Below are 115343 nucleotides of genomic sequence, written 5' to 3'. Positions count from 1 at the left end.
AAGAGTATGGTTAAAAATGCAAAGGCAGATTTATAGTTGTTTTTTGAACCCATCTAATCGTTTCCTGATCTTTTGTTTTGTTGTAAAGCCTCTACAAAGTGTTGAGTAGAAGTCTAGAGTTTTTATCTAGGTGGAAGATACGTTACTCGTACCATAAAATACAAGTCATTGATGCATCGTAACAAAATTATAACATTTTCCATTGGGGCGACCAACTAGAAGACGCTGACTAGTGCATGAAAACACGATGAAAGGTTCAATTGATGCTAGTTTGTATAGAGGATGGCTTAAACCTGTCGTAACAAATAATCTAATCTGTCTACGATACCTCTGGATTTTTTATCCCGAATAAAGTCTAGGGTTGAAATTATTGCTGTCACTATTGTGATAATTTTGAAACTTAGGGTGAATATGAGCTTAAAAATGGCGTTAATACCATTTGTTATATTCATGATTCGTTACAGCGATACTCCGTCAATTATTCAAATAAAAATTGTTGGTGTCTGTTTTTTACTTGTAAACGAAATAATCATCCCCAGATAGATTTGAACATAAGTAGTTAGGGCGATAATTAATATCGCTTTATAAAAATAATTAGAGAATATTCCAATGACAATGAGTTACATCCCTTTAGATAAAAATACACACAAAGATCTTCATGTAAAACTAAGTAATGATTTTTCTCATGCAAAAGAATCACATTTAGCCGCAGCTTCAATTCGTGAATATGCTCAGTTAGCCAGTTGTATGCCTATCATCTTTATCAAAGATCCTAAAAGCAATACTACTCACAGTGTTGTGATGTTAGGTATTGAGCAAGGCGTTAATTTGTTTGCAAAAGAAGGTAAGTGGGAAGGACATGTCGTACCTATGAATGTGCAACGTTACCCTTTTGATGTTCGTCCTGATGGCGAAAAGCTAGGTGTGTACATTGATGAGAACTCTGATTTAGTAGGCACAGAAGGTGAACCTTTATTTGTCGATGACGCCGCTAGCCCTTACCTTGAAAATAGGCAAAAATTACTGTCGGAGCTAACAAATAGTGAGATGGGAACTCGCAAGTTTATTGCTGAGCTAGAAGAGCTGGACTTATTTGATCCAATTGTAGTTCGTGCTCAGTACGTAAATGGCGAAAAGCGTAACATCAATGGTATGCAAACTATCAGTGAAAAACGCCTTCAAGAACTTGATTCAGATAAAATACTTGAGCTGCATAAAAGTGGTTTCTTAGGGGCAATCTACGCAGTATTAATGTCATTAGGTCAGCTTAACCGCCTAGCACAATTAACGGCCGATAGTGACAATCCAGTTCATTCTTTACAGCTTTCTTTAGATAAGCCTGAAGAAGCCGCTCCAGCTGCTGAATAAATTAGGTCACATTTAGTGATGCTTGAAAACCCCGTTATGGTGAGCCATAACGGGGTTTTTTAGTATATGAGGTTTTCACTTTGTTAACTTTTCAGGACTGATAGTAAGCTGTTGAAGTCGTCTGTCCAATTAGTACTTTGTTGGTTAGAGTATTTTAGCTTTTTAGCGTGTATTAACACCTGCGGCTTATGAATAAAGGTTTGCTCATTGGTCACCACTACCCATTAAGAAAGCTATGACCTCATAAAAGTAGACTCTATCAGCCAACTGGAAACGACTCTCTTAAGCCAGACTTACAGTGATGATTTGTTTCTCACAAATGCCAATAAAAATGCAGACAAATTTTTGTTTAGTCGAATTGAAGATATCAAACAGCTAGTACGTTTGAGATAGTAAAGTATGCTTGAATAAGCAGTCATGCGACTGCCTATTACTACAGTTACTCGTATAGTAATTAAAATAAAACTTCGTATTCAGTTATAGAATAAAACTCTTCACCTACCTTTAAGGTTGTACTTGGAAAGTCAGGTTTGTTGGGGGAGTCTGCGAAAAACTGGGTTTCAAAACACACCCCATGACGAGCTTGATATCGCGTGCTTTCTTTCCCCTTTTTATTACTTAAATGGTTTGCTGTAAATATTTGTATGCCAGGCATATTGGTATATACCTTCAAGGTAACGCATCCGTCTTCCGTTTGAGCCTGTGCAGCATACGTTGCAACCTTTGATTCAGATGAGTAATAGTCTAAACATAGGTTGTGGTCTAATCCGTTACCAAACTGTATTTGTTCGTTTTGTGCCGACAAAGGCTGGTTTATGCTTGTTAACGGTCTTAAATCAAAAGGTGTATTGTCCACGGCTGCTATTTCACCGGTTGGAACGCCTTCATTATCAATCGGGGTGTATTGGCTAGCTAATATTTGTACTTTGTGCTGGTCTACCGGCCCACTGTTATGACCATTTAAATTGAAATAACTATGGTTTGTGGGGTTAAAAACGGTACTTTGTGAGGCATTGGCAAAATACTCTATTTTTAATCTATTTTGTTCCGTTAAGGTGTAGATTACTTTGACATAAATATCCCCTGGAAATCCTTGGTCTCCATCTTCACTATTTAACTCTAAAATTATGGAAGGGTTTTCTGAGTTAGATAAAACACTGCTGCTCCATACTTTTTTACTAAACCCCTGACTGCCACCATGTAAACAATGGTCTCCTAAGTTGATATCAGTCTGATAGTCAACGCCTTCTAAAGTGAATTTTCCTTTGGCAATACGGTTGGCATAGCGGCCAACTAATGCGCCAAAAGAACTGTCATCGTTTACGTAATCTTCAAGAGTGTCGTAACCTAATACAATATCTGTCGTTGCATCTTTTGATGTAGGAATCAACCAACGTCTAATCACGCCGCCTAATGTTAAAATATCAATGCTTACCCCTTTTGTGTTGGTTAAGGTGTATTGGGTAACGTCTTGTCCATTTGGCATGGTTCCGAAAAGTGTTTGTGTGATCATGCATTAAATCCTAAGGTGCTTTGAATGGCGCAAGACCATCCTTTGAGTAATTTTTGTCTTGTTGTTTGTGGCATCTGGGGGGCAAAGTGATTTTCTATTTCATTCATAGAGGCTAGCTCTGCGGTTGATTGATATATTCCAGCCTGCAGGCCTGCTAAATAAGCAGCACCTAATGCAGTTGTTTCCAGTATTTTGGGCCGTTTGGCTTCAATATTTAAAATGTCTGCTAGAAATTGACATACCCAATCGTTGGCAACCATTCCGCCATCTATTTTAATATGCTTGGGTTTAACACCGTCTTCAGCCATTGCATCCAATAAATCATGAGTTTGCAAGCAAACTGATTCTAAAGCGGCTCTCACTAGATGAGCGCCTGTGGTTCCCCGAGTTAGGCCAAATATAGCTCCTCTGGCATTGGGCTCCCAATAGGGGGCACCTAAGCCTGCAAAAGCCGGGACTAAGAAAACGCCATGGTTGTCATTGATGCTTTCTGCTAGGGATTCTGTTTCGGAAGCACATTGAATTAGATGTAAACCATCTCGCAACCATTGAATGGCAGCGCCTGCCACAAAAATTGACCCTTCTAAAGCGTAATGAGTTTGTCCTTTTATGGTATAGGCCACTGTAGTGAGTAATTTATTTTTAGATTTCAAAGCTTTGTCACCAGTATTTAGCATCACAAAACAACCGGTGCCATAGGTACTTTTTATTGCGCCTTTTTGAAAACAACACTGACCAATGCTTGCTGCATGTTGGTCACCAGCGACACCCAAAATAGGAAGGCTATAACCCAGCATTTTGGGGCATGTTTTTCCAAAGTCATCTGTACACTCTTTAACAGTTGGCAATAGTGAGGACGGAATGCAAAATAGCTCAAGTAAGTCCGCATCCCACTTTAAGGTGTGTATATTGAAGAGATTGGTACGACTAGCATTCGTTACATCTGTAGCGTGCACTCTACCTGCTGTTAAACGCCAAATCAGAAAACTGTCTACTGTGCCAAAGGCTAGCTCACCCGCCTCTGCTTTTTGCCTTGCGCCATCTACGTTGTCTAACATCCAAGACACCTTAGATGCAGAAAAATAAGGGTCGAGTAATAACCCTGTTTTACTTTGAACCAATTCTGAATGCCCTGCCTCTCTTAAAGTTTTGCATTGGGCAGCAGTGCGTCTATCTTGCCACACAATCGAATTGTAGATGGGCTTACCTGTTTTTCTGTCCCAAACCATGGTCGTTTCTCGCTGGTTGGTGATACCTACAGCAATGACTTCTGCGCCCTTACCTGATGCTTCAACTAAGGCTTTTTTACATACTTGAAGGGTCGATGACCATATATCTTCTGGGGTATGCTCGACCCAGCCATCATTTGGATAATGCTGTTCAAACTCTTGCTGGGCAGAGGCTAATATTTGTGAATCTGGACCAAATATTATAGCTCTGGAAGAGGTCGTTCCTTGGTCTATGGACAAAATACAGTTTCTAATGGACATAATTAACAAGCTCAAATGCAAAGTTTAGTATTGTAGTTGGTATTAACATTAAGGCTAGCGTAACGCTAAACTCAGACTTTTCTGAAAACCTAGTCATTCTAAATTTTTAGTCGCAACGCTTGACGTTAGGCCGCTATGCGTAATTTAAGTGTCGCTAATTCCTACCACCTATTGTTTTTCTCCCGCTATATCAAACACTTCGGTAAGTCCAATAAATTCAAGGGCTGGCAACCTATGAAATTGATGGTTTTAGTCCTTGACATGATGGACAGGTGGTACATAAACTGTGTAATGTGGGTAATAGTGGCACAAAGTGGATCAAAATGGTCTAAAAACAACAAAATTCTTATGAATGTGTTGGTGGCCACTTAAACCGATTAATTTTTCGATAGATACATATAAAGGTTAGACAATGTTTCGTGGCGCCAGTGCAATCAATCTAGATATAAAAGGACGTGTAACGATACCCACAAAGTATCGCCAGTCTTTGCTGGACGATTGTTTAGGGCAACTAGTATGCACTATTGATACCCAACAGCCGTGTTTATTACTTTATCCGCTTCCTGAGTGGGAAGAGATCGAACTTAAGTTAAGTCGCTTGTCTAGCATGAATCCCCATGAACGCCGTATGCAACGAATGTTACTAGGTAACGCAAGTGAAGGCGATATGGATAAGAACGGTCGATTTTTGCTAAATGCACCATTAAGACAGCATGCAAAATTAGATAAACAAATTATGTTAGTTGGACAATTTAATAAATTCGAAATTTGGGATGCTGAAGTGTGGCAACAACAAATCACTTTAGATGTTACTACCGAACAAGAAGGTGATTTTGAACTAACTGAACGACTACAGGACTTTTCTCTTTAATGGACCACGACTTCACCCATCTATCAGTTCTTTTGAACGAATCTATTGATGGTTTGGCTATCCAACCTGATGGTATCTATTTGGATGCGACATTTGGCCGTGGTGGACATTCACGACAAATATTGGCTGCGTTATCAGATAAAGGTCGCTTGATCGCTATTGATCGAGACTTAACCGCTATTGAAGCGGCTAAGCAGTTTGCAGACGACCCTAGGTTTTCTATTCACCACAGAGCGTTTTCTGAATTACAAGATGTTGCAGAGGAATTAGGTCTAGTCGGTAAAGTAAATGGCATTTTGATGGACTTAGGGGTGTCTTCTCCCCAGTTAGATGATGCTGAACGTGGTTTTAGTTTTATGCGCAAAGGCCCTTTAGATATGCGCATGGATACGAGTAAAGGAATGAGTGCTGCAGAATGGCTTGCAGTGGCAGACGAACAAGATATCACGCAAGTTATAAAAGAGTTTGGTGAAGAAAAATTTGGTAAGCGTATCGCCCATGCCATTGTCAATACTCGTGCTGTCACTCCTATTACTGATACTGCGCAACTTGCTGAGATTATTGATGAAGCGGTACCTGTAAAAGACAAATTTAAGCACCCTGCTACCCGTGCTTTTCAAGGTATTCGGATATACGTTAATAGTGAGCTAGATGAAATAAAAACCGGTATCAAGGCTGCTTTGGCTACCTTAGCACCTCAGGGCAGGTTAGCTGTTATTAGCTTTCACTCATTAGAAGACAGATTAATTAAGCGTTTTATGCGGGAGCAAAGCAGAGGGTTAAACGTGCCCCATGGTATGCCCATGATGCAATCTGAGATTGATGCAACGAAAGCAATGAAAACAATTGGTAAGGCAACAAAGCCCTCCCCCAAAGAACTGGAGGTTAACGTTAGAGCTAGGAGCTCAGTGTTAAGGGTAGCTGAAAAATTATGACCAGCGCCAAAACAAATTTCAATCTTCTTAGTTTTGTTGTTGCTGATTTAGCCCGCCATCCAGTGCGGGTTTTGTTGTTTCTGGCAGTGATGGTTAGTGCGTCCTTAGTCATCCTAAGCGCCCACCATAATAGGCAAATGTCTATTGCCATTGAACGCCTGATGCAAGAAAAAGATCAACTCGATGTAGAGTGGCGTCACTTAGTATTAGAACAGAGCGCTTTGACTGAACATAACCGCATTGAAGCCTTGGTAAAAAAGCAATTGAACATGCATCGCCCAGAGCCTAATCAAGAAGTAGTGGTGAGGATAAAGTGAGTCGAGCCAAAGCCAGCACCCTCCATAATAAAAAAGCTAAACAAGCTAAGTTAAACACTGTGCCTGCTCTCTTGCATTGGCGCTTTGTGGTAGTGATTGGTGCTATTTTATTGGTATTTGTTGGTTTGAGTGCTAGAGCGGTTTATATCCAAGTAGTATCACCTGATTTATTAATTAAGCGAGGCGATAACCGAACGCTGCGAACACGAGATAACCCATTACACAGAGGTTTGATAACCGACAGAAATGGTCAGCAGTTGGCTGTAAGTGTGCCAGTTAGAGCGATTTGGGCAGATCCGAAGGCGATTTATGATGCTCAACTTAAAGCCCAAAAAGAAGCAGAAGATGACTCAGAGTTTGACCTTGTTGGTTTTAATAAGAAGCAAGCCAAACGTTGGCAAGCGCTAGCTGATGTTTTAGGACAAGATGTTAACTCGCTAAAACGTAAGATTGATGACCCTAGTAAACGTTTTGTCTATATGCAACGTCAAGTGTCACCTGCTATGGCTGAATATGTTGACCAACTAGAGTTAGTAGGGGTGTATCTACGAGATGAATCAAGGCGATATTATCCAAGCGGTGAGGTCTCGGCCCATGTGGTTGGGTTTACCAACGTTGATGACACAGGTATTGAAGGCGTAGAAAAGCTTTATGATAAATGGCTAGCAGGGTCTCGTGGCAGTCGTAAGATTCGTCGTGATGGTAAAGGTCGTATGGTTGAGTTGATTGAATTCAAAGAGGGCGAAGCCGCTCAGGATATTCAATTGACAATTGATCAACGTATTCAAGCGATTACATATAAAGAACTGAAGCAAGCGGTTCAATATTATAAAGCAACTTCTGGTTCGGCGGTGGTGGTTGATGTCAACACCGGTGAAATTTTAGCCTTAGTTAATAGCCCTTCATTTAATCCCAACAACCGCTTTGGGGTATCAGCCCATCGTATTCGTAATCGTGCAGTGACAGATGCTTATGAGCCAGGTTCGTCAATTAAACCTCTCGCTGTATTAAGTGCATTAGAGTTTGGTGCGGTTGAGGTAGATTCATTGATCGATACTTCGCCAGGGTGGATGCATCTAGGTGGCAATATTGTTAGAGATTCACGTAATTATGGTGAAATAAATTTAACAGAAATTATTCGTAAATCTAGCAATATGGGAACGTCAAAATTAGCACTGTCTGTGCCCAAGGAGTTTTTGTTAGATACCTATTATAACGTCGGTCTAATGAGTGATAGCGGAGCTAACTTGCTAGGTGAAAGTAACGGTATTTTTAATGAAAGAAACCGTTGGTCTGACTTTGAATTATCTACACTTTCATTCGGTTATGGTATTTCTGTAACCGCATTACAGTTAGCTAGAATGTATAGCATTTTGGGTGATGGTGGTGTTAAACGACCTTTGAGTTTAGTAAAAACAGATACGCCTGTTGACTCTGAACGGGTGTTAAGTGAACACGCGACTAAGCAAGTGTTGCATATGATGGAAAGTGTTGTGCAACAGGGAGGTTCAGCTGAAAAAGCGAGAGTTCCAGGTTATCGTGTTGCAGGTAAAACGGGTACTAGCCGTAAAGCTGTAAGTAATGGTTATGGAGAAGAGTACGTTAATATTTTTGCTGGTGTCGCACCGGTTTCTAACCCGCAATTGGCAGTGGTGATTTTAATTAACGAACCCAAAGGCGAGCTATATTATGCTGGGCATACAGCAGCTCCTGTTTTTTCTAAGGTGATGGCTGCTAGTTTACAAATGTTGAATGTTCCCCCTGATAACAAGAGTGTGTCTTCTTTAGCTGTAGCATCTCAGGGGAAAAGTACCATGGAGGCCGTTAATGAAGGCTGATATGGTAAGTATTGATACACAATTTCATACAGCTTTTAATCAAAGTATTAAGCCGCTACTAGCTAACTTTGGTATTGACGCTCCTGATTTATGGATAGGTGAATTAGTATTAGATAGTCGTAAAGTGGCGATACACAAAGCTTTTGTTGCTGTTAAAGGATACACCCAAGACGGGCGTGACTTTATTCCACAAGCAATAAGCTTAGGCGCTAAAGTGATTTTGACCCAATGTGATGATCTAGGCATGCATGGCAACCTCGAAATGCGTGAGCAAACAGTCATAGTATCGTTTTATCAATTACCAGAGAATCTATCCGAAGTGGCGGCTTGCTTCTATCAATATCCCGCAAATTCAATGTCTGTTATTGCTGTTACTGGTACCAATGGTAAAACATCGACCGTTCAGCTTATTAATCAATTGGCTGATTTAATGGGTGAACGAAGTGCATCCATTGGGACGTTGGGGGCGGGGGGGTTTAAATGCTCGGTTCATAATGAGCTTAAAACTACAGTTAACACTACGCCAGATGCTATTAGTATGCAGAGTCTATTAGCTGGATTCGTAGGTGATGGCGTGTCACAAGTTGCCTTAGAGGCATCATCACATGCCCTAGTACAACACCGCATTCGAGCTATCAAAACTGACATTGCCATTTTTACTAATTTAAGCCGAGACCACCTGGATTATCATGGTTCTATGCATGAATATGCTGCAGCTAAAAGAGTTTTGCTATCACAGCGTCAATTGCGATATGCCATCGTTAATATCAATGATCCCGAACATGAAAATTGGTTGTCAGAAGTGTCGAATGATATATCAGTCGTGGTATTTGGACAAAATGTTACTGCTGCGTCTATCCCTAAAGGGTACCAATACTGCGTAGCCAATAATTTACGTTTTACTTCTGACGGTATTCGCATGACGCTTTATTCTTCATGGGGCAATGGTGAACTACGTTTATCCCTATTAGGCGGGTTTAATGTGTCTAATGTGTTAGCAGCAATTTGTAGTCAGTTATGTTTGGGTAGAAGCATGAAACAAATTGCTTATCTTGCACAAAAAATAAAACCAGTTGCGGGAAGAATGGAAGTCTATAGCCGGTTAGGCAAAGCCAGCATAGTCGTTGATTACGCCCATACACCAGATGCTCTTGAAAAAGCATTGATTGCCTCTAGGCAACATTGTAAAGGCAAGCTTTGGTGCGTTTTTGGCACGGGGGGCGATAGAGATACGGGTAAGCGCCCTTTAATGGGAGCTATTGCTGAAAGGTTAGCAGATCACGTTATTCTTACGGATGATAATGCCCGAAGCGAAAATCCAGAGAAGATTATCAATGATATTTTAGCTGGTTGCAGTGATGCTCAGCAAATATTGGTTGAGCATGATCGCAAAACTGCTATTCAAATAGCATATTCCCATACATCTGGTAATGACTTGGTTTTAGTGGCGGGCAAAGGCCATGAAAGCTATCAAGTGATTGGCAACAAGACAGTACCCTATGATGAGCGGTATTTCGTTTCACAATTTCAAAAAGGCAAAATAATATGATCCCGGTTTCACTGTCATGGGTTGCGGATAAAGCTAACGGACAATTAGTTGATACAAGCAGTCAAGATATAGTCATTGATGGTGTCAGCACTGATACTAGAAGTATTCAAGCTGGTGACTTATTTTTAGCCCTTGTAGGTCCCAACTTTGATGGTCATAAGTTTATCGAACAAGCCCATCAAAAAGGCGCGGTTGCGCTCATCGTTTCAAAACATGTTGAAACAACTTTGCCTTATATTTTAGTAGAAGATACTAGCTTAGCTCTTGGTGGTTTAGGCGCAGCGGTTAAAGCGCTAGTGTCACCTAAAACTGTCGGTATTACCGGTAGTAGCGGTAAAACGACTGTGAAAGAAATGGTGGGGTCAATTCTTTCTCGTAAAGGCAAGGTTTTAGCTACAAAAGGTAATTTTAACAACGATTTAGGCGTGCCAATTACGCTGCTTAGACTAGAGCAAGACCATGAGTTTGCAGTGATTGAAATGGGCGCTAATCATTTAGGAGAAATCGCGTATACCACCAAACTTGTCCAGCCCGATGTAGTCACAATTGTTAACGCAGCCGCAGCTCACTTAGAAGGTTTCGGTAGCCTGTTAGGAGTCGCTAGAGCGAAAAGTGAAATATTCAAAGGGCTATCTGACGACGGCCTTGCTGTTGTTAACGCTGATAGTCAGTTTGCCGATTTTTGGTTAGGGAAGTTGAAATATAACAAGACTCAAACCTTTGGTATCGAAACGTCTGCCGATATCTATGCTGAAGATATTATTCTAGGTCTTGATGGTTGCGCTCAGTTTGAATTAGTGACGCCTGAGGGGCGTAAAGATATTACGCTGACGATACCTGGAGTTCATAATGTCAGTAATGCATTAGTCGCTGCGGCACTTGCTTTAAATGTGGGCGCTAGCCTAGAAGACATTCGTGAAGGTTTGCGGGTCATGACTCATGTAGCTGGACGTTTACATGTTAAACAACTGACTAATCAAGTGAAAATCTTGGATGATACCTACAATGCAAATGTAGCCTCAGTGAATGCAGGTATTGATTTGTTATCAAGTTTTGCAGGTAGAAAAATACTTATTTTAGGTGACATGGGTGAGTTAGGTGAAAAAGCACGGTATTACCACGAGAAAGTAGGGGAATATGCCAAAGAGAACGGGATAGACCAGTTGTTTAGTTTAGGCGTGTTAAGTCAATCTGCTAGCGATGTATTTGCTCATCAGGGCAAACACTTTAGAGCGTTAGAGCCATTAATTGAATATATCAATCAAAATGTCACCTTGGAGCAATGTGATATCAGTATTTTAGTGAAAGGATCAAGAAGTGCAAAAATGGAATTGGTTGTAGCTGCGTTGGAGGTATCCCCCTTGGGAAAGCTTGAAAGAATTAGGGAGCGAATAGCATGTTGATGTGGCTAGCCGATTGGCTACAGCAATTTGATAGCGCCTTTAGAGTGTTTTCTTATGTGACCTTAAGAGCGATTTTAAGTACCTTAACCGCTCTGCTTATCGCTGTGATTATCGGCCCTAAAATGATCAGGTGGTTGCAAAACATGCAGATTGGTCAAACTATCAGAGATGATGGACCTGAATCTCACCTGGCTAAATCTGGGACACCGACTATGGGGGGATTGCTGATTTTGGCAGCCATAGTATCTAGTGTTTTACTTTGGGCTGACTTAAGTAACAGATATGTTTGGGTAACTTTGTTTGTGGTGGTGAGCTACGGAGTAATAGGTTTTGTAGATGACTATCGTAAAGTAATTCGTAAAGACTCAAGGGGTTTAATTGCTCGGTGGAAATATTTTTGGCAGTCTGCTATTGCTATTGTTGTGGCATTTTACTTGTATTCTAGTCAACAAAGCCCTGCGGAAACTGCATTGTTGGTTCCATTTTTCAAAGAAGTCATGCCGCAGATGGGCCTCTTTTTCTTAGTCACTACTTATTTTGTTTTAGTCGGTTTTAGTAACGCAGTGAACCTAACTGATGGTTTAGATGGGTTAGCCATAGTGCCGGTTATTTTGGTGGCTGGTGCATTTGCCATTTTTGCTTATGTTACTGGGCATATTAATTTTTCCACCTACCTGAATATCCCTCATTTACCACTAACTAGTGAGCTTGTCATAGTGTGTACCGCTATTGTAGGTGCTGGCTTAGGGTTTTTATGGTTCAACACTTATCCAGCTCAAGTATTTATGGGTGATGTGGGGTCGTTATCACTAGGTGCGACTTTAGGTGTGTTGGCTGTGTTGGTAAGGCAAGAAATCGTGTTTATCATCATGGGCGGCATTTTTGTTATAGAAACCCTATCGGTCATCTTACAAGTTGGCTCCTTTAAACTAAGAGGTAAGCGCATATTTAGAATGGCACCTATTCATCATCACTTTGAGTTAAAAGGTTGGCCTGAACCAAGAGTGATAGTGCGCTTTTGGATTGTATCTTTAATTTTGGTCCTGATAGGGCTTGCTACCTTGAAATTACGTTAAAAGGCGTCCTGAAAAGTGATTAAACTAAACTTAGCCAATAAAAAAGTTGTTGTCGTGGGAGTTGGTCTTACAGGCCTATCTTGCGTACGTTTTTTAAAAGCTAAGGGGGCGCAAGTCATCGCCATGGATAGCCGCAGTGAATTGGCATTAAAACTAGATGTTCCATTATTTTTAGGGCCGTTTGATGGCAATCGATTAAATCAAGTGGATTTAATCGTTCTGAGCCCCGGCATAGATTTACACTTACCTGTTATTCAAAAAGCGATTGAATCTGGTGTTCAAGTCATTGGTGATATTGAGCTCTTTGCGCAGTTTAATGAAGTCCCGGTTATTGCCATAACGGGGTCAAATGGTAAGTCCACTGTTACACACCTTGTTGTCGAAATGTGTAAAGCTGCAGGTAAAAAAGTGCTGATGGGAGGCAATATAGGTATTCCTGTTTTAGATTTACTGGAACAGCCTGCTGATATCATTGTTTTAGAAATATCTAGTTTTCAGCTTGAGACCACTTTTTCGTTAGCGCCATTAGTGGCTACGGTATTAAATGTTAGCGAAGACCATTTAGACAGACATGGTGATTTAGAGGCTTACCAAAACATTAAATTGAGTATTTATAAAAAGGCTCAAAATACAGTCTGTAATCGTGATGACATATTATCTTATCCCTTAAATTCAAAAGCGACTCTTAGTTTTGGCTTTACTACAAGTGTTGATGGCTTTTCTTGGGACAAACAACATAACCGTATTTTGCTAAATCAAGTAGCTTATTTAGATGCTCAAAGCTGTTTGTTGGTCGGTGACCACAATATGTCAAACATTCAGGCTGCAGCGGCATTAGCTAAAGTAGCTGAGATTGATGACGAGAGTATTAAACAGGGAGCTAGAGAGTTTGGAGGCCTTCCTCATCGTTGCCAGACGGTTTCTTTAATCGAAAATATTAGATGGATTAATGATTCTAAAGCCACAAATGTTGGGGCAACCTTAGCCGCCATTAAGGGCTTAATGTCTGACGTAAAAGGTAAGTTAATTCTAATTGCGGGAGGTGAAGGGAAAGGTGCTGACTTTACGCCTTTAAATGAGTGTATAGGAGAGTCAGTTGACGTATTAATTACATTAGGAAAAGACGGCAATCAGATTAAATCAGCTAAATCAGTGAGTTATTCAGTGGCCAGTATTGAGCAGGCGGTGCAACAAGCAGCTCAATTGGCAAGCTCTGGTGATACTGTTCTCTTGTCTCCTGCTTGTGCAAGTTTAGATATGTTTGTGAGCTATCAGCAACGTGGTGATTGTTTTGCTAATGCCGTTAAGGAGTTATCTAAATGAGTACTGTAATTGACAATAACCTTAGTAGTCTGAGGCAGCTGTTTACTCAAAAGCATGATGCTATGCCGCCTCAAGATAATTTTAGGCCTTATGACTTAACATTATTGCTATTGGCTATTGCTCTTATGTCCATTGGTTTAGTGGTGGTTACGTCAGCATCAATGCCTGCTGCTGAACGTATTTTTGATAACCCATTTCATATTGCAATACGGCATTCTATTTACATTGTGTTAGCCATGATTGCCGCCATGATAGTAATGCAAATTCCTATGCGTTGGTGGAGCATGAGTAATGTTTGGTTATTATTATCTGCGATAGTTTTATTAGTTGCCGTTTTAGCTGTAGGTAGAACCATTAATGGCTCAACTCGCTGGTTGGTGGTAGGCCCAATTACTATTCAGGCGGCTGAGCCTGCTAAATTGTATTTCTTTTGTTACTTGGCTGGTTATTTAGTTCGCAGGCATGAAGATGTGACAGAGAGTGTTAAAGGTTTTCTTAAGCCTTTAGCAGTGTTTTTTGTATTGGCTGTGTTGCTTTTAGCGCAACCTGATTTAGGTACTGTGGTTGTCATGTTGTTCACAACCATCGGTTTATTATTTTTAGCTGGAGCCAAACTCTGGCAATTTTTTAGTTTAGCTATCGCTGGAGTTTTAGCAGTTGTTTCACTCGTTTATGCCGAAGAATATCGAATCAAACGTATCACATCATTTTTAGATCCATGGGCTGACCCATTTGGAACGGGGTATCAGCTTACCCAGTCACTTATGGCTTATGGCCGAGGGGATATATTCGGGCAAGGGCTGGGTAACAGTCTCCAAAAATTGGAGTATCTTCCAGAAGCTTATAACGATTTTATTATGGCTATTTTGGCTGAAGAACTTGGCTTTGCCGGGGTGTTTTCAGTCTTGCTTATTATGTTATGCATAGTGATGAAAGCAATGAGGATTGGACATTTGGCTATTGGCAGAGAAAGGCCTTTTGAAGGTTATTTAGCTTACTCAATTGGTATATGGTTTAGTTTGCAAACCGCCGTTAATGTTGGCGCTAGTGCCGGGATTTTACCTACTAAAGGTTTGACCTTTCCATTATTTAGCTATGGTGGTTCTAGCATCATTATTATGTCTATAGCTACTGCACTTTTGTTGCGCATTGATTTTGAGATGCGGGTAGACGGAATTCAAGCTCTCAATAAAGGTAAAAAAGCTAAAGTTCAAAAGCGAGCGCGTGTTAAACAAGGTAAGCAAGAAGTTGCCGATGTTATTGAAGATGTAGAAGTCTCAGCTCCTTATTTTGAAGGGGATAACAAACATGACTAAGAAATTATTAGTCATGGCAGGTGGTACAGGTGGTCATGTATTTCCTGGGTTGGCAGTGGCTGCTGAGTTAGCAGCGCAAGGATGGGACATTCATTGGCTAGGAACCAGCACTCGAATTGAAGCCAACTTAGTTCCAAAGGCAGGTTTTCCTATTAGTTTCATTGATGTAGTTGGTGTACGTAAAAATGGTTTATTTAGATTACTTATGGCGCCATTTAAAATTATTAAGTCAATTTGGCAAGCTCACATAGTGATTAAAACTTTTAAACCTAATGTGGTCATTGGGCTTGGTGGCTTTGCTAGTGGCCCCGGTGGAGTTGCAGCTTGGCTTAACCGGTTACCTCTTGTGTTGCATGAGCAAAACGCAGTGCCCGGTTTAACTAACAAACTGTTATCGAAAATAGCGACGCAAGTTTTAACAGGATTTGATAATACATTTGTTGCACAAAAAACGAACATTATTAAGTATAGCTATGTAGGGAACCCTGTTAGAACTGAGTTTTCAGCATTACCTGCTAAAGAGTCTATTCAAATGCCTTTAAAGATATTAGTTGTAGGTGGCAGCCTAGGTGCTCAAATTTTGAATGAAACTGTGCCTGTGGCTTTACAAGGTTTATCAAATGTCAATGTACGCCATCAAACTGGAAAAGGGCATTTAAGTACAGTGCAGCAGCACTACAAGCAGTTTGTTACTAATGAATCGTCTTATCAACTAAGTGAGTTCATTGATGATATGGCTCAAGCTTACCAATGGGCAGACTTGGTTGTTTGCCGTGCAGGAGCCTTAACTGTGGCTGAGGTCGCGGCGGCAGGTGTGCCCGCTGTGTTTGTACCTTTACCCCATGCAGTTGATGATCATCAAACCAAAAATGCACAGGTGCTAGTGGATGCCAGTGCAGCCTACTTGTTGCCTCAGAAAGAGTTGACGCCAGAAGGGTTAAGAATACTTATTGAGTCTTCTCAAGGGGTACCAGAAAAATTATTAGAAATGGGCAAAAATGCGAAAGCAATTGCCCGCATAGGTGCTGCAAAAGATGTTGCACATTTTTGTATAGAATTAAGTGAGCAAGCGGCATGACTATAGACAACTCAATCCATTACCAAGTGCCAGAAATGCGCAGAATTAAAAATATTCACTTCATTGGAATTGGTGGAGCAGGTATGGGTGGGATTGCAGAAGTATTGCTAAATGAAGGTTATGCGATTTCGGGCTCAGATAGACAAGCCAATGGTATGACCCAAAGGTTACAAGAGCTGGGCGCAACTATTTATATGGGGCATGCTGAAACCAATATCGCGCAGGCTAACGTTGTAGTGGTGTCGAGTGCTATTGATAATACTAATCCAGAAATTATTGGGGCAAATGCGAAACGTATTCCAGTCATTAGGCGAGCTGAAATGTTGGCTGAGTTGATGCGTTTCCGTTATGGCATTGCCGTTGCTGGAACTCACGGAAAAACAACAACTACAAGTTTGATTTCAACCATTTTTGCAGAAGCTAAACTTGACCCTACTTTTGTAATTGGAGGTTTACTTAATAGTGCTGGTACCAATGCTAGGTTAGGAGCAAGTAAATATTTAATTGCAGAAGCTGATGAAAGTGATGCGTCTTTTGTACACTTACAACCTATGGTGTCAGTGGTTACCAATATCGAAGCCGATCACATGGAAACCTATCATGGTGACTTCCAAAAAATGCAAGACACTTATATCGACTTCTTACACAACTTACCTTTCTATGGACTAGCAGTGCTATGTGGCGACGATCCAGTTATACGTGAGCTTTTGCCAAAGGTGGGCAGAAAATATTTAACTTATGGTGTTTCTGAACAGGTGGATGTTCGCGCAATTAATATAGAATTAGGGTTTAACCAAAGTAGCTTCGACGTGGTGCGTGAAGGTAAGGAGAATTTACGGATAACAGTGAACATTCCTGGTCATCATAATGTCTTAAATTCTTTGGCTGCTATTGCTGTAGCTACTGATGAGAATATTGATGATGAATCCATTGTGACTGCTTTAGGTAACTTTTCGGGAATTGGTCGTCGTTTTGAATTTTTAGGGGATTACCAGACAGGTAAAGGCCAAGCTATTTTAGTTGATGATTATGGGCACCATCCCACTGAAGTTGCTGCAACTATAGCGGTTGTGAGGAACAATTGGCCTGACAGGCGCTTAATCATGGCTTATCAACCTCACAGGTACACCCGTACTCGAGATTTGTATGAAGACTTTGTTAAAGTCTTATCTAAGGTTGATGTTTTACTATTGCTTGAAGTCTATTCCGCTGGAGAAGAGCCGATTGATGGCGCTGATAGTCGAGCATTATGTCGATCAATTCGCAAGCGTGGTGAAGTAGAACCTATCTACGTCTCTGACATTCAAGAGTTACCTATATTGCTAGCTGAAACACTAGAAGACCAAGATATAGTGTTGACTCAAGGGGCAGGAAATATTGGACAAATTGCAAAATTTTTACAGAAGGCTGAATTGGAGCCTGAATGCTTGAGTAAGGGGTTTAAAAATGATTAATGCAAGTCAACAAGCTCCCGAGTCATTTGGTAAAATTGCGGTGATGTTTGGTGGTAATTCTGCTGAACGAGACGTCTCAATAAAATCAGGTACCGCGGTATTACAAAGTTTGCTTGAGGCTGGGGTAAATGCGCATGCTTTTGATCCAGCCAACAAGCCCTTAACTGATTTATTAGCCGAAAAATATGAGCGTGTTGTCATCATGTTACATGGCCGCGGAGGTGAAGATGGCTCGCTTCAGGGGGCGTTGCAGCAGTTGAATATTCCCTATACTGGTTCTCAAGTTTTAGGCTCCGCTCTATGTATGGATAAAATTCGTTGTAAGCAGGTTTGGCAAAGTCTAGGTCTACCGACTGCAAAATACAAAATTGCAGACAAAAGAAGCTATGATGCGGGATCATGCGAGGCTATAATGGCTAGCCTTGGGAATGAAGTTATGGTCAAACCTGCGCAAGAAGGATCCAGCATAGGTATGGCTAAAGTTGATACTGCACAAAAACTAGAAACGGCCATTCAAGACGCGTTTAAATACGATAATAAAGTTTTGATTGAACAGTTTGTCCATGGCTCTGAATATACGGTCAGTATATTGAATGGCAAGGCGTTGCCATCTATTAGTATGACTACTCCAAGAGTGTTTTATGATTATGCGGCTAAGTATCAAGCCGATAGTACTGTGTATTCTTGTCCAAGTGGCTTATCACCCGATAAAGAAACAGCTTTAGCTGAACTTGCATTAGAGGCGTTTGATGCCGTTGCTGGGGCAGGTTGGGGGCGAGTGGACTTTATGCAAGACAAATTAGGAAAGTTTTATCTGTTAGAGGCGAATACTGTACCTGGTATGACAGAAAAAAGTTTAGTACCTATGGCGGCTAAACAAGCAGGATTAAGTTTTACGGATTTGTCATTAGCGATATTGGCGACATCTGAACTGCTTGAAGGTAACGAAGCATAATGAGTGAGCAGCCTTTACTTGAAAAGTCTAGTAAAGGCTCGCAGTTTTATGCGGGGTTGGTTTTTTTTGTTACCTTAATAATTTTATTAGTTATAGGCGTCATAGAACTTGTTGCATGGTTAGAAGATGAACAACAGGCGCCTGTGCAAAATATTGTGGTCTCTGGTAACAGAACATTTATTGATGATGCTGAGGTTGAAGCGTTAATAAAACGCACCCAGTCTGGTAGTTTTTTTGAGCTTAATGTGGATGAGACCCACAAAACAGTAGAGTCGATGCCATGGGTCTACAGAGCATCGGTTCGTAAGCGCTGGCCAAGTGGTTTAGAGGTTTTCGTTGTAGAACAAATACCTTCTGCCATCTGGAACGACGATATGCTGTTAAATAAGAATGGTGACGTATTTAATGCTCAAATAAATGGCCTAGCTAAGCTGAAACAGTTGAGACTGCCAAGTTTATTCGGGCCAGGTGGTAGTGAACAAACAGCATTGCAGGGTTATAGGAATATGCAATCGCTTTTAGACTCCACTAATTTGCATATAGTTGAGATGTTTTTAAGTGAGCGATTTGCATGGAATATTCAATTGAGTAACGGCATTAGGTTAAACCTAGGCAGAATTGAATTTATTGATAGATTGCAAAGGTTCGTGGATTTGTATCCGCTAATTTCAAAGCAAGATAAGCAAGTTGATTATGTCGACTTGCGTTACGACACTGGTTTGGCTGTCGGCTGGAAAACCGCTGAAAATCAAATGTGATAGAGATAACTGAGAATTAAATATCGTGAGTGTGAATATTGAGAGAGCTTGGCAAAATGTCTAAGGGTACCGAAAGAAAGTTAATTGTTGGCTTAGATATAGGCACCAGTAATGTTAAAGCGATTGTGGGCGAGCTGCTCGACGATAACTCCATTAGTGTTGTTGGTGTAGGAAGTCATGCTTCAAAAGGTATGGATAAGGGCGGAGTAAATGACCTGAACTTAGTTGTTCAGTCTGTAAAACGTGCTGTGCATGAAATGGAATTAATGGCTGATTGCAGCGTTTCTTCCGTTTTTATGGCTATTTCAGGTCGTCATGTGAAATGCCAAAATGAAAGTGGCATGGTTCCTATTAACAATAAAGAAGTGACGCAAGAAGATGTAGATAACGTGGTACATGCTGCTCGATCTGTTCCTATTGCTGCAGAACGTCGCTTGTTACATGTGCTACCTCAAGAATTTACCATTGATGTTCAAGAAGGGATTAAAAATCCAATCGGAATGTCGGGTGTTAGAATGGAAGCCCAAGCGCATATTATTACCTGTGCTGATGATATGGCTAAGAATTTAGTAAAGTGTGTAGAACGTTGCGATTTGACCGCGGATCAACTGATATTTTCTGCTCTTGCTTCTAGTTACGCAGTCGTAACAGATGATGAAAAAGAGCTGGGAGTATGTGTAGTCGATATAGGCGGCGGTACGATAGATTTAGTTATTTATACTGATGGTGCGATTCGACATACCGCTGTGATACCAGCTGCAGGTAATCAAATCACAAGTGATATAGCGAAAATCTTCAGAACGCCGATAAGCCATGCTGAAGAGATAAAAATTAATTATGCCTGTGCGCTGAAAGATATGGTGAGCATGGAGGAAAGTATTGAAGTTCATAGTGTTGGAGGGCGTCCTTCAAGAGCTATGTCTAGGCATACACTTGCAGAAGTTATTGAGCCTCGTTATCAAGAGTTATTTGAATTGGTGCATGATGAAATTCGTGCCAGTGGATTTGAAGAACAGATTGCAGCAGGCATAGTACTAACAGGTGGAACAGCGAAGATGGAAGGGGCCGTAGAGTTTGCCGAAGAAATTTTTCAAATGCCAGTAAGAGTAGGTGAGCCTTTAGAAATGAAAGGCTTATCTGAATATGTCGATGATGCGAAATTTGCCACCGCAGTTGGATTACTGCAATACGGAAAAGAACATTTAGTGAGTCAGCTTGCTAGTAAAGCAAAAGCGAGCGATGGGGCTTGGCAACGAATTCAAAGTTGGTTTAAAGGTGAGTTTTAATCATTTAAGTCAAAATAATATGGCAACAGGCAAGGATGAATCCCTGATTGCTTTTATGTACAAACCGGAGAGTAAATATGTTTGAGTTAATGGATAGTCATAGCGAAGAAGCAATAATAAAAGTCATTGGTGTTGGCGGTGGTGGAGGCAATGCGGTTGAGCATATGGTTTCCCAAAGTATTGAAGGCGTTGAGTTTATCGCTATTAATACTGACGCACAGGTGTTGCGTAGTTCAGCTGCAAACGTCACGTTGCAAATAGGGTCTGGCGTTACTAAAGGGTTAGGTGCTGGCGCAAATCCAAACATTGGACGTCAAGCTGCAGAAGAAGATCGTGAAACCATTCGTCAAAGCCTAGAAGGTGCCGATATGGTATTTATCACAGCAGGAATGGGTGGTGGTACAGGTACCGGTGCGGCACCCGAAGTCGCTAAAGTGGCGAAAGAATTAGGTATTTTAACTGTAGCAGTAGTCACTAAACCTTTCCCATTTGAAGGTAGAAAGCGTACCGACTTTGCTGATCAGGGCATAGAAGAACTATCTAAGTATGTGGATTCACTAATTACCATACCTAACGAGAAACTTTTAAAAGTGATGGGTAAAGGTACGCCTTTATTACAAGCTTTTAGTGCGGCAAATGATATTTTAAGTGGTGCTGTTCAAGGTATTGCTGAATTAATTACACGCCCGGGCTTAATCAACGTGGATTTCGCTGATGTGAGAACAGTGATGTCAGAAATGGGCACCGCTATGATGGGTAGTGGCAGTGCATCTGGTGAGGATAGAGCTGAAGAAGCTTCAGAAAGTGCTATTGCATGTCCGTTATTAGAAGATATTGATCTATCTGGTGCTAGAGGTATTTTGGTAAATATTACAGCGGGTCCAGATTTCTCAATTGATGAATTCGAAACTGTGGGTAATGCAGTTAAAGCATTCGCTTCTGAAAATGCAACTGTAGTTGTAGGTACAGTAATTGATATGGAAATGAGTGATGAATTAAGAGTCACTGTTGTTGCTACAGGAATTGGAGCTGAGAAAAAGCCAGATATCTCACTTGTTTCAAATCGAACTAGTAAAGTTATTGCTGATGGGACTGAGTTTAAACTACAAGCCAATGGCTCAAATGCAATGCCAAGTACGAATGCAATGCCAGAGCAAGCAAAATCTGTAGCAAGTGAAGAGAAAGTTGACCCCGGAAATGATTTGGAGTATCTAGATATTCCAGCATTTTTACGTAAACAGGCAGATTAAGTAATTAAAGGGAATTATTTTGTAATTATAAGGTCTTAGTTTAATATCGATTTTAATGTTTGCATTAAGATAGCTATAGATATGACAATATTTTGACAAAGTAATGATTTTTTTATACTATACGCGCCGCTTTTTATTCCATTAGGTTATTGATCGAAGGTTATGATTAAACAACGTACCATCAAACAATCTGTTAAAGAGACAGGGATTGGTCTGCATAAAGGGGATAAGGTCACTATGACTCTCCGGCCAGCGCCTGCGAATACGGGGATCGTATTTCGCCGCGTGGACCTTGAACCTTATGCCGATATACCTGCTCGTGCTGATTCTGTTGGTGATACTATGTTGTGTACCTGCATTAGTAACTCTGATGGTGTTACAATATCTACAGTTGAACATTTAGCCTCTGCATTAGCAGGACTGGGTATTGATAATATTATTGTTGAAGTTGACAGTGACGAGTTACCTATCATGGATGGTAGTGCGAGTCCGTTTATCTTTCTATTGCAATCAGCAGGTATTGAAGAGATAAATACAGCTAAACAATTTATTAAAATTACTAAAGCCATTAAAGTAGAAGAAGATGATAAATGGGCTGAGCTAAGGCCTTATGATGGTTTTAGAGTAGATTTTAGAATTGATTTTGATCACCCTGTTATCAGTGAGACCCGTCAGCATATGGTGTTAGACTTTGACTCTTCATCTTATGTTGAAGAAGTGAGTCGAGCACGAACCTTTGGTTTTATGAAAGATTTAGAGTATATGCACTCTCATAACCTAGCATTAGGTGGAAGTATGGAGAATGCTGTAGCGCTTGATGAATACCGTGTGCTTAACCCTGAAGGTTTGAGATATAACGACGAATTTCTTAAGCACAAAATACTTGATGCTATCGGCGACTTGTATTTAGGTGGTCATAGTATTGTTGGTGAGTTGGTAGCTTATAAGACAGGCCATGGCTTGAACAACAAATTATTGAACGCACTTCTACAAAATGAAGAATGTTGGGAGTTTGTTAGTTACGAAACGCCAGAAGAAATGCCAATCCGTTTTGCTTCTCCTTTTTTGGCCATAAATTAAGTCTATATCAGGTGCATTGTCAAACTTGGCAGTGCATGCTTTCTTACATAAAAAATCGAAAAATCGAATATTTAGTCCACGCTCAAGGTTATCTTATGTGTATATAAAACATGTATTAGGTTGCTGTTGTAATACCTTGAACTACTTTAACTTGTTGATATCGTGATTTATGCTATCGTACCTAGCTGAATACACATATGCATTAGCATGACAGGGAGGTGTGTATGGCAAATATTATAAAGGTAGTCGTGAGTAATGAAATTAACGTTACTGTTTAGAAGTAAAGAAAAAAAATTAGTTCTAAATATAAACAAACAAAAGTTAACGCTTTTGCTTGTGGCTGTCTGTGGAATTTTCTTAGTATCTAGTCGTTCTACTTCTTCATTGGAGGAGGATATCGTTCGTATTCATTATGCCAAGTCAGGTTTTGAGGAGCAGGCAACTGAACTCAATTCTTTAAAAACGTCTACTGAACAGCGTATGGAAGGGATGATGCTAAAGTTGGCAGAAATTGAAAGCCAAATGCGACATTTAGATTTATTAGGTGAAAGGTTAGTAGCAGAAGCAAACCTTAACGCTGAAGAGTTTAGTTTTAACGATAATTCTGAGTTTAGTGGGAGCTTTAATCAAGAATCAGTTACTCCTCAAGCAAAAGATGACCTGTTAATTCAAATGCAAAATATGTTAGAACAAATCCAAAATAAATCTGTTCAGCTAAATGCCCTTGAATCTTTAATGTTAAGTCGCCATATACAAGATGAAAGTAAATTAGAAGGGAAACCGATAAAGTCTGGTTGGTTGTCATCTTACTATGGTGTTCGTAAAGACCCTTTCACGGGTAAACCCACTTTACATAAAGGTTTAGACTTTGCCGGTAAAGAAGGTGAACCTGTTGTATCAACAGGATCTGGAATAGTCACTTGGGCAGGTTCTCGTTACGGGTATGGCAATTTAGTTGAAATTAACCATGGTAACGGTTTGAGCACACGCTACGGGCACAATAAATCACTTAATGTTAAGATTGGTGATGTAGTTACAAAAGGTCAAAGTATTGCGCTTATGGGTAATACGGGCCGTTCTACTGGCGCACATGTTCATTACGAAGTGATTCGTAAAGGTAAACAACTTGACCCCTTGCCATTTGTATACCGCAAGAAAGGGTCTTAAGCCCAGGTTTTAGTTACAATAGTTTTTAATTATTATTAACAATCGGCTCTTTATGAGCCGATTGTTTTATGTTTGATTCGGGCCATATTGGCTATATGTTTTGTGCAAACGCGCAATGAAATTTGTAAATTACTTAGATTGGAACCTGTAAATCGATGTTTTCGAGTATTCTCACCAAAATTTTCGGCAGTCGCAATGACCGAACCTTAAAAAAACTACGTAAATCTGTCGACCAAATAAATGAGTTAGAAGCTGGGCTTGAAGCGTTAAGCGATGAACAACTTAAGGCCAAAACAGACGAATTTAAACAGCGTTTGGAAAAAGACGAAACTACAGATGATATCTTAGTTGAAGCCTTTGCCGTGGTACGTGAAGCCAGTAAGCGTGTATTTAGTATGCGCCACTTCGACATGCAAATGTTAGGGGGGCAAGTATTGCATCAAGGTAAAATTGCAGAAATGCGCACCGGTGAAGGTAAAACTTTAACGTCAACGTTGCCAACCTACTTAAATGCGATTTCCGGTAAAGGTGTACACGTTATAACGGTAAACGATTACCTTGCCACACGTGATGCTGATTGGAGTCGTCCATTATTTGAATTCTTAGGATTAACCGTAGGTTGTAATATTCCTGGCATGAACCATGAGCAGAAAAAAGCAGCTTATGCATCTGATATTACTTATGGTACCAACAACGAATTTGGCTTCGATTACCTTCGCGACAATATGGCATTTAGGCCTGAAGATAGGGTGCAGAAATTTTTACATTTTGCAGTAATTGACGAAGTGGATTCAATCCTTATAGACGAAGCGCGTACTCCGTTAATTATTTCTGGCCAAGCTGAGGATAGTTCTGAACTATATCGTAGTATTAACGTTATTATTCCAGAGCTTGTCAAGCAAGAAAAGGAAGACGAAGAAGGTGAAGCTGGTGAAGGTCACTTTACGATTGACGAAAAAGGAAAACAAATACATTTGACTGAAAATGGTCAAATATTCGTAGAAGAAATTTTACAACGTGAAGGCATTTTAGCCGAAGATGAATCATTGTTTGCTGCCGCAAATATTTCACTACTACACCACGTAAATGCTGCTCTTAAAGCTCATAAATTGTTTACCAAAGATGTAGACTATATTGTTAAAGATAATGAAATTGTCATAGTTGATGAGCATACAGGTAGAACCATGGAAGGACGTCGTTGGTCCGAAGGGTTGCATCAAGCGGTAGAAGCGAAAGAAGGGGTGAAAATACAGAATGAAAACCAAACTCTAGCTTCAATAACCTTTCAAAATTACTTCCGCTTATATGAAAAATTATCTGGAATGACTGGTACTGCTGATACAGAAGCCTTTGAATTCCAAAGTATTTATGGTTTAGATACAGTGGTTATCCCAACAAACAAACCTATGGTACGTAAAGATAAAGCCGATTTGATTTTCTTAACGGCCCAAGAAAAGTATGAGGCCATAGTTGAGGATATTAAAGAGTGTGTAAAACGAGGCCAACCAGCCTTAGTGGGTACAGTATCGATTGAAAACTCTGAACTCATCTCGAAAATTTTAAAGAAAGAAAAAATTCCTCATAAAGTGTTAAATGCTAAATTTCATGAACAAGAAGCAGATATTATAGCCCAAGCAGGTAAATCTGGTGCTATCACAATAGCCACTAATATGGCCGGTCGTGGTACTGACATAGTGTTAGGTGGTAACTGGCAAGCTGAGATAGATAAAATACACGATCCAAAACCCTCTAAGGTTGAAAAAATAAAGGCAGATTGGAAAGTTGATCATGATGCGGTTTTAGCTGCAGGTGGTTTGCATATTATTGGCACTGAGCGTCATGAATCTCGCCGTATCGATAACCAATTACGAGGTCGTTCTGGTCGTCAAGGTGACGCAGGTTCATCTCGTTTCTACCTCTCTTTAGATGATGCCCTTATGCGTATATTTGCCTCCGAGAAAATGGGCAATATGATGAAACGTTTAGGTATGGAGCATGGTGAAGCCATTGAACACCCTTGGGTAACACGAGCAATTGAAAACGCCCAGCGCAAAGTTGAAGGTCGTAACTTTGATATGCGTAAGCAACTACTTGACTATGATGATGTTGCTAACGATCAACGTAAAGTTATTTATGAGCAACGTAATGAGTTATTAGATGAGGGCGAGATAAGCGAAACCATTAAAGCTATTCGCGAAGATGTAGTAAGCGGTATTATTGATCAATATATTCCACCTCAATCATTAGAGGAAATGTGGGATGTAGAGGGGTTAGAAGAGCGCTTTAAAGGGGACTTCTTGCTCGATTTACCAGTGAAAACTTGGTTAGAAGAAGATGATAAATTGTACGAAGAGAAGTTACGTGAACGTATCATTGATGAAGTAGGGTCTGCTTACAAAGCTAAAGAAGATATTGTTGGTCCTGAAGTCATTAGGCAGTTTGAAAAGAATGTGATGCTACAAAACTTAGACAGTAGCTGGAAAGAGCATTTAGCCGCTATGGACCATTTACGTCAAGGTATCCATTTACGAGGCTATGCTCAGAAAAATCCAAAACAAGAGTACAAAAAAGAGTCTTTTGAACTTTTCAGTGAAATGCTAGAAAGCCTTAAAGTAGAAGTGGTAACTATTTTAAGTAAGGTTCAGGTAAAGGCTCAAGAAGACGTTGAAGCGGTAGAAGAGCAAAGACGTCAAGCTGATAGCGTGCCTAAGAAATTTGAACACGAAGAATCTAACGCTTCAGCTAAAAAAGAGCCTCAGGCAGATGTAAGAGAAGGCCCCAAGGTTGGCCGTAATGACCCATGCCCTTGTGGCTCTGGTAAAAAATACAAGCAATGCTGCGGTAAGTTGAAGTAGTTTACTCGCTATAGCATTAAGTAAAGTTTAAAAAGCAAAATATTTTTAAGTCGGGCTAATGTCCGACTTTTTTATGTGGGGCAGATAATGAAAGTAGTGGAAGTAGCAGTAGGTGTCATTAAGCAAGGTCACAAAATTTATATAAGTAAACGGGCCAATGATTTACACCAAGGAGGTAAGTGGGAATTCCCGGGGGGCAAACGTGAGGCTAACGAAACCATAGAGCAAGCACTGAGCAGAGAGCTTTTGGAAGAGATAGGTATTACCGTAACTGAGCACAGTTCTTTTATGTTGATAGAGCATGACTATGGCGATAAAAAAGTATGCTTAGATGTTAGGTTAGTTGAGACATTTGACGGCACAGCTAGCCACCAAGAAGGTCAAATAAGTCAATGGGTTAAGATCCAAGAGTTACGTGATTTTATTTTCCCTGATGCTAATAAGGTAATCATTGAAAAATTAATGCAGACATACCTGTAGCTAAACAGATATGTCTCATACTTGAATTTACAGTTTAACGATTAGCTTACCGTTGTTAGCACCGGTTAATAACATGTTTAAACCGTCAATAGCCGACTCTAGTCCTTCTAATACATGAGCACGGTATGTCACTTTACCTTGCATCACGTAAGGCGTTAGTTTACTGACTAACTCAGTTACTTGGGGGAAATGATCAGGCATAGCATACCCTTGGATTGTAATGCGTTTCTTGATGATGGGAATCCAATTAGGACCTGCACTTGGGGTCTCTGTCGTGTAATCTGAAATCATACCGCACACTACCACTCGGCCATGGGCATTCATATTTTCAATTGCGTGATGTTGTATTGGGCCTCCGGTATTCTCAAAGTAGATATCTACACCTTTGGGTGCAAAACCTTTGATTTTTGCATCTATATCGTCGTTTTTATAATTAATTGCACCATCAAACCCAAGGTCTTCAACTAGCCATTTACATTTTTCATCGCTACCCGCTACACCAACTACATTTAGTCCTTCGGCTTTCGCAAGTTGACCCACAATAGAGCCAACTGAGCCTGCTGCACCACTGATTAATATGGTTTCGCCAAGTTTAGGGTTACCAAACCCAAATAAACCTTGGGTTGCTGTTAATCCTGGTAATGCAAATACCGATAAGACCATCTCAGGATCTAGACCTGGTTGAACTTTACGTAACCCCTCACCGCTACTGAGAATATACTCAGACCAGCCAGTCATTCCCATGACGCGGTCACCTACCGAAAAATCTGGATGTTGACTTTCGACTATTTCACCTAAACCAGATGAGCGCATCACATCGCCTAAAGCTACTGGTGGTATATAACTCTCAGGATCTGGGTTCATCCAACCTATCATTGCAGGGTCTAAAGACATATGGGTTTGCCTAACCAATACCTGACCAGCTTCTGCATTAGGGATCTCTTTTTTGATTACTTCAAATAGATTAGCAGGAATAGGTCCTGAGGCAGGGCGGGCGACAAGATTAATTGCAGTATAAGTACTCATAAAAAGCTCTATTATTAATTGATTGTTAGTGTTCTGATTTTATCTTGTTTTGTTGATTCAAATTATTTTTTTTATCTATAGGTGAATATACAAAGCAATATGTTATTCATTTTTAAATTCAACCTAACTCTATGCGAAAACGCCGAGCGATTTTCTTTATTGTTTTGTGTGTTGTCTGATGATGAGTTGGTTGTGAATAACACACTGTAGATGCTTTTATATATCGTTACTCTCCCAATGTTGGTTGGTAACATACAGCTTTATCTCGACCATTTTCTTTAAATCAATGGGGCCGTAGACGTTGATTTGCATTTGGCTTCATTGACTCGTAACGTGTTACATAGCTAAGCCTGATGAACTTCAATGACAAAAGTTAAAGGTAACTCCGCAAATTCTAGGGATTTTTTTGGGTAAATTAAGGTGTATCACGCTTGGCTAAGTACTCCATAATATTGAGCACTCGTTATTGGGCTTAAAAGTACATTTATTAATACGAGCATTCCATTAAATTCATAGTTGTAATGCTGAGTTACCTAATGGGAACGAAGTAGCATTTTAGTTCCTGATATGCACCTAACCAACTCATACTCTTATCTGTCAATAGCCAGTAAATATAATATAGATTTTGTGTCTAATTAGTTTATCTAGTGTTGCTTGCGAAACAAAATATTAGATTAATGAATAGGTAAAGCATCGAGTTCTATCCTTAAAACTTGTCGTTAAGCATGCTTTTATGGTTAAGCCTCTTGCGTCGCTAAGCTTGTACGTATCGATAGTATTTTGTAAGTTATCTTGCTCAAAGCCTTTAGTCTTTATATGTGTCTCTTAGAGTTTTATAAGCCTTGTAAAGCTCTATTGTTTTACTTTGAGTCCCCCCTTTATCTGGGTGATGCTTATGTAGCATTTTACGATATTGCTGTTTTAGTCGTTGCCCAGAAAAAGGAGAGCTTAAATTAAGTAAATCTAGGGCTTGCTGTAACGTCATTTGGTTGTCGTTAGCGGTATTAGATGCACCAGAAAAAGCATCCCAAAAACTATTCAACAAATCCTCAACCTGAGATTGGTTAGTATCCTTGAGATTCTCCCAATCAAGATAATAAGCGCGGAGATTATCTTCTGCGACTATTCCGTTTTGTCCCGCTTGCCATGGCAATCTTCGAATACAGGTACAGTGTATATCGAGTCCCCCCATTTCAGTTTCAACCCAAGAATCAGCCAACTGGTATAAAGCGTTAAATAAAATGAAATGACTTTGAAACATAGATAGCGGGTTTTGTAGTGCGTCTTGGCTAAACAGCTCATAGGGTGGCGCTTTGAGTATTTGAAATATATCGAACTCAGATAAACCATCACTATGGCTCAAAAGTATGTGTTGTAAAATAGGCTGTAGTGGTGCCCAATCGCTAGGTGTGTGCTGCATGGTAGGTCATATAGATTGAGTGTCTTGCCATTAAATAAATAGGTGGGCGTTTCAATATCTTATTGATTAATCCTAGTCTGATTTAGGTGCGAGGTAAATACTCAATGATAAAATTAAGCCTAATCAAAAAATGATCAATTTAGTTGTAGAAGTTGTGGTCAACATCTATTAGTTTTTCTAATTTGGAGTGTTTAAAAAATGTACGTTGAATATCCTTGCAAGTACCTCTACACTCCGCGCCCTGTTTATTCGCCCTTATATTCGTTATGGCAAAATTTGATTTCCATAACATCACCTTAATTTTTGAAGTAGCACTAGAAAAATGGACACAGTAGAGTTTATCCAAATTCGTCGTTTTATCCTCAAGTTAGGTAAAATGTTACACAAGTACGGTTCGCCTTCATTTCGTCTTGAAGCCTACTTAACTGAAATTGCAACACAACTAGGTGTGCATGCTTCTTTTATTTCTACGCCTACGTCTTTGACTATGGTGCTGTGGAGTGATGGCCACGAAGATGAGTATAACCATTCGGCTCGCATGGAGCCAGGCGAGTTAGATATGAACTCGTTATCCCGAACCGATGAACTAGCTAGTACTTTGCTCTCTGGTGATATTTCCTTAGCTGAAGCCGACAAACATCTTGATGACATAGATATAATGCCTAGTCCTTATGGTAAAGCCTTAACTGGGAGTGCTTTTGGATTATCTACCAGTGCCTTTGCTATGTTGATGGGGGCAGGGATGTCTGAAATATTCTATTCAGGCTTACTGGGACTAATGGTGTATTTTTGGACCTTATGGTCATTGAACTCAAAACAAGTCAAGTTGATGTTAGAGCCTGTTGCGTCTTTCTGTGTAGGGCTTGGGGCGTGTGCGATTAACTATTATTCTTCATCCGGTTTTAATATATGGTTGATCATTTTGTCGTCGCTGATCATTTTAGTACCTGGCTTATCACTGACTATGGGCTTAGCAGAAATTTCATCTCGGAACATGGTGTCTGGTACCGCCCGCGTGATGGATGCCATTATGCAGTTGTTTAAATTGTATTTTGGTGCCTTTTTAGGTGTGAGTTTAGGGTACCAATTGTATGGTCACCAAGAATTAGCGTTGGCGGAAACCTTACCGGTTTGGGTTAACTGGTTAGGAGTACTGTTACTTAGTATAGGGTTGGTTGCAATCTTTCGAACCCGACTTAAACATGTGCTATGGGCTATCACTTCAACTTTTATTGCTTATGGTATCTCTACTTGGAGTTCCGCTTATCTTGAACATGGCCTTGGTGCCTTTTTAGGAGCCTTCGCATTAGGAGTGTTTGCTAACATATTTTCACGGCTTGCTAATGCTCCATCTAGCATAGTGGCAATGCACGGTTTAATTGTATTGGTACCGGGTTCAAAAACGTATATAGGTCTTAACTCTTATATATCTGGTCAAGACTTCATACAAACAGAACATATTGGGCAAGAGACTTTCTTAATTTTGATGTCATTAGTGGCAGGCCTTATATTTGCTAATGTAGTCATGCCCACCAGAAAAAGTTTGTAAGTAACCGTTTTACGAGGTCATCGTAACTTTAACTTGAGGTGTTAGTAACTCTTATTTAGTTGCCTCATCGCCTCACTTTAGGGTAAGTGAGTGATGAGGTGTAAGTAACGCATTCTAAAAACATCATCTAGAAAGATTAATTAGATGCTACGGTGGTTACTTCAACATTGCTGCTATATTTACCAGCTGTTAGATAGTTATTGATATTGTCAACGTTAGTACCGTGTTGCTCTACAAATGTGATGAGGTTTTGATTATTACAAGTAATGTTTTCTACTACGAAACGTTTGGTCAATCCGGTTTTTTCAATGGCTTGTGATAGTCTCATTTTACTACCTTCGGTAGCTACCACACATAATTTGCTAGTGACATAATCATCAGCGGCTACGTATTCAGTTGCTGCATTTGCCATACCGATTGAGCTAAGAGTTAAAATTGACGTTGCTATTATTTTAGTGAATGTGTTCATTATATTTTCCTGTTTTGTTAAGTTATTTAAGTAGTCGTTGTGACTTGCAATAGCTTTTTGCAACCGTGATGCCAATTTATATTTTTCATTTAAAACAATGGGTTATGATGAGCATGTGATTTTTACTAATAAGAGTTAAATAAATTTGACCAGTTTTTTGGTCATTTTTACTACTTTTTGGTTGATTTTTTTGTGTTTGCTAGATGTCTTTACGGGAAATGAAATGAGCTTCATTTGGGGTTGCCGTGCGCTATCAAAAGTAAAGTATGAGGAAAAAAATGTCAAAGTTACGAATTTTTTTTGAAATAAGCAGTTTTGGAATTTATGAAAGCTGGGATGAAAAAAGTAAGACCCTGCCACAGATAAAAACCTTCACTACTAAAGTGCCTGCGCAGCTCGATATAGAATTTGGCTTTATTTTGAATGTTAAAAAAGCTAAAGGTAAGCGTTTAGAGTGGGCTATTTACCATCCAAATATTCATGATAAAAACGGTGGCCTGATGGAGCCTTTTGAAGGTGAAGTTTATGTCAGGAACAATGACTGGGATTTTTATTTAGGGGATACTATTTGGGAGCCTGTTCACGATAAGACGGGAGAATGGCTAATGCAGATTAAATGTAACGGCAAAGTAGTAGCCGAGAAAGTGTTTGATCTCTCTGTTGAATATGGAGATGGTGAAATACAATTTTGGAAAAAGCGTGGTTTTTAAGTTACAGACTACTTTCACTAAATACTCGGGTTGAAGAAACTTTTAGTTTACAGCTAGTTTAGTTGCAAGCTAGAGTGCTCTGTCAGTATTTTAGTCGCGTCATCAAGGAATGTATTATATGAAGTATTTGAGTCTGGTCGCTATTGTTGCGATCTTGATTGCAGCAAGTGTAAATTCCCATGCAAAAGTGTTAGTCCAGCTAGAGCAATTCCCAAAGTGGTTTAAAGACGCCACCGCCCGTGAAACAACAGTCAAAAAGACCTCAAAACTTAAAGTCGAACAGTTTAATGTTGAAGGCACTGTTAAAGGTAGATTCAAGTTAATAGAAGAAGGTGAAGGTACCTGGTATTACAATGTTGATATGGGGACTGGTGCGCCAGTGGAGTGTTATATATTTACAGACTATGATGGCCCTGCCAATTCACTTTATGCCATTATCGAAAGTAGCTTAACAGGAGTAGAAGCCCTTAATAATAAAAAGCTATCAGGTCAATTTAACTACACCATTAATAGCGGCGCTATAGATAATATTCCCTATTTGCAATTAGATACTCTTTACAACCTTGGTGAAGGTAACAAAAAAGTGGCGGGTATATTAAAAGGTTTTTCTGCTGAAACCGCGCAGAGTTTACAAGTTTGCCTACATAATGAGATGGGCTACAACCAAGCTTTCTTTGATGTATTTGAATCTTTTGTGGCTACTATGGCCGAAAATGAACCTGAGTCGGCTTTTTTCGAACCTATTTATCAATTAACCCTTGGTGATATCCCTATAGGTTTTGGCCATGAGGTTTACTCAACCGATGCCGATGGTGACGTTAGTATTCAGAAGCGCAGTGCATTTTTGGTACCTGTGGATGCTACAACCGTTTCTCGTAGCGACTCTGTAACAACAGAATGGAGTAACCCAGATGGCTCTGTAATTAATGGAAATGTTTACACTGTCGAGAATCAAGTGATGACCTCTCAATACGCACTTCAATACAAAGAGGACAAATGGCACGTTGAAGGTGAATTACAAGGTAAACCTATAAAAGCAGACTTAGCATACACTGGGTGGTTATTATCTGGCTTTGGTAGTTATTTAGAAACCGGAAATTTACAAGCATCAAAAGAGGATTCTGCTGAGTTTTCGATGTGGCTTCCTGACGCTGACCCTATTGCTGCATTGCCTATGAAGTTGAGTAAAATTACTAACAACCCAAATGCAAATTTAAAAATTGATATGGGTCCTATTGTGATGGATTTTATGGCTAACAAAAAAGGTGTTTTCGAAAAAGGCACTATTAATCAAGGGCCACTAACTCTGGGCATCAAATTAATCTATGTGCAGGGCGAACCTACACTTCCATGAAGTACATTGCCGCAGTTTTAATTTGTTTGGTCAGCACTATGTTAAAAGCTCAAAGTACGCCTTTGCTCGCTGAACAAATAATAGTACTTCATGCAGAGCAACGTTTACCGCTTGGGGAGAAAGTTGGCTTTGACGTACTAACATCAAAGCCAACGCAACTCGCTGATAAACTTGAAAGCTGGAGTAACATTACAGTTACTCAAGTAGAGGAAAATGGTTTGTCTATCATTATGACAGCTAAATCTAAGTTTTTAGGTAAACCTATTAGTCAGTATTCAGCCTCTAGCTTTGTGATAGATATAGACGAGTTGGAGACTCAATCCTTTATCGCTAGTTTTGTTGAAGACAAAAAAGATTGGGACCCAAACGACCTTGCTGCGTATGTTAGTGGCTACATTGAAGATACCACCTACATACATGGTTTTCATATTGCCTCTGTGGTTGCTAAGCAAGCTAGCGGTGATTGTACCGAATTCGCAGTGCTGGTTACGGCATTAGCACGTGGGCTAGGATTACCAGCAAGACTAATTATGGGTACAGTCATTATAGAGCAAGAGAATAACGTATCGTCATACGGGCACGCTTGGGCTGAGGTATACAGTGACGACAAGTGGCACTTGCTTGATGCTGCTTTATATGGTTCTGAAGCTAAGCAACATTTTTATTTGCCAGCATCAGAGCTACAAAATGAAGGCCCAGGATATGTGATGTCAATCGCAAGAGGGGCTGCATTAATGTCAGAGAGAATTACTAACCTTAAAAGTCATTAACTAAGCTAGTTTGTATAATAGTATGTGCAGCAGTTTCAACCTAAAATCAGTAAGTTGTAATATTTAAAAAATGAAAAATAAAGTATCTCCAGAGCTAGAAGCTCAAGCCATGAAAATCGCTAAAAGTAGGCAAAAACAAGGGCAAACCAAAGAACAAACTAAATTGATTGCTCAAGGGATAGAAAAAGGTATTGCTGAGTATAAAAAGCAACAAAACAAACGCTTACGAGAGTTAGATAAACAGCGTAAACAAACCTTAAAGCAAGTAAACCAAAGCCCTAGCGACGTTACAGAAGAAGCGATACCAGAGCCAAAATCCTACATGCTACCTTGGATATTGCTAGGGGCTAGTTGGCTAGGGTTTATTAGTTTTATTTTGTTTGTGTAAAACAAACTGCAACCAATACCAGCTCAGAAATAACCTATAAACTTATCTTTTGAGGCCTTGTATCTACAAGGTTCCCCAGTACTTAGGAAAATGCGCGAATCGTACATTTTTGTTGAACCACCAAAACCAAAAATGTAAAAAAATCTTTATATAGCAATGCGATATGTTACTAATAATGCAAACGAAATGTAAGGATTGAAGCCACCCTATAGGGCGAATTGTTCTCTGAACTGCTCGTCATAATCATAGCGAGCTGTTAATGCTGCTGCACATGCTTCATTAACCTTATTTCTTAAACGTAAAATACTGGATTTTGCTAGCCCACGCATAGCATCAGTATCACAACTGTTACTATATTTGTATTCTTGGTAAGTCTCTTCAGCTTCTTTTAATTGTTCTATTAAGTTTAAAATTTAAGTTGTCACATGCAATGACTTCATTACCCATTTCATAATCTACCTTGTCCTTCCATCGTTGTTCGTGATCTTCTTTAAGTTCTTGCTTTAACTTTTCGTAGGTGGATGTGGACGCCAAGCTTTGATTCGCTAAGGACACATTCGTTATTAGCAAAACTAGTAAAGTGATTTTTCTTAAAAAAATCATTAGTTTTACATAATATGGGTTTTTGATGCTGTGTTTGAAAAAGGATTTAGTTGCTGCTAACTCGGTTAGTTCAAAATAGGGCTTTATTTTTAAGGTTAGATATATGAGAAAAAAAGGAAAACTGGTTAGTTGGAAAGACGACAAAGGATTTGGCTTTATCCAGCCTAATGGAGGAGGCAGTCAGATATTTATTCACAAGACTGCTTTTGCCAATAGAGCTAGAACTCCAATGGTTAACGACATCATCACGTTTTCTAATGGCAAAGGTAGTGACGGCAGATTAAGCGCTCGCGACGCCATCTTTTCTGGTGAAAAACTACAAAGCAAACCAAAGAATAAAGGGGGCAAAGTTTCTGTCTATTTAGCTTTATTGTTCTTAATGGTAATCGCAGTGGCCCATGTGGCAGGTTATATTCCTGAAACATTATTATTGGCTTATGTTGGCTTTAGTGTACTGACATTCTTAGTTTATTGGGTTGATAAAGCAAAGGCTCAGCGTGGTGCTTGGCGTACCCAAGAAAGTAGCTTACACATTTTGAGTTTGCTAGGGGGCTGGCCGGGGGCGGCTATAGCTCAACAGTTGTTAAGGCATAAATCTAAAAAGCGAGAATTCCGTCACGTATTTTGGATGACCGTATTGCTTAACATTGCTGCCCTCGCTTGGTTATGTTCAGCATCGGGCAGCAAGTATCTTAGTTTGTTTTATTGACTAGAAAGTACTTCTAAAACTGGTAAGTAATTCCCACTCTTACGGTTCGAGGTTCAATAGGATGGTAGTGGATATCTTCGACGCCTTCTTCGGCTTCACCTGGCAATCTGCTGGTGTATAAGTAGTCTATATCGTGGTCATCGCTGTCTAGCAGGTTGAGCACTGATAAGTCGAATCGCCAGTCATTTAATTGGTATTGCGCATTGGCATTGACAACGGTAAAGCTATCAGACTGAGTATCGTTAAAACTGTCTAAGGTGCGTTTACCAAAATGACGGACTCTTAAATTAGTATTTAATTGGTCGTTAATTTCCCAGTTGATCCCAAGGCTAGCCACAAAAGGCAGCGAGCCGTCGATGTAGTTTCCTTCGTCGCCGGCAGATTCACTGAAGCGAGAGTGTGTCCAAGCCAGTTCTAGGTCAGTGGTTAACTTGGGCGTAATCCAAAAGTTACTGGCAAATTCAACGCCTTTACGGACAGAAGCTCGGCTGGCTTCGGTGTTACCTGCATCACCCACAAATACTAACTCAGAGTCGTTTTCTAACCACCATAACGACAGAGACATATTGTATCTGCGGATCAATGACACTCTTAGGCCCACTTCTGCGCCTTGACCGCGTACTAATAAATCAACAGGCTCAGCGGTTTCGCCTGTTATAGGGTCTACACTAATGACCACGCCTCGCGCATCGTTAGAATGAAACGACTGGCCTGCATTGGCATAAGCCTGCCATTGATCGTCAATGATATAACTCAAGCCAGCTTTGACATTGGTCATTTGATCGTTAGCTTTACCGCTGTTTACTGCGAGGTCACTGTCTACATCTACTGATACGTAATCATGTCTAATGGCTGCGTTGGCGATCCAATCTTCACCTAAATAGGCATCAAGAGTATAGAATAAGCTGGCAGACCATTCATCAACGGCATCTGACCTGACAGTAGACAGCCGCTGTCTTGCTTTGGTTTTGTGTAACCCTACTTCTGCAATGTCGTCATACTGCACATCTAGTCCCAATTTTTGGTGAAAGTGGGCATCGTCAGTGTCGACAGTAATCACCCTAGTGATATTACCGCCATAAATGTTTCTTTTATCAACCTGTTCAAACTGATCACCATTAATTGGATCATCAAGATAATAAGTAAAATTTGAGTACAGATCTAAGTCACTGGTAATGGCATATGCGGATACAAGCCAGTCTATGGTTTGCCAATTTGCTGACAAGCTATAACGGTTAGATTCGCCCCCCACTGTGGTATCTAATGATCCGAGTGGGTCAATTAATCCAGAGTTTACTGCCCGTTCGGGGATTTGGTCTGCCGAGTTCCAGCTGTTGTCATAACCTAAAAATGTCACATTTAAGATGCCGCCAGCGACCACTTGTTGATACCTAGCAAATAAGTTGGTTTTGTTTACGTCTTCGTTAACGTCTGCCCATGGGCCATCGTATTGTTGCCACTCGGCCCCAAATGCAAAGTTACCGTCTTTTGTGGCAACATTGTTACCCACAACACCACGCACATAGCCGTTTTCTCCTAGTTCAATCTTTCCCATTGGGTTTTGGATGATCGACATTAATGAAAAGTTGGCAGAGCCAGCTGTTGAGAAGTCACCTTGGGTGCCTTGATAAGGGCCTTTTTGATAATCGATGCGCTCGATAAATTCAGGAATAATAAAATTGAGGTCGGTATAGCCTTGGCCGTGACCATGGGTGCGCATATTGACTGGCATACCATCTACAGTGGTACTGAAATCTGTGCCGTGATCTAGGTTAAAACCTCTTAAAAAATACTGGTTAGCTTTGCCCGAGCCACTATGCTGTGTCACCACCATGCCTGGGATAAATTCCAACACTTCACCGGCTCGCAACATGGGACGTTGTTGAATGTCGCCATAACCAACCACACCTTCTGACGCAGACAATGAATCACCGATAAGGTGAGCTTGTTTACCGTATACAACAAAATGTTCTAAACCTGTTCCATCAGCTAACGCACTGGTGCTCAGTGTCAGCAGAGGTAAATAAAACAAAAACTTCATAGGATCCTTTTACTTTATAAATTCAAAATTGCGGGATGATTTACCACCCTAAACAAGGGGCCGAATTTTAATGTAAATGTTGATGTTCTGAAATGCCTCTTATCTCATATTGTTGATACATCACAGTTTTTCCTTATTTATAAATGTATGTTTATCACATAAAAAAGCCCCTAATGATGAAAATTAGAGGCTTAGTTCTAACTACTTTTGAACAGTTAACCGTTACTGACATCTTCAAAATCAGCTTCGATTATATCGTCGTTTGCACTATTGCTGGCTCGCGCGTCTTGCTGCTGACTTGCTTGCCCTTGTTGTTGTGCCTGTGCCTGCTGAGCTTGCATGATACTAGCGTAAGCGTCTTGCAATGCTTTGTGGCGTATTTCAATGACTGACTTATCATCACCGTTAACTGCCATTTTAAGCTGTTCAACTAAGGTTTTAAGCTCAGTTTGCTGGGCTTCAGGCAAACTTGTCATCGATGTTTGCACTGCATGAATCAATTGGTCGGCTTGATTACGCTGCTCAACTAACTCACGTTTTAGCTTGTCTTCGGCTGCATGTTGTTCGGCATCTTTCACTAAGCGGTTGATGTCATCCTCTGTTAAACCACCAGAAGCCGTGATCTCAATGCTTTGCTCTTTGCCTGTGGCCTTGTCTTTGGCTGATACATTTAAAATTCCGTTTGCATCAATATCAAAGGTGACCTCTATTTGTACCGAACCTCTTGGCCCTGGGCTAATGTCACTCAGATTAAATTGACCTAGTGATTTATTATCCGCAGCCATTTCACGCTGACCTTGTAACACATGTACGGTTACCGCTGCTTGATTGTCTTCAGCTGTAGAAAACACTTCTGATGCTCGTGTTGGTATGGTGGCGTTTTTCTCAATCAGCTTAGTCATCACGCCGCCTAGGGTTTCGATACCGAGTGATAGAGGCGTCACATCTAACAGTAATACATCGTCAACTTCGCCGGATAACACACCAGATTGAATGGTTGCACCAAGTGCGACTGCTTCGTCTGGGTTGACATCTTTACGTGGCTCTTTGTCAAAGAAGTCTTTAACCGCTTCTTGTACTTTTGGCATACGTGTTTGACCACCTACCAAAATCACCTCGCTAATTTCGCTAATACTCACACCAGCATCTTTCAATGCTTGCTCACATGGGGCAATGGTGCTTTTTACTAGGTCATCTACCAAGGACTCTAACTTGGCTCGTGTTACCTTCACATTTAAGTGTTTAGGGCCACTTGCATCAGCTGTTATGTATGGCAAGTTCACTTCAGTTTGTAATGCCGATGACAACTCGATTTTTGCTTTTTCAGCTCCTTCTTTAATACGTTGTAGTGCAAGTGAGTCTTGTTTAACATCGAGACCGCTTTCTTTTTGAAACTCATCCGCTAAGTAGTTAATTAGGCGTAAGTCAAAGTCTTCACCACCTAAAAAGGTATCGCCGTTTGTGGCGAGTACTTCAAATTGTTTTTCACCATCTACATTCGACATTTCGATAATGGACACATCAAAGGTTCCTCCACCTAAATCGTATACTGCTACTTTTTGGTCGGCTTGACTGTTTTTGTCTACGCCGTAAGCCAGTGCTGCAGCTGTAGGTTCGTTAATAATACGTTTTACGTTAAGTCCCGCAATTTTACCTGCATCTTTAGTGGCTTGACGTTGCGAGTCATTAAAATAAGCCGGTACCGTAATGACTGCATCTGTGACGGTTTCACCTAGGTAGGCTTCAGCGTCTTTTTTCAGTTTACGTAAAATCTGAGCCGAGACTTCTTGTGGTGACAAGGCCTTACCATTGACTTCAACCCAAGCATCGCCGTTGTCAGCTTTTACAATTTTATAGGGCGCTAACTTAATGTCTTTTTGTACTTCTTTGTCGTCGAACTTGCGACCAATTAAACGCTTAATGGCGAATAATGTATTGGTTGAGTTGGTCACCGCTTGTCTTTTTGCGGGTTGACCGGTTAATGTTTCGTTATTTGCATAAGCAACAATCGATGGTGTGGTACGGCTACCTTCGGCATTTTCAATAATTTTTGCCTTGCCTGCCTCCATCACTGCTACACATGAATTTGTTGTTCCTAAATCAATACCTATAATCTTTGTCATAATAATCACCTAATGTTTAGTTGGTTTAATCTAATGCTTTATGGTGTTGACCAAATCAGCAGTTTGACCACATAAACACCTTGATATTGACTAGCTAACTTTGCCGCTAACACTCAAGATGTTTGGTTAGTGGGGCTATAATACGTAGGCTCAAAAAATGCCGATGTCACAATTGTGACAGTTATTGAAAGTTTGTTATTTTGTTGTGGCTTGGGTATATACCCACAACAGGGTAGAATGACCTTACTTATTTACAGTACTGCTTAAATCTAATTTTTTATGCACCCAGACGTTTCTCATTTACCGCAAAAAGCCAGCCCAGTATTGGTGAAACAAGCAAACATGTTTGCTGGTTTACCGGCTACGTTAATAGAAGACTTTCAACAAGAGTTTCTATTGAACGAATGGCACAAAGGTGAATACTTTGATCCTAAATTACTTACCGAACGATTTTTTGTGGTGTTAGACGGCCAAGTAGAAATCAAACAATGTAATCCAGAGACTGGTCGAGAAACCACCTTAGATATGCTGTACGCCGGTGACTGTTTTGATTTGATTGTGCTGTTAGATGATCAGCCCCACGATGTCATAGTGTCGCCTTTGAGCACGGTTAAGTTACTGTCGGTTAAACTGGATACCATGCGTAATTGGTTGTGGACCTACCCAGAGTTCAATAAACAGTTCATGCCTTATCTTGCTCAAAAAATGCGCGAGAAAGAAGAGCAAGCCAGTAGTGTGATTTTGCACAATGTCACCACACGTTTAAGTCGTATCATTTTAAAACATATTAAGAAAATTAAGTTTTATACCGGCCGCAAAGAAGAAGAGCATCAGCACCATTTAGTCAACGGCTTAAACGACGACACCCTAGCCAGAATGTCTGGCACAGTGCGTCAGATAGTCAATAAACAGCTACAGCTATGGAAAAAAGACGGCACCATAGATAAAAAACGTAATCAGCTGATAGTGAAAGATTTAGAAGCCCTAGAAAAAGAAGCTAAATACACAGATACTTTGCCGAATACGCGGTTACTTGAGGCACCGAAGGAAAAGCGTTGAGGATTTTACATTAGGTTTGTCTATTTTTGATTGTGTGCTTTTTGTACTATAAGTGCAGTTGTGGTATCATCTTTGTCTATAGGTTGTATATCAATATGGCCTAATCAAAACAGACTTTGCGCCTCTCTTAGGTGTTTAGTTACTGTTTAACAAGGAGGGTGGTATGAGCATTAAAGTTAATCATTATGCGGCAAAAACGATAGAGCCTAGTTACTATTTGAATTTCGAAGCCTTAGTTATTGAGTTCTCTGTGGCTGTTATATTAGGGATTATGGCCATTGGCGGTTATAACACAGGGCTGTGGGTGGTGTGGGTGCCTTGTGGTGCAATCTCGGCTTGTTGTGTTGTTTTGGTTTTGTACTCACTTTACAATTATGTGTCTGACAAACTGAACCGCAAAAAAGTGGACCCTTCTGACATTATTTAGTGTCTCAGCATCATTCATAAATAACGGGTATTATGTTTCTAAATCGACCGTATTCGTAAGAAACTTGCAAAACGGGGAATACCTTTAGCCGTATATCCGTAGTGCTTGAAGGTAACTGTTGCACCTACTTGGGGAGGAGTTTTCCTTTGCAAGTCACTAAAACCAGAGCCTATTTTAAACTGTAGGCCGGTATCTAGTTCTACCAGTATTGCTCCTAGCATACCTAGATATTTACCTTTTCCTGGCAAATGGGCAACTACAGTAGCTTCACTATCTTGGTGTTTTTTTAGCTTAAGCAAGTTCGCACTTCTACCATTTTGATAATTAGCTCTTTGATGATGCAACATTAACCCTTCAGCACCTTGAGCCACCAACTCATCTAACTTGGCCATTAATTGATCTTTAGTGTTTAACTTAAAATGGGGAATAACGAACAAAAAGGGACTGCTGGAGTCAACTACTATCGTTTCTAAATCATTAAGCCTACGGGTAAAATCCCCCTTATGTTGGGGTAAATCAAACAACATATATTTGATATGCTTCCAATCATTTGTGGGAGTATCTCGTAATACAATTGAGGCAGTTTTTTCAAAACTATTACGTGCTAACCATAACTCACCATCTAAGACTTGTTTACCGAAGCCTTTTACAAACCAGCTTGGTGCATGAATTCTATTGCCATTGCGGGTGATAAGTTCTGAGCCTGTCCAGCGGGCACGGATACCGTCTAGCTTCTCGCTTATCCAATATTCACTTACGACTATATCGTCTTGGTAAACTTGCGAGAGTTGCTGTTGAGTGGGCGCAGTGTGAGCTGTACTTGAGTCTACAAACTCAATTGCTAAAAGTTCGCGAGTTGAAAATAAAAATAATGCTGTGAGTATTAAGTTTAAACGTCCTATGGTTGTTGTCATCTGCCTTACATTCCATGTAGGTTAATACTCTTATGTTAGTTTAAAAATGATAAATTGTTAGTCGTCGCCTTTAATTTAGTAAATATAAAATACAATTATGTTTAGTTGATTTTATACGGATCTGAACCACGAACTTTGCGAGTAATTAACCAAGCTAACCATAGAATTAAGTTTACGCCTAGTGCACTATAAATAGCTGGGGTTGGGTTATCTATAGAGCTAACGGAACCCGCATAGGTGCAAATCAATACATAAGGGGTCACGCTCAGTGACCATGCAGATAAAAATTTTTTGAAGGGCATATTTGTCATACCCGCTAAACAGGCAGATATCTCTGGCAGCATAGGAATAGCTCTAGAAAAAAGTATCATCGAATAACCGTGTTTTTTAAAGTTTTGCCTAGCTTCTAAGCGTTGGTTTTCACTCGGTAAAATACGTTTTTCTATTTTTTCACCATGATAATAACTCAATATATATCCGAGTATACCTATTAGCATCAGGCCAATTAAACTAGCTACGGCACCATAAGTGTGTCCTAAAAAATATCCGCTTAGGATGACTGTGGCAAGAGTAGGGATAGATAGCAGCAGGTCTGATAGGAGGATAACTATTACAATCAAAATGAGTGTTATCACCCCCGTGTCTTTTGCCATTAATAGCCAATTTTCTACCTTTTCAATAGTTATGACGCCTGTGAACTTGATGACTAAGAGAATGCTAATGAACACCAAGCTTAACGAAAAAATGAGTTTTAATAGTGATTTCACTGTTGCTCTTTTTAAATGAGGGCTGTCTGATTTTGATTTTCCACAGCAATAAGTTTATCAAATTTCCCCAATTACTCTTTTAAAATATTTAGATGAAATCTGGGGTATTTGCCATTGCATTTAAAATACACAATGTTTAGTATTTTTATCTAGATTAAGAATAGCTGTATCTGAATGATTAGGTCATGCTATTGATACTTAACGTTAAAGGTAGTGATACGTTTATATTTAACTTAAGTATCTAAAATATAATAATAAAAAACAACTTCTTCGACATTTCTTATCCAGAACTGAGGTTAGTTATTTTACTCCGTAAAATAAGTCTAATGCCAACTAACTTCAGTTGTTGAATACGCTATCACTTCGACGGTTGCCATTAATCAGTTAAGGAAGGAATACATGTCGATACCTGTCATTCAGTTTAATCACGATCCAAATCCTGGCCAAGCCATTCACGATAGTTTGAGTGACTTAGGCTTTATGCAAATCAGTGATTTCGGTATTGATACTGAACTGCTTAAAAAAGTATATGACCAGAGTCGAGCTTTTTTTACAGGCGATGAAAATACTAAGCTGCGTTGCCAATACCGCTCAGCTACAGAAAACTTTGGCTATCAAGGGTTAAAGGAAGAAAACTTAGATCCTACTGCTCCTGCAGATTTAAAAGAAACCTTTACCATGCGCAATATTATTATGGGGGATATTGCTGACGATCGCTGGCCATCGGTGGAGTTTAAAGCTCTGATGCAGCAGTTTTATGCAAATGCCCTTTCTGCAGGTCATACCTTGCAGAAAACCATGGCTAAACATTTGAACCTTGATGAGGATTTTTTTAGTTCGACTCATAATGGCGAGAGTATTTCTCTGCGTTTACTTTATTATCCTGCGCAATCTGCAGATTCAGTAGTTGAGCAACAATTAGGTGCTGGGGCCCATACAGATTACGGGTTTTTAACCTTGTTATTTCAAGACAGTGTAGGCGGCTTACAGGTGTTAAATCACAAGGATCAATGGCAAGGGGTAGAGCCTAAAGAAAATACCGTAGTGGTCAATAGTGGTGACTTGCTTGAGCGCTGGAGCAATGGTCACTATCGCTCGACTTTACACCGGGTAGCACCTTGTACCCATGGCAAAGACAGGTTATCCATTGCAATGTTTTTTGATCCAGATAGCCCAACCTGGGTTGAGCCATTGCAGCAGTTGATATCTGACGAACAGCCCTGTAGGTATACTGCAACCACTGCGGGTGAACACATACAAGAAAAAATCCAGGCCACCCATAAAAAGAGATTTGCAGAATGATGAGTCGTTTTAGGTATTTACTGCCTCACATTGGGCTCATTATTGCCGCTAGTGCGGCGTTTTCTATGTCCACCTTGTTTAGCTCAGTCAAGCCTGTGTTGTTAACACAGTTTATGAATGAGGTTGGCTTCAAAGCTGGCTTGTCAGGTTGGCTAGTGGCAGCGCCTTTCATTGGCATTTCTCTGGCTACTTTTGTTGTAGCAAAAGCATTAGAGCGATATTCATATAGGCGCATTATTAGCTGTGCAGGCTTGCTTTTAGTTGCTTGCCAAATACTAAATAGTTTGTTCTTTAGTTATGCATTTTCTACTTTGTTGCTGCAACTCTTAAGCGGCATAAGTGTGGGGGTGTTGATGGGAGTAACTTCAAGCTTTATAGCCCGTTCAAACTCGGCTGGTACCCTGTTTGGTTTAGTTGACATGATAGGCGTACTGTTAATGTCTTTTATGGTTGCAGGCGCTAGCATGGCCACAGAAAAAAGCGGTGTTGCCGGTGGCTTTATGTTTAGCGTTATTTTAAGCGTGGTATTTTGGTTAGCCATGTTTGTTTATAAGCATAAAGCAGTTTCCGATTTACAAGACCAAAGCGTATCAGAAAATAATAAAATGACCTTTAAAGTTAGTTTACGCCCAGTGGTTATCATTCTAATGGGTGTATTGTTTGTGACCTTTAGCGGTCAAGGTTTTGCATTTATGTTTACTATCGCAACTAACCTAGGTATGAACTTTGAGGAATCTGGTAATAGTATTGGGCTTATTCTATTTTTATCTGCATTTGCCTGTTTGGTTGGCGGCATGTGTAGTGCTCGGTTTGGTCCAGAGAAACCTTTATTATGTGCATTCATCGTCTGTGCCATAGGATGGACTGTGGCAATTAATAGTACCTCACCAACTATATTTTTAATTGGATTGTTCCCTGCTATTTGTGCCCTACAATTTAGCTTTCCTGTGCTTTTGTCTCTAACCGGAACCTTAGATAGCCAAGGTAAATGGGCGGCCGTTGCGACGCCTTTACTCACTAGTGGTTTTGCATGGGCTGCGGTGTTATCTGGTCAAGTTGTTGAGGCGTGGGGGGTAAATTCCCTTGCAGTGACAACACAAGTCGGCATGGTTATATGCAGTTTGTTGCTTGTGCTGAGTGTTCGACTTTCAGGCTCCAATACCAGTATTGCTAAAATTTTAAGATAGGAACATTAAAATTAGTTTTTTGGTTCCACCTCAATATTTGTTGTATTGTGGCGTTATTCATATTCTAAATGTCCCTAACTAAGGTAGCGTTAACCTATAAAAGGCAAGTCATTCAAAGCGCTCAAAAATCTGACTTCCCGGCCATTCCTGCTTACAACTCTGGTCGTTTATCTTTGGATAATGATATAGGAAAGGTACTGAGCCCCAAAAGAAGAACCGTGTTTATGTCGATGCGCTAAGTGGCCAAGTCATCGCTGACATAACATTTGATGAGGATTCTACTTATCGAAAATTAGAAGCGATACTCATTTTTTACATACGGGCTAATTGTTAGGTTTAATCGGACAAAGCATTGCCGGTATTGCGTCGCTGTCATTATTTTTATTGGTATACACAAGTGTAATGATGTCATGGCGACGCTGGAAAAGCAGCCACAAAAAAGCCACGTTATGTGGCTTTATGTTATTTTTAAACAAGGTCTAACGGGTGGCTAACCATAATATCTAGTTTGCATTCGCTCACAAAATGTCACCAAGTTGCTATATCTTTTTGTTAAGTTCACCAAAGGTGAGGGCATGGTTGGTAACAGTATTTGTACCAACATAGCGTAGCTAGTGATATCGAGTAGGCTGAGTTTGTTATTAAAAAAGTACTCTTTGTCTCCTAGTAATTCACCCATAGCGTGTAATTGAACTTCGGCAATTTGCAGTATTTCAGTTTCACTGTGACGGCCCAAGCCATGGCCACGCATAGCTTTTATCATGCCCTTTCTGGCAACTTTAGGGATTATTTTGTTAAGTGGAAACGGCATGCCACCAAAAAATGTGGGTTTGATTATTTCCCAATTACTCTGGTACACCCATCTAAAATGTACAATACACCAATATAAGCGCTCCTCTAGGCTGGCACATGCTAAGTGGGATATCGCTTTTTGCTCGGTGCTTAAGTGGCTATTTACATCAAACTTATATGTGTCTTTTAGGTACTTTTCTATAAAAAAGCTATCAGTTACAGTTTTATTGCCATCTTCAATATATGGGAGTTTTCCTTTCGGCGCTTTTTGCAAATATTGGGTACCACTGAGTACTTCAAAAGGCTGTTTTGAAACAGTAAGCAAAAAGTTTACTTTTAATACAAAAGGGCTTGGGTCAGGCACATTTAAGCTAGGCCCAAAGCTATATAATTTAATCATTTTTCATCTCTTTACATGCTTAAAATTGAATGTTGAATTCAGTTAAAAGTGCATTCACTACACTAAATATTGCTAAAGCGGCAAGTACTACAATTGGGATAAGAGTTAACATAAAGCCTTGGGTTCTAGATGACGGATTACTGATATAAGCTCGCCAATAGATAAATCTACCTACTAAGTAAACACAGCCAATAGCAGCCATCCATACGGGGTTTTGGTGTTGCCCAGCCACAAACAGAGCGGGTAAGAACGCAACTAGCATTTCGAGGGTATTCATTTGTACTCGGTACATTTTTTCAAACTCGACAGACCCGCTAATTGCTGGGGCAGCAAGGCCACTTTTTCTTCTCGCATTGCCTGTCATTGCGCCAAAAAGTAAGTATTGGCTAACGGCAAATAGAGCAATTAATTCAATGTAATGCATTGGGTTTTCCTGTTTGGCAATTTAATGGGCTAGTCTCTTTGAGATTCAATGGGAACCGCGTAATACACAACCGAGTCATCAGATTGATAATTAAACTCAGGCCCATAGGTTTCAACATCTGGTCCGTAGGTGTGCTTCATATTTGAGCCTAACAACCAGCTAGAGTAGATGTAACTGATAGTTTGGTTAAAGTGATCGGTATTCACTTGTCCTGTATGCTTGAACTCTGCGTATTGTTGTTCAGAAAGTTTGGTGCTCTCCATACCTTTTGGGGTGGGGCCTAATTTAGACACCTCGATACACGCCATATAAAATAGTTTTTGTTCACCTTTGGTGTTTTCTTTAATGGTGATAATGCCGTAACACGTTCCTTCAATGGTGTTATCTATCTCTGAAACCCTAGGCATGAAGCTCTCCCAAAGTTCAGGTAGTTTTTCAGCAATGTTAGTTTTGTCTGACTCAATACCGATAACTTCGATTTTCACACCAACTAGTATCTTGGCACGGACAGTATAAATGCGAGGCTCTAAACTGAGATTTTGGTGCAAGTTTTCTAAATAGCCTTGATCAAATCGAGCTTTTTTTATTATTAATGCTTGGCTAGCCCGTTGCCTGTATTCGCTGGGTGAATAACCAAACAACTTTTGGAAGGCTCTGGTATAAGACTCGTGAGATTCAAAGCCAGATGATATGGCAACATCGAGAATCGAACGTTCTTTATTAAACAAGCTATCCATAGAGTTAGCTATACGTCTCGAACGCACGTATGACTTTAAGGTTTCGTTTGTTAAGGCTTTAAATATGCGCTGAAAATGCCAATGGCTCATATTGGCATGGGCTGATACAGACGCTAGAGGAATAGGTTTGTCTAAATTGTCCTCAATATAATCGATGCCAAGCTGAATGCTGTCTATGTATTTCATATCTAAGTCCTAGTAAGTGTAGAGCTATCTTAAACCGTTATTTTTGTCTTTATTTGACCTTTTGTGCTTTTCTTTAAATTCACTTCCAAAATTTTATCAATTGGTTTTAACTAGTCTTTATCCTCTTCTTTTAATGAACTTTTAGTCGTTTTCTATTACAATTCGCGGCCATATTTTTAAGCATGATTTAGGTTTCGAGCAGCAGACATGGCAGCAATTGGTATAGATTACGGTACATCAAATTCTGAGGTGGTGTATTTTGATGGTGAGCAGCATCACTTTATAAAGCTTGACCCTAGCTTAGAGTCTGCAAATAAAATTCGTTCGTCTGTGTTTATCTACTATCAAGATGAATTGCCGTTACCGCCTGCAGCTATTATTGAAGCTAAAGTGTCACGTATCAAACAAGCCATTACCGAACAGCTTGATAAAGCTAAAGATGGTTATTACGAAGCCAAAGACCCAAGAGAGCAGCGAGTGTACAGCGATAGAATTGATGAGCTGCGCGCTGAGCTACACAACCGCCCCGCATTACAACGCCGGGCTATACAATTGTTACTTAAAGATATGACGGTACAAGATTTGTCGCTACAACAATTGGTAGACACAGGGCAGTTTGCTTTTGGTGAAGAGGGCTTTAAACGTTACTTAAAAACACCTGACAAAGGGCGTTTGATTTATTCACCTAAAAACTTTTTAGGGGCCAGTTTAGTTGAAGGCCAGCAACGAGCCTTTATAGGTATGATTGCTAAACAGTTAGAGTTTTTTAGGTTAAGTGCAGAACAGCAATTAAATATGCCTGTTGATACCGCGGTGATTGGCCGCCCTGTTAAGTTTCATGGTACTCGAGGCGATGCTGGTAACAACCAAGCTATTGGCATTATGACCCAAGCTGCTCAAAAAGCCGGTTTTAGTAAAGTGAACTTCTTAGAAGAACCTATTGCTGCAGCGTATAAAATTGAACGCACCCTAAATAAACACACCAATGTTCTGGTGGTAGATATTGGCGGTGGTACTACTGATATTTGTTGTATTCGATTATCCCCAGAAAAGCTGGCTAACTTTGACCGCCAGCAAGATGTGCTATCTGTAACCGGTACCCGCTTAGGCGGCATGGAGTGCGACAAAAATCTTATTGTTAAATCTATCTCACCGAGCATGGGACAGGGGTTATTAATGACCAATGGTTTGCCCGTGCCGCCCACTTATTACTCTGATATGTGTGCTGTTGACGATATACCTAAATTGAATCGTTTTTTCTCTGAAGAGTATGGGTTAGAAATCGCGCAAACCAAACATATGGTAAAAGAGCCTGAATTATTAGAGCGCTTGCTTACGGTACAAGAAGATAAACTATCAGCAAGATTAGTGAACTCTGCCCGCTTAGCTAAAGAGCTCTTATCGTCTAAGCAAGCGATTACTTTACCTCTACATTACATTGAAGCTGATTTCGGTGTCGATATTAATGTAGAAGAGCTACAACGTTCTATGCAGTCTTGGTTGCGTAGGGTGAAAAAACTAGTAAAAGAATGTTTAGATAACAGTGCAGAACAGCCAGAAATGTTATTTATTACAGGTGGCATGAGTTTGTCACCCATAGTGCAAAAAGAGCTACTAGAGATGTTACCCAACCTGCCATTAATGGAAGGCGACGCCTTTAATTCTGTGTGTGAAGGGTTAGCCATTCAGGCCGCTAAGTAGCTGTTAACTCTAATCAGATAAAGGTTTAGCACTTGCATGTGTAAGTTTGCACTAACACTATTAGATGACACATAAAAAGGAGAAATAAAAATACTTCTTTTTTTGTTATTTGGGTAGTTAAAATCAAGTATTGGTGACAAGTTGATTTGCCCCTCATTTTACTAGCCTAACTCCATCTATTGATGTTCATGGTTCCAATGATTATGGCAGCATTGACCCTTAAATCCTCCAGAGTCACCCTTTTGCTGGTTGGTTTTTTAACTTTTCGTTTTATTGGCGCTAACTCAAATAAGTCATGTGGTGTCAGAAGCATCAAAAACCTTCGTATTTATAATCTATATTTTACCAATTACATTCATAAGTTTAAGGATATATAAAAGACTGTATGTCTCAACTAAAACCCAACAAGTTACGTAGAATTTTTTTTGTGTCTATTTTTTTTACATTTTTGAGGTATGTTGAAAAAGCAAAGTTGTAACTAATTGAAAATAATAGGTTAATTATGTGGCCTACGTTTTGCTTAGTGTTGATGGCATTGTGACCTTCATTTTTGCAGAGCGATAAGTCTTAGGTTTTGTTGGGTTTAGAACAACAAAAAACAAACGATAAAAAGAGTATTACCTCCCAACAAGTTAGAGCCAGCTAGCTACCCTAGCTGGCTTTTTTATTTGTAGAAATTTTACAAACACCAGTTTCATTTATTTATTGTCTGGCGTTTTAATCGCTTATCGTAGAACATATCCTTAACTATAATCGCTCGAGGTTTAAATGATTAATAACGTTAAGTATTTGGGTGCTTTTATTGGATTTTTGTTGGCTTTTCAATCATCGGCAATAGAAAAAAGTATGACAGATAAAATTTTATTGGCATTAATTGAGCGGAATTTACCTGTTGTGCTACATGATGAAAAAAGCCAACCTTGGGATTTTGGCACCTATGATGTTCAGATTAAAAAGTCGGGTTTGGTTGATTTATCCAACTCTACTGATAATTTGCAGTTAACCATGCCAATAGAAGTGGTTATGTTGGCGAACGTTAATAAAGACTTTCTTGGTCAAAGGGTTGTTTTAGCTTGTGACAGTAATTTTCAAACGCTCACAATTTTAGATGTTAGTGTTTTACTTAACCAACCTAAGTCTGCTGCGGACGTTAAAATATCGGTTCCAGTTCCTGAAGTGTTTCTTTTTTGTGATGGTTTAAAATTACCCATACAGCCTTTTTTGCAGCAACTTGTGTTAGATAAAAAAGTAGAGTGGGAAAATAAGTTAGAGGCCGAATTACAAATGTTACTAAAGCAAGCTGGTATTTAATGGACAAGTCTAGCTCTGCCAATGCTGTAGGCATAACCATTAACTCATACCTATTTAACAGGAGCTTATTTTGCAGACTAATCGCTATCCAATAGGCGAACCAGGACAAAAATGGGGCGACCAACAAAAGTGTCTCTGGTTAGAGAGCCAAACTAAAAAGCGTTCGTATCAAGACGATGTGGTGAGCCAGTTAGATAGCTTGGCTTTACAGTTTGATATTGAGCAGCATGGGACTCTAGATTACGAAGTGGGGAAGTTCCCACTATACGCGTTAGGAAGCCTGACTTGGGACAAAAGTAAACCTAATGTCTTAGTTACCGGAGGTGTGCATGGGTATGAAACCAGCGGTGTACTTGGGGCGCTAAGGTTTGCAGCTAGCGAAGCGAAAAATTATCATCAATATTTTAATCTTTTGATAGTGCCTTGTGTTAGCCCTTGGGGATACGAAACTATTAATCGTTGGAACCCCGATGCAATTGATCCTAATCGCGCGTTTTATATTAACAGCCCTGTACAAGAGTCGGCCGCATTAATGAAGTTAGTCGCAGATCTAGATTTTGTGATGCACATAGATTTACACGAAACTACCGATACTGATAATTCTGAGTTTCGCCCGGCACTTGCTGCAAGAGATGCAGTAGACCATAAAGAATGGGCGATACCCGATGGATTTTACACTGTGGGTGACAGTGCCAACCCTTGTGCTGATTTTCAGCGTGCTGTGATTCAAGCTGTAGAGAAGATTACCCATATTGCGCCAGCTGATGAAAGTGGTCGAATTATTGGTGAGCAAATTCAGCAACAAGGTGTTATTAACTATGACCTGAAACCTTTAGGTTTATGTGCAAGTGTAACGAATGCAAAATATGTTACAACTACAGAGGTGTATCCTGATAGCCCTTATGTAGATTCTGAAAACTGTATTTTGGCACAGGTAGCCGCAATAAAAGGTGCGCTGGATTTTACCAAGCTGAAAACCCATAACAAGGTTTAGCTCATTATTGAAAGCTAATTTAACTTGTTTGTTATTACACATTAACCTAATATTTTACAATTAAAACAATGTTCTATGTGTTGTTAAACTGTTTTTAATACGTAGACTCAACTCAAGGTTTTTTATTAATATGATTCATTTTAAGCGTTTTTTTTTCAATCGTAGGAGCTTGCTAGTTGCGTTTTATTATTGCTATTCATCAACAAGTTTGGCTATTGAGGTAACTGAAGATTTTTCTACATTAAGTTTAATGGACGCTAGTCAAACTACTGCTATCTGGTCTACAGAAAAGGAAAGTGTTTCTCTCCCTTGGTTAACATCTCAAAGTGGTTATGATTATGAGTTTTTAGAGGGGGAAGATCTATACGCATTTTCAACTATTACTAGGTTTATTCTTGCTGTTGATATCGATATGGATGGTGACCAAGACATATTGCAAGCCAATGAAGATAGAGTAAATCGCGTCTATTTTAATAACGGTGATGGGGTGTTTACTTCTGGGTTAGACATTTCAATCGATACAAACAACACATATGGTATTGCTAGTGCTGACATTGATGGTGACGGTGATAACGATGTCATCACCGGAAATAATGGCGAAGTAAATCGCGTATATTTTAACAATGGTGATGGTACATTTATTACTGGTTCTAATATTTCAACGGATACTAACAGTACTTTCGGTATAACAACAGCTGATATTGATGCTGATGGAGATGAAGATGTTTTAGTCGCTAATAGGGGGCAGGCTAACCGATTTTATCTAAATAACGGAGATGGTACTTTTGATGCTGGAAGCGATATTTCCACTGATCTTCTGAATACTCAGACTATCGCCACTACAGACATTGATAACGATGGTGATATTGATGTTTTAACTGGTAATGAAGGGGGAATTAATTATGTTAATTTTAATAATGGAGATGGTACATTCAGTGCGCCAATTCCCATTTCATCAGATAGGAACAATACCCGTAGCATAGCGCTAGGAGATTTTGACAATGATGGGGATATAGATGTCTTAGCTGGAAATTTTGTTCAAATCAATCGTTTATACCTCAATAAAGGTGATGGCTCTTTTGAAGAAGGTTTGAATATTTCAAGTGATGCAAATGACACATACGGAATTACGTCGGCTGACGTTGATGGAGATGGAGACCTCGATGTGATTTCTGGGAACAGAGATCAAAATAACTTTCTATACCTAAATAACGGGGATGGTAATTTTGCAGCAGGGGAGCCTATTACATCCGATACCGACAGTACTCTAGTTGTCTTGGCTACAGACATTGATCAGGATGGTGATATTGATGTGGTTGCTGGAAATGTATTCGATAACGAGCGTGTTTATTTTAATGAACAGGTTAGTGATGAGAGGACATTAAGTGCAACAGAAAGTACAGTGATTTCGTCTAATGAATATAACAGTACTGATATTGTAGCTTCAGATTTTGATAATGACGGTGATTTCGACCTTTTCGCTTCGAATTATGCTGCAGCTAATTACATTTATATTAATAATGGAAACAGCATATTTACTTCAGAATTACAAATTTCAAGTGATGTCAATAATAGCCAAAGTATTTTGGTTGTTGATGTAGATAAGGATGGCGATGTAGATGTGTTAGTTGGTAATGATGGTCAAACTAATCGTTTATATTTAAATGATGGAGCTGGAGGCTTCGACAGTGGGGTTGATATCTCTTCTGATACTGATAATACATTTGAAATGGTTGCTGCGGATGTTGATGTTGATGGTGATATAGACATAATTGTGGCTAACAATGGTCAAAAAAATCGTTTGTATCTAAATAGTGGTAGCGGTACTTTTAGTGCAGGAATAGATATCTCAATTGATGTAAATAATACGACAAGCATTGTAAGTGCAGACATTGATAAAGATGGTGATAGTGATGTAATTGTAGGAAATGATGGACAGGTCAATCGGTTATTTTTAAATGATGGTAATGGTACGTTTGGGGTAGGCGTCAATGTTTCTGTCGATACAGATAATACGCAAAGTATTGTTGTAGTGGATATAGATTTTGATGGTGACTTGGACGTGTTAGCTGGCAACAGTGGTCAAGCAAACCGCATTTATATGAACAACGGCGACGGAACATTTGGAGCGGGATCAGATATTTCTACTGATACAGATAATACTCAAACTTTAACAGTTTTCGATATGGATCTTGATGGTGATTTGGACTTGGTTGCAGGTAACGATGCTCAAGTAAACCGATTATACTCAAACAACGGTGACAGTACTTTTAGTACAGGAACTGATATTTCTAGGGATACAAATAACACTCGAAGCCTCATAACCGCAGATTTAGATACTGATGGTGATGTGGATTTGGTAGCAGGTAATTATGGTCAAGCCAATCAAGCATTTTTAATAGGGGAGTACGATCTTCAATCTTCCCTTGTTACTTCTTTAAATATTAATAGTGAAGCTTTACCTATTTCTAGTGTTACCTTAATGTCAACTCAAATTATGGAGTCTAATACGAGTATCGAATACTTTGTTACCAACAATGGAGGTTCTCAATGGTCTCAGGTGGCAGTAGGCGAAGAGTTTATTTTTTCTGACTCGGGAAATGGAGATTTGAGATGGCAGGCAACTTTGCTTTCACCTTCTTCATCTTTTACACCTGTGTTATCAGAGTTGCAACTGTCTTTTGTTGTCGCAAACCGAGCGCCAGTTATTTCAGGTTCACCTATTGCTATCATTGAAGAAGGACAAAATTATAGCTTTACCCCTACAGTCACTGATGAAGATGCAGAGGACACAAGAACTTTTAGTATAACTAATCAGCCTCCTTGGTCTAATTTTAACACTACTACAGGTACTCTAAGTGGCACGCCAGCAGCTGGAGATGTCGATACTACATCTGGAGTTGTCATAACTGTGAGTGATTCTAAAGGAGCGACAGCGAGCCTTCCTCCGTTTGATTTAACTGTTACCGCATTATTTGTGAACAGTCCTCCAGTTATTTCAGGTTCACCAGGTACGACAGTTGAAGAAGGTATGAACTATAGCTTTACGCCTACAGTAACAGATGAAAATGTAGATGACACTAGTACGTTTAGTATTGTTAATCAGCCAGTTTGGGCTAATTTCGATTCTTCTACAGGGACATTAAGTGGTACGCCAACCTCAGCTAATGTAGGAGTGATATTAGGTATTGTCATCTCTGTAAGTGACGCTGCGGGGGCAACTTCAAGCTTGGCTTCATTTAGTATAACTGTGACTGAAGAAATAGTTGATGTTTGTAGTAAGTGTGAGAAAAAAGGGGGAAGCATCAATTTATTTGTTCTGTTAATAGGGCTTATTTTAGTTGGTGTACGACGTATAAACTCAGTACCTCGTTTTTAGTTACCACTGTGTTACGGCAGTAATGTAGTAAAAATTATTTTTTAAGATTTTTATTCAATATATGAAATGCCAGTAAATGAGAGTTTATTGGCATTTTTGTCACTGATATCACAGCAGTGTATTTAAATACTCTGAATTTGTTTTTATCTCTTCATTTAAAAAGGAACAATTTTAAAGTTAGCAACGTACAGTGAATAAAAATCAATAACAGAAGGTTTCATAATCTAATGAAGAGTATTTTCTGGTGCGTATGTTGTCTCGTAATTTTAATGGGCTGTGCTAATTATGACTATCCCAGTAATGTCAAAATTGGTAGTACAGTGCCTGCTGCTTCAGGTCAAAACCTAGAGGGTGATGCTGTTAATATTCCTAATGACTTTCTAGGAGAGCCTACTTTACTTCTACTAGGGTACAAGCAAGATTCTCAGTTTGATATAGACCGTTGGTTGATCGGCTTGGACATGACAAGTACCCAAGTGGCCGTTTATGAAATTCCGTCTATTCAAGGGATGTTTCCAAGGATGTTTAGTACAGTCATTGATGATGGGATGCGTAAAGGCATTCCAAAGGCCTTATGGAAGGGGGTCATTACGGTTTATGAAGATGGCGATAAGTTACAACGCTTTACTGGAAACCAAAATCCCAATAATGCCAGAGTGATCCTCTTAGATAAGCAAGGTGAAATTGTTTATTTTTATGATGATGGATTTGCGGTTTCAGCTTTAAACGCCCTACGTAGTCAATTAGTAGAATGATTTATGGTGTGGATTGCATAGTTGAAGCTTGACTAAGATAATAATGCAATCACACTATTTAATTTAAAATATATGCAAACAGAAATTAGTTACAGCTTCCCTTCTGCACCCGTGGCCAATCGTTTTTTAAATGAGCTTAAACATTGGTCTGTGGCTGATGTTAAAGCAAAATTGTTTAACAACTCCGACTCAGTAAAAGTAACCTATGAGTTCGATGGTAAGGGGTTTGATTATACCTGCTCTGAATTAGATGATTTAGCAAGCAAGTATGACGGGCAAGAAGTGTAACCTCTGCCTTACGATATCTCATAGTACCTAGATTACTCACCATGCTCCTTTGAAATATAGGTTTACATTTAAATAGTGAACCTGCTGTTCTTTGTTAAGGTCAAATCAGAACTTAACTTACTTTGAAGGGGCGAAACCATGAAACAAAAATTTCGAGCTACCAGTATACTCAAGCAAAATTGGGGCTTTTTAGCGGTGATGCTCTTGGTATTTGCATCTCGCAGCAGTTTAGCTGATTGGTATCACGTACCTACAGGTTCAATGTTACCGACTATCGTTGAAGGTGACCGGATTTTTGTTGATAAAATGGCGTATCGTTTAGAGGTGCCTTTCACCGATATTGAAGTCATGGAAATCGCTAAACCTCAGCGGGGAGATATCGTAGTTTTCAACTCTGTAAAGGCTGATAATCGTTTAGTGAAACGCCTGATTGGTGAGCCGGGTGATACCGTGGCAATGCAAAACAATGTGTTAATCATAAATGGAGATGCAGTGCAGTATGCTACTACCAAGCAACCTTTTTTGCAGACTGAGTACTTAGATGACACTGCCCATTTTGTGCAGTTTACGCCTGTGGCTAATGCTAAAGATAACTTTGAAGCTGTGAAAGTGCCTGAAGGTCATTATTTGGTGTTAGGGGATAACCGTAATAACAGTGCAGATTCACGATATTATGGCTTTGTTCCTGCTATTGAAATACAAGGTAAGGCAACAAAAGTATTGATGTCTTTGGATGCTGAAAACTATTATATTCCTCGCACTGAACGCATTTTAGTACCTCTCACTTAATCGTAAATACTACCCACTCATTCACCTTTGCCATTCGATATTCAAGTTGTGTGAGTGGGCTTTGTTCATAACTAAGGGCGTAGCATAAGGTGTTAATTAGATTTCTATTGATAGAAAGTAGCCTGAATATTTTCTCATGTTAATAACTCTGTCTGAGTCGAGCAGTAAGTATTGTCCTTTTATGCCCAATAACGTGCCTTCAAAGCCTAGTTCTTTATCTAAATTAATAGACTTTACCTTTTCTGGGTATTGTTTCACTGGATAATGGATATTTATGGCTGGCGCATCAACTATATCGATTGCTTGAAAGCCGTACTCTTCAATAATTTCGTCAAGCTCAGCTTCAACTTCTGTTAGCAATGACTCTTTAAGTGTTTCAAGGTCAACTTGTTCTGGTTGGCTTTTTAGCATAGTGCGCCAATTGGTTTTATCGGCAATATGCTCTTTAAATGCCATTTCAACCATACCACTGGTTAATCTATTCTGTACCCGCATTATGGCAATGGCTTGAGTGGCGCCTTGGTCTATCCAGCGGCTAGACACGCCATCAGTAACGTGGCGAGTAATCCCCACTTTTACTGTGCCAGTATTCGCTAGGTATACAAAGTGATCAGATAAACAATTTTCTTCGCCCCATTTAGGATCGCGACAAGTTCCGGCATCGTAATGACACAACTCTGGTTTTATAATGCAAGTGTCGCACTGCGCTAGTTTCATTAAACAGCGATAGCAGTGGCCTTGGTTAAAGCTTTTTTTGGTCTTAATACCACAACTTACACAGTGGATTTCTCCCTCGTAATTGACTTTTATTGATTGGCCAATAAGGGCGTTCATATCTAACGTGTCGTCGCCTATAGGCAAAGCGTATTGTGCTAAATTGCCTGAGTCTGTGGTTACCCGCATTTTGCGAATATTACCCTGTAATTGGGTCATGAAGTTTTCCAATGATAATCGTTCTAAAATATCCCGCAAATTTACCATGTGAGAACTAACTTGGCGAAAAATATCAAACAGTATGATTATTTATATTGGTTATTCCTTGTTTTCTGTGCAAGATGTCCCAAGCTATATATTGAAGACAATCAAAATGTAATCAAAGCAAAGAGGAAAATCTATGAAAATAAATGTTTCAGGTCATCATTGCGATATCACAGAAGCGGTTAAAGAAAGCATCAATCAAAAACTTTCAAAAGTAGCCAGCCATTTTCCCACCCTGATCGCGTTAGATATCATTGTGACTAAAGAGCACGGCGAGTATAGTGCAGAGATTTCTACTAAGTATGAAGGGTCAAGCATCGCAGTAAAAGGTAAAGGTGATGTGATGTACCCTGCTATATCGCAGGCTAGTAAGAAATTAGATGCCGCCCTTAAACATCGAAAAGGTCAATTGAAAAGCGATCTACACGCTAAGCCGAGTTGCACCACACCAGAAATCGCTCACGAAATTATTCAAGAGATGGATTTAACCTAAATAACGCTTTTAATATCTGCGCTGAAGAGTCACTTCAGCGCTATCAATTCAATGCACATTCGTTGCACATTTTTTGCGGGTTTGTTGCACACTATCTTAATAAGAATATTGTAAACTACTCCTGAACTTAACAAAGATACAGGTGTTAATATGCATTCATTTAAATCTACATTTTCTAAATTATTTATCGCTTCAGTGGCACTTGCTTTGACTTTTAGCGCGGTTGCTCAAGAGCGAGGTAGCAGAGATATGCAACGAGGTGAGCGTCCAAGCTTTTCTTCTCTTGATTTGGACGGTGATGGTGTCGTGACATTTGCAGAGTTTGAGCAAAGCGATGTGCCAAACAATGAACACGCTACTATTTTTGGGCATATTGATGCCGATGGCGATGGTCAAATTACTGAAGAAGAATTTACTAGTCATAAGCCCCCAAGAAGAAACTAAACGTTAGCGAACCCCTCTTTCTGCTCAATTAAGCCATCAAAATAGATGGCTTTTTTTTATTTTTAGTTTTTTTAATATTAGGATAGCCCTACCTAATATTTTTTTTGAACACTAAATGACAACCAGCGCATTACTTTTAGAAAAACTGCAACTCCAGTTAGCTGATAAAGGGCTAATTAAAACAGAAACAGTACAAGCTTTGTGGAGTGGTTATGGTGAAATCGCTCGATATTTCAGCCCTAAAGCGGGTAATTCATTTATTGTGAAAAGCATTTGCCCACCTACACAGTTAGACCATCCTAGAGGTTGGAATACAAACGCTAGTCACAACCGTAAGTTAATGTCTTATGAGGTAGAGTCTTGTTTTTATCGTCACTATCAAGCCCAATGTGATCAATTTTGTAGAGTTCCTAATTTAGTCACAACCATGGATGTTGAAGAAAATCAGGTAATGGTTTTAGAAGACTTAGATGCAGCTAAGTTTTCCGTTAGAAAATCTCTAGTGGGCCTTAAAGATGTGGCTAAAGGCGTAAAATGGTTAGCCCACTTTCACGCCCGCTTTATGCAAACCAACGCCGAAGGATTGTGGCCAGTTGGCAGTTATTGGCACTTAGCCACCCGCAATGATGAGTTTGAAAAAATGCAAGTGGGAGAGCTAAAAGATAAAGCGCAAAAAATAGATAGTGTGTTAAACCAATCAAGCTTTCAGACATTAGTCCATGGAGACGCTAAATTAGCGAATTTTTGCTTTCCTGATGATGAGTCTGTTGAAAATGTAGCTGCCGTTGATTTTCAATATGTGGGACATGGGGTGGGGGTCAAAGATTTAGCCTATTTTCTAGGGGGTTGTTTAAGCGCTGCTGCTATATTTGAATATGAAAGCGAAATTTTGTCATTATATTTTAAAGAACTAAAAAAAGCGTTTGTGCGTTATAATATTGCTCTTGATGGTAATGAAGTGGAAGCTCAGTGGCGTAGTTTGTACTCACTAGCTTGGGCTGACTTTCATCGGTTTTTATTAGGATGGGCAGCAGAACATGTAAAAATTAATGCCTATATGCAACATCAGACTAAAACAGCACTTTTGATGATTAACTGATGTTTTATTATTGCCCTTGAGCCATTAGCTTTGCTACAGCCCGCAATTTAGCTAACTTAGCTGGTGCGATGTTTTTACCTGCCGCTAAGTACCCTGTAGTACTCAACTCTGGCAAGTCTTTCACTAAATAAACATAATCTTCAGGCTTGTTGAACCGCACTAACATATCATCTATGAATTGTCGGCTATCTATTATTAGGTCAATGTTCTTATTTAGTAATAAGTTCCATGAACAATCAATATCTGCACAAATCATAAAATGTTTACCTTCTTCAAGGCCTTGGCTTAGCATCCAATCATGGGCAAAGTCATTGCGTTGAACTGCAATAATATATTCAGATATTTTTTCTATTGTAGAGAGGTCCATTGGTTTATTGCTGCTCAAAGCTACAAAGCCAAATTTATATTCAACTACTGGTATTAACCAATGAAACAAATCGACTCTTTCAGGCGTTCTCGCTATTGAATAAATTAGGGTGTCTGGCTCTTTGATCGATTTATTATATGCTCTGGCCCAGGGGTAAATATCGTAGTTAACGGTTAATCCAGTTTTATTTATGAATGCTTTAACTTTGTCAGTTGAGGACCCGCTAACTTGATTGTTTTGCCATAACTGATGAGGAGGTGAAAGTTCAGTAACGATATTTAAATCTACTGCAAAGGCTGCTGTCGTTTTGTAAAAAAATGTTAAGCATAATGTGACTAGAATAATTTTGCTTAGCATGAAATGAATTAAACCTCTGACTCAATAAAATTTCGGTGTAGTCTAGACATTCTACTCAAAAATCCTACATATTTATATTTTTGAGTTTAGATATTTCCGTCATTATTTTAGAAAAAGCGAGTCAAAATTTGCAACAGGTAAAAACCTCTACCCTAATGAGTTGGCTGTTTGGTCAACTAAAGCCTTACCGTTCAAAAGTGGCCATTGCCATTATTGCATTAATTATCGCTGCTGCTTGTTGGTTATTGCTGGGACAAGGTGTGAAAGCTGTGGTTGATGATGGCTTTATAGCGAATAGCGCTGACAATATTACTCGCTACATGCTGATGGTGTTGGGTATTGCCTTAATTGGCAGTGTGGCCGCATATTTTAGGTTTTATTGGATGATATGGTTAGGAGAGAGAGTCAGTGCTGATATAAGGCAGCAAGTTTATAGTCATTTACTTACTCTTGCCCCTGACTTTTTTGCCACGACACGTACAGGGGAAGTGATCTCCCGTTTCACTGCCGATACCACATTGTTGCAGTCTGTTGTGGGAATGGGGCTATCTATGGGGCTACGCAGTGCCATAACGTTTATTGGTGCTTTAAGTTTAATGTTGTTTTCTAGCCCAATGTTGACCTTGTATGTTTTGTTAGCGGTACCCTTGGTATTACTTCCAATACGAGTCTTAGGGGCGAAAGTGCGTTTATATTCTAAGACTAGCCAAGATAGAGTCGCTGATGTGGGCGCCTATGTTGATGAAACGCTACATGAAATTCATACCGTTCAGGCCTATTCACACGAAATGATAGATACAGAGTTGTTTCAAAACCGTATAGAAAGTGTGATGCAAGCCGCTCACTTTCGTATTAAATATCGAGCCTTGCTGGTGGCGTGCATCATGGCTATTAGCGTATCGGCAATTGTTGTTGTAGCTTGGATTGGAGCTCAGAGTGTTTTGAGTGGTGATTTAACGGCAGGCGAGCTCACAGCGTTTATGTTTTATGCTGTAATGGCTGGTGGAGCTGTGGCAACAATCAGCGAAGTGATTGGAGAAATTCAAAAAGCAGCAGGGGCAAGTGAGCGCTTAATGGAGCTATTGCATACCCAAACATCTATTGCATCACCAGCGCAAGCAGTTGCTATATCTACTAAAGTACGCGGCGATATTAAATTGAATCATGTAGGGTTTTCATACCCTCAGAGTGCTGAAAATCTGGTCCTCAGTGATATCACTCTACACATCAAACCTGGAGAGCGGGTTGCACTGGTGGGCCCAAGTGGTGCGGGTAAATCAACTCTGTTTCAACTACTGCTACGCTTTTACGATGCGACCTCTGGTGGAATTACCATAGACGGTAGTGACATAACAGCCTTAGACGTATCTAGTTTGCGGCAACAGTATGCATTAGTGCCCCAGGAATCTGTGATTTTTGCTAGTAGTGTGGCCGATAACATCTGTTATGGTCGACCTAATGCGCCGTTGTCAGAAATTCAATCTGCTGCCAAAGCGGCGCGAGCTCACAATTTTATAGAAGCGTTGCCAAATGGATATAAAACTAACTTAGGTGAGCGAGGTGTGCGGTTGTCTGGTGGCCAGAAACAAAGGATTGCTATCGCTAGAGCAATTTTGGCCGATCGCCCAATATTATTATTAGATGAAGCCACTAGTTCATTAGATGCTGCAAACGAACAACAAGTTAAGTTGGCTCTTGATGTATTAATGGAAAATAGAACATCAATTGTGATTGCTCATCGATTAGCAACTGTCATTAATTCAGATCGAATTATTGTTATGGACAAAGGGATAATTGTAGCAATAGGCACCCATGAGGACTTAATGGAACGCAATGAATTATATCGTGAATTTGCTCAGTTACAGTTAATGAACTGAAGTATCATGTGAGAAGTCCATAGAATTTTATGAGAATGAAGCAATGAAAATAGCTCAAGTAGGTGAAGACATATTGAAAGCTCCTGCTCGCAGTGTGGCTAAGGATGAATTTGTAACGGATAACTTCAATCATTTTTGCGATTCGCTGTTAGCTACCATGCTAAGTGCCGAAGGAATTGGCATAGCTGCACCGCAAGTGTTTGACCCAAGAGCTATTATGATTATTGCCTCAAGGGCTAACCTTAGGTATCCAGATGCACCGGATATGCAGCCCATGTTTTTAATTAACCCCCAAATTTTAGCTAGCAGTGCGAAGCAAGTATGGGAGTGGGAAGGATGTTTATCTGTACCAGGATTACGGGGGCGTATTGAACGACCTGATTGGGTCGAAGTGAGTTATGATGACAGACAAGGCAAAACACAGCATATTAAGCTTGAAGGGTTTATTGCTCGTATTTTTTTACATGAATTTGATCATTTAATTGGTAAAACTTGGCTAGATCATATCAGCTGTACCGATAATATTATGGCTAACGATTTATGGATTGAAACATTCACTTAATAAATTTTGATATCAAATTTTATTAAGTCAGTTAGCATTGGGTTTACACTTTTTTAGGAATTTTTAGATTGGTTTCTTTTTCATCATATAAAGGTATTTTGTCAGCGGTTAGTTTAAGCATGGTGAGTTTGTTTAGTTCAGCTCAAGAGGTCACGGCAGCACACGAAACCTTCCCTCAATGTATTGATAGGCTGCAGCAGCGAGCTCTAGCTGGTGGAGTATCGCAAGCGACAACTAATAATGTATTGGCAAAAATTGAGTTAATGCCAAGGCTGTTAGAGTACGATCGTAATCAGCCTGAGTTTGTACAGACATTCACTGGTTATTTTTCTAAGCGGGTCACTAATTGGCGTATTGACAAAGGGCGAGAGAAGTTTGCCGAGCACAGAGAGTTTCTGGCAAAGTTAACTCAAGAGTACGGTGTTCCAGCCCATTACTTAATGGCATTTTGGGGGCTAGAAACAAACTTTGGTAATTACAAAGGAAAGATTCCTACATTACGAGCACTCACCACTTTAGCTTGTGACCAGAGGCGCAGTAATTACTTTTCCAGTGAGCTTGTAAAAGCCTTGTTGTTGCTAGAACGAGAAAATCTTGAGCCTGAGCAGATGGTTGGCTCTTGGGCTGGTGCCATGGGGCATACCCAATTTATGCCTTCTGCCTACCTTAAATATTCTAGAGATGGTGACGGAGATGGTAAAATTGACTTATGGAATAGTGAACAAGACGCTTTGGCATCAGCCGCAAATTTTTTAAAAAATTTAGGATGGAAAGCAGGTTTTAGATGGGGGAGAGAAGTACAGTTACCAGAGGAGTTTAATTATCAACTAGCAGGTAAATCCCACCCTAAGTCGCTGTCTTTTTGGAATGATCAACAGGTTACCCAAGTGTCGGGGCAAAGCCTTGGTAATAGTGATATTAAGTCTGCACTGCTGATCCCCGCTGGATACACAGGCTCAGCATTTTTGGTTTATTCAAATTTTGATGTGATCTTACGCTGGAACAACTCAGAGTATTACGGTATTGCGGTTGGGCACTTAGCTGACCGTATTGCTGGTAAAGAGACGTTATCGAAACCATTGCCAGATTTACCTAAATATACACTCCTAGAGCTACAGAAATTTCAAGAAAAACTCAATGAGTTGGGTTTCGAAGTGGGTAAAGCTGATGGTATTTTAGGCCCTGCTACTCGTAAAGGGATCCGTGGTTTTCAAGTTTCTGCCGGGCTAATAGCTGACGGATACCCTTCTACTGAAACGGTTAAAAAGGCACTGCAATCGGGGGAGAATGGTTCTCAAAATAGCCTTTAAAGGAAAAGGCTAACGTTTCAGTTAGCTGTTTTATTTCTGCTCTTACGGGCTGATATTAATTTAAAGTATGGGAGGATTGGTTGCGGTGGCAGCTGCAGCTTGCCTCTCCATTAGCTTGCTCCCACTCATCATACATACCCAAAGTACAGCTGGAGCGTAACGATTTGCATTGTTGCTGATTTTGACCGCCATCGTTAACGGTATAGTGATTACTACAGCTAGATAACAACACTAATATAACGCCTAATTCTCTCGGTAGTATTTTCATTCATCATCTTTATATCGTTTTTTATAGGATAAAAAAACAATTAAAAAGTTCAATGGCCGGTAATGTTGACGTACTTCAATAGCACTATTCGTTATAAATGGGAAAATAGAAGTTGACTTGATTTGTCAATCCCCAAAGTATCACTTAATCGTAAGTGATTTTTCGTATACGATGTATTAACTTTTTTGATTTTTTACTTTGGAAATATTAAACGTGTTTAAGAACATCCCCAAAAAACATGCAGAACATAGCAATGTGCTATGGCGTATTCGATGCGTCAAAGTGCGCTTCGCTGTTTCCTGTGGTAAGGGGTTATGTTCTGGTTTGTTAATAATACTCTCAAGTCTTAATAATTAAATAAGTACTTTCCGCCACAGAGTTTCAGTTCTGTGGCATAGACATTCTTTTTATCGTTATTCCACAGTTGTTCTCTCTGGCTTCACTGATTTTGAAGTAAAGGAGTTATTTACAATGCAATTAGTAGCAGCCTACATTGCCGTAGTACTAATTTGGTCTACTACCCCACTTGGGATCGTTTGGAGTTCAGCATCGGTCAGCCCAAGTATGGCACTACTGTTGCGAATGAGTATTGCACTGGTGTTGGGATGGACGATTGTCAAGCTAGCAAGAATAGATTTACCATGGACTAAACAAGCGCGGCGATTTTATATTTGTTCCGCTTTAGGTGTATCGGTGGGCATGCTTTTCACTTACATAGCATCTCGAAGTATCCCTTCAGGGGTTATTTCTCTAGTGTTTGGACTTTCTCCTATTTTATCTGGTCTTTTCGCACAGAAAATTTTAGGTGAAAAGAAATTCAATACTTCCAGAAAATGGGCCTTGGTCTTGTCTTTCTTAGGGTTAGTTATTGTATGTGCAGGAAAACTGTCTGGAGAGTCGGGGGCTAAATCTATTTATTGGTTAGACTTGGTCCTTATATTTATGGCTGTTGTTTTGTTTTCACTAAGTGCTGTGCTGGTTAAGCAGGTAAAGATACAGCTCCACCCATTGGCATCTACAGTGGGTACATTAATTGTGAGTATGCCTATATTTATACTTGGATGGTGGGTGTTAGATGGGAATTGGCCAATATCAAATATTCAGCCTAAATCTATTTGGAGCATTATTTATTTAGGGGTGGCAGGCTCGCTATTAGGGTTTGTCGCATATTTTTATATACTGCAACGCTTATCTGCCAGTACAGTGTCTTTAGTGACCTTGATGACACCAGTACTCGCCATTTTTTTAGGAAGTAAGCTTAACGGTGAAGTCATTACTAGCAGTTTATTAGTGGGTACAGTCTTTATTATGTTTGGCTTAGTTTTGTATTTTTTTGGGTATCGCTTAGTATGGCCGTTTACGAATAAGCTGTTAAAATGATGACTAGCTTCAGCAAATTTAACGTTGATTACATTTGCTGAAGCTATATTAATGAGTTGTTTCAGTATTTTAATTATTAATCTGATACAATCCTGCCGTTTTTTTGTACGCCTATTTTTTGTTTAAACGAGAGCACCATGCCGACCATTCAACCAGCCCTACGATCTAAACCCGTCTCCCGTATGAAAGCGGAGCGAGGTTTGTTTTCATTTCCAAAATATTGGGCTGAGTGCTTTGACCGTGCTCCATTCTTACCTATGTCACGTAAAGAAATGGACCAACTCGGGTGGGATAGCTGTGACATTATTATTGTGACCGGTGATGCTTATATCGATCATCCAAGTTTTGGCATGGCGGTCATTGGTCGTACCTTAGAAGCTCAAGGGTTTAGAGTTGGTATTATTTCACAGCCGAATTGGCATAGTAAAGACGATTTTATGCAACTTGGAGAGCCGAACTTATTTTTTGGCGTGACTGCAGGAAATATGGATTCGATGATCAATCGTTACACGGCAGATCGTAAATTACGCCACGACGACGCATATACTCCGAATAACGAAGGTGGCAAACGCCCAGATCGGGCCGTGACTGTGTATACTCAACGTTGTAAAGAAGCTTACAAAAAACCAGTGGTTATTGGCGGCATTGAAGCTAGTTTGAGACGCATAGCTCACTATGATTATTGGTCTGACAAAGTTCGCCGCAGTGTGTTGTTTGACTCCAAAGCCGACATGCTCATGTTTGGAAATGCAGAACGCCCTTTATTAGAAATGGCCCACCGTTTTGCCGCTGGTGAAACAATCGAGCAAATGCAGGACATTAGGGGAACTGCGGTACTTCGAAAAGAGCCATTGCCTGGCTGGCAAGGGGTTGACTCAACTCATCTAGATACCATTGGGAAAATAGACCCAGTGATTAGTCCATATGAAATCATTGAAGACAAATGCGCAGTATCTTCTGAAGCTGATAAACAAGCAGCTATCGCTGAACAAAAAGCCCAGCCTATAGTGGTGCAGCCTTTTACTTCAAAAACAAAACGGGTCAAACCTTGGGATAAAACCTATGTGTTGTTACCCCCCTATGATGTTGTGCGTGCTGAAAAAACACACTACGCTCATACGTCTCGAATTTTACATAAAGAAACTAATCCAGGTTGTGCCCGTGCTTTAGTGCAGCGCCATGGCGATAGAATAGTGTGGATTAACCCGCCCGCTTATCCATTAGAAACCGAAGAAATGGATGCAGTCTTCGATTTACCTTATGCCCGCGTGCCGCACCCAAGTTACGGTAAAGCTAAAATACCCGCTTACGATATGATTAAAACATCGGTTAATATCATGCGTGGTTGTTTTGGTGGCTGTACTTTTTGTTCGATAACAGAACATGAGGGTAGGGTCATACAAAGTCGCTCTGAAGAGTCTATTATTCGTGAGATTGAAGAAATTCGCGACAAAGTCCCAGGCTTTACTGGTGTTATCTCCGATCTTGGTGGTCCAACTGCGAATATGTATAAATTGCGTTGTAAGAGTCCTAAGGCTGAACAGGCATGTAGACGTTTATCATGTGTTTGGCCAGAAATATGCGGCCACTTGGATACAGACCAAACTCCTACTGTTGAGCTATACCGTAAAGCCCGTGATGTTGAAGGGGTCAAAAAAGTACTAATAGCGTCAGGTGTGCGTTACGATTTGGCTATTGAAGACCCTAATTATGTTAGAGAGTTAGTGACTCACCATGTGGGAGGTTATTTAAAAATAGCCCCAGAGCATACCGAGAAAGCGCCACTAGATAAAATGATGAAGCCAGGTATGGGCACTTACGACAGGTTTAAAGAGTTGTTTGATAAATACACAAAGGAAGCAGGTAAAGATCAATATCTTATCCCTTACTTTATCTCTGCCCATCCGGGTACAGAAGATGAAGATATGTTGAATTTGGCCCTGTGGCTTAAAGAACGCAATTTTAAGTTAGATCAGGTGCAAAACTTTTATCCATCACCCATGGCCAATGCGACTACGATGTATCACACCAACAAAAACCCGATACATAAAGTGAACCATAAGAGTGAAGTGGTTGAAGTACCGAAAGGCGAGATTCATCGCAGATTACATCGTGCATTTTTACGTTATCATGATCAGGCTAATTGGCCCATGCTACGTAAAGCTTTAATCGCAATGGGAAAAGCTCATTTGATTGGAAATAGTCCTAATTGTTTGGTACCTGCAGAAAGTCGTCATGAGCTTCGTGGCAAAGACCAAAAACAACAAGCTAAACGTTCTGTGAATAAAGCTTATGCAAAAGGAAAGTCCGCGAACGCAGCGAGAGCGCAAAAAGGGTTAACTCGATTTAGTGATAATCAGCCGCATAATGAAGCTGCAAATAAAAAACGGGCTAAGCCCAATGGTAAAAAGCGTAAATAATTTGGCAAATAGCGGTATATCACGTTTTTATGGTTGCTTATAGAGAAAAGCGCTCTCTTAAAAAGTGCGCGATGCCGTCTTTATGGTTATGACCGATAACAGCATGGGCTGACTCTTTCACTTCTGGTTTGGCATTTTCTGGCGCATAACATTCGTCTGCTAAGGCAAACATGCTTAGATCATTGTCGCCGTCTCCAAAACAAATGACTTTACTCACTCCCAGTTTGTTTTTCAAATTAGTCACTGCACTACCTTTATTCGCTTCTTTATGATGAACATCCATCCACCAATATTTGTTACCTTCTAGGGCTGGCCCTGAGTAGGCAATTAGGCTGCTATGGGAATTAAAATACTGCCACATTTTTTTTATTCCTTCAGACGCTCCAATCATACTTATGTTGGTGACTTGGCTGGCCTTAGGCAAAGTATCTAAAGGCAATAGTGTTGCCTTACTAGCCGCAAAGTACTTTTCGATTAGTTCTTTTTCGACTGCATGCCGAGTTTGAGTATGGAAAATAAAATGCTTATGGCGGTTATCAATAACATTGATAAAAGGGGTAATGCCGTGGGTAAGTGCGACCTCAATAACAGTCGAAACCTCGTCTTTATTTAATAAGTTTTCTAAGGTGACTTTCTGAGAACTGGGATCCCAGATAGTTACCCCATTATTGAAAATATGCGGTAGAGTGAAATTGTGGCCTTCAATAATACGTTGTGCTGATAACATTGTACGGCCTGTTGCCACCGTATAAGCTATGTCTTTTTCTCCTAATAAGATCAAGGTTTCTCTAGTAAATTCTGATATTTCAGAAGCATCGTTTAGTAGGGTGCCATCTAGGTCAAAAAAAATTAACTGCATAATTATGTCTGTCGCTCAATAATTCGTGGAAGTGATAGCTAAATCTATTTTTTAGATAGTAATAAGTTTACTATATATACTTAAATATTTGTTAGGTTAGATGTGAACTCAACTCAAAAATGCATCTATATATTTAAATAAAGAGCACCTAGATTGATCTAACTTTTTTCGATTTCAGTATGCTTTTACGTAACAACTAACTTGTTAAAACCAAAACTCGCCAAGCTGGCGAGTTTTTGCATTTTAAGAGGAAGGTAAAAAAGAATCATTTTTATTTTCGACTAACGGAGTATCCAATATGAATAAGTTTAATCGTCGCGACTTTATCAAACTATCTGGTTCAGCCTTGATTGGTGTAACACTGGGTGGGGTGGTATTGCGTGCTAATGCTCAAGATCGGGTTGCGCTAGATGATCCTACGGCTAAAGCATTACAGTATGTACACACCTCTCAGTTGGAAGGGAAAAACTGTGAAAACTGTCAATACTTACAAGGAGAGGCTGGAAGTGAATGGAGACCATGTGCATTTTTCCCTAATAAGCTTGTTAGTGCTGAAGGTTGGTGCGCTGGTTGGCTTAAAAAACAAGGCTAGAGAAGGTTGCACCTCTTTATTGATGCCAGTGTTGATCCAAAGTCAAAGGTAGGCCATGGTGCCTATCTTCTTTTACCCAGTGGTATCAGTGAGTTATCTTATGCCAGAAACGCCATAAAATTAAAACGTTTTGAGCAAACAAGTTCTACGCAAATGGAGTTGCAAGTTTTACTATTTGTTTTAGACGAGTTTCTATCCTCTATTACTGATTCAACTATTCATTTAACTATTTTCACCGACTCTCAAAATATTATTAACTTGCCAGAAAGACGTCTTTCACTAGAGAAAAAACATTATCAAAACCGAAATCAAAAAACCTTAAAGCATCATGAATTATATAAAAGGTTTTATTGGTTAACATCTCACATTAACTGTGACTTTGTTAAAGTGAAAGGGCACAAACCGACTAAATGTAAAGATGATATTGATAGGCTATTTAGTTTGGTGGATAACGCCTCTCGAGCCGCCCTGAGAAAAGAGCTTTAGTATTAATGCCTTGCCTCTTTAAAGCTTGATGATTGTCTAATAGGATCATTAGTCGTTTACCTTAGAATTCACAGAACCTCCCGACGATATAACTATAACCCGCAAGTTTAATGCTTACTATTTGAGCGAATATCATGGCTCATGTTTTCAAATGTGCAAACAATGTGTAAGAGCGCTTGAAATCAGAACTTTAGCTATTTTGCTCAGTCCCATCTGCATAAAATATCGGAATACGTAACATAAAGGTCTGGAGAAATAATGAAGTGGATTAAAACGAGTTTGGTCGACACCTTACGTTTATTTGTAGGAGTATGCTTAGCGATGTGTGTACTGTCGTCATGTTCAAGTGATAGTGATAGCAAAACTGGCTATATAAAATTTTATAATGCGTCACCAAATGCACCTGAAATTTTCTTAACCGTAGATGAAAACTTAGATGATGATGATGATGACGAAATAGAAGTGACTTACAGTGCTATTGAATACACTGAGGTTAGCGGTAATAACATTCTCGACACTGGAACCTATTACATCGAACTGGCGTGGCAAGATGAAGAAAGCAGTGATCGTTCTGATTTAGAAATAATCTATGAAGATAGTGTTAAAATTACCAATGAAGATATTAAATTTATCACCCTCAGTGGCAACATTACAGAGCCAGATGTCTTAACCTTTGATATTGAAGTAATTGACGACGACGAAGATGATGATGACGATTTATTCAATATTCGCCTGCTAAATTTACATGATGAATACCAATCAGTTGACCTTTACGCATCCCTTGATAACGAAACTTTTAATGAAGCCGTATTTTTAAGTAATGTTAATTTTCAAGAATTATCGGACAACATTAAATTAGACCAAGACCAATATATTTTTTACATCACTATGCCCGGTGAAACTGAGGTTTTGTATACATCTGTTGACCAATCTTATTCAGTTGTAAGCCAATACGTCATTGTGATCCGCGATAATATTGGTGTGGGTTCGTCAGACTTTACAATTGATAGCATAGGAACAAATGGGATCACTGAGTTAAATGATGTGTACTCTGAAGCTGAGTTTGGTTTCTACAATGCCATTGCTACCGATGAGTACCTACCTGAATATCAAGGCGATATTGATATTGAAGTAGCATTAGGTGATGAAAACATAGTATCAATTGCTAATCTTGCAAAAGGTGAATTTAGTGTTTCGACAATTACTGCAAATGGTGATTATTCTTTCGATGCAAACAACTCTGCAGACGGTGAAGAATATATTGCAGATGCTTTGCTCAGCTTAGAAGAAAACGGTGACACCACCATTTTCTTATATGGCCGAAAAGATGCCATTGATGACGATGAAGACGGTGTGGTTGACGAAAATGAAGATGGGATCGTTGATGATTATGAAATCGTCATTAAGGCTTTAACGCTAGCAAAAAGCAGTAGCTCTAGTATTTATAGCCATGGTGTTCAAGTGGTTAACTTAGCTGACTCAGATGACTTCAGCAGAGTGACATTTTACTTTGTTTTAAATGACGAAAATATTGACTCTGCCGACAATCTGTTATCTGTATTACAAGAAAATTCAGGTTCGTTAACTTTATTAAACAATACATATGATATCTACGCTGTCGCTACTATAGATGGGACAGATACTATATTAGATACCATGGAACTGGTCTTAGATGAGTCCAGTCAAGAGTTATACCTGATCTTTGAACAAGATATTTATGCCTCTTCTGGTTATAAAATGTTGTTAGTAAATCAAATTACTGCAGAAGAATAAGTAAACCCCAAAATACTGGATAAGGTGTGGCAGCATGCCTTACCCAGTTGTCTCTATTTAATTGTAACTTTGTAGCGCATTTAGGCGCTGAGTGAGTACCTAGGTGTTATTGCATAGGTATTCTGCTTTGTTGCACTTTAATTTCAGTCGCACAACATAAAATAGTAGTCAGCAGGATGTCTAATGAAAAAAGCAATAATTACCACCGTATTTCCCCTTTGTGGTTTGTACATGTCAATTGCTTACGGAGCACAATATGAAGTGGTTGAATTGCCAGTTGCCGAACTAGGTGTCAATTCTTTTCCAGCAGCCATTAATAATGTGGGAGAAGCAGCAGTAAACCTAGATACACAATATAACCCAGTTATTGATACCACTCTGATTGATTTTGAATCTTCGACAATTATTTTGGGGCTAGAAAACCTTGATGGTGTAAGGGGCGGGGATTTTAGCGATGACGATTACACCTTTTTATATTCTTATATAACAGCGAATGTTGAAAGCCAAACCTTTCAACAAATTGCTAGTTTAAATAGTTATGTCGCAACTGAAAATGGCAGTGAGATACTGCGTGGCTTTGATACTGTAGACCCAAATACTGACGACTATAGAAATAGTGTTAAGACTCATGTTCGCTCCATTAATGACTTTGGTTACTCGGTAGGCACTAGTTATGATGGATTTTATACCGAAGAATATGTTACAGAATATGCAAAAGATATAACCTATGTGGTAAATGATTTTTACCAAAGAGGTTTTGCTCACGTTGATGATAAAACTACTGAGCTGGCACCACCGAATACTACAGCGGGCGGCCTGAGTGAAGCTTATGATATAAATAACAGTAATCAGGTTGTTGGGCACGGTACCATTGAATTCATTGATGATACTTACTCAACAGCTGAGGAAACTTGCTCTGATTCAACTGAGCGAGGTGATATTCCAGAGTCTTCATGTCTAAGGAGCTTGAGTATAAGTCTTAATGCTGGTGTTGCTTCAGTTGCACAGCAGCGAGGGATTATTTGGCAGCTTGACGAAGATGGTGATTTAATCGATACCTATTCTTTGGGTATGCTGATAGAGGAGCCTGATGATTCAAGTTCAGTTTATGCCAGTACTGCTGTTGCCATAAATGATAATGGCGTGGCGGTGGGTGCGTCTCCTAGCTATTATCAAGATACGACCTCTTTAACAACGGCCGCTGCTATCTATATTGGCGATGAAGTCACAACTATCAATTATGATGAAGACGTTTATACCAGTACCGCATACGATATTAACAATGACAATCTAGTGGTTGGAAATATCTCTAAAGATGTAAATGGCACCACCCGGACAAAATTCTTTGTGCACGATATTGATAATAATTTAACTATTTATCCAAATGACTTTTTTGAAGGCTCTTCGAGTATTGCGACTTCAATCAACAATGAAGGGTATGTTGTGGGTTATGGTGAATCAGAAGCTACGCTAACTACCCGAAGGACTGAAGGTTTTTTATATGATTATAAAAATGATATTTTTCAAGGGCTTAACTCTCTTGTAGAGTGCAATACTGATTATGATATTGTCCAAGCTAATGGCATCAATGATGATAACGAAATTGTAGCAACAGCTTTAATTTTAAAACCTGAAACAAACATTCAGGGTGAAATTATCTTGGATGAATATGGCGCGCAGACTTTAGTGGATACTGTTGTAGCAGTAAAACTAACTCCTATTTCTGGTGGCTCTATTGATAACTGTGATGCATACGAAGAGGAGACGGTTCGCAAAGGTGCTAGTTTTCCACTTTATCTTTCTGGACTATTACTTGTTTTAGTCTTCTTTAGGCGTAAATATACTTGCTAAGTATTTGCCCATAGAAGAGTATTATTTTTGATTCTCATTAAACACTGCGTCAGCAGGACTTATGAAGGTTTTTAAATAGTGCACCCACTTATTACTCAGGCTCATATCGATACGTTTCAACAAGATGGTGTGGTTTTAATTAAAGGACTCTTTAAAGCTGAGTTGGATCTTATTCGTTCAGGCATTGAATTGAATATGCAGACGCCAGGCCCCTATGCTGCAGAAAATCTTAGCAAAGGGGAAGCTGGTCGCTTTTTTGATGATTATTGTAATTGGTCCCGCATACCACAATTTGAAAAAGTAATTCGATACTCTGCCGCAGCTGAAGTCGCTGCTGATTTGATGAAATCGCAGCAAGTTCAGATTTTCCACGACCATGTATTAGTCAAAGAGCCCGGCACCACGAAAGCTACACCTTGGCATCAAGATGGTCCTTACTATTTTGTAGATGGCTGCCAAAATGTAAGTTTTTGGTCTCCGATGGATCCTGTTAGAAGTAATAGCTTGCGATGTGTTGCTGGTAGTCACCTTTGGGATAAACAGGTTTTACCTACTAGATGGCTTACTGATGCTAGTTTTTATCCTGAAGATAAAAATTATATGCCGGTTCCTGATCCTGATAGGCAGAATATGGATATTAAAGAATGGAAGATGGAACCAGGTGACGCTGTAGCATTTAACTACGGTATATTGCATGGAGCTAGAGGTAATACCACCAAACATCGCCGACGTGCTTTTTCTCTAAGGTTTGTCGGTGATGATGCTAGATACATTCAGCGCCCTGGTCCCACTTCACCTCCATTTCCAGAGCATAATATGTTAACTGGTCAATGCCTTCGAGAAGATTGGTTCCCCATAGTTTTTCAACGTTAAATTCTCCTAAAAATCCACAGTTTTCCTAGGCCAAATTTATTGCACACATATGGAAAGATATAGAATATAATTTCTATCAATAATACCTATATGACCAAATTATGAAAAAGGTATTAAAAATCAGGTAAACTACCGCGACATTTGTCCCTGCTAATTATGATGTTATTAGCATTTTGTAGCTAGAGAGAAGAGAGAGTAAGACGCATGAGCCTATATTTAGAATACGTTGAAGAGATAGAAAGCCGTAAAAAAGACCTAGGGCTAGCGCCTAAACCCATTGATAGTGCTGATTTGTTAGCTGAAATTATTGAACAAATTAAAGATACTTCAAATGCATATAGAGAAGATTCTCTCAACTTTTTCATTTATAACACCTTGCCAGGCACAACTAGTGCTGCCGGTGAAAAAGCTGAATTTTTAAAAGAAATTATTTTGGGTAACGAGACTGTTGCAGAAATTTCAACAGAATTTGCTTTTGAATTGTTATCCCATATGAAAGGTGGCCCTTCAATTGAAGTGTTACTTGATCTTGCATTAGGTGACGACGCTGGATTAGCTACTCAAGCATCAGATGTATTAAAAACCCAAGTCTTTTTGTACGATGCTGACACAGCCCGTCTTGAAGCAGCTTATAAAGCAGGAAATAGCGTTGCTAAAGGTCTTTTAGAAAGTTACGCCCAAGCTGAGTTCTTTACTAAGTTACCAGATATTGCTGAAAAAGTTAATGTGGTAACTTACATAGCGGGTGAAGGTGATATCTCAACGGATTTATTATCGCCAGGTCATCAATCTCACTCTCGTGCTGACCGTGAACTACATGGTCAATGTATGTGCACGCCAGAAGCTCAAGCAGAAATAAAAGCATTACAAGCTCTACACACTGACATGCAAGTCATGCTGATTGCTGAAAAAGGCACTATGGGTGTAGGTTCATCTCGTATGTCTGGTGTGAATAACGTTGCACTTTTGACAGGTAAAGAAGCAAGTCCATATGTACCTTTTATAAATATCGCACCCATTGTTGCGGGTACCAATGGTATCGCGCCAATCTTCCTAACAACGGTTGATGTAACAGGTGGTATTGGTCTTGACCTTAAAAACTGGGTTAAGAAAGTAGATGCAAGCGGTAATACTGTTGTTGATAAAAATGGTGATGCGGTACTAGAAGAAGCCTACTCAGTGGCTACTGGTACGGTACTAACTATCGATACTAAAGCGAAGAAGTTATATAACGGTGACGAAGAGCTTGCTGATATATCATCAGCCTTTACTCCACAAAAAGTAGAGTTCATGAAAGCGGGTGGTTCTTATGCTGTAACCTTCGGTAAGAAGCTGCAAACTTTTGCTGCTGAAGCTTTAGGTGTTGAACCTGTAAGTGTATATGCCGCTTCAAAAGAAATTTCACATGAAGATCAAGGGTTAACTGCAGTTGAGAAAATATTCAACCGTAATGCAGTTGGCGTGTTATCTGACTCACCATTGCACGCAGGCTCAAACGTTCGTGTTAAAGTCAATATTGTTGGCTCGCAAGATACCACTGGCCCTATGACATGTCAGGAATTAGAGGCAATGGCTGCTTCTACTATTTCGCCATTAGTTGATGGTGCATTCCAATCAGGTTGTCACACGGCATCTGTTTGGGATAGCAAAGCAAAAGCGAATACACCTAAATTAATGAGTTTTATGAACGCGTTTGGTCTAATCACAGCACGTGATCCTAAAGGTGTTTACCCTGCAATGACTGATGTTATTCATAAAGTATTGAATGACATTACGGTCGATGACCGCGCTATCATTATCGGTGGTGACTCGCATACTCGTATGTCTAAAGGTGTGGCCTTTGGTGCTGACTCTGGAACGGTTGCTATTGCATTGGCAACGGGTGAGTCTGCAATGCCAATCCCTGAGTCAGTGAAAGTGACCTTTAAAGGTCATATGAAAAAACATATGGATTTCCGTGATGTTGTTCACGCAACACAAGCGCAAATGCTTAAGCAGTTTGGCGGCGAAAACGTATTCCAAGGCCGTGTAATCGAAGTACACATCGGGACTTTATTAGCTGACCAAGCTTTTACTTTCACTGATTGGACTGCAGAGATGAAAGCAAAAGCTTCAATCTGTATTTCTCAAGACGAAACATTGATCGGTTCACTGGAATTAGCGAAAAGCCGAATTCAAATTATGATCGATAAAGGTATGGAAAACCCTGCTAAGACGCTTCATGGTTTAATTTCTTTAGCTGATAAACGTATTGACGAAGTTAAGTCTGGTACTACACCTGCGCTTACTCCAGATGATAATGCTAAATACTATGCGGAAGTGGTTGTTGATTTAGATCAAATTGCTGAGCCAATGATTGCTGATCCTGATGTTAACAACGAAGACATATCTAAGCGTTATACCCATGATGTTATTCGCCCTGTTTCATACTACAGTGATAAGCCTGTCGACTTAGGTTTTGTGGGTTCCTGTATGGTTCATAAAGGTGATATGCAAATTATCGCGCAAATGTTCCGTAACATGGAAGCGCAAGGCACTAAGATTGAATTTAAAGCGCCATTGGTTGTTGCGCCACCAACTTACAACATAGTTGATGAGCTTAAAGCTGAGGGTGACTGGGCAATTCTTGAGAAGTATTCAGGTTTTGAATTTGATGATACAGACCCTAAATCTTCTGCACGTACTAAGTATGAAAATATCATGTACTTAGAGCGTCCTGGTTGTAACTTATGTATGGGTAACCAAGAAAAAGCAGAACCGGGTGATACTGTAATCGCAACGTCTACTCGCTTGTTCCAAGGCCGTGTTGTTGCTGATACATCAGATAAGAAAGGAGAGTCTCTACTTGGTTCAACGCCTCTAGTTGTACTTTCTACCATGCTTGGACGTTTCCCTTCAATTGAAGAGTATAAGAGCGCTGTTGAAGGTATCCACCTAACTGACTTTATTCCACCAGTTGAAGCGTTAACCTCGCCTTACTCTGTTCCAATTAAAATGGTATAGACCCTTTACTCAATAAAGTAAGTTAATATTTAAACATAGGGTTACCTGTTTACAGGTGACCCTTTTTTATTGCTTCAATAGTTCAAGATAAATCCTAATCAAGAATCAATTAATTGAAATGTCAATAATTTGAACCTTTTTACCTTTTCTCATTCTCACTATTAAGTTTTTTACTAATAGCAGGGAATACATTATGGAAAAATCTATTAAAGTAGCGTTAATGCTGACTCTTATCATTTGTTTTACTGCAGCCTGCACAAATAACAATATCAGGCAGGTAATAGGTAGCGCTGTGGCTAATGGTGCGGATACCCAAGTCAAATATACGACTTTTGAATGTACAACTTTACAACAGCGTTGTGTCCAAGGTGAATATCAAGAATGGCAAACTAGTGATAAAGAGTTGGGCTGTTCTTGTAAAAAGTTGTAGGCTATTACCTAACTTTGTAATTGATGTGAATGCTAATGCGCTGTGTTTTTAATATTTTAATTTTGATGTCTTGTTTTACTTTATTTGCTTGCTCTAATGTAAGCGCAGAATCCATTACTTTTGGGAATGTTCAAATTAAAGTAAAAGGAAATGCTTACAAATTGGAATATGCAGATACCTTTGAGCGACGAGCCAAAGGTTTAATGAATAGAAATGTATTGTGTGACACATGCGGTATGTTATTCAAATTTGATAGTGCTAAAGTCGCAGGATTTTGGATGAAGGACACCCTTATTCCATTAGATATTGCCTTTGTTCGTTCTGATGGCACTATAACTGACATAAAAAATATGCGAGCTTTAGACTTAAAGTCTACCACTTCTTCAGAAGCTGTACTGTACGCTTGGGAAATGAATAAAGGCTGGTTTGCTGCTAACAACATTAAAGTCGGAGACAATGTAGCTATCTGTTCAGTTTACTAATGTTGTAGGCCGGTGATTTTTTGAAAGTTTTACTAAGATTTTTCTTTCAATTTATTATGATGTAACGGCTTTTAAGTAGGCGTTATTAAATTATTTCCCTATTAAATGTTTTTAAAAGGTTCATTGGATGTACTTTCAATTAAACGCTGAAAATTTGGTGAGCTTTTTAGCTTCACTACCAGAAATGCAAAGTCACTTTTCTTCTTTTCAAAATCTAGGTGTCACTGAGATTACCGGTGGTAATATGAATTATGCCTTTGTGGTAAGTAATTTAGATAAACCAGAAGAGTCTGTATTTTGTAAACAATCTCCTCCCTATATAAAAGTACTAGGTGAAGAATGGCCTTTAACTCGTCAGAGAATGACTGCAGAAATAGAAGCTTTATCATTTCAGGCTAAAGTATCTCCAAGCACAGCACCAAAAATTTATTATCAGTCTGAAGTGCTTTCGATATTAATATTGGAAAATCTACAGGGGTACAATATTCTTCGAGATGAATTGATAAAAGGTCATTACTTTGCAAATCTTGCAGATCATATGGCAAGTTATCTAGCGGCAACCTTGTTTTTCTCTAGTGATTTTGGGCAGTCAGCTGCACAGAAAAAAGCCTTAATCGCTAAAAGTGAAAATTCTGATATGTGTATGATTTCTGAAGATTTTATTTTTACATATCCCTTTGAACATCACGCAATGAATGATTACAACCCAGCATTATCTCAGGGAAGTATTGATATGATTCAAAAAGATCCCCTAGTACGTGCTCAGGTAGCGCAGATGAAATATCTGTTTACTACATCGAAACAAGCATTACTCCATGGCGATCTACATACGGGCTCTATCATGCTTAATCAAGAGCGTACTTACGTTATTGATGCTGAGTTTGCATTTGCAGGCCCCATTGGCTTTGATGTAGGTGCTTTGGTTGCCAATTTGTATTTGAGTTATTTCTCTCATTTAGGGCAGGGCACTGCCGAATCTGAAAAATATAGTGAATGGTTGTTACAACAGGTTGAGGCGCTTTGGGAAGGGTTTGAAACTAAATTTACTCAGTATTGGTGTGAGTATGATGAGTCTGCAGACAAGCCATTTATGGGTAAAGATCTTACAGGTGATAGTCACGGGAAGTTGAGAACCTTATTTTTACAAGAGGTTTTTAGGGATACCCTTGGGTTTGCTGCTTGTAAAATAATCCGCCGTATTTTAGGTATAGCTAAAGTAGCGGATCTGATGCAATTTGAAGACGAAAATGTTAGAGCCAATTTAGAAACCCAAGCGTTATCATTTGCTAGAATGTTATTGCTAAATCGAGATGATATTAAAAGTTTTTCAGAAGTAAATAAGGTCATTAATCACTAATTAAAGGCTTTAGTAAACGACTTTTTATAAAATGACTATTTCTTCATTTTTTAAGAGGCCCACAATTTCACTGTTTTCAGCATCTGCAAAAGCTTTATCAAGAAGGAGGGAACGATAACTTACCCCGTCGCGATAATTTGGGTGGGTAAATATATAGCTTTGATTTGAGTTAAGTGCCTCGATTACTCGTTTAGCTAGCATTTGCGCCGGAATTCCTGATTCAACTAATGCTGCAGCTTGGTTCATGCCGCCCTTAGATTTTACTTTGGTGGAGCCTTGCTCTTTTACGTTTTGATACTCTGGCTGAAGGTTACGAAGTGATTCGTGGATGCGAGTTTTAACAAATGCAGGACATAGTGCAGATACCGCAATATTTTCTTTTTTGAGTTCTGCGGCCCAACTTTCAGACATAGAAATAACTGCAGCTTTGGAGGCTGCATAAGCGCCAGAGTAGGATACCCCGTTCATGCCCGCCATAGAGGCCACATTGATTATCCAACCTCCTTTCCCATGGGCTTTTATTGCTGGAACTACTGCTTGAGTACCGTTGACTACACCCATTACGTTGACATCTAGTACCCATTTCCATGTATCTAGTTTAGTTTCGTCAATTGAGCCAGGTACCCCTCCAACACCAGCATTGTTGACTAACATATGGATATCGCCAAACGTTGCTTTAGCATTTGTTACTAGGTCTAGTCATTGTTGATTTTGTGTAACATCTAAGGTGCAGGCTAGTACATTAATATCGGTATTTTTGAGGTGCAACTCTGCTACTGTCAGTTGCTTCTGGTCAATGTCACCGATCACTATGTTCATACCTAGTTGACCAAATTCCGAAGCTAAGGCTAAGCCTATGCCCCCTGCGCCACCAGAGATTACAGCTGTTTTACCCATGTATTGATTCGACATGTGATGATTCCTTCAACATTGGAGCGACCGTAAGAGGTCGACGAATCTTTATGCTGAATAATAAAGTGGGAGTGGATGTCTAGATACTTTATTTGGCTAATTGATTTGACTTCATGGGGTGAATAAATATTTCAGGGAACATCACCGGGGGCGCTTAATGAAGAGAGGCTTGAAATTAATGGTGACGTCCCAGCTTTGTAAGAGCATGACATAGCTCTATTCTATTGTTGTGACTCCGCTCTGAGTGCCAACTAGCACCATGTCAGCACCGCGATGAGCAAACAAGCCATTGGTAACCACTCCCACGATAGCGTTAAGTTGTTCTTCGAGCTCAACAGGGTTGAGTATAGTGAGGTTATGTACATCTAAAATGACATTGCCGTTGTCGGTAACCACGCCTTGTCTATATTCAGGATCTCCCCCTAATTTAACGATTTCTCGTGCTACATAAGAGCGCGCCATCGGTATCACTTCTATAGGTAGTGGAAACTTTCCTAAAATAGGAACTTGTTTAGTGTCGTCAATGATACAGATAAATTGCTCAGCTACTGCTGAAACGACTTTTTCTTGAGTGAGGGCTGCGCCTCCACCTTTTATCATATGTTTATGTTCAGTAATTTCATCTGCCCCATCTACATAAACATCAAGTTTATCTACTGAGTTGAGTTCAAATATGTCTATTCCAAGGTCTTTCAAACGTTGGGTGGATGCCTCTGAACTTGAAACCGCCCCAATAATGTCATCTTTAATATCTGCTAATGCATCTATAAAATAGTTTACCGTTGAGCCTGTACCTACGCCTATTATTGATTGTGGCTTTACATATTGTATGGCAGCTTCAGCAGCGGCTTGTTTCTTTTGATCTTGTGTCATGACTTACTTAGTTTAAAGCGAATATTAGCAATATTCTAACCTAGCTGCGCAACGAACCCCTAACGCAATTTTAGGTCTTGAAGTATTGAGTTGGTGTAGCGATGCCGTGCAAAGGAATATCCCAATGGTTTGCTTTTAAAGCGTTCGCTTGCTGGCATGTGTGGGCTAAGCCAATTAGTTGCGTGTTTAACTTGTCTCTTTTAATGGGAGCTAAAGAGCGGTCGTAGTACCCACCACCCATACCTAACCTATTGCCTGCTGCGTCAAATGCGACTAAAGGAGTCATGATTAACTCAATATCAGCAAGTGGACAAATATTATGACTAGTAATGACAGGCTCTTTAATACCGTATTGGTTGGCTATCATTACACTATTTGGAAAATATTCAACAAATACTAAATGACCCGTAGAAAAAGGATGTAATACTGGCAACAACACTCTTTTATTATGTTGCCAGCAATATTCAATTATACAGCGGGGATCAATTTCGCCATCGTTTGCCAAGTAACAAGCTACGGTATTGGCCTGTTGCAGGCTAAGTTGTTGCAGGCATGTGTTTAATACTTGCTTAGAGGCTTGTAGCTGTTGTGCTTTGGATAGTTGCTGACGTTTTTTGCGAAACTGAAGTCGCAGATTAGTGGGGGGCATCTCGGCGGTATCCAATAAGTTTAGGTTGCGTTTTATTTGCTTAAACGCAACCTTCTTAGTTTAGCTAGGCTGACAGCTTATAGTTTGTAAGTATCTAAATACAGCTTGGTTAGACGTTCGTTATCTACCTTAGTAGCCACATTCACTAGCTCTGCGTTTAACCAATCTGGACTGGCAGTGGTATTAGGAAGTGCGATAGAGGTTTGGCCTCTGTTTAATGGGTCTGTTGATACTCTGCCATGGCCAGTTTGCAACTCAAACAAGCTTGGGTCGACAAGGTGTGCAATAGGCATTGCATCGTGGAAAAAGCATACATCTTCTTCACGGTTTTGTGAGTAAAACTCTACATAAAATTGTGCGGCATCGTGAACAAAACCACCTAGTTTTTGGTTGTTCTGTTGTAACTGCTTTAAGAAGTCAGGGCTGAATGGGCATGAATTGGTTACATCAAGGCCAAACATGTTTAATTCCCAAGATGCGCCAAATACAATTTCTGCAGCGTGGGCATCATTCCAAATGTTGGCTTCGGCAACAGGCGTCACATTACCTCTTACAAACGCAGCTCCCCCCATAATAGACACGGCTTTAACTAATTTTGGTAGCTCTGGCTCTAAACGCAAAGCTAAGGCTAGGTTGCCAAGTGGACCAATAGCCACAATGGTAATTTCACCAGGATATTTACGAGCCATATCTACGATAAACTGCGCAGAACTGCGAGGGTCTAGCTCGCCTTTTGCTGCCGGAAAGTTAATATTTCCAAAGCCATCGTCTCCATGAACAAAATGCGCGTAACTTGACTCTGGGCCGACCCAAGGCATGCCTACTCCTTTACAAACAGGAATATCTTTTCCTGCTAAGTCACAAAGAGTTATCGCATTTTTTGCTGCCATTTCAACAGGAACATTCCCATAAACAGTGGTTAGCCCCAGAACATCAATTTCAGGATGTTGAAAGGCAAAAAAGATTGCCATGGCATCATCGATACCAGGATCGGTATCAAGAATAATTTTGTGACTCATAAGAATAATTCTCCGTTGAAAATCTTTGGGGTAATAGTGTAATTATTATTGTCTAGCAAGAAAGCGATCAACGTCTTTCTCGTTAGGGATAGATTGCGCCGCGCCTGCTTTCATAACTGCTAAGGCTGAAGCTGCACAGGCTCTAGATAGTGCGGTTTTGGTATCTGCATGTTCGCTGTAGGCAGATAGAAAGTATCCAATAAAAGTATCGCCAGCAGCTGTGGTGTCTATCGCATCTACTAAAAAGGCAGGTACATCAATACTCTTATCTTTTTTGAGCATCCTAACCCCAGCTTTGCCTAGGGTGATGAGTATTTCGGCATGAGCCCAATCATTACGAAAATAGGCTTCGATATCATCTAGATTGCTTTGACCTGAAATTTCTTCTGCTTCTATCTCATTGACGATTAATAAATCGATACATTCATGGGGTAATTGCTTAACTGATTCGGTCATAGGGGCAGGGTTAAAGGCAACTTTTAATCCTTTTTCTTTTGCCTGTAGTAAGACTTCATCGATGCAGCTGGTTTCATTTTGAGTTAACACCCAATCGCTAGATTTCACATCATCAAGTGCATGCATTACGTCTTTTGACGTTAACTCTTGATTTGCGCCACCAAACAATACAATGGCATTTTCAGCAGAAGGAGTGACTTGAATAATGGCGTGGCCTGATGCTGTTTCAGTGCAAGATATATACTTACAGTTAATACCATCGCGTATCATGCTTTGCTTGAATCCTGCATCTGTTTCGCTTATTTTTCCAACGTGGCGTACATCCGCCCCTGCTCGTGCTAAGGCGATAGATTGATTGGCTCCCTTGCCTCCCAGTAAACATTGATATTCGTTTGAAGCTAATGTTTCCCCCGGCTGTACGAAGTGGTCTACACGATAAACATGATCAATGTTAATGGATCCAAAGTTAATGATGGCCATGAAGTTTGCCTTATTTGTTATGTAATATTGGTGAGCAATGGCCATATTCTAACTGAATATTATTAGACTAGAAATAAACGCAACTCGTATAGTGCTAAAATCTTAGTTGAAACCTGACCGTTTGGTCAAGGTTGAATTTGCACTCGGTGCTTTAGGACATTCACTTTAGGCAAAAAGGTTACGTAGTTTATTAAACAAACTTGGCTTTTCTACATAGGGTTCTGGGTTTGTTAAAAACAAACGTACTGAAACGGTAGCTCCGTGCCCCCATGGCCACCAAGCAGCCATTATGCGAGTTCGGCTGTTTAAGTTGGCAGCTAACAGCTTTTGTTTTTTTGTTAACTTTGCAAAAGGACCTGCATAATGTTTTACCTTAGCTGGCGCCTTTCTAATGCTTTTTGCGTCCCAAGAGTCTGGGAATACTTGTTGTAGTGTAATTAAAACTTGTTCTTCTTTATCTACGGAGAATTCGGCAAGCATGACATTGTGAAAATTATCATATTTCCACTTTACAATATGAGACAGGGCGTCTATTGCATTTTTTCCGTGTACTCTCAATTGCTCTTCTTGGTTCATTTGACTACCGTCCAAATCCATTATGTTGTCGAATGGGTGCCTCCCAAAATGCCGCTGTCTAGTGTTCGCCCGTGAACCGAAAGTTCAGGGCGGAAGTATCATCATTACCTCAGGCTTCTCGGTACGAGCCAAGCTTGCACAATAGTAGTGGAATCAACTTCCTAGGTAAAAAGCATCGGCCAGGGACATTACTAAACTGGCTAACATTCCAGGAGGCTTAGAAAAATTATTGATATGCTGTTTAGGTTAAACTCCAGTATCAGGGTTATTATAATCTTTAACTATATGAATATACTAGGGCCAGATGAGCTTTCTTATATTTTTTAAAACCTAATGTTTAGGTTGAGCTACGTGATTTAATGTGATTTAAGTCTATGACCAACTGGGTTTAATTTAGTGACAGTGATAGCATAGTGAATAGTTTATGGAGGGCTTTATTTGCACTCTTTACCACAAAATTACTGAGAATTTATCTTGAACACTTCAACTAACCTTTTTGATACCCTCTCTGCTCTGTTAGAGCGTAACAATATTTTAACCAGTGCTGCTGAAATACAAGGAATGGTATGTGGCATGTTAGGAGGTGGCATGCCTCTTGAGTGCTTAGATTGGATGGAGCCTCTGTCTGACTTTATTCATCAAGGAGACGCTTTCTCTCCAGAGGTACATACTGCGTTTAAAAAGCTTTATGATGATACCTGCCAACAGTTGATTGAAAGTGATTTTGCATTGAGTTTGTGTTTGCCTGAAGATTCTGCACCAATAAATGAGCGTGGCCAAGCTTTATTAAACTGGGTGCAGGGGTTTATGTTGGGTTTTGGTTTGCATCAAGCTGATTTAACAGGCTGTTCAGACGATGTAAAAGAAGGCCTAGAAGATTTCGCTGAAATCGCCCGTATGGATGAAGAGATGAGCGAAGATGAAGAGTCAGAACAGGCTTTGTTTGAAGTGATGGAATATGTGAGAGTGACGGCCATGTTATGTTTTAATGAATTGGGTAAATCTCCAGAACAACAGCAAGGTGAGCCAAAAACAGTCCATTAAGGTGTTAGTAAGCATTAGATTTTTCTGCACAGAGTAATTTTATCAATATATGAATACCACTGATTTTAGTTTATCTAGGCAACGGCTTATGAAGGCAATGCTACCTAATAGCATTGCTATAGTGCCTGCCGCTAGTTTAGTTTCTCGTAGCAGAGACACTGAGTATCCCTTTAGGCAAGACAGCTATTTTCAATATCTAACTGGGTTTCCAGAGCCTGAAGCTTATTTGGTTTTGTCTAACGACTGTGAATACAAAGATGGGTTGTCAGTACTATTTTGTTTAGATAAAGACCCCTTGCAAGAAGTTTGGCATGGCCGACGCTATGGTCCTAAGCAAGCTAAAAAGCAATTCGCAATTGATATGGCCTTTGCATTAGACGAGTTAGATGACAAGTTATTAGATTTGGTCGATGGCCATAAACACCTCTACTTTGCCCAAGGTCATAATACTCAGGCTGATGAGTTAGTGTTTGATGTGATGCAAGCGCTCCGTAACGCGGCCAAACAAAGTAAACAAGCGCCAGCTACTATTGTGGATATTCGCCTTATATTAGATGAAATGCGCTTAATAAAATCTGATGCTGAAATCCAAGTGATGCGCCAAGCTGCAGCGATTGCTTGCCAAGCCCATATTCGAGCGATGAAGTTTTCTGAAGCGGGTAAAAATGAATATCACCTAGAAGCAGAAATTCATCATGAGTTTGCCATGCAAGGTGCTAGACACCCTGCCTATGGCACTATAGTGGGAAGTGGTGACAATGCTTGCATATTACATTACACAGAAAACAACCAAACATTAACTGATGGTGATTTGGTGTTGATTGATGCTGGGTGTGAGTTGCAAGGTTATGCCGCTGATATTACCCGAACGTTTCCTGTTTCTGGCACGTTTTCTGAGGAACAAAAACAGCTGTATAATTTGGTTTTAAAGGCGCAACTAAAAGCATTTAGGGCATTTAAAGCTAATAATACTATTAAGCAAGCTAGTGATTTAGCCATAGAGGTAATTACTCAAGGCTTGATAGACTTTGGAATTTTACGAGGAGAGCTTGCGGACAACATCGAGCAACTTACCTATCGTGAATTTTATATGCATGGTTTGAGTCACTGGCTAGGATTAGATGTCCACGATGTGGGGCATTATAAAATCGATGATGAAGACAGGCCTTTAAAAGCCGGCATGGTTTTAACTGTAGAGCCGGGGGTTTACATTGCACCTGATGCAAACGTAGATATTAAATGGCGAGGTATTGGTATTCGTATCGAGGATAATTTATTAATTACTGAAAGTGGTTATGAGAACTTGACTCAGGCAGCCCCTAAAACAGTTTCCGAAATAGAAAGCATAATGCGTCGTGGTATTTAACAAATTTAAGGTCAATTTATCCCATGTTACATTTTGATATTGCGATTGTAGGCGGGGGGATTGTGGGGTTAACACAAGCTCTTGCGTTGGAAAAATCCGGGTTATCCATAGCTGTGATAGATGCTCATTCCAGTGATGGTATGCCAATTGGTGAGCCGGAGTTACGGGTGAGTGCGCTTACTTTGGCTTCGCAAAATATTTTGGAGTCATTAGGGGGATGGCAGCGTTTAGATTTCACTAGAGTAGCTCCTTATCAAAAAATGTCAGTATGGGATAAAGATAGTTTTGGAAAAATAAACTTTGATGCTGACGAAGTGCAGCAACCCCAGCTAGGTTATATAGTGGAAAACCAAAGCATTAGACATGCTTTATGGCAACAAGCAGAGCAAAGCCAAAATATTGAGTTGTTGGTTCCCAATAAAATTAGGCAGCTAGTGTTTGGTAAGCAAGAGTGCTTTATCGGTTTAGATGGTGACACTCAACTTAGCGCTCGTTTAGTCATTGGTGCTGATGGAGCTAATTCACTTGTTAAAAAGTTAGCCAATTTTCCGCAAACATTTTGGGACTATGACCAATGTGCTATTGTCGCAACAGTAAAAACAACCTTACCCCATGATAATGTTGCCAGACAAATTTTTACGCCTTCAGGCCCGCTTGCCTTTTTACCTTTATGGGATAAACACCACTGCTCTATTGTTTGGTCTCAGGATGAGGCGCGATCGACTGAATTAATGGCTATGTCTATGGATGAATTTAACAAAGCCATATCTGTTAATTTCGATATGTCTTTAGGTTTATGTGAAGTGGTGAGTGATAAGCAGTCTTATTCACTGAAAATGCGTTATACCAGACAATGGATTAAAGATAGAGTCGCCATAATTGGTGATGCCGCACATACGATACACCCTTTGGCTGGGCAGGGGGCGAACTTAGGTATACTAGACGCCGCTGCCCTAGCTGAGCATATAATTACCTTGATTGAGTTGGGTAAGGACTTCGCGCTGGCTAAAGATTTAAGAGCTTTTGAGCGTTGGCGTAAAACTGAAACCCTTAAAATGGTAGCCTCAATGGAAGGTTTTAAGCGGTTATTTGCTGGAACTCACCCAATTAAAAAGTTATTTCGAGGTGCTAGTTTGTGTATGGCTGAAAATGCGCCATTTGCAAAAAATAGTATTGTTCGACATGCAATGGGTTTAAATGGTGAATTACCAGCACTAGCAAAGTTGAAAACACGAGAATCCAACTGACAGGCCATCATTTAAATGGTTTTAGAGCTCTATTTAAAGCCAGATAAGGAATTAAAATGTATATAAAAATAACATGTTTCACGTTGTTACTTTTGTTGACTAGTTGTAGCACTGTCACATCTGATTCTGTTACGAAAAATAAAGAAGATAGTGACCAACAACTAGGCGTGAACGGTATAAAAGAGTTTGAAAAAGACCTAACTGTTGTACTTCGTGAAACAAACAAGGTTAAGTGCCAAGCGGCGCGGATGGATATGGTAGATGCCGAAGCTAATGGTGATGTGGGTGAGGTTCGTTTGGTCAAAACTCAGTTACAAAAATATTGTGTACCTAACGAATAGCTTGCAATGACCCCTGGCATTAACTGCGCTACAAAAGCCAAAGTGGCTTTTCAAGTTCATGAGTATCAACATGATGCTTCTAGCCAATCATATGGGTTAGAAGCTGCTGAAAAGTTAAATGTTCCCTCTAAACAAGTATTTAAAACTTTAGTTGCTAAACTGGATGGGGCAACTTTAGTTGTGGCGGTTGTGCCAGTGGACTCTATGTTAAGTATGAAGAGCCTCGCCAAAGCCTGTGCTGGCAAAAAAGCTGAAATGGCAGATAAGTTAGAAGTACAGCGTAGCACAGGCTATGTGTTAGGTGGTGTAAGTCCTTTGGGTCAGAAAAAAGCACTGAAAACAGTCATTGATGAATCTGCTAAATTGCACTCTACTATCTATGTAAGCGCTGGGCGTAGAGGCTTAGAAATTGAGCTTAGCGCATCAGACTTGCAGTCTTTAACACGGGCATCATTTTCAGATATTTGTCAGCGGTGACTTAATTATTTGATTATATTTTAAGTTATCAATACTTAGTGTTTAAATGCGTTTTTTGTAGATATGGCAAAATTTGAAATGCACTTAATAGGCAGAAAGAGGGGGGGGGGATTTTATATGTATCAAATAGTCCCATTTTTAAACAGTTGCTGGTTTTTAGGAATGTATTTATCACAAGTATTGATGAATGGAATCAATAATATGTCTAACAAGATTGATTATCTCGTGCTGATAAATTAACAGAATGGAAAAGGCCGCTCCATTCGTATGATTTGATATAATCTCTATCATGTTTTCCAGTTTTGTATGAGTGTCTTTTTGAAAAGTAGTTTACCTAGTTCTTCTAGAGCGTCTAAGAGGGGGCGCTTAGTTAAAAATCTCCGTCGTAAAAAAGCCTCACAACTCATAGGGCCAGTGCGTTCTTTTCAAATAGATGGCTTAACTCATGACGGTAAAGGTGTTGCACGAGCTGAGGGTAAAGTAACCTTTATTGCTGGAGCCCTGCCTGAGGAGATAGTTAAAGCTCAAGTAATTAAGTCTAATCGTCGATTTGATGAAGCTAAGTTGGTTGAGATTGATCAGCAGAGTACTGATAGAGTCACACCGCAATGCGCTCATTATGAACCTTGCGGTGGTTGTAGCTTTCAGCACCTATCAGTTGAAAAACAACGAGCTGCAAAACAGCTCTGGCTACAAGGCCAATTACGTAAAGTTTGTGAGCCTAATGATTTGATTTTATTAGCAGATTCACCTTTGGCTTATCGGCGCCGAGCTCGCTTATCGGTGCGAGTGATTGACGGTAAGTTGTTACTCGGCTTTCGGGGTCATGCTTCTAAAAAAATAGTATCAATTGATAACTGCATTGTATTAACTCCAAAATTACAGTTGGTTTTTACGGCCTTAAAAACTGCGCTATTCCAAGATGAAGGGTTCACTCAAATTGCTGATAAATTGGGACATATTGAATTATTAGAAGATGATAAAGGTGTATCTGTGTTGTTTCGTTTGACTGCGACCATCGAGTCTTTAGTTCATGAAAGTTGGGAGCGGTGGGCTCAGAATCAGAACCTAGCACTATATTGGCAACAAGCAGGTCTGGACAGGGCTGCAGTGGCACGAGAATCATTCAGACATTATCGGGTTGAAGGCCTAATGCTTAGCTATCACCCCCAAGACTTCATTCAGGTTAACGCCCAAATGAATGCTAAAATGATAGCCCAAGCAATGGCTTGGCTAGCTCCAAACAAAGATGATGTAATCCTAGATTTATTTTGTGGGGTAGGAAATTTCTCTCTACCTTTAGCTAATCGAGCTAAACAAGTAGTAGGCGTTGAGGTACAAGCAAGTATGGTCGCTGCGGGTACCAATAATGCCAAAGCAAATGGGCTAGATAATTTGTCTTTTATAGCAGCAGATTTAACTCAAGCCACAAATAAAGATATTGGTTCATTAGGAGTAACAAAAGTTTTATTAGACCCACCAAGAGCGGGAGCTATCGAATTTTTACCTAGCATAGTAAAGTTAAAACCAAAAAGCATTTTGTACGTATCTTGTGACGCTGCGACCTTAGCCCGTGATGCAGAATATTTGCTTGATAAAGGTTATAGAGTAAAGTGCGGGGCTATGATGGATATGTTCCCCCAGACTGCACATCTTGAAACCATGCTTTTATTTTCACGCTAGGCTTCAAAGTGATAGTTGATTATTTTATCTAGTGGTTAGAAATTTAGTGGCTTTTTTTAGGAAATCGGATACAAACGAAGTAACCATTTCCTTTAATTATATTAGCTGAGTGTTGAGTATCACTGGGAATAAAGACAACGCTACTTTCTGTTATTACTTGAGTTTTCCCAGAAAATTCTAATTCCATTGCAAAATCTCCCTCAGCGATAATAATATTAATTTCATCTTCATTAAGGTGTAAATGACTCGAGCAATACTTTTCGTGGTTAGAAGTCGCATCAAACTGATGCATAGCAACATGTATAGGGCACGCTTGTGCAACATACCTAGTTAATACATTGGTGAGGTAATGATTCTCATCCCATTCTTCTTTTCTTTCTAATTTAGATATTGACCACATAAGTCCATTTATGCCCATATGTTATTATTGTAAGAGTTAAGTAGCTTTAGAAAAAAACATAAGTTCTTTTATATAATTTCACAATTAAATCTGTTTGAAAAGCTTTATAAAACAACTAAGTTAAATAGAAGGTCAGGTAATAAAATTTAACATGGAAGTGTTATAATTAAATGCGTTCAAGTAGCTCTTTATAGAGCTTTAATCAACTCTATAAATAACAGTTAGACCTTGTGGAATTTTTATATGTGCGGGTAAATAGGTCACAGTATCTTTATTATTTTTGAAGTATTCAAGCATTGCATAAGGAGATTCAATTTCTGTAGGGGGCTTTTTTCTTCCACCAAACTGCATTTGTGCCCAATAAGACTGAATACGTGATTCTGTTAACCCAACAACTTTAGTATTAAATATCAGTCTTGCTTCGCTATTTGGCTTTAAAACCAGAGGCTTCAATGTAAACTCTGAGCTGCTTCGCATAAAAATATCTCTTACCTGACGCTTTCCTATATTTAAGTCTGTATTGTCTGTGTTTGCCACTACAACAATACCTATAGAACTAGCATAGAAACTTTGTAAAGCTAAAATTACCAGTATGAATTTGATAAGACTCTTCATCAGAAAACCCACTCCACACCGATTTGATACAAGGTTGCCTTGCGATCAAAGTCGGGATTAGTGATATCTTCAAAGAATGAATTTTCTTCTTGCTCTCCACTTAAATAAGTAACTTCTGCTTTAGCTGAAATGTTGTATTTTAAATCCCATCGCAAGCCAAAAGTTAGAGACTCCAAAGTATACAATGGCAAATTTTGTGTGATGCCATCGTAGATAAACGATAATTCGGTTAACTCTTCGCTGACATACTTGGGGATTAAGTTTTCGGGAATATTGTATGAACTATCTGAATTTGCGTAGGTAATATGTACCTGAAAAGCATCAAAATTGTACCCTAAGGTCAGGTAGTAAGAGTTAAGTTGAGGAACTACCAAAAGGTCAGAATCAATCTTTACCCACTCAGCAGCTACAAAGTAATCCAAAGTGTCATAATTCACGCTCGCTTGATACCCTGTTGCTGCACCATTAAACCTTAATGATTCAGCGTTTTCTGGGTACCCGGCGTATTCTAATATATCTGCAAATTCATTAAAGCCAGGGAAGTCAGCGTAGAAATCTGATGACTGTGTTATTGAAGCTCGTGCCGAGAAGTTGCCCCTGTTAAGAGTGAAAATCATTCCTTTTATTTCATCTACATCAATATTTATGTTTTCCCCTGCTCTTGAAAATTCGCCACTATAGGCACCGTAATAAGCTTCGATATCAAAATTTAGGCCATTCAAGTTAAACTTGTAAGTACCACTGACCCCTTCATAGTTTGAAAAGAGAAAACCACTGTAAACTTGTTGAGGAGGGGAAATCCAAGGGTATGAAAACCCAACATCTATAACGTCGGTATAACGAAAAAAAGGTGTTCTAAGTTTGCCAAATTTAAATAGCCAATTATTACTGGGTTCGTATGTTACATAAAGCCATTCTAAACCTGAATCTCGCTCGTCACTTGAGTGAGCTAATAATTGACCAGAAGCACTGATGGTTTCAGTAATAAACACATCGGCCTGAATAGCTAAAAGAGATTGTTCGGAAAAATTTACTTCATTTGAGTAATTGCCGTAACTGGCACTCGATTCATCTAGGTATCCACCGACAACACGAGCAAAACCACTGATGTTTACCCGGTCACCAAGGGCTGTAGCAGCAAATGATGGTTGAACCAAGCAGCAAACCAAAAAAGTTAAGGCGCCAAGGCTACGAGTTTTCAAAATAATGTGGGGCTCCAATAGGCTTAAAATACTGAAATTCGATTAGAATATGGCTTAAAATTTTAGTTATTGCAAAGCTGATTGAATTATATTGTTCAAGAACAGCTTCATTTGGGATGCACCGCTTTAAATATGAGTGGAGTTAAAACCCCAGGTAATGTGACATTACCTGCTAAGACAAAAGCATGGGCCTGTGCAGACATTTTTCGCCAGGTTTTTTGAATGATAGTTATCCATTTTTCTTCGCTATATTCTGGATGTTTTTCAGCAAACTTCATCATGTAGTGTTCAATAAATACTAAGCCTGCGACATCTTCAAGTAACTGAGTATCTGAATTGGATTTCATCGCTACTTTAGCTACCGCAAGTTTTGCTCTAAGGGCTGCATCTTCTTTAAACCCTACTTTCGTCATAATCGCTGCCACTTTGTTTGCGTGAAATACATAAAGGTCCCTGCGCCATTTATGGTAACCCTGACGGTTCATAGGGTAATTACTGCGAGGTGATTGCCAGCGCTGAATATGCTGACCACGCACAGCTAGCTTCATCACATGGTCAGCATCACTTTTGTATCGGCCAAGCATGTCAGACATACGCTGGCCGTATAACAACTCTTTAGGGAATTCTTTACCCTCAGCAGTCTCAACATTAGGATCTTCACTATTGGCTTGATCAATTAAAATTACGGCTTGTTCATAAGCGGCTTGAGTCATAATGTTTTACCTTTAAAAGAGGCTTTAATTTTTGCTGCTATTTTAATTTGAACATCAAAAGTATGCATAAATACTCTGCTTGTAAACTTTACCGATATAGTAACTTACTTAGCAGTAAATATAATGCTGCAGCAAGAAATAGCCCAACAAACCATGCATATCCATAGATAACATCAAATATAGGCAACACTGAGTCTAGTATCCCCGCGGCATGTAAAAATCCCGGAAGGTTGGGTAGTATGCCTAAGGTGAGAGCCCCGAGCCCCGCCCAGTTCCAACCATTAGAGGCTCCATATTCTCCCTTGTGACTAAATAGATCAGATACGTTTAACTGACATTTTCTTAATAAAAAATAATCAGCTAATAAAATACCTGCGATTGGGCCTAGTAATGCTGAATAACCTACTAACCAAACAAATAAGTAACCTCCAGCTGTTTCGAGTAACTTCCAAGGAAAAATAGCCAGCCCAATGCCTGCTGCAATGTAGCCACCAAGTTTAAAGTTAATTATTTTAGGACTTAGGTTAGAAAAACCATAAGCAGGGGCAACGAGATTAGCCGCTAAATTTGTGGTGAGAGTGGCTAAAACTAATACTGCCATGGCAAATACGACGCCCATACCCCCCATTTTTCCCGCAAGTACGATCGGATCCCAAATAGGTTCTCCGTATATCACTACAGAAGCTGAAGTGACAGCTACACCGATAAAGGCAAATAAAGCCATGGGGATAGGCAAGCCAATAGCTTGACCCACTATTTGGTCTTTTTGAGATTTAGCAAAACGTGTAAAGTCAGGGATGTTCAAAGCCATAGTCGCCCAAAAACTCACCATAGCCGTTACACCAGCGATGAATACAGGCACAAATTGGCCTTCTTTTTCGGCCCCAGCACCAAACTTAGAGGGCACAGAAAGCATTTGTCCAAACCCTCCAGCTTTAGAATACGCCCAATAAAGTAATGCTAAGCCCATCGCAATTAAAAAAGGGGCTGCAAAGCTTTCTAGCCAACGAATTGATTCTGTTCCCTGTTTGATAAAATACAAGTGCATGGCCCAAAAAATAACGAAGCAACATAGTTGTAGTAGGTTGATACCAAAAAATGGCAGAGGGGAACCGACTAAGGAATCAGCTGTTAGGCTATTTATAATTACGTATAGGGCAGAACCTCCCATCCAACTTTGAATGCCAAACCAACCGCAAGCAACTAAACCTCTTGCTACCGCTGGAATTCGAGCGCCCTTAGTCCCAAAAGCACTTCTTAATAAAACTGGAAAAGGTACGCCGTACTTCGCCCCTGCGTGACCCACTAAAACCATGGGAACCAAAACAATGACATTGCCTAGCATCACAGTAATAACAGATTGCCACCAATTCATGCCCTCTGATACTAACCCAGAAGCCAACATATAAGCGGGAACACACACCACCATTGCCACCCATAACGAAGCAAAATGTAACCAGTTCCAAGTGCGGCTAGCGCTGGTGGTAGGGGCTAAATCCTGATTCCAGAGATCGGCATCATAATGGGTGTTGTATTGGTTGTTGTCTTGTTGCTGCATTTTTTAACCTTTAAATAAACGTTTTCTTTTAAACTGAAACTGTTAAAACCGAACTTACAATTGAGTTAACCGACTAGGTAAATAGCCGGTTATTGAGTTCGCTCTGTGGTTAAAATTTACGTTCAACCGTTAAACCAAAGGTACGTGGTTTGGCATAGGATATTTGGCTCGTGCCATAGAATCCTGTCACGTCAAAACCGATGATTTCGTGATCGGAATCAAACAAGTTATCCACGTATGCCACTAAGCTCCATACATCGTCAGTCCAAGTCACTCGAGAATCTGCTTTGATATGGGATTCAATTTCGTGGGCTGTGAAATTACGAGCATTGTGGAATGTCTCCGATTGATAGGAGCCACTAATTTGAGCGGCAATGTTTCCTGAATCCAGGTCCCAATTGTACCTAAGTATTACGGCAGCTTGATATTCTGGCGTAAAAGCGGGTTTGGTATCTTTAAACACACCGTCAGCTACTTCTAAGTTTTCAACCGTGGCGTCTGAGTAAGAGGCACTTAATACCACATCTAAGCTTTTACTTGGCGTTAAGAATAGTTCAGCTTCAAGTCCTTGAAAGCTGGCTTCTTCGTTAGATACGACGCCAGAGTTATTGACCCAAGAAAAAGACTGATAATCAGTGTAATCGTAGTTATAAATACTGGCATTTAACACACCTGCGCCATCCCAAAGTTCAAGTTTCATTCCTGCTTCTATGGAAATTAAAACTTCAGGGTCATAGCTGCTAAACCCACCAAATAATGGAGCATTAAAGCTTCCGGCTTTAACACCTCGGTTCACACCAAAGTAGTAAAGGTTGTTATCAACTGAGTACTCCAACTGTAGTTTTGCCGACCATAAATCTTGATCATTATCTTGATCATAAACTTCAAGAGAAGCACTGCTGGTGTCTATTTCAATTACTCGGTCATCAGTATTGGGATTTTGATATACATTGCCCAACATGTTTTTATTTTCTCGCATGAGGCGTAAGCCACCCACAAGTATATAGTTATCGTTAAAAGAGTAATCAAATTGCCCAAATATTGAGTAAGAATCAGTGCCCAGTTCTACTAGAGTGTTGTTTTCTTCACCCCCAAGAAAATAAGCTGAAGGTGAGGCCGCTAAACCTTGACTGTAATCAGTGTCGATACCTAAGTAATATAGCCCTGCTACCCATTGCATATCGTCGGTTTCACCTGAAAAGCGCAACTCCTGGCTGATTTGAGATATTTCACTATAAGATTGAAAAATTAATTCTGGTGAAGCAGTCTGATCAGAATCTAGGCCGATTGCTCGTTCAAAGTATTTGTAGTCAGTCATAGAAAAGAAATCGACACTATCAAAGCCATATTCTAGAGTGGCCGCTAATCCTTGAGATGATATTTTATTTTGATCATCAAAAGCGAAGTCTTTATTTACTTTTTCTCCTGAACCATCTGGGTCAAAGTTACCGTTAAAGTCACCCCCTTGCACAGGTCTAAATGGGTCACCATTAAAGTTACCGTCAATACATTCACCTAACTGAATGGTGTCGCAACCAAGAGGATCATCCGCTGCATAAATCACGTCTATGACATTTCCATTGACATCTTTAACTTCTGTAGTGTTAATAACTTGGTAGGGGCCTTCACTTTTTACTGTATCAGCCCAGTTAGCGCTTAGTAGTAAGCTACCATTGTTGCCCAATGAAAAGTCTAATTGTCCGCGAATGGCTAGGGTATCATCATTGTAGCCATCTTGCCCGCCCCCGACAGACCCTGCGCGGGTGTCTGGCTCGGCTGTGTCTTCGTAGACGTTTTCAAGAATTTCACCTTGAACATTGCTATATAAAGAGAGGCGCCCTGCTATACCGTCGGTTAACGCACCAGACACTGCGGCTTCTAAGCGGAACTGCTCAAAGCTAGCAGCAGTAAAATTTACATAAGCTTCAAAGTCTTCGGTAGGCTTTGCGGTGATGGTATTGACTAGACCACCTGTGGCATTACGACCAAATAAGGTGCCTTGAGGACCTTTTAATACCTCTACTCGAGCTACATCAAATAGTCCAAAGGTTTGCGCCTGCGTACTGGCTAAATATCCTCCGTCGATATATACAGCAACAGGGGCTTCGGCCATATCCGCATAATCGTTTTGCACGACTCCTCGGATATTGAAAATAGCTCTTTGCCCTCCAATATCACCTGCTAAAGATACCCCAGGGGTGTAGGCAATTATTTCGGTACTTTCATCTAATCCCAAGGCTTTTAGTTGTTCACCACTAAATGCGGTCACAGCAATACCCACATCACTGATATTTTGTGAGCGTTTTTGTGCGGTAATTTCTATTTTCTCTAATACATTTTCAGCACTATATGCCGAAAAGGGAGTACTAAGTAATCCTGTGATTACCAACGCAATTGCACTTTTACTAAATTCCCTATATTCCATTTGTTCCTCTCATTTATAGTTTTTTTTAGAAAAAACCCAACGGGCATTTAGTTGTACATACTTATATGTGTGTTTGTCATTTGAACAAAACGTACTGCTATAAACCGATTCATTAAGGCGACGACCAGCTACAGCATCAAACAGGCCAAGGCGTAAAAATACTTTTAAAACAATAGGTTAGGTTATATGTTTAGATTGAAACTGGACCTTTTGGTCCAATTTAGTTCAATGTTGCTGTATTATTGAACGGTACTGGTGCATTTTTCCGCAGATTAGCTAATTGGAGTCAGAACTTTGAGGTGTGCAGTCTTGCTTTTTAGCCTGTGGTTAAGCTATATATTTGACTATTCACTATCTTAAATTTTCCAGAAACTATTTGGATGTTCAGACTGCAAGATAGGAGCAAAGCACTATTTTATGCGCTGTATGAACGTAGGGTGGTTAGGGAGCCGTTTACATAACGCAATGGATGGTGGGGGACAAAGTAAATGCTTCTAGAATGACAAACTTATTTGAATGTTTTCCAGTCTATCGATAAAGACAACAACAACTCTCTAAGAGAAATTGCCCGTTGCTGAGCACGGCCTCGATGATTCCAATGATGGCCGCAACAGGCTGCAGTTAAGATTGCTTTAGAGGGTTTGAGTAATTTTGCATTTAAAACTTCGATTTGACGTGGTCTTTCTTCAAGAAACGTACCGTTAAAAGCGAACCAACCAAATTTGTTGGCGTGCAATTTGGCGTTTTCAATATCGATTCTGTCTACCGAGTCTAACTCAATATGCTCGGCTCCTAGGGTGTCCACATGAATAGGAATACAACGACCTATTTGAACATTGTCAAAATACCATTGTTCGGTTTTATCTGCATCGGCCTTAGCTGCCATGCACTTTGCGGCTTGCTTAGCTTGCCAACTAGCGTTGTGTAAATCGACTTCTAATGGTGCGTCATATTGCAACAAGCTATATGCAGCGCGTTTAATGTGATGTCTTAAACCAGCAATTTTACGCTGTAATAGGCTGATGTTATTGAACTTTTGCTGGGATAGGCTGGCTAGCTCTCGCTCATAAAGTGCATTACACAACTCGGCAAAATGCTGCTGACGCTTGTCGTCAGAAAATATATCTACCTGTTTTGATGAAGGAGTACGCATGTTTTAAAAGTGTGTATAAACAAAAATGGCCAGCGATAGCCGGCCATTTTATACTCTTACGCTCTTTAAATGCAGTTTTTTTGCAGTAAAAAGCAAATCAAAGATTTACTGGCCTTTAATTTCTGAACGGCCATTGTATTTGACTGCGTCACCAAGCTCTTGTTCGATACGTAGTAATTGGTTGTATTTAGCAACACGATCTGAACGACATAGTGAACCTGTTTTGATTTGGCCTGCGGCTGTGCCCACTGCTAAATCTGCAATAGTTGCGTCTTCAGTTTCACCTGAACGATGCGAGATAACAGCAGTAAAACCTGCATCTTTAGCCATTTTAATCGCCGCTAGTGTTTCAGTTAGGGAGCCAATTTGGTTGAATTTTATTAGGATAGAGTTACCAATACCGTTCTCAATACCACGGGCTAAAATTTTAGTGTTTGTAACGAATAAATCATCACCAACGATTTGAACTTTATCACCTAACAATTTAGTTTGGTAAGCAAAACCATCCCAATCTGATTCATCTAAGCCGTCTTCAATTGAAACGATAGGGTATTCTTTACAAAGCTCACCTAAGAAATCTGAAAATTCATTAGCTGTAAATTGCTTGCCTTCGCCTTTAAGGTCGTAAATACCTTTCTCTGCGTCGTAAAATTCAGATGCTGCACAATCCATCGCTAATGTTACGTCTTTACCTAACTCGTATCCGGCAGCTACAACTGCTTCTTTAATTACTGCAAGTGCTTCAGCGTTTGATGCTAAATCAGGTGCAAATCCACCTTCATCACCTACAGCAGTATTCAAACCTTTTGCAGATAATACTTTTTTAAGTGCATGGAATATTTCAGCACCCATACGTAGTGCTTCTGTGAAATTAGGTGCGCCAACTGGCTGTACCATAAACTCTTGAATATCAACGTTGTTGTCTGCGTGCTCACCACCATTGATGATGTTCATCATAGGAACAGGCATGCTGAAAACGCCTGGCGTGCCGTTTAAGTCTGCAATGTGTTGATATAGAGGAATTCCTTTGGAAATTGCAGCAGCTTTCGCTACGGCTAGCGATACCGCTAAAATTGCGTTTGCACCGAACTTTTCTTTGTTTTCTGTGCCGTCTAGCTCGATCATGATTTTATCAATGCCAGCTTGATCTAATGAGTCTACCCCGATAAGTGCTGATTGGATGTCATCGTTTATTGCTGCAACAGCTTTAAGTACGCCTTTGCCTAAATAACGGCTTTTGTCGCCATCTCTTAACTCTAGGGCTTCACGTGAACCTGTTGATGCGCCAGATGGTGCGCAAGCGCGCCCCATTGCGCCTGACTCTAGATATACGTCAGCTTCTACGGTTGGGTTACCACGTGAATCCATTACTTCACGGCCAATAATTTTGCTTATCTTTGACATGGTTGTTGCCTTACATTATTAAAAAATGAAAAGGTCGAGTGTATCGACCCAACTAATTGTGACTCTTAAAATATTCCCCAGCGGCTTTTACAAAGCCTTCAAACAAAGGGTGCCCATCTCTTGGGGTTGAGTTAAATTCGGGGTGAAATTGCCCCGCAACAAACCAAGGATGATCAGGTACTTCTATTACTTCTACTAAACGTTTATCTGTAGACAGGCCTGTTACTTTTAAACCTGCACTTTCAATTTTTTCACGTAAATTATTGTTGACTTCGTATCTATGTCTGTGACGTTCATATATTTCAGTTGATTCGTACATCTCATGAACCTTACTGCCTGGTATCAGGTGACATAACTGACTACCTAAACGCATTGTGCCGCCTAAGTCAGAGTTTTCACTACGAGATTCAGTGCTTCCTGCCGCATCTAACCATTCTGTAATTAACCCTACAACTGGATACGGAGACTCTGGATCAAACTCAGTACTGTTGGCGTTTTCCATGCCCGCTACATTTCTTGCGTATTCTATAAGCGCTACTTGCATGCCCAAGCAAATACCTAGATAGGGTATCTTGTTCTCACGGGCATATTTTGCTGCCGCTATCTTACCTTCTACACCCCGCTCTCCAAATCCACCAGGAACGAGTATGGCATCAAGTCCTTCTAATGTTTGTTCACCTTTACTTTCAACATCTTGAGAATCCACATACTTAATATTGACAGCTAAACGGTTTTTTAAGCCTGCATGTTTTAATGCTTCATTTACTGATTTATACGCATCAGGCAGTTCTACATATTTACCTACCATACCAATAGTGACTTCATTGGTCGGGTTTGATTCTGCGTAAAGTACTTGCTCCCATTCTGTTAAATCAGATTCTGGACATTCTAAACCAAAGCGCTCAGTCACTAACTCATCCATACCTTGTGCTTTGAGCATGGCTGGTATTTTGTATATGCTATCTGCGTCACGTAAAGAAATAACGGCTTTATCAATTACATTTGTAAATAAAGCTATTTTTGAACGCTCATTAGAGGGAAGAGGAACTTCAGAACGACACACCAGAATATCAGGTTGTACCCCAACAGAACGTAGCTCTTTTACAGAGTGCTGAGTCGGCTTGGTTTTAACTTCTCCTGATGCCGCAAGATATGGAACTAAAGTTAGATGCATAAACATGGCGCGATTGCGGCCCACTTCTACGCCTAACTGTCTTACTGCTTCAATGAAAGGCTGTGATTCTATATCACCCACTGTCCCGCCAATTTCAACTATCGCAACGTCTACGCCTTCAGCTCCTTCAATTACACGGCGTTTTATTTCGTTTGTGATGTGTGGAATAACTTGAATGGTGGCACCTAAGTAATCACCACGGCGTTCACGTTTTAATACCTCTTCGTATACACGGCCCGTAGTGAAGTTGTTGCGCTTGGTCATACGGGTACGAATAAAGCGTTCGTAGTGACCTAAGTCTAGGTCAGTTTCTGCACCATCGTCTGTCACAAATACTTCACCGTGCTGAATCGGGCTCATAGTACCTGGGTCTACGTTAATATAGGGGTCAAGCTTTAACATGGTGACCTTAAGGCCCCGTGCTTCTAGAATTGCTGCAAGAGAGGCTGCTGCAATACCTTTTCCAAGTGATGAAACCACACCACCTGTGACGAAAATATAATTTGTCATAAGAACCCTAGTATAGGCGTTTTGAATTGAATAGATTTCTGTAAAGTTGGTTTGAATTTCTTATAATTAGCTAAGAACAAACCATTACCGGACGGGGGCGTAGTATAAACAAAACTGCTTTCACAGACAAAGAATTATGTAAAATAAAAGACATATGGTATGTCGATTTTGTGAATACTCCAATTCGATATGAAATCTACCCTATAAGGGCATAAATTGCTCGCCCTAAACCACCTACAATTAATATTACGTTTGCGAAAAAGCCTAAAATAAAGCCAGCAGCTCGTGCATTTGGATCTTTCACATAACTTAAGTAATAGATTGGTCGGCCTACTATAAATAGTACACCAATAGCAGCCCCTAATGCTGGGCTCAAAAAATAAGCAAATATCCATAATGCAGGGATAAATACAATGAGTTGCTCTAAAGTGTTTTGTTGAACACGATACATACGCTCCCAAGTTGGGTCGCCCGTAACGGCAGGGGCTACAACCTTAAACTTCTCTCGCCCCATACCAACTTTAAATGTAAAAAATAAATACTCTAATAGCGCTAATAAGGTGACAATTGCTGGTAATTCCATGGTAGTTTCCTCTTAATTTTCTATTGCTAAATTTTTAAGTTGATATAAATACTCTAGAGCCTGCTTAGGACTTAAATCATCTGGGTTTATTTGTTTTAAACTTAAACGTAATTCATCTATAGAGTTGAGAAGGTCGAGTTGTTGTTCTCTTTTTTGAGGAGCTACAGGACTTCCACTCGGTTGACTTTCTAATTCTATGAGTTTGCGTTTTGCTTTGTAGATCACACGTTTAGGTACCCCGGCTAATTGCGCTACCTGTAAACCATAGCTTTTGTTAGCTGCACCTTCTTGGACTGCGTGCATAAAGCGAATAGTTTCGTCATGCTCTACGGCATCTAAATGCACATTTGCAAGTTCAGGTAGGGTATCAGCAAGTTGGGTCAGTTCAAAATAGTGTGTCGCAAAGAGCGTATATGCTTGGATCTCACTCGCTAAATATTCAGCACATGCCCAAGCCAATGATAAACCATCGTAGGTACTTGTGCCTCGGCCAATCTCATCCATCAGGACTAAACTGTTGGCTGTGGCATTATTAAGTATATTTGCAGTTTCTGTCATTTCAACCATAAATGTTGAACGTCCAGATGCTAAGTCATCTGATGCGCCAATTCTAGTGAATATCCGGTCGATTGGTCCTATTTGAGCATTTTCTGCGGGTATAAAACTGCCGATGTAAGCCATTAAAACGATTAACGCTGTTTGGCGCATGTAGGTAGATTTACCACCCATGTTTGGTCCAGTTATCACTAACATTCTACGTGATGGATTAATTGCCACTGGATTTGCAATAAAAGGTGCGGTCATTACATTTTCGACCACTGGGTGTCGACCTTGTCCAAAATGGACTCCAGGCTGAGTGGTTAATTCTGGACAATGATAGTTCAGGGTTTCTGCTCGCTCTGCTAAATTAGTTAATACATCTAATTCTGCGAGTGCGTCTGCACTTAACATTAAACGAGATAACTCTGGTAATAATATGTCAAACAACTCTTCATACAGACGTTTCTCCAATGCTAACGATTTACTCTGACTGGTTAGCACTTTGTCTTCGTGTTCTTTTAGTTCTTGTATTATATAGCGTTCGTTATTTTTTAAGGTTTGACGGCGTACGTATTCTGCCGGAACTTGGTCTGCATAGTTACGACCTACTTCAATAAAATATCCATGAACTCGGTTGTAACCCACTTTTAATGTTGATATGCCTGTGCGTTCTTTTTCCTTTTGTTCTAATTCATCAAGGTAGTCAGTGGCACCTTTAGATAGTGCTCTTAGTTCGTCTAACTCTGTGTTATAGCCTGCTTTAATGACACCTCCATCGCGAATTAAAACAGGTGGGGCTTCTTCAATAGCTTGGGCTAATAAGTCGTAAAATGTTGGAAACTGACTGATATCATTGGCTAATTGCATTAGCCCAATATTAGCTGAGTCTGCTGATTGTTCAGTTACAAAGTCTTGTATATCCGGCAGTAATAAAAATGCTTGCCGTAACCTAACAAAGTCTCGAGGGCGTGCTGATCGCAGCGCGAGGCGAGCGAGAACTCGTTGCATATCTCCCACTTGTTTCAAATCACTTTGTAATTGAGGGTAATCGCTATTCAGCAAAGACTTAATATTTGACTGGCGCTGTTTTAAAACTTTAGTGTCAGTTAATGGCCGGTGTAACCATCTTTGCAATAACCGACTGCCCATAGGTGTCGAGGTTTTATCCAACACGCTGGCAAGAGTATGGTCTTTTTCGCCGCTTAAGTTTTGGGTCAACTCAAGGTTTCGTCTGGTAGCAGCATCCATTAAGACAGTGTCGGTTTCTGTTTCAAGTAATATGCTGCGTATATGGGGAAGAGCGCTTCTTTGCGTATCTTTTACGTACTGCATCACGCAGCCAGCCGCACAGAGCCCTATTTTACTCTTTGCCACTCCAAAGCCATCTAGTTCTTTGGTGCCAAATTGTTGATTAAGTTGATTACATGCGGTGTCGAAGTCAAATTCCCATTGTGGTCTGCGCCTCAACCCTTTGCGGTGCTCAATCAAATGAAAAAGCTCAAAGTCTTCAGGATATAACAACTCTGCAGGATCGGTACGTTGAACCTCTGCCACTAAAGCGTCGATATCTTGAGGCTCACTTAGGGCAAAACGGCCCGTAGACACATCTAATGTTGCATAACCCAAAACAGCTTTGTTTTGCTTTTTTGTATAAGTTACCGCAGCCAGAATATTGTCTTGTTTGTCTTCTAATAAAGCTTCATCTGAAACTGTACCAGGTGTCACAATTCGTTGAACTTTACGCTCAACTGGGCCTTTGCTAGTGGCAGGATCTCCCACCTGTTCAACAATCGCTACAGACTGTCCCATTTTAACTAAACGGGCAAGGTAGTTTTCCACTGCGTGGTAAGGTACACCTGCCATTGGGATAGCGTTACCGCCTGATTTACCCCGAGCAGTTAAGGAAATATCTAATAGCTCAGCAGCCTTTTTTGCATCATCAAAAAACAACTCATAAAAATCACCCATACGATAGAATAATAAAATGTCTGGATGCTCAGCTTTAATTTTTAAATATTGCTGCATCATAGGTGTGTGTGTAGTGGATTTCATCATGTTCTTAATACGGATTCTTTGAGAGTTGAGTTTGCATTAGTGGCTATTGCACCCTTTGAGTTTCGATTGTTTCCTTAAGTTTCTGATACCTACTATTTACGTAGGCTTTACAAAGGTGAACTTAGGTAATTAATTTTACGCGCATACTATTAATAATACTTGGCTTAATCAGTTAGAGCTAGTAGCCAAATTAAAGGCTATGGATAAAAGTCATAAATTAGCTATTTTTTTGCTAATAATTATACAGCTAGCTAATACCCTGAATATACTATTCCAAAATAGCTGAACTTTTAGGCTATTTTTACTTTGTAATTATAAGTAAAACTGCTATTTTCTGCGCCATGTAACATTGTCAAATAGTGTAAGCAAATTGTGAGTAATGTAGACCTTAAAAATATCAATGTCGCCAAATTTGGCGGCACCAGTGTGGCAAATTTTGGAGCAATGGAAAATTGTGCCCATATTATTAAAAATAATCCGGTAACCCGAGTGGTAGTGGTTAGTGCCTCTGCAGGTGTCACTAATTTATTGGTGGATATTGCCAACATCGCCATGTCTAAAGAGCAAATTAGGCAAAAGTTAACTGAAATAGAGAGCATCCAATACGCCATAGTGGCGGAGTTAAAGGATACTGAGGTTGTTATTGAAAAACTTGAGCAGTTGCTTACATCTTTAACTGAGTTAGCCTTACATGAAGAAATCATTCATCGCGCTGACTTAAAAGATGCTTTGTTATCTCATGGTGAAAGAATGTCTTCTTTATTGTTTAGTCAAGTACTTAAACAAATAGGGGTAACTGCTGAAAATTTTGATGTACGTAATGTGCTTAAAACTGATAATCAATTTGGTAAAGCGACGCCAGAGCTAGCAAAGATAAAAGCAGCGACTCAAAACATTATGCAAGATTCTTTGTCTAGCACAGTGTTTGTAACTCAAGGCTTTATTGGATCAAATGACGAAGGCCATACAACCACACTTGGTCGAGGTGGTTCTGATTTCACGGCCGCATTGTTAGCTGAAGCTTTAGATGCCGCCACTTGTGAGATATGGACTGACGTTATTGGTGTTTATACTACTGATCCACGCATTACCTCTGCGGCTCGTCCATTACCAGAATTAAGTTTCGAAGAAGCTGCAGAAATGGCGACCTTTGGCGCTAAAGTATTACACCCCGCAACTATGGAGCCTGCTCTTCGTCAGAATATCAAAGTATTTGTTGGCTCTAGTAGAGAGCCAGAAAAGGGTGGGACTTGGATAGTTAAAAATTGTGAAACAGAGCCCGCATACCGTGCGATAACTCGTCGTAAAGAGCAAGTTATGGTGACGGTTAAAACGCCTAAAATGATGTATGCTCAAGGCTTTTTGCAGAAAGTGTTTACTATTATTGCTAAACATAAACTGAGCGTTGATTTGATAACTACGTCTGAAATTTGTGTGTCTTTCACTTTAGATAACCCTGCCAATTCAGTTCTAGAGCGTTTGAATCAAGCTACAATTGAAGAGCTAGGTCAATTTTGTGAAGTGCTAGTAGAAGAAAATTACGACTTAGTTACGGTAGTGGGTAACAATATGCACAGTGCTGCTGGGGTTTCTAGTAAGATTTTTGCTGCGGTAGCAGACTATAATTTACGCATGATTTGTTACGGAGCTAATCCACATAATTTATCAGTATTGGTAAGTGACACTGACAGCAGTGATGTGGTTTGTGCCTTGCATGATGCCTTGTTTGCTTAACAACGACTAACTAAGGCTATAGTTAGCCTACTTTTATATAAATTGATTTTAAAGCGCCACTCGTGGCGTTTTTTTGTTTCTGGCATTTAATATTTTTCCTCGTTTACAATTTAATACATTTTCTTTTAGAGTTTACACTTAAGTAATAGTAAGGTTGCGCCTGAAAACTTTATTTTAATTTTGAAGGATAACTTAATGAATAAGAAAGCCTTATTCGGTTTGATTGCGTTATGTGGTTATATGATGTTGACTGCGTTTGTGCATGCAGCAGATACAAAAGAAGCAGATAAAAGAGCAGGGTACATTCGCTCACACTTTGCTAAATATGAATATCAAATTCCTATGCGTGATGGCGTAAAATTATTTACGTCTGTGTATGTTCCTTATGATAAATCATCTAAATATCCGATCTTAATGCAACGCACACCATACCGGGTTGCCCCTTACGGTGCTGATAAATACAAAACTAGGTTAGGGCCGAGCGACATTTTTGAGAAAGAAGGATTCATTTTTGTTTTTCAAGATGTTCGTGGAAAATTCATGTCTGAGGGTGAGTACGTCAATATGCGGCCACAGGACGCAGGTGACAAAGGTGGTGATGCAGTAGATGATGCCACTGATACCTACGACACTATCGATTGGTTGATCAAACATGTCCCAAACAACAATGGTAAAGTTGGCATGTGGGGCACATCTTATCCTGGTTACTATACATCGGTTGGTGCTATTAACAGCCATAAGGCTCTGAAAGCTATTTCTCCACAGGCGCCTATTGCAAACTGGTTTTACGATGACTTTCATCGTAATGGCGCATTTTCAACACCTATGGCTTTTATTTTCTTTGATACATTTGATAAACAGCGTGAGGGACAGTTTGCATATTGGCCTGAAGGTATGAAATCAAAAACTCCTGACGGCTATGATTTTTTTCGTAAATTAGGGCCTTTAAGTAACGTTAATAAAGATTATTTCCATGGTGAGCGGCCTTTCTGGAATGAACTAACAGAACATCCTAATTACGATGAGTATTGGCAGGCGCGTAATGTATTACCCCATCTTAAAAATGTAAAGCCTGCTACTTTAGTTGTGGGTGGTTGGTACGACACTGAAGATTTATATGGTCCACTCGCTACCTATGAAAAAATGTCTAAAGGTAATAAAAAAGACAATGTTCATATCATTATGGGTCCATGGTATCACGGCCAATGGAATGCTAAAGATGGCAGTAAAATGGGTGAAGCTGAGTTTGGGTTTAATACCAGTGCATGGTTTCAAGAGCATATTCTTCTACCGTTTTTCAAACATAATCTAAAAGGTACAAAAGCAGAAGCTTTAGCAAAAGCCACCATGTTTGAAACGGGTGCTAATCGCTGGCGTGAATTCGATACTTGGCCTCCTGAGCAAGGTGAAGATGTTGTGTTATATATGGGCGCTGGAGAAAAGTTGTTAACTCAAAAAGAGTCATTGGGTGGTTCGAGTGATTATATTAGTGACCCAAGTAAGCCTGTTCCTCATTCAGATAAAGTAAGTCGCGGCTGGGACAGACCTTATATGGCTGAAGATCAACGCTTTACTGCTCGACGCACAGACGTATTAGTGTTTAACGGTGAGGTAGCAACAGAAGACCAAACCATTGCTGGTGCAATTGACATCGATTTGTGGGTGTCTACTGACCAAAGTGCGGGTGACTTTGTCGTTAAATTAGTGGATGTGTTTCCCGGTGTAGATGAAACTTCAAATAAAGTAGACAAAGAGGCAGGTAACCGTCATGAGTTAGTGCGTTGGGGCATCATCCGCGGCCGATTTAGAAATAGCATGAGTCAGCCAGAGCCATTTGAGCCTAATAAGCCTACATTGGTGAAGTTTGAGCTACTAGATGTTCTGCACACCATCAAGCGTGGACATAAGCTGCAAATTCAAGTGCAAAGCAGCATGTTTCCGTTTATGGATATGAACCCACAGAAATACGTTGATAACATCTTTGAAGCTAAGCCTGAAGACTATGTAAAAGCGCAACACAGGCTTTACCATAGTGAACAATACCCTAGTGCTATTACGTTTAAAGTGATTGAGCATTAGGAGATTTTGGACGTAACTGAATTGTTGTACCGACAAAGAGAATTTAGACTACTTTGTCGGTACTGTTGGTTATTATTGTGAAGTGAAAGCGCTTATGAGTGGGGATAAGTTTTTCTCAAAGTTTTTCCACTGGTCTCTGGCGGCACTATTAATCGGTTGGCGCACTTGCTCTGAGCTAGGGGTTTTAATGCTACGTTTGGTTTTATGAAAATCTAAACAGTTTGTTTCAAAAGGCAATTGGCAAAAGTCGAGTATTCGTCTAACTTCACCTTCCAAATCTTCTATTACATCTTCGTGCTGTACTCGCAACACAAACCCCGGCAACACTTCCTCCCAATGCTTCATAAGTGATTCATAAGATTGATAATAGTGAGCCATGTTTTCTAAGTCGTAAGAAAACTCTTGGCCTTCGGCAAATAGTTGTTTGTATCCACTGAAACAACATGCAATTGGGTCTCGCCTTGCATCAATGACCTTGGCATTAGGTAATATGGATTTGATTAACCCGATGTGCATAAAGTTATTTGGCATTTTATCTATAAAAAACGCTGCGCCTTGACGGTAACATTGGGTTTGTTCGATAAATTGTTGTCCAAATCTGGCGAAGTAGGTGTTGTCTACCTCACTTACGATGTGTGGGTAGCCACCTTTACTACTGCTTAGCTTTGCTGCTAGTCCAAGTATGTTGTGCAGCTCCATAGTGCCATCTACTTGAGAGTGAGATGCGAGAATTTGTTCAAGCAATGTTGAGCCTGCTCTAGGTAGTCCAAGAATAAATATAGGGGCGGGATTGTTGTCTCCAACATTTTTGTGAGACTCAAAAAAGGCTGGTGTAAACACCGATTTTTGCGCATTAACTTGTTCACTAAGCTTCGCTTGAGAATAATGATTAAGTTGATTCTTTAAGTCATTACCCTGTTTATAGTGATTAAATGCGATATCAAATTGTTTATTGTCTTCATAGGTCTTAGCCAAGGCAAATTCAAAATGTACCCTATCGTCTTGTTCGATATCAGGCTTTTCTAGTTGGGCCTGCATTTGTGTTAACTCGTTTTCGGTAAAGCGATAAGTTTTAGTGTTAGCTAGGCTCCAATAGGCATCACCAAAGTCAGCTCGAATAGTGTAAGCCGCTTTATAGGCGGCAATCGCTTGTTTTATGTCTCCATTTGCTTTGTGTGCGTGACCTAATAATAGTTGCATACCAGGTAAATTATGATGTTGTTGAAGAATCTGCCGATAGATAACAATGGCTTTTTCAACTTCTCCAATGCCAACCATTGCCCCGGCCTTTGCTGCAAGGTATTGAGGGTTCTCTGCTTGTTTGCTTAGTAATAATTGAGCCTGTTCTTTAGCTTGAGCAAACTTACCTAACTTAGAGAATAGTTGCACCAGTGCTAATCTTGCATCTAAGTTATCTGGGTGTATTTCAATACAACTCTCTAAAAGAAACTCAGCTTCATGGTATAGCTTTAATTTAATACCAATTTCAGCGAGTAGCATCATGGCTTCTACATGATGCTTGTGTTTTTGTAGAAAACGTCGGCAAACCATATCCGCTAGTGCTAATTTTCCTTCATACATTAAATCCTGCGCGCCACGTATTTCGACAGGTAACATTGAAAGTTGAGCTATTTTTTGTTCAGCGGCCTGCTGTCCTGATGTTTGTGCATACTCTTGATATAAGGGCGCTAATTTTTGCCAACTTGCTAGGAGTGCAGGATTCAAACGTGTGGCTTTTGCGAATGCCATGGCTGCTTTGGGTTTATTTGCCGCACTTAAACGTAAGTAGCCTTGTTCTTGATAGGCTCTTGCATGATTAGGGTTTAAGTTAATTAACTGGTCGATGGTTTTGGTTGCGTCTGTAATTCGACCTTTGCTTCTTTGAGCAACCGCAAGTAAGTACAATACCTCTTGGTGTATTTCCTCTGCTGGCTTTGTAGCTAAAGCTTGTTGTGCTAATAAAATAGCGTTATCAATATTATTTGATTGTAATGCACGTTTTATATCGTCAACGTTTATCTGGGGTTGGCTGGCGTTAGTACTCACGTATTACCTCTATTTTATTTTGAGTTTTTGTACAGATAAAAATAAAGGCAAGCTAAAAGCTTGCCTTTAAGACTTATTTGACTGCTATTTTAATAGAAGTCGTAAGACAATCTCAATCCCATTGTACGAGGGCGGTTAGTTACTACCTTAGGTGTAAACTGCTGAGTATCTATATATAAAATAGCACTTTCGTCAGTTAAATTGTCAATGTATAACTCTGCTTTCCAGTCGTCTTTGGTAATACCCACAGACACATTGGCAATCGCATAGCTATCTTGAATATAACGGCCACCTTGAAATACATCATCGTTAGAGTCAGTAAAAGACGCGCCTGCATAAACATCGGCTTCTTTTTGGATAGACAACCCTGAACCTGTTCCATAAATTAAGCGGGTAGCATCTTCTGTTACGAATGCATCCATTGCCATTCCGGCTAAACGTTCGCCAGTATAACTTACTGAACCATTTATATAGCCTTCGTAACCATCGTTTAACTCGAAGAAATAACGAGCACGTATATTCCCTGAGAACTCAGCTGAGTAAGGAAGTGATGCGCCTACACTTGGGGCAATACCATCTAACTCAGCGTTGACACGACTAAGTTCTGTATCCAATAAACTGAACGCGGCATTGATTACTAAATTATCTGTGGCTAACCAGGTAATATCGGCATCTAGACCTTTAATTTCAGCATCACCTACGTTGTCGGTAAATACTAAAAAGCTAATGTTGGTTGGGTCATAACGTGAGGTTTGCAAGTCAGTTATTTCTGAGTAGTAGGCTGTTGCGTTAACTCGTAAAATTCCGTCTAAGAAGTCACCTTTCAGACCTATTTCATAGTTATCAAGGCTATCAGTTGTAGAATAAACTGGAATTCTAAACCCTTCAAAGGCACCACTTTGATTACTTGCTAGGCCGCCACCTACGCGGTTAGTTACTGGTGGTCTAAAGCCTTCAGAGTATGTAGTAAATAACAAAATATCGTCATTGAGTTTATAGTCCAATGATGCTTTGAAAATAGTATCGTCTACGGTTAGTGTTCCGTTATTATCTAACAAACTAACATCAAGCTGCCCACTTGCTATTGCTGCTTGGATTAATGCTGGATCTTCACCTACCGCTTCTAGCTCTGAAGCATCTAATGTGCCAAAAGCACGAATGCGGCGGCTTACATCAACTGTAGTAGTTGACCCTTTAAAGGTGTCGTCTATTTGATACCAACGTGCACCAAAGGTAGCAGTTAATTTATCTGTGATGTCGTATTCAGCTTGACCAAATACGGCAATCTGCTCAATGGTATGAGTAACATCGTTCACAAAGCTTATTTCTGACGAGAAGGGTCCGCCGTCCGAATTTATCCCTTCAGTACCTACTAGAGTTCGTTGTAAATCAGTGAAAAAACCTAACTCAGTATTTGCTATTTTGAATTGGCCAACAGAACTCACTTCTTGGTCATCATAGAAAACACCAGCAGTCACACGCCATGGCTTATCGACATCTGTATTAATGCGAAATTCATGGGTGACACGTGACGTATTAGTTTGTTCCTTATAGAACTTAGTTGGGTCAACACACACTTCATCAGCGGGTGTTGCTGCTTCATAATGGTTACATACGTAATATGCTGCAAATAAACCACCGTTAGTATAACCAGTGTAATCAATGGTTGAACTGATTTCACGGTCGAGGTAACCACCGGTGTAAACTAAGTCTAGTTTGTCCAAGCGTCCTTCTAAGGTCCAAGTGGTTAGTCCGAATTCATCATCGTTGTCTTCAGGAACGAAACGATTAACAGAGCTTTCGCCTTCTAGGTTTGGATCGTAAGCAAACACGCCTTCAGTTTCTAAAGACTGGGCAGTATGTTGCAGTAAGAACGACCAATCTTCACTAATTAAATAAGACAATCCAAATCTAACTCCCGCGTAAATTGCGTCGTTAAAATCATCTTCAACTAGGGTGTCATTTTTAGGAGATATAACTGGAGTATTCTGTGGATCACTTAATACGCCACCAGAAATTCTGTCGATAACTACGGCACTGCCTATATAGCCGCCTTCGCCTGGTTTGTTAAGAATATTGTCAATCCAGCCACCTTGTTTGTCATTGTATGCGACTAAGCGTACCGCTAACTCGTCAGTAGGGGTGAAATTCATATATGCTTCAACAGAGTTGCTCATTTCTCCATCTTTGGTACTGCCTATATTCACATCCAGGCCGGCTGAAAATCCAGCGTGGTCTGGCTTCTTGCTGATCATTCTAACGGTACCTGATTGAGAGCTCGCACCAAATAACGTACCTTGCGGCCCCGGCAATACTTCCACTCGTTCCATATCAGCTGCGTATACGTCTAAGTTTCTTCCTTGCATGGAAACGGGTTGCTCATCAAGATAGAAAGCTACAGATGGCTGTAATGCTTGAACTGAAGAAACCGCTATGGCTGATTGTGAGGTGGCGGCCCCACGAATGTAAATTTCATTTTGACCAGGTCCAGTACCTTGAAATACGACATTAGGTAAGAATTCTACATAGTCATTAAAACTTTCTACACCAAGGGCTTCTAATGCTTCACCATTAAGAGCTGAGACAGATACAGGCACATCTTGTATCGATTCGGTTCTTTTTGTGGCTGTAACTTGGATAGTTTCAATTTGAGCTTTTGCTGTTTTTTCTTGAGCAATTGCAGGCGTAAGAGTAAGGGCTGTGACAATAGCACAACTAATTTTAGTTCTTTTCATGAGGGGGAGCCTTTTGGGCTATTGTATGCAATGCCAAGGGGAGACGTTAAAGAGACCCAATTGCTAACAATTTTAAATCAGTACAATTTGTTTTCGC

The 115343-nt window shown here is 39.9% G+C and carries 98 protein-coding genes, 1 other RNA gene and 1 pseudogene (1 of these 100 only partly in view); 63 read left to right on the top strand and 37 right to left on the bottom strand.

All coding sequences use genetic code 11. From position 1 onward, the window contains the following. Positions 1–53: the start of a sugar MFS transporter gene (locus ABJD71_RS09635; RefSeq protein WP_348168053.1), read on the bottom strand. 1294 nt of this gene lie to the left of the window's left edge; only the first 53 of its 1347 coding nucleotides appear in the window; the start codon lies at positions 51–53; its stop codon lies off the left edge, out of view. 556 nt (positions 54–609) lie between these two features. On the opposite strand from ABJD71_RS09635, the gene ABJD71_RS09630 reads away from it, so the two are divergent. Next, entirely contained in the window at positions 610–1368 is a 759-nt protein-coding gene (locus tag ABJD71_RS09630; RefSeq protein ID WP_348168050.1) for a SapC family protein, read from the top strand. Positions 1369–1822: 454 nt separating this feature from the next. On the opposite strand, the gene ABJD71_RS09625 is transcribed toward ABJD71_RS09630, so the two are convergent. Together ABJD71_RS09625 and glpK are read right to left on the bottom strand one after the other, a co-directional pair. Beyond that, complete coding sequence (locus tag ABJD71_RS09625; protein WP_348168047.1) at positions 1823–2881, bottom strand: aldose epimerase family protein; 1059 nt, start codon at positions 2879–2881, stop codon at positions 1823–1825. Then, positions 2878–4371, bottom strand: a complete 1494-nt coding sequence (gene glpK, locus ABJD71_RS09620) for a glycerol kinase GlpK (protein WP_348168044.1) — start codon at positions 4369–4371, stop codon at positions 2878–2880. The genes ABJD71_RS09625 and glpK overlap by 4 nt, the downstream gene beginning before the upstream one ends. Before the next feature lie 412 nt (positions 4372–4783). Between glpK and mraZ the strand changes: the two genes are divergently transcribed. From mraZ to mutT, 19 genes are all read left to right on the top strand, one after another. Next, positions 4784–5242, top strand: coding sequence for a division/cell wall cluster transcriptional repressor MraZ (gene mraZ, locus ABJD71_RS09615; RefSeq protein ID WP_348168041.1), 459 nt, complete (start codon positions 4784–4786; stop codon positions 5240–5242). Next, entirely contained in the window at positions 5242–6177 is a 936-nt protein-coding gene (rsmH, locus tag ABJD71_RS09610; protein WP_348168038.1) for a 16S rRNA (cytosine(1402)-N(4))-methyltransferase RsmH, read from the top strand. Before mraZ ends, rsmH begins: the two co-directional genes overlap by 1 nt. Continuing rightward, complete coding sequence (gene ftsL / locus ABJD71_RS09605) at positions 6174–6494, top strand: cell division protein FtsL (protein WP_348168035.1); 321 nt, start codon at positions 6174–6176, stop codon at positions 6492–6494. The genes rsmH and ftsL overlap by 4 nt, the downstream gene beginning before the upstream one ends. Next, on the top strand, positions 6491–8332 hold the full coding sequence (locus ABJD71_RS09600; RefSeq protein WP_348168032.1) for a penicillin-binding transpeptidase domain-containing protein: 1842 nt from the start codon (positions 6491–6493) through the stop codon (positions 8330–8332). Before ftsL ends, ABJD71_RS09600 begins: the two co-directional genes overlap by 4 nt. Further along, positions 8322–9881, top strand: a complete 1560-nt coding sequence (gene murE, locus ABJD71_RS09595; RefSeq protein WP_348168029.1) for a UDP-N-acetylmuramoyl-L-alanyl-D-glutamate--2,6-diaminopimelate ligase — start codon at positions 8322–8324, stop codon at positions 9879–9881. Before ABJD71_RS09600 ends, murE begins: the two co-directional genes overlap by 11 nt. Further along, positions 9878–11284: a UDP-N-acetylmuramoyl-tripeptide--D-alanyl-D-alanine ligase gene (murF, locus tag ABJD71_RS09590; protein ID WP_348168026.1), complete on the top strand. Its 1407-nt coding sequence runs from the start codon at positions 9878–9880 to the stop codon at positions 11282–11284. The genes murE and murF overlap by 4 nt, the downstream gene beginning before the upstream one ends. Next, positions 11278–12360, top strand: a complete 1083-nt coding sequence (gene mraY / locus ABJD71_RS09585) for a phospho-N-acetylmuramoyl-pentapeptide-transferase (protein WP_348168023.1) — start codon at positions 11278–11280, stop codon at positions 12358–12360. Before murF ends, mraY begins: the two co-directional genes overlap by 7 nt. Positions 12361–12375: 15 nt before the next feature. After that, positions 12376–13683 (top strand): UDP-N-acetylmuramoyl-L-alanine--D-glutamate ligase, encoded by a 1308-nt coding sequence (gene murD / locus ABJD71_RS09580; protein WP_348168020.1) that lies wholly within the window; start codon positions 12376–12378, stop codon positions 13681–13683. Further along, entirely contained in the window at positions 13680–14999 is a 1320-nt protein-coding gene (gene ftsW / locus ABJD71_RS09575; protein WP_348168017.1) for a cell division protein FtsW, read from the top strand. Before murD ends, ftsW begins: the two co-directional genes overlap by 4 nt. Further along, positions 14983–16077 (top strand): undecaprenyldiphospho-muramoylpentapeptide beta-N-acetylglucosaminyltransferase, encoded by a 1095-nt coding sequence (gene murG / locus ABJD71_RS09570; protein ID WP_348168111.1) that lies wholly within the window; start codon positions 14983–14985, stop codon positions 16075–16077. Before ftsW ends, murG begins: the two co-directional genes overlap by 17 nt. Then, positions 16074–17531 carry a UDP-N-acetylmuramate--L-alanine ligase gene (gene murC, locus ABJD71_RS09565; protein WP_348168014.1) on the top strand — a complete coding sequence of 486 codons (1458 nt, stop codon included), beginning with the start codon at positions 16074–16076 and terminating at the stop codon, positions 17529–17531. Before murG ends, murC begins: the two co-directional genes overlap by 4 nt. After that, positions 17524–18486 (top strand): D-alanine--D-alanine ligase, encoded by a 963-nt coding sequence (locus tag ABJD71_RS09560; protein ID WP_348168011.1) that lies wholly within the window; start codon positions 17524–17526, stop codon positions 18484–18486. The genes murC and ABJD71_RS09560 overlap by 8 nt, the downstream gene beginning before the upstream one ends. Next, positions 18486–19244, top strand: coding sequence for a cell division protein FtsQ/DivIB (locus ABJD71_RS09555; protein WP_348168008.1), 759 nt, complete (start codon positions 18486–18488; stop codon positions 19242–19244). The genes ABJD71_RS09560 and ABJD71_RS09555 overlap by 1 nt, the downstream gene beginning before the upstream one ends. A gap of 56 nt (positions 19245–19300) precedes the next feature. Further along, complete coding sequence (gene ftsA, locus ABJD71_RS09550; RefSeq protein WP_348168005.1) at positions 19301–20530, top strand: cell division protein FtsA; 1230 nt, start codon at positions 19301–19303, stop codon at positions 20528–20530. A 77-nt stretch (positions 20531–20607) separates the two neighbouring features. Continuing rightward, a complete protein-coding gene (gene ftsZ / locus ABJD71_RS09545) occupies positions 20608–21780 on the top strand; it encodes a cell division protein FtsZ (protein WP_348168002.1) in 1173 nt (390 codons plus the stop codon). A 162-nt stretch (positions 21781–21942) separates the two neighbouring features. After that, positions 21943–22860 (top strand): UDP-3-O-acyl-N-acetylglucosamine deacetylase, encoded by a 918-nt coding sequence (lpxC, locus tag ABJD71_RS09540; protein WP_348167999.1) that lies wholly within the window; start codon positions 21943–21945, stop codon positions 22858–22860. A gap of 255 nt (positions 22861–23115) precedes the next feature. Beyond that, the gene (locus ABJD71_RS09535) at positions 23116–24027 is read left to right on the top strand and encodes a M23 family metallopeptidase (protein ID WP_348167996.1); all 912 of its coding nucleotides are present in this window, start codon (positions 23116–23118) and stop codon (positions 24025–24027) included. A gap of 155 nt (positions 24028–24182) precedes the next feature. Next, positions 24183–26882 carry a preprotein translocase subunit SecA gene (gene secA / locus ABJD71_RS09530; RefSeq protein WP_348167993.1) on the top strand — a complete coding sequence of 900 codons (2700 nt, stop codon included), beginning with the start codon at positions 24183–24185 and terminating at the stop codon, positions 26880–26882. Positions 26883–26969: 87 nt separating this feature from the next. After that, a complete protein-coding gene (mutT, locus tag ABJD71_RS09525) occupies positions 26970–27362 on the top strand; it encodes an 8-oxo-dGTP diphosphatase MutT (protein WP_348167989.1) in 393 nt (130 codons plus the stop codon). A 27-nt stretch (positions 27363–27389) separates the two neighbouring features. On the opposite strand, the gene ABJD71_RS09520 is transcribed toward mutT, so the two are convergent. Both ABJD71_RS09520 and ABJD71_RS09515 read right to left on the bottom strand, forming a co-directional pair. Next, positions 27390–28388: an NADP-dependent oxidoreductase gene (locus ABJD71_RS09520; RefSeq protein ID WP_348167986.1), complete on the bottom strand. Its 999-nt coding sequence runs from the start codon at positions 28386–28388 to the stop codon at positions 27390–27392. An 805-nt stretch (positions 28389–29193) separates the two neighbouring features. Next, on the bottom strand, positions 29194–29808 hold the full coding sequence (locus ABJD71_RS09515) for a DNA-J related domain-containing protein (protein ID WP_348167983.1): 615 nt from the start codon (positions 29806–29808) through the stop codon (positions 29194–29196). A 322-nt stretch (positions 29809–30130) separates the two neighbouring features. Here ABJD71_RS09515 and ABJD71_RS09510 point away from each other — a divergent pair, with 322 nt between their 5' ends. Next, complete coding sequence (locus tag ABJD71_RS09510; protein WP_348167980.1) at positions 30131–31357, top strand: threonine/serine exporter family protein; 1227 nt, start codon at positions 30131–30133, stop codon at positions 31355–31357. A gap of 136 nt (positions 31358–31493) precedes the next feature. Here the strand turns inward: ABJD71_RS09510 and ABJD71_RS09505 are convergent, their stop codons facing one another. Continuing rightward, positions 31494–31826, bottom strand: coding sequence for a DUF3718 domain-containing protein (locus tag ABJD71_RS09505; protein WP_348167977.1), 333 nt, complete (start codon positions 31824–31826; stop codon positions 31494–31496). Positions 31827–32104: 278 nt separating this feature from the next. Between ABJD71_RS09505 and ABJD71_RS09500 the strand changes: the two genes are divergently transcribed. The 5 genes from ABJD71_RS09500 (at position 32105) to ABJD71_RS09480 (ending at position 36360) form a co-directional block, all read left to right on the top strand. Next, positions 32105–32536, top strand: coding sequence for a DUF3859 domain-containing protein (locus ABJD71_RS09500; protein ID WP_348167974.1), 432 nt, complete (start codon positions 32105–32107; stop codon positions 32534–32536). Positions 32537–32654: 118 nt separating this feature from the next. After that, positions 32655–33890, top strand: coding sequence for a hypothetical protein (locus ABJD71_RS09495; RefSeq protein ID WP_348167971.1), 1236 nt, complete (start codon positions 32655–32657; stop codon positions 33888–33890). Then, positions 33887–34660, top strand: coding sequence for a transglutaminase-like domain-containing protein (locus ABJD71_RS09490; protein WP_348167968.1), 774 nt, complete (start codon positions 33887–33889; stop codon positions 34658–34660). The genes ABJD71_RS09495 and ABJD71_RS09490 overlap by 4 nt, the downstream gene beginning before the upstream one ends. A gap of 70 nt (positions 34661–34730) precedes the next feature. Beyond that, positions 34731–35048 carry a DUF2956 domain-containing protein gene (locus tag ABJD71_RS09485; RefSeq protein WP_348167965.1) on the top strand — a complete coding sequence of 106 codons (318 nt, stop codon included), beginning with the start codon at positions 34731–34733 and terminating at the stop codon, positions 35046–35048. Between the two features lie 706 nt (positions 35049–35754). Further along, positions 35755–36360 carry a cold shock and DUF1294 domain-containing protein gene (locus ABJD71_RS09480; RefSeq protein ID WP_348167963.1) on the top strand — a complete coding sequence of 202 codons (606 nt, stop codon included), beginning with the start codon at positions 35755–35757 and terminating at the stop codon, positions 36358–36360. Between the two features lie 13 nt (positions 36361–36373). On the opposite strand, the gene ABJD71_RS09475 is transcribed toward ABJD71_RS09480, so the two are convergent. Both ABJD71_RS09475 and dnaK read right to left on the bottom strand, forming a co-directional pair. Further along, complete coding sequence (locus tag ABJD71_RS09475) at positions 36374–38401, bottom strand: TonB-dependent receptor (RefSeq protein ID WP_348167960.1); 2028 nt, start codon at positions 38399–38401, stop codon at positions 36374–36376. Positions 38402–38616: 215 nt separating this feature from the next. After that, positions 38617–40524: a molecular chaperone DnaK gene (dnaK, locus tag ABJD71_RS09470; RefSeq protein ID WP_348167957.1), complete on the bottom strand. Its 1908-nt coding sequence runs from the start codon at positions 40522–40524 to the stop codon at positions 38617–38619. 279 nt (positions 40525–40803) lie between these two features. Between dnaK and ABJD71_RS09465 the strand changes: the two genes are divergently transcribed. Further along, positions 40804–41583 carry a Crp/Fnr family transcriptional regulator gene (locus tag ABJD71_RS09465; RefSeq protein WP_348167954.1) on the top strand — a complete coding sequence of 260 codons (780 nt, stop codon included), beginning with the start codon at positions 40804–40806 and terminating at the stop codon, positions 41581–41583. Between the two features lie 163 nt (positions 41584–41746). After that, positions 41747–42010: a hypothetical protein gene (locus tag ABJD71_RS09460; RefSeq protein ID WP_348167951.1), complete on the top strand. Its 264-nt coding sequence runs from the start codon at positions 41747–41749 to the stop codon at positions 42008–42010. A 38-nt stretch (positions 42011–42048) separates the two neighbouring features. Here the strand turns inward: ABJD71_RS09460 and ABJD71_RS09455 are convergent, their stop codons facing one another. Continuing rightward, positions 42049–42924 (bottom strand): DNA ligase, encoded by an 876-nt coding sequence (locus ABJD71_RS09455; RefSeq protein ID WP_348167948.1) that lies wholly within the window; start codon positions 42922–42924, stop codon positions 42049–42051. Positions 42925–43025: 101 nt separating this feature from the next. Then, positions 43026–43691 carry a VTT domain-containing protein gene (locus ABJD71_RS09450; RefSeq protein WP_348167945.1) on the bottom strand — a complete coding sequence of 222 codons (666 nt, stop codon included), beginning with the start codon at positions 43689–43691 and terminating at the stop codon, positions 43026–43028. A gap of 399 nt (positions 43692–44090) precedes the next feature. Between ABJD71_RS09450 and ABJD71_RS09445 the strand changes: the two genes are divergently transcribed. The 3 genes from ABJD71_RS09445 to ABJD71_RS09435 all read left to right on the top strand — a co-directional run bounded on the left by ABJD71_RS09445 (position 44091) and on the right by ABJD71_RS09435 (position 46419). Next, a complete protein-coding gene (locus ABJD71_RS09445) occupies positions 44091–44993 on the top strand; it encodes a 2OG-Fe(II) oxygenase family protein (RefSeq protein ID WP_348167942.1) in 903 nt (300 codons plus the stop codon). Continuing rightward, on the top strand, positions 44990–46180 hold the full coding sequence (locus ABJD71_RS09440; protein ID WP_348167939.1) for an MFS transporter: 1191 nt from the start codon (positions 44990–44992) through the stop codon (positions 46178–46180). The genes ABJD71_RS09445 and ABJD71_RS09440 overlap by 4 nt, the downstream gene beginning before the upstream one ends. Positions 46181–46248: 68 nt before the next feature. Then, on the top strand, positions 46249–46419 hold the full coding sequence (locus ABJD71_RS09435; RefSeq protein ID WP_348167936.1) for a hypothetical protein: 171 nt from the start codon (positions 46249–46251) through the stop codon (positions 46417–46419). A 251-nt stretch (positions 46420–46670) separates the two neighbouring features. Here the strand turns inward: ABJD71_RS09435 and ABJD71_RS09430 are convergent, their stop codons facing one another. From ABJD71_RS09430 to ABJD71_RS09420, 3 genes are read right to left on the bottom strand one after another with little or no spacing between them, the layout of a single operon-like run. Beyond that, on the bottom strand, positions 46671–47372 hold the full coding sequence (locus ABJD71_RS09430; protein WP_348167933.1) for a glutathione S-transferase family protein: 702 nt from the start codon (positions 47370–47372) through the stop codon (positions 46671–46673). Positions 47373–47391: 19 nt separating this feature from the next. Beyond that, on the bottom strand, positions 47392–47796 hold the full coding sequence (locus tag ABJD71_RS09425; RefSeq protein WP_348167930.1) for an MAPEG family protein: 405 nt from the start codon (positions 47794–47796) through the stop codon (positions 47392–47394). Between the two features lie 29 nt (positions 47797–47825). After that, on the bottom strand, positions 47826–48719 hold the full coding sequence (locus ABJD71_RS09420) for an AraC family transcriptional regulator (protein ID WP_348167927.1): 894 nt from the start codon (positions 48717–48719) through the stop codon (positions 47826–47828). A gap of 207 nt (positions 48720–48926) precedes the next feature. Between ABJD71_RS09420 and ABJD71_RS09415 the strand changes: the two genes are divergently transcribed. The 7 genes from ABJD71_RS09415 (at position 48927) to lepB (ending at position 57936) form a co-directional block, all read left to right on the top strand. Next, a complete protein-coding gene (locus ABJD71_RS09415; protein ID WP_348167924.1) occupies positions 48927–50420 on the top strand; it encodes an Hsp70 family protein in 1494 nt (497 codons plus the stop codon). A gap of 768 nt (positions 50421–51188) precedes the next feature. Next, positions 51189–51731 (top strand): hypothetical protein, encoded by a 543-nt coding sequence (locus tag ABJD71_RS09410; RefSeq protein ID WP_348167921.1) that lies wholly within the window; start codon positions 51189–51191, stop codon positions 51729–51731. 67 nt (positions 51732–51798) lie between these two features. Beyond that, positions 51799–52725 carry a M14 family metallocarboxypeptidase gene (locus ABJD71_RS09405; protein WP_348168108.1) on the top strand — a complete coding sequence of 309 codons (927 nt, stop codon included), beginning with the start codon at positions 51799–51801 and terminating at the stop codon, positions 52723–52725. Between the two features lie 130 nt (positions 52726–52855). Further along, on the top strand, positions 52856–56104 hold the full coding sequence (locus ABJD71_RS09400; protein ID WP_348167918.1) for an FG-GAP-like repeat-containing protein: 3249 nt from the start codon (positions 52856–52858) through the stop codon (positions 56102–56104). A gap of 227 nt (positions 56105–56331) precedes the next feature. Next, complete coding sequence (locus ABJD71_RS09395) at positions 56332–56859, top strand: hypothetical protein (RefSeq protein WP_348167915.1); 528 nt, start codon at positions 56332–56334, stop codon at positions 56857–56859. 72 nt (positions 56860–56931) lie between these two features. Then, positions 56932–57147 carry a hypothetical protein gene (locus ABJD71_RS09390; protein WP_348113113.1) on the top strand — a complete coding sequence of 72 codons (216 nt, stop codon included), beginning with the start codon at positions 56932–56934 and terminating at the stop codon, positions 57145–57147. A 138-nt stretch (positions 57148–57285) separates the two neighbouring features. Continuing rightward, the gene (gene lepB / locus ABJD71_RS09385; protein ID WP_348167912.1) at positions 57286–57936 is read left to right on the top strand and encodes a signal peptidase I; all 651 of its coding nucleotides are present in this window, start codon (positions 57286–57288) and stop codon (positions 57934–57936) included. A gap of 96 nt (positions 57937–58032) precedes the next feature. Here lepB and ABJD71_RS09380 read toward each other — a convergent pair whose 3' ends face one another. Beyond that, positions 58033–58869, bottom strand: a complete 837-nt coding sequence (locus ABJD71_RS09380) for a DUF2797 domain-containing protein (protein WP_348167909.1) — start codon at positions 58867–58869, stop codon at positions 58033–58035. Positions 58870–59050: 181 nt separating this feature from the next. On the opposite strand from ABJD71_RS09380, the gene raiA reads away from it, so the two are divergent. The 3 genes from raiA to ABJD71_RS09365 all read left to right on the top strand — a co-directional run bounded on the left by raiA (position 59051) and on the right by ABJD71_RS09365 (position 60950). Further along, the gene (gene raiA, locus ABJD71_RS09375) at positions 59051–59407 is read left to right on the top strand and encodes a ribosome-associated translation inhibitor RaiA (RefSeq protein WP_289029292.1); all 357 of its coding nucleotides are present in this window, start codon (positions 59051–59053) and stop codon (positions 59405–59407) included. A 150-nt stretch (positions 59408–59557) separates the two neighbouring features. After that, positions 59558–59851, top strand: a complete 294-nt coding sequence (locus tag ABJD71_RS09370; protein WP_348142132.1) for an EF-hand domain-containing protein — start codon at positions 59558–59560, stop codon at positions 59849–59851. A 115-nt stretch (positions 59852–59966) separates the two neighbouring features. Then, positions 59967–60950 carry an oxidoreductase family protein gene (locus ABJD71_RS09365; protein WP_348167906.1) on the top strand — a complete coding sequence of 328 codons (984 nt, stop codon included), beginning with the start codon at positions 59967–59969 and terminating at the stop codon, positions 60948–60950. A gap of 7 nt (positions 60951–60957) precedes the next feature. Here ABJD71_RS09365 and ABJD71_RS09360 read toward each other — a convergent pair whose 3' ends face one another. Next, complete coding sequence (locus ABJD71_RS09360) at positions 60958–61674, bottom strand: transporter substrate-binding domain-containing protein (RefSeq protein WP_348167903.1); 717 nt, start codon at positions 61672–61674, stop codon at positions 60958–60960. Between the two features lie 128 nt (positions 61675–61802). Between ABJD71_RS09360 and ABJD71_RS09355 the strand changes: the two genes are divergently transcribed. The 3 genes from ABJD71_RS09355 (at position 61803) to ABJD71_RS09345 (ending at position 65423) form a co-directional block, all read left to right on the top strand. After that, on the top strand, positions 61803–63551 hold the full coding sequence (locus ABJD71_RS09355; protein ID WP_348167900.1) for an ABC transporter transmembrane domain-containing protein: 1749 nt from the start codon (positions 61803–61805) through the stop codon (positions 63549–63551). Positions 63552–63594: 43 nt separating this feature from the next. Beyond that, positions 63595–64113 carry a peptide deformylase gene (gene def, locus ABJD71_RS09350; protein ID WP_348167897.1) on the top strand — a complete coding sequence of 173 codons (519 nt, stop codon included), beginning with the start codon at positions 63595–63597 and terminating at the stop codon, positions 64111–64113. 68 nt (positions 64114–64181) lie between these two features. Beyond that, entirely contained in the window at positions 64182–65423 is a 1242-nt protein-coding gene (locus tag ABJD71_RS09345) for a lytic murein transglycosylase (RefSeq protein ID WP_348167894.1), read from the top strand. A gap of 55 nt (positions 65424–65478) precedes the next feature. On the opposite strand, the gene ABJD71_RS09340 is transcribed toward ABJD71_RS09345, so the two are convergent. Next, positions 65479–65691: a hypothetical protein gene (locus ABJD71_RS09340; protein WP_348167891.1), complete on the bottom strand. Its 213-nt coding sequence runs from the start codon at positions 65689–65691 to the stop codon at positions 65479–65481. 471 nt (positions 65692–66162) lie between these two features. Here ABJD71_RS09340 and ABJD71_RS09335 point away from each other — a divergent pair, with 471 nt between their 5' ends. Together ABJD71_RS09335 and ABJD71_RS09330 are read left to right on the top strand one after the other, a co-directional pair. Continuing rightward, positions 66163–67071 carry an EamA family transporter gene (locus tag ABJD71_RS09335; RefSeq protein ID WP_348167888.1) on the top strand — a complete coding sequence of 303 codons (909 nt, stop codon included), beginning with the start codon at positions 66163–66165 and terminating at the stop codon, positions 67069–67071. Between the two features lie 137 nt (positions 67072–67208). Continuing rightward, entirely contained in the window at positions 67209–69491 is a 2283-nt protein-coding gene (locus tag ABJD71_RS09330; protein WP_348167885.1) for a YgiQ family radical SAM protein, read from the top strand. A 37-nt stretch (positions 69492–69528) separates the two neighbouring features. On the opposite strand, the gene ABJD71_RS09325 is transcribed toward ABJD71_RS09330, so the two are convergent. Next, the gene (locus tag ABJD71_RS09325) at positions 69529–70350 is read right to left on the bottom strand and encodes a Cof-type HAD-IIB family hydrolase (protein WP_348167883.1); all 822 of its coding nucleotides are present in this window, start codon (positions 70348–70350) and stop codon (positions 69529–69531) included. Between the two features lie 298 nt (positions 70351–70648). Here ABJD71_RS09325 and ABJD71_RS09320 point away from each other — a divergent pair, with 298 nt between their 5' ends. The 9 genes from ABJD71_RS09320 (at position 70649) to mtnK (ending at position 81197) form a co-directional block, all read left to right on the top strand. Further along, a complete protein-coding gene (locus ABJD71_RS09320; protein ID WP_348167880.1) occupies positions 70649–70942 on the top strand; it encodes a high-potential iron-sulfur protein in 294 nt (97 codons plus the stop codon). Between the two features lie 6 nt (positions 70943–70948). Next, positions 70949–71428, top strand: a complete 480-nt coding sequence (locus ABJD71_RS09315; RefSeq protein ID WP_348167878.1) for an RNase H family protein — start codon at positions 70949–70951, stop codon at positions 71426–71428. Between the two features lie 258 nt (positions 71429–71686). Further along, on the top strand, positions 71687–73201 hold the full coding sequence (locus ABJD71_RS09310; RefSeq protein WP_348167876.1) for a hypothetical protein: 1515 nt from the start codon (positions 71687–71689) through the stop codon (positions 73199–73201). Between the two features lie 183 nt (positions 73202–73384). Continuing rightward, positions 73385–75052 carry a DUF3466 family protein gene (locus ABJD71_RS09305; RefSeq protein WP_348167873.1) on the top strand — a complete coding sequence of 556 codons (1668 nt, stop codon included), beginning with the start codon at positions 73385–73387 and terminating at the stop codon, positions 75050–75052. 78 nt (positions 75053–75130) lie between these two features. Beyond that, positions 75131–75925: a phytanoyl-CoA dioxygenase family protein gene (locus ABJD71_RS09300; RefSeq protein ID WP_348167870.1), complete on the top strand. Its 795-nt coding sequence runs from the start codon at positions 75131–75133 to the stop codon at positions 75923–75925. 204 nt (positions 75926–76129) lie between these two features. Continuing rightward, positions 76130–78928, top strand: a complete 2799-nt coding sequence (locus ABJD71_RS09295; RefSeq protein WP_348167867.1) for a bifunctional aconitate hydratase 2/2-methylisocitrate dehydratase — start codon at positions 76130–76132, stop codon at positions 78926–78928. A gap of 193 nt (positions 78929–79121) precedes the next feature. Further along, entirely contained in the window at positions 79122–79358 is a 237-nt protein-coding gene (locus ABJD71_RS09290) for a hypothetical protein (protein WP_348167864.1), read from the top strand. A 35-nt stretch (positions 79359–79393) separates the two neighbouring features. After that, positions 79394–79840, top strand: a complete 447-nt coding sequence (locus tag ABJD71_RS09285) for a DUF192 domain-containing protein (protein ID WP_348167861.1) — start codon at positions 79394–79396, stop codon at positions 79838–79840. Between the two features lie 127 nt (positions 79841–79967). Beyond that, positions 79968–81197 carry an S-methyl-5-thioribose kinase gene (mtnK, locus tag ABJD71_RS09280; protein WP_348167858.1) on the top strand — a complete coding sequence of 410 codons (1230 nt, stop codon included), beginning with the start codon at positions 79968–79970 and terminating at the stop codon, positions 81195–81197. Between the two features lie 24 nt (positions 81198–81221). On the opposite strand, the pseudogene ABJD71_RS09275 reads toward mtnK, so the two are convergent. From ABJD71_RS09275 to ssrS, 7 genes and pseudogenes are all read right to left on the bottom strand, one after another. Next, positions 81222–82109, bottom strand: a pseudogene (locus tag ABJD71_RS09275) (SDR family NAD(P)-dependent oxidoreductase). A 216-nt stretch (positions 82110–82325) separates the two neighbouring features. Then, positions 82326–82982, bottom strand: a complete 657-nt coding sequence (rpiA, locus tag ABJD71_RS09270; protein ID WP_348167855.1) for a ribose-5-phosphate isomerase RpiA — start codon at positions 82980–82982, stop codon at positions 82326–82328. 70 nt (positions 82983–83052) lie between these two features. Next, the gene (locus ABJD71_RS09265) at positions 83053–83631 is read right to left on the bottom strand and encodes a 5-formyltetrahydrofolate cyclo-ligase (protein ID WP_348167852.1); all 579 of its coding nucleotides are present in this window, start codon (positions 83629–83631) and stop codon (positions 83053–83055) included. Between the two features lie 77 nt (positions 83632–83708). Next, a complete protein-coding gene (locus ABJD71_RS09260) occupies positions 83709–84650 on the bottom strand; it encodes a nucleoside hydrolase (protein WP_348113086.1) in 942 nt (313 codons plus the stop codon). A 45-nt stretch (positions 84651–84695) separates the two neighbouring features. Continuing rightward, positions 84696–85586, bottom strand: a complete 891-nt coding sequence (locus ABJD71_RS09255; RefSeq protein ID WP_348167849.1) for a ribokinase — start codon at positions 85584–85586, stop codon at positions 84696–84698. Positions 85587–85751: 165 nt separating this feature from the next. Beyond that, on the bottom strand, positions 85752–86162 hold the full coding sequence (locus ABJD71_RS09250) for a hypothetical protein (RefSeq protein ID WP_348167847.1): 411 nt from the start codon (positions 86160–86162) through the stop codon (positions 85752–85754). 36 nt (positions 86163–86198) lie between these two features. After that, positions 86199–86380, bottom strand: a non-coding RNA gene (gene ssrS, locus ABJD71_RS09245) — 6S RNA. A gap of 256 nt (positions 86381–86636) precedes the next feature. On the opposite strand from ssrS, the gene ABJD71_RS09240 reads away from it, so the two are divergent. The 6 genes from ABJD71_RS09240 (at position 86637) to rlmD (ending at position 92320) form a co-directional block, all read left to right on the top strand. Next, positions 86637–87206, top strand: coding sequence for a UPF0149 family protein (locus tag ABJD71_RS09240; protein WP_348167844.1), 570 nt, complete (start codon positions 86637–86639; stop codon positions 87204–87206). Positions 87207–87255: 49 nt separating this feature from the next. Further along, positions 87256–88572, top strand: coding sequence for a Xaa-Pro aminopeptidase (gene pepP, locus ABJD71_RS09235; protein WP_348167841.1), 1317 nt, complete (start codon positions 87256–87258; stop codon positions 88570–88572). Positions 88573–88595: 23 nt separating this feature from the next. Then, positions 88596–89819 (top strand): FAD-dependent oxidoreductase, encoded by a 1224-nt coding sequence (locus ABJD71_RS09230; protein ID WP_348167838.1) that lies wholly within the window; start codon positions 88596–88598, stop codon positions 89817–89819. A gap of 56 nt (positions 89820–89875) precedes the next feature. Further along, on the top strand, positions 89876–90160 hold the full coding sequence (locus ABJD71_RS09225; RefSeq protein ID WP_348167835.1) for a hypothetical protein: 285 nt from the start codon (positions 89876–89878) through the stop codon (positions 90158–90160). A gap of 6 nt (positions 90161–90166) precedes the next feature. Then, the gene (gene ybaK, locus ABJD71_RS09220) at positions 90167–90637 is read left to right on the top strand and encodes a Cys-tRNA(Pro) deacylase (protein ID WP_348167832.1); all 471 of its coding nucleotides are present in this window, start codon (positions 90167–90169) and stop codon (positions 90635–90637) included. 318 nt (positions 90638–90955) lie between these two features. After that, a complete protein-coding gene (rlmD, locus tag ABJD71_RS09215) occupies positions 90956–92320 on the top strand; it encodes a 23S rRNA (uracil(1939)-C(5))-methyltransferase RlmD (RefSeq protein ID WP_348167829.1) in 1365 nt (454 codons plus the stop codon). A gap of 43 nt (positions 92321–92363) precedes the next feature. Here rlmD and ABJD71_RS09210 read toward each other — a convergent pair whose 3' ends face one another. From ABJD71_RS09210 to mutS, 11 genes are all read right to left on the bottom strand, one after another. Next, a complete protein-coding gene (locus ABJD71_RS09210; protein WP_348167826.1) occupies positions 92364–92720 on the bottom strand; it encodes a hypothetical protein in 357 nt (118 codons plus the stop codon). A 198-nt stretch (positions 92721–92918) separates the two neighbouring features. After that, positions 92919–93335: a hypothetical protein gene (locus ABJD71_RS09205; protein WP_348167823.1), complete on the bottom strand. Its 417-nt coding sequence runs from the start codon at positions 93333–93335 to the stop codon at positions 92919–92921. Next, positions 93335–94537: a hypothetical protein gene (locus ABJD71_RS09200; protein ID WP_348167820.1), complete on the bottom strand. Its 1203-nt coding sequence runs from the start codon at positions 94535–94537 to the stop codon at positions 93335–93337. Before ABJD71_RS09200 ends, ABJD71_RS09205 begins: the two co-directional genes overlap by 1 nt. Before the next feature lie 107 nt (positions 94538–94644). Continuing rightward, complete coding sequence (locus ABJD71_RS09195; RefSeq protein ID WP_348167818.1) at positions 94645–95250, bottom strand: DUF4202 domain-containing protein; 606 nt, start codon at positions 95248–95250, stop codon at positions 94645–94647. Between the two features lie 88 nt (positions 95251–95338). Beyond that, the gene (locus tag ABJD71_RS09190) at positions 95339–96808 is read right to left on the bottom strand and encodes an NCS1 family nucleobase:cation symporter-1 (protein WP_348167815.1); all 1470 of its coding nucleotides are present in this window, start codon (positions 96806–96808) and stop codon (positions 95339–95341) included. 109 nt (positions 96809–96917) lie between these two features. Beyond that, on the bottom strand, positions 96918–99233 hold the full coding sequence (locus ABJD71_RS09185; RefSeq protein ID WP_348167812.1) for a TonB-dependent receptor plug domain-containing protein: 2316 nt from the start codon (positions 99231–99233) through the stop codon (positions 96918–96920). A 508-nt stretch (positions 99234–99741) separates the two neighbouring features. Beyond that, positions 99742–100386: a hypothetical protein gene (locus ABJD71_RS09180; protein WP_348167809.1), complete on the bottom strand. Its 645-nt coding sequence runs from the start codon at positions 100384–100386 to the stop codon at positions 99742–99744. A gap of 105 nt (positions 100387–100491) precedes the next feature. After that, positions 100492–101790 carry a phosphopyruvate hydratase gene (gene eno / locus ABJD71_RS09175; protein ID WP_348167807.1) on the bottom strand — a complete coding sequence of 433 codons (1299 nt, stop codon included), beginning with the start codon at positions 101788–101790 and terminating at the stop codon, positions 100492–100494. A 52-nt stretch (positions 101791–101842) separates the two neighbouring features. Further along, positions 101843–103474: a CTP synthase gene (locus ABJD71_RS09170; RefSeq protein ID WP_348167803.1), complete on the bottom strand. Its 1632-nt coding sequence runs from the start codon at positions 103472–103474 to the stop codon at positions 101843–101845. 196 nt (positions 103475–103670) lie between these two features. Further along, a complete protein-coding gene (locus ABJD71_RS09165) occupies positions 103671–104057 on the bottom strand; it encodes an MAPEG family protein (protein ID WP_348167800.1) in 387 nt (128 codons plus the stop codon). Positions 104058–104069: 12 nt separating this feature from the next. Continuing rightward, positions 104070–106652, bottom strand: a complete 2583-nt coding sequence (mutS, locus tag ABJD71_RS09160) for a DNA mismatch repair protein MutS (RefSeq protein WP_348167797.1) — start codon at positions 106650–106652, stop codon at positions 104070–104072. Positions 106653–107024: 372 nt separating this feature from the next. Here mutS and lysC point away from each other — a divergent pair, with 372 nt between their 5' ends. Further along, positions 107025–108386 (top strand): lysine-sensitive aspartokinase 3, encoded by a 1362-nt coding sequence (gene lysC, locus ABJD71_RS09155; protein ID WP_348167794.1) that lies wholly within the window; start codon positions 107025–107027, stop codon positions 108384–108386. Between the two features lie 195 nt (positions 108387–108581). Next, positions 108582–110465: a CocE/NonD family hydrolase gene (locus ABJD71_RS09150; protein WP_348167791.1), complete on the top strand. Its 1884-nt coding sequence runs from the start codon at positions 108582–108584 to the stop codon at positions 110463–110465. Positions 110466–110537: 72 nt separating this feature from the next. On the opposite strand, the gene ABJD71_RS09145 is transcribed toward ABJD71_RS09150, so the two are convergent. Beyond that, the gene (locus ABJD71_RS09145; RefSeq protein ID WP_348167788.1) at positions 110538–112511 is read right to left on the bottom strand and encodes a sulfotransferase; all 1974 of its coding nucleotides are present in this window, start codon (positions 112509–112511) and stop codon (positions 110538–110540) included. A gap of 89 nt (positions 112512–112600) precedes the next feature. Then, complete coding sequence (locus ABJD71_RS09140) at positions 112601–115246, bottom strand: TonB-dependent receptor (protein WP_348167785.1); 2646 nt, start codon at positions 115244–115246, stop codon at positions 112601–112603. Between the last annotated feature and the right edge of the window lie 97 nt (positions 115247–115343).

Source organism: Paraglaciecola sp., assembly GCF_039943935.1.
Classification (GTDB): Bacteria; Pseudomonadota; Gammaproteobacteria; order Enterobacterales; family Alteromonadaceae; genus Paraglaciecola.
Note: the sequence above shows the minus strand (reverse complement) of the source record. Positions and strands in the feature narration are given on the sequence as shown.

Coding starts and splice junctions, on each gene's coding strand:
- ABJD71_RS09505 (WP_348167977.1), bottom strand. CDS start 31,826: ATGAACACATTCACTAAAATAATAGCAACGTCAATTTTAACTCTTAGC.
- ABJD71_RS09495 (WP_348167971.1), top strand. CDS start 32,655: ATGAAGTATTTGAGTCTGGTCGCTATTGTTGCGATCTTGATTGCAGCA.
- raiA (WP_289029292.1), top strand. CDS start 59,051: ATGAAAATAAATGTTTCAGGTCATCATTGCGATATCACAGAAGCGGTT.
- dnaK (WP_348167957.1), bottom strand. CDS start 40,524: ATGACAAAGATTATAGGTATTGATTTAGGAACAACAAATTCATGTGTA.
- ftsL (WP_348168035.1), top strand. CDS start 6,174: ATGACCAGCGCCAAAACAAATTTCAATCTTCTTAGTTTTGTTGTTGCT.
- ABJD71_RS09225 (WP_348167835.1), top strand. CDS start 89,876: ATGTATATAAAAATAACATGTTTCACGTTGTTACTTTTGTTGACTAGT.
- ABJD71_RS09305 (WP_348167873.1), top strand. CDS start 73,385: ATGAAAAAAGCAATAATTACCACCGTATTTCCCCTTTGTGGTTTGTAC.
- ABJD71_RS09205 (WP_348167823.1), bottom strand. CDS start 93,335: ATGAAGAGTCTTATCAAATTCATACTGGTAATTTTAGCTTTACAAAGT.
- ABJD71_RS09435 (WP_348167936.1), top strand. CDS start 46,249: ATGTCCCTAACTAAGGTAGCGTTAACCTATAAAAGGCAAGTCATTCAA.
- ABJD71_RS09560 (WP_348168011.1), top strand. CDS start 17,524: ATGATTAATGCAAGTCAACAAGCTCCCGAGTCATTTGGTAAAATTGCG.
- lpxC (WP_348167999.1), top strand. CDS start 21,943: ATGATTAAACAACGTACCATCAAACAATCTGTTAAAGAGACAGGGATT.
- ABJD71_RS09425 (WP_348167930.1), bottom strand. CDS start 47,796: ATGCATTACATTGAATTAATTGCTCTATTTGCCGTTAGCCAATACTTA.
- ABJD71_RS09380 (WP_348167909.1), bottom strand. CDS start 58,869: ATGACCCAATTACAGGGTAATATTCGCAAAATGCGGGTAACCACAGAC.
- ABJD71_RS09335 (WP_348167888.1), top strand. CDS start 66,163: ATGCAATTAGTAGCAGCCTACATTGCCGTAGTACTAATTTGGTCTACT.
- ABJD71_RS09170 (WP_348167803.1), bottom strand. CDS start 103,474: ATGACAAATTATATTTTCGTCACAGGTGGTGTGGTTTCATCACTTGGA.
- ABJD71_RS09625 (WP_348168047.1), bottom strand. CDS start 2,881: ATGATCACACAAACACTTTTCGGAACCATGCCAAATGGACAAGACGTT.
- ABJD71_RS09250 (WP_348167847.1), bottom strand. CDS start 86,162: ATGAACCAAGAAGAGCAATTGAGAGTACACGGAAAAAATGCAATAGAC.
- ABJD71_RS09185 (WP_348167812.1), bottom strand. CDS start 99,233: ATGGAATATAGGGAATTTAGTAAAAGTGCAATTGCGTTGGTAATCACA.
- ABJD71_RS09465 (WP_348167954.1), top strand. CDS start 40,804: ATGCACCCAGACGTTTCTCATTTACCGCAAAAAGCCAGCCCAGTATTG.
- ABJD71_RS09480 (WP_348167963.1), top strand. CDS start 35,755: ATGAGAAAAAAAGGAAAACTGGTTAGTTGGAAAGACGACAAAGGATTT.
- ftsA (WP_348168005.1), top strand. CDS start 19,301: ATGTCTAAGGGTACCGAAAGAAAGTTAATTGTTGGCTTAGATATAGGC.
- ABJD71_RS09370 (WP_348142132.1), top strand. CDS start 59,558: ATGCATTCATTTAAATCTACATTTTCTAAATTATTTATCGCTTCAGTG.
- murF (WP_348168026.1), top strand. CDS start 9,878: ATGATCCCGGTTTCACTGTCATGGGTTGCGGATAAAGCTAACGGACAA.
- ABJD71_RS09255 (WP_348167849.1), bottom strand. CDS start 85,586: ATGGCCATCATTAACTTTGGATCCATTAACATTGATCATGTTTATCGT.
- mutT (WP_348167989.1), top strand. CDS start 26,970: ATGAAAGTAGTGGAAGTAGCAGTAGGTGTCATTAAGCAAGGTCACAAA.
- ABJD71_RS09180 (WP_348167809.1), bottom strand. CDS start 100,386: ATGCGTACTCCTTCATCAAAACAGGTAGATATATTTTCTGACGACAAG.
- def (WP_348167897.1), top strand. CDS start 63,595: ATGAAAATAGCTCAAGTAGGTGAAGACATATTGAAAGCTCCTGCTCGC.
- rpiA (WP_348167855.1), bottom strand. CDS start 82,982: ATGACACAAGATCAAAAGAAACAAGCCGCTGCTGAAGCTGCCATACAA.
- ABJD71_RS09535 (WP_348167996.1), top strand. CDS start 23,116: ATGAAATTAACGTTACTGTTTAGAAGTAAAGAAAAAAAATTAGTTCTA.
- ABJD71_RS09210 (WP_348167826.1), bottom strand. CDS start 92,720: ATGTGGTCAATATCTAAATTAGAAAGAAAAGAAGAATGGGATGAGAAT.
- mtnK (WP_348167858.1), top strand. CDS start 79,968: ATGTACTTTCAATTAAACGCTGAAAATTTGGTGAGCTTTTTAGCTTCA.
- lepB (WP_348167912.1), top strand. CDS start 57,286: ATGAAACAAAAATTTCGAGCTACCAGTATACTCAAGCAAAATTGGGGC.
- ABJD71_RS09325 (WP_348167883.1), bottom strand. CDS start 70,350: ATGCAGTTAATTTTTTTTGACCTAGATGGCACCCTACTAAACGATGCT.
- ABJD71_RS09265 (WP_348167852.1), bottom strand. CDS start 83,631: ATGCCCCCCACTAATCTGCGACTTCAGTTTCGCAAAAAACGTCAGCAA.
- secA (WP_348167993.1), top strand. CDS start 24,183: ATGTTTTCGAGTATTCTCACCAAAATTTTCGGCAGTCGCAATGACCGA.
- ABJD71_RS09365 (WP_348167906.1), top strand. CDS start 59,967: ATGACAACCAGCGCATTACTTTTAGAAAAACTGCAACTCCAGTTAGCT.
- ABJD71_RS09150 (WP_348167791.1), top strand. CDS start 108,582: ATGAATAAGAAAGCCTTATTCGGTTTGATTGCGTTATGTGGTTATATG.
- ABJD71_RS09460 (WP_348167951.1), top strand. CDS start 41,747: ATGAGCATTAAAGTTAATCATTATGCGGCAAAAACGATAGAGCCTAGT.
- ABJD71_RS09440 (WP_348167939.1), top strand. CDS start 44,990: ATGATGAGTCGTTTTAGGTATTTACTGCCTCACATTGGGCTCATTATT.
- ABJD71_RS09415 (WP_348167924.1), top strand. CDS start 48,927: ATGGCAGCAATTGGTATAGATTACGGTACATCAAATTCTGAGGTGGTG.
- ABJD71_RS09430 (WP_348167933.1), bottom strand. CDS start 47,372: ATGATTAAATTATATAGCTTTGGGCCTAGCTTAAATGTGCCTGACCCA.
- ABJD71_RS09455 (WP_348167948.1), bottom strand. CDS start 42,924: ATGACAACAACCATAGGACGTTTAAACTTAATACTCACAGCATTATTT.
- ABJD71_RS09555 (WP_348168008.1), top strand. CDS start 18,486: ATGAGTGAGCAGCCTTTACTTGAAAAGTCTAGTAAAGGCTCGCAGTTT.
- ABJD71_RS09520 (WP_348167986.1), bottom strand. CDS start 28,388: ATGAGTACTTATACTGCAATTAATCTTGTCGCCCGCCCTGCCTCAGGA.
- ABJD71_RS09165 (WP_348167800.1), bottom strand. CDS start 104,057: ATGGAATTACCAGCAATTGTCACCTTATTAGCGCTATTAGAGTATTTA.
- ABJD71_RS09195 (WP_348167818.1), bottom strand. CDS start 95,250: ATGACTCAAGCCGCTTATGAACAAGCCGTAATTTTAATTGATCAAGCC.
- ABJD71_RS09395 (WP_348167915.1), top strand. CDS start 56,332: ATGAAGAGTATTTTCTGGTGCGTATGTTGTCTCGTAATTTTAATGGGC.
- glpK (WP_348168044.1), bottom strand. CDS start 4,371: ATGTCCATTAGAAACTGTATTTTGTCCATAGACCAAGGAACGACCTCT.
- ABJD71_RS09260 (WP_348113086.1), bottom strand. CDS start 84,650: ATGAGTCACAAAATTATTCTTGATACCGATCCTGGTATCGATGATGCC.
- murE (WP_348168029.1), top strand. CDS start 8,322: ATGAAGGCTGATATGGTAAGTATTGATACACAATTTCATACAGCTTTT.
- ABJD71_RS09360 (WP_348167903.1), bottom strand. CDS start 61,674: ATGCTAAGCAAAATTATTCTAGTCACATTATGCTTAACATTTTTTTAC.
- ABJD71_RS09400 (WP_348167918.1), top strand. CDS start 52,856: ATGATTCATTTTAAGCGTTTTTTTTTCAATCGTAGGAGCTTGCTAGTT.
- ABJD71_RS09285 (WP_348167861.1), top strand. CDS start 79,394: ATGCGCTGTGTTTTTAATATTTTAATTTTGATGTCTTGTTTTACTTTA.
- ABJD71_RS09515 (WP_348167983.1), bottom strand. CDS start 29,808: ATGCAGCACACACCTAGCGATTGGGCACCACTACAGCCTATTTTACAA.
- ABJD71_RS09295 (WP_348167867.1), top strand. CDS start 76,130: ATGAGCCTATATTTAGAATACGTTGAAGAGATAGAAAGCCGTAAAAAA.
- ABJD71_RS09230 (WP_348167838.1), top strand. CDS start 88,596: ATGTTACATTTTGATATTGCGATTGTAGGCGGGGGGATTGTGGGGTTA.
- ABJD71_RS09475 (WP_348167960.1), bottom strand. CDS start 38,401: ATGAAGTTTTTGTTTTATTTACCTCTGCTGACACTGAGCACCAGTGCG.
- ABJD71_RS09630 (WP_348168050.1), top strand. CDS start 610: ATGACAATGAGTTACATCCCTTTAGATAAAAATACACACAAAGATCTT.
- ABJD71_RS09140 (WP_348167785.1), bottom strand. CDS start 115,246: ATGAAAAGAACTAAAATTAGTTGTGCTATTGTCACAGCCCTTACTCTT.
- mraZ (WP_348168041.1), top strand. CDS start 4,784: ATGTTTCGTGGCGCCAGTGCAATCAATCTAGATATAAAAGGACGTGTA.
- ABJD71_RS09330 (WP_348167885.1), top strand. CDS start 67,209: ATGCCGACCATTCAACCAGCCCTACGATCTAAACCCGTCTCCCGTATG.
- rsmH (WP_348168038.1), top strand. CDS start 5,242: ATGGACCACGACTTCACCCATCTATCAGTTCTTTTGAACGAATCTATT.
- ABJD71_RS09410 (WP_348167921.1), top strand. CDS start 51,189: ATGATTAATAACGTTAAGTATTTGGGTGCTTTTATTGGATTTTTGTTG.
- ABJD71_RS09310 (WP_348167876.1), top strand. CDS start 71,687: ATGAAGTGGATTAAAACGAGTTTGGTCGACACCTTACGTTTATTTGTA.
- ABJD71_RS09190 (WP_348167815.1), bottom strand. CDS start 96,808: ATGCAGCAACAAGACAACAACCAATACAACACCCATTATGATGCCGAT.
- ABJD71_RS09490 (WP_348167968.1), top strand. CDS start 33,887: ATGAAGTACATTGCCGCAGTTTTAATTTGTTTGGTCAGCACTATGTTA.
- ABJD71_RS09445 (WP_348167942.1), top strand. CDS start 44,091: ATGTCGATACCTGTCATTCAGTTTAATCACGATCCAAATCCTGGCCAA.
- murC (WP_348168014.1), top strand. CDS start 16,074: ATGACTATAGACAACTCAATCCATTACCAAGTGCCAGAAATGCGCAGA.
- ABJD71_RS09290 (WP_348167864.1), top strand. CDS start 79,122: ATGGAAAAATCTATTAAAGTAGCGTTAATGCTGACTCTTATCATTTGT.
- ABJD71_RS09340 (WP_348167891.1), bottom strand. CDS start 65,691: ATGAAAATACTACCGAGAGAATTAGGCGTTATATTAGTGTTGTTATCT.
- ABJD71_RS09510 (WP_348167980.1), top strand. CDS start 30,131: ATGGACACAGTAGAGTTTATCCAAATTCGTCGTTTTATCCTCAAGTTA.
- mraY (WP_348168023.1), top strand. CDS start 11,278: ATGTTGATGTGGCTAGCCGATTGGCTACAGCAATTTGATAGCGCCTTT.
- ABJD71_RS09320 (WP_348167880.1), top strand. CDS start 70,649: ATGAATAAGTTTAATCGTCGCGACTTTATCAAACTATCTGGTTCAGCC.
- mutS (WP_348167797.1), bottom strand. CDS start 106,652: ATGATGAAATCCACTACACACACACCTATGATGCAGCAATATTTAAAA.
- eno (WP_348167807.1), bottom strand. CDS start 101,790: ATGTCAAAGATAAGCAAAATTATTGGCCGTGAAGTAATGGATTCACGT.
- ABJD71_RS09500 (WP_348167974.1), top strand. CDS start 32,105: ATGTCAAAGTTACGAATTTTTTTTGAAATAAGCAGTTTTGGAATTTAT.
- ftsZ (WP_348168002.1), top strand. CDS start 20,608: ATGTTTGAGTTAATGGATAGTCATAGCGAAGAAGCAATAATAAAAGTC.
- ybaK (WP_348167832.1), top strand. CDS start 90,167: ATGACCCCTGGCATTAACTGCGCTACAAAAGCCAAAGTGGCTTTTCAA.
- ABJD71_RS09420 (WP_348167927.1), bottom strand. CDS start 48,719: ATGAAATACATAGACAGCATTCAGCTTGGCATCGATTATATTGAGGAC.
- ABJD71_RS09390 (WP_348113113.1), top strand. CDS start 56,932: ATGCAAACAGAAATTAGTTACAGCTTCCCTTCTGCACCCGTGGCCAAT.
- ftsW (WP_348168017.1), top strand. CDS start 13,680: ATGAGTACTGTAATTGACAATAACCTTAGTAGTCTGAGGCAGCTGTTT.
- pepP (WP_348167841.1), top strand. CDS start 87,256: ATGAATACCACTGATTTTAGTTTATCTAGGCAACGGCTTATGAAGGCA.
- ABJD71_RS09485 (WP_348167965.1), top strand. CDS start 34,731: ATGAAAAATAAAGTATCTCCAGAGCTAGAAGCTCAAGCCATGAAAATC.